The organism is Sulfitobacter sp. TCYB15 (genome assembly GCF_040435955.1).
In the GTDB taxonomy this organism is placed as follows: Bacteria; Pseudomonadota; Alphaproteobacteria; order Rhodobacterales; family Rhodobacteraceae; genus Sulfitobacter; species Sulfitobacter pontiacus.
The window spans coordinates 684850-797169 of record NZ_CP159193.1 but is presented as its reverse complement, the minus strand read 5'-3'; the positions used below and the strand labels follow the sequence as shown (position 1 = coordinate 797169).

Annotated in this window: 108 protein-coding genes and 1 riboswitch (2 of these 109 cut by a window edge); of the genes, 41 read left to right on the top strand and 67 right to left on the bottom strand. The window is 61.5% G+C overall.

Going from position 1 to position 112320, the window contains the following annotated elements; all coding sequences use genetic code 11:
- From selA to ABM428_RS03775, 3 genes are all read right to left on the bottom strand, one after another.
- Window positions 1-1304, bottom strand: the 5' portion of a protein-coding gene (gene selA / locus ABM428_RS03785) for an L-seryl-tRNA(Sec) selenium transferase (RefSeq protein WP_132997569.1). It extends 88 nt beyond the left edge of the window; only the first 1304 of its 1392 coding nucleotides appear in the window; it begins with the start codon at window positions 1302-1304; its stop codon lies off the left edge, out of view.
- 105 nt (window positions 1305-1409) lie between these two features.
- Complete coding sequence (locus tag ABM428_RS03780) at window positions 1410-2336, bottom strand: MYG1 family protein (protein ID WP_005851434.1); 927 nt, start codon at window positions 2334-2336, stop codon at window positions 1410-1412.
- 130 nt (window positions 2337-2466) lie between these two features.
- Window positions 2467-2778, bottom strand: coding sequence for an ETC complex I subunit (locus ABM428_RS03775; RefSeq protein WP_184583212.1), 312 nt, complete (start codon window positions 2776-2778; stop codon window positions 2467-2469).
- A 140-nt stretch (window positions 2779-2918) separates the two neighbouring features.
- On the opposite strand from ABM428_RS03775, the gene ABM428_RS03770 reads away from it, so the two are divergent.
- Together ABM428_RS03770 and uvrB are read left to right on the top strand one after the other, a co-directional pair.
- On the top strand, window positions 2919-3203 hold the full coding sequence (locus ABM428_RS03770) for an antifreeze protein (RefSeq protein WP_353628185.1): 285 nt from the start codon (window positions 2919-2921) through the stop codon (window positions 3201-3203).
- A gap of 100 nt (window positions 3204-3303) precedes the next feature.
- Complete coding sequence (gene uvrB / locus ABM428_RS03765) at window positions 3304-5520, top strand: excinuclease ABC subunit UvrB (protein ID WP_348002208.1); 2217 nt, start codon at window positions 3304-3306, stop codon at window positions 5518-5520.
- 9 nt (window positions 5521-5529) lie between these two features.
- On the opposite strand, the gene ABM428_RS03760 is transcribed toward uvrB, so the two are convergent.
- The gene (locus ABM428_RS03760; protein WP_132997568.1) at window positions 5530-5715 is read right to left on the bottom strand and encodes a DUF3008 family protein; all 186 of its coding nucleotides are present in this window, start codon (window positions 5713-5715) and stop codon (window positions 5530-5532) included.
- Window positions 5716-5882: 167 nt separating this feature from the next.
- On the opposite strand from ABM428_RS03760, the gene ABM428_RS03755 reads away from it, so the two are divergent.
- The gene (locus tag ABM428_RS03755) at window positions 5883-6137 is read left to right on the top strand and encodes a hypothetical protein (protein ID WP_005851424.1); all 255 of its coding nucleotides are present in this window, start codon (window positions 5883-5885) and stop codon (window positions 6135-6137) included.
- Between the two features lie 73 nt (window positions 6138-6210).
- On the opposite strand, the gene ABM428_RS03750 is transcribed toward ABM428_RS03755, so the two are convergent.
- The gene (locus ABM428_RS03750; RefSeq protein ID WP_005851422.1) at window positions 6211-6489 is read right to left on the bottom strand and encodes a hypothetical protein; all 279 of its coding nucleotides are present in this window, start codon (window positions 6487-6489) and stop codon (window positions 6211-6213) included.
- A gap of 155 nt (window positions 6490-6644) precedes the next feature.
- Between ABM428_RS03750 and ABM428_RS03745 the strand changes: the two genes are divergently transcribed.
- Both ABM428_RS03745 and ABM428_RS03740 read left to right on the top strand, forming a co-directional pair.
- Window positions 6645-6830 carry a PLDc N-terminal domain-containing protein gene (locus ABM428_RS03745; RefSeq protein ID WP_005851419.1) on the top strand — a complete coding sequence of 62 codons (186 nt, stop codon included), beginning with the start codon at window positions 6645-6647 and terminating at the stop codon, window positions 6828-6830.
- 128 nt (window positions 6831-6958) lie between these two features.
- Entirely contained in the window at window positions 6959-7633 is a 675-nt protein-coding gene (locus tag ABM428_RS03740) for a hypothetical protein (protein WP_132997567.1), read from the top strand.
- Here the strand turns inward: ABM428_RS03740 and ABM428_RS03735 are convergent.
- From ABM428_RS03735 to ABM428_RS03725, 3 genes are all read right to left on the bottom strand, one after another.
- A complete protein-coding gene (locus ABM428_RS03735; protein ID WP_132997566.1) occupies window positions 7630-9918 on the bottom strand; it encodes a glycosyl hydrolase family 28-related protein in 2289 nt (762 codons plus the stop codon). The two genes, ABM428_RS03740 and ABM428_RS03735, sit on opposite strands and share 4 nt — an antisense overlap.
- Window positions 9919-10078: 160 nt before the next feature.
- Window positions 10079-10492: a DUF4864 domain-containing protein gene (locus ABM428_RS03730; RefSeq protein WP_132997565.1), complete on the bottom strand. Its 414-nt coding sequence runs from the start codon at window positions 10490-10492 to the stop codon at window positions 10079-10081.
- Window positions 10493-10554: 62 nt separating this feature from the next.
- Window positions 10555-12135 carry a lysine--tRNA ligase gene (locus tag ABM428_RS03725; RefSeq protein ID WP_009826010.1) on the bottom strand — a complete coding sequence of 527 codons (1581 nt, stop codon included), beginning with the start codon at window positions 12133-12135 and terminating at the stop codon, window positions 10555-10557.
- Window positions 12136-12254: 119 nt separating this feature from the next.
- Between ABM428_RS03725 and ABM428_RS03720 the strand changes: the two genes are divergently transcribed.
- On the top strand, window positions 12255-12677 hold the full coding sequence (locus ABM428_RS03720; RefSeq protein ID WP_037944901.1) for a tellurite resistance TerB family protein: 423 nt from the start codon (window positions 12255-12257) through the stop codon (window positions 12675-12677).
- 15 nt (window positions 12678-12692) lie between these two features.
- Here ABM428_RS03720 and ABM428_RS03715 read toward each other — a convergent pair whose 3' ends face one another.
- Window positions 12693-14204: a D-alanyl-D-alanine carboxypeptidase gene (locus ABM428_RS03715; RefSeq protein WP_353628184.1), complete on the bottom strand. Its 1512-nt coding sequence runs from the start codon at window positions 14202-14204 to the stop codon at window positions 12693-12695.
- A gap of 88 nt (window positions 14205-14292) precedes the next feature.
- Here ABM428_RS03715 and ABM428_RS03710 point away from each other — a divergent pair, with 88 nt between their 5' ends.
- A complete protein-coding gene (locus ABM428_RS03710) occupies window positions 14293-15117 on the top strand; it encodes a DMT family transporter (protein ID WP_353628183.1) in 825 nt (274 codons plus the stop codon).
- On the opposite strand, the gene ABM428_RS03705 is transcribed toward ABM428_RS03710, so the two are convergent.
- The 3 genes from ABM428_RS03705 to ABM428_RS03695 all read right to left on the bottom strand — a co-directional run bounded on the left by ABM428_RS03705 (window position 15082) and on the right by ABM428_RS03695 (window position 17794).
- A complete protein-coding gene (locus ABM428_RS03705; RefSeq protein ID WP_081858767.1) occupies window positions 15082-15711 on the bottom strand; it encodes a nicotinate-nucleotide adenylyltransferase in 630 nt (209 codons plus the stop codon). The two genes, ABM428_RS03710 and ABM428_RS03705, sit on opposite strands and share 36 nt — an antisense overlap.
- Window positions 15712-15788: 77 nt before the next feature.
- Window positions 15789-17342 carry a sodium:alanine symporter family protein gene (locus tag ABM428_RS03700; protein WP_168592809.1) on the bottom strand — a complete coding sequence of 518 codons (1554 nt, stop codon included), beginning with the start codon at window positions 17340-17342 and terminating at the stop codon, window positions 15789-15791.
- 11 nt (window positions 17343-17353) lie between these two features.
- Window positions 17354-17794: a universal stress protein gene (locus ABM428_RS03695; protein ID WP_005851399.1), complete on the bottom strand. Its 441-nt coding sequence runs from the start codon at window positions 17792-17794 to the stop codon at window positions 17354-17356.
- A 368-nt stretch (window positions 17795-18162) separates the two neighbouring features.
- Between ABM428_RS03695 and ettA the strand changes: the two genes are divergently transcribed.
- Window positions 18163-19818, top strand: a complete 1656-nt coding sequence (gene ettA / locus ABM428_RS03690; protein ID WP_005851397.1) for an energy-dependent translational throttle protein EttA — start codon at window positions 18163-18165, stop codon at window positions 19816-19818.
- Window positions 19819-19917: 99 nt separating this feature from the next.
- Here the strand turns inward: ettA and ABM428_RS03685 are convergent, their stop codons facing one another.
- Complete coding sequence (locus tag ABM428_RS03685) at window positions 19918-20877, bottom strand: two-component system response regulator (RefSeq protein ID WP_005851395.1); 960 nt, start codon at window positions 20875-20877, stop codon at window positions 19918-19920.
- A 395-nt stretch (window positions 20878-21272) separates the two neighbouring features.
- Here ABM428_RS03685 and ABM428_RS03680 point away from each other — a divergent pair, with 395 nt between their 5' ends.
- Entirely contained in the window at window positions 21273-21479 is a 207-nt protein-coding gene (locus ABM428_RS03680) for a cold-shock protein (protein WP_005851393.1), read from the top strand.
- A 136-nt stretch (window positions 21480-21615) separates the two neighbouring features.
- Window positions 21616-22167 (top strand): L,D-transpeptidase, encoded by a 552-nt coding sequence (locus ABM428_RS03675; protein WP_005851389.1) that lies wholly within the window; start codon window positions 21616-21618, stop codon window positions 22165-22167.
- A 102-nt stretch (window positions 22168-22269) separates the two neighbouring features.
- Here ABM428_RS03675 and ABM428_RS03670 read toward each other — a convergent pair whose 3' ends face one another.
- From ABM428_RS03670 to ABM428_RS03645, 6 genes are all read right to left on the bottom strand, one after another.
- Window positions 22270-23259: an ABC transporter substrate-binding protein gene (locus ABM428_RS03670; protein WP_005851387.1), complete on the bottom strand. Its 990-nt coding sequence runs from the start codon at window positions 23257-23259 to the stop codon at window positions 22270-22272.
- Window positions 23260-23306: 47 nt separating this feature from the next.
- A complete protein-coding gene (locus ABM428_RS03665; protein WP_037943197.1) occupies window positions 23307-24146 on the bottom strand; it encodes an ABC transporter permease in 840 nt (279 codons plus the stop codon).
- Window positions 24143-25009 carry an ABC transporter permease gene (locus ABM428_RS03660; protein WP_064216378.1) on the bottom strand — a complete coding sequence of 289 codons (867 nt, stop codon included), beginning with the start codon at window positions 25007-25009 and terminating at the stop codon, window positions 24143-24145. The genes ABM428_RS03665 and ABM428_RS03660 overlap by 4 nt, the downstream gene beginning before the upstream one ends.
- Before the next feature lie 69 nt (window positions 25010-25078).
- Window positions 25079-25861 carry an ABC transporter ATP-binding protein gene (locus ABM428_RS03655; RefSeq protein WP_005851381.1) on the bottom strand — a complete coding sequence of 261 codons (783 nt, stop codon included), beginning with the start codon at window positions 25859-25861 and terminating at the stop codon, window positions 25079-25081.
- A 106-nt stretch (window positions 25862-25967) separates the two neighbouring features.
- On the bottom strand, window positions 25968-27428 hold the full coding sequence (hydA, locus tag ABM428_RS03650; RefSeq protein WP_037943194.1) for a dihydropyrimidinase: 1461 nt from the start codon (window positions 27426-27428) through the stop codon (window positions 25968-25970).
- A gap of 93 nt (window positions 27429-27521) precedes the next feature.
- On the bottom strand, window positions 27522-28772 hold the full coding sequence (locus tag ABM428_RS03645) for a Zn-dependent hydrolase (protein ID WP_132997560.1): 1251 nt from the start codon (window positions 28770-28772) through the stop codon (window positions 27522-27524).
- A gap of 169 nt (window positions 28773-28941) precedes the next feature.
- On the opposite strand from ABM428_RS03645, the gene ABM428_RS03640 reads away from it, so the two are divergent.
- A complete protein-coding gene (locus tag ABM428_RS03640) occupies window positions 28942-29577 on the top strand; it encodes a TetR family transcriptional regulator C-terminal domain-containing protein (RefSeq protein WP_009825997.1) in 636 nt (211 codons plus the stop codon).
- 15 nt (window positions 29578-29592) lie between these two features.
- Here ABM428_RS03640 and preA read toward each other — a convergent pair whose 3' ends face one another.
- On the bottom strand, window positions 29593-30897 hold the full coding sequence (gene preA / locus ABM428_RS03635; protein WP_005851372.1) for an NAD-dependent dihydropyrimidine dehydrogenase subunit PreA: 1305 nt from the start codon (window positions 30895-30897) through the stop codon (window positions 29593-29595).
- A gap of 20 nt (window positions 30898-30917) precedes the next feature.
- Entirely contained in the window at window positions 30918-32240 is a 1323-nt protein-coding gene (locus tag ABM428_RS03630; RefSeq protein ID WP_132997558.1) for an NAD(P)-dependent oxidoreductase, read from the bottom strand.
- A gap of 284 nt (window positions 32241-32524) precedes the next feature.
- On the opposite strand from ABM428_RS03630, the gene ABM428_RS03625 reads away from it, so the two are divergent.
- Entirely contained in the window at window positions 32525-32731 is a 207-nt protein-coding gene (locus ABM428_RS03625) for a cold-shock protein (protein WP_005851368.1), read from the top strand.
- A 66-nt stretch (window positions 32732-32797) separates the two neighbouring features.
- Here ABM428_RS03625 and ABM428_RS03620 read toward each other — a convergent pair whose 3' ends face one another.
- On the bottom strand, window positions 32798-33448 hold the full coding sequence (locus ABM428_RS03620) for an arylesterase (RefSeq protein WP_037964913.1): 651 nt from the start codon (window positions 33446-33448) through the stop codon (window positions 32798-32800).
- Window positions 33449-33496: 48 nt separating this feature from the next.
- Here ABM428_RS03620 and ABM428_RS03615 point away from each other — a divergent pair, with 48 nt between their 5' ends.
- From ABM428_RS03615 to ABM428_RS03605, 3 genes are read left to right on the top strand one after another with little or no spacing between them, the layout of a single operon-like run.
- On the top strand, window positions 33497-34180 hold the full coding sequence (locus tag ABM428_RS03615) for an ATP-binding cassette domain-containing protein (protein ID WP_353628182.1): 684 nt from the start codon (window positions 33497-33499) through the stop codon (window positions 34178-34180).
- On the top strand, window positions 34177-36705 hold the full coding sequence (locus ABM428_RS03610) for an FtsX-like permease family protein (protein WP_353628181.1): 2529 nt from the start codon (window positions 34177-34179) through the stop codon (window positions 36703-36705). The genes ABM428_RS03615 and ABM428_RS03610 overlap by 4 nt, the downstream gene beginning before the upstream one ends.
- A 33-nt stretch (window positions 36706-36738) precedes the next feature.
- Entirely contained in the window at window positions 36739-37614 is an 876-nt protein-coding gene (locus ABM428_RS03605) for an inositol monophosphatase (protein ID WP_353628180.1), read from the top strand.
- Window positions 37615-37680: 66 nt separating this feature from the next.
- On the opposite strand, the gene gcvP is transcribed toward ABM428_RS03605, so the two are convergent.
- The 3 genes from gcvP to gcvT all read right to left on the bottom strand — a co-directional run bounded on the left by gcvP (window position 37681) and on the right by gcvT (window position 42095).
- Complete coding sequence (gene gcvP, locus ABM428_RS03600; RefSeq protein WP_243251167.1) at window positions 37681-40524, bottom strand: aminomethyl-transferring glycine dehydrogenase; 2844 nt, start codon at window positions 40522-40524, stop codon at window positions 37681-37683.
- A gap of 67 nt (window positions 40525-40591) precedes the next feature.
- Window positions 40592-40951 carry a glycine cleavage system protein GcvH gene (gene gcvH, locus ABM428_RS03595; RefSeq protein ID WP_005851355.1) on the bottom strand — a complete coding sequence of 120 codons (360 nt, stop codon included), beginning with the start codon at window positions 40949-40951 and terminating at the stop codon, window positions 40592-40594.
- A gap of 19 nt (window positions 40952-40970) precedes the next feature.
- The gene (gcvT, locus tag ABM428_RS03590; protein WP_132997553.1) at window positions 40971-42095 is read right to left on the bottom strand and encodes a glycine cleavage system aminomethyltransferase GcvT; all 1125 of its coding nucleotides are present in this window, start codon (window positions 42093-42095) and stop codon (window positions 40971-40973) included.
- A gap of 153 nt (window positions 42096-42248) precedes the next feature.
- A riboswitch (glycine riboswitch) is annotated at window positions 42249-42335 on the bottom strand.
- Window positions 42336-42487: 152 nt separating this feature from the next.
- Between gcvT and ABM428_RS03585 the strand changes: the two genes are divergently transcribed.
- Window positions 42488-43042 (top strand): gamma-glutamylcyclotransferase family protein, encoded by a 555-nt coding sequence (locus ABM428_RS03585; protein WP_132997552.1) that lies wholly within the window; start codon window positions 42488-42490, stop codon window positions 43040-43042.
- Here the strand turns inward: ABM428_RS03585 and ABM428_RS03580 are convergent.
- The 3 genes from ABM428_RS03580 to ABM428_RS03570 all read right to left on the bottom strand — a co-directional run bounded on the left by ABM428_RS03580 (window position 43022) and on the right by ABM428_RS03570 (window position 47577).
- A complete protein-coding gene (locus ABM428_RS03580; protein WP_132997551.1) occupies window positions 43022-44419 on the bottom strand; it encodes an MATE family efflux transporter in 1398 nt (465 codons plus the stop codon). The genes ABM428_RS03585 and ABM428_RS03580 overlap by 21 nt on opposite strands.
- Window positions 44420-44515: 96 nt before the next feature.
- Entirely contained in the window at window positions 44516-45841 is a 1326-nt protein-coding gene (gltX, locus tag ABM428_RS03575) for a glutamate--tRNA ligase (protein ID WP_132997550.1), read from the bottom strand.
- Between the two features lie 77 nt (window positions 45842-45918).
- Window positions 45919-47577, bottom strand: a complete 1659-nt coding sequence (locus tag ABM428_RS03570; protein WP_353628179.1) for an NAD+ synthase — start codon at window positions 47575-47577, stop codon at window positions 45919-45921.
- Between the two features lie 173 nt (window positions 47578-47750).
- On the opposite strand from ABM428_RS03570, the gene ABM428_RS03565 reads away from it, so the two are divergent.
- A complete protein-coding gene (locus ABM428_RS03565) occupies window positions 47751-49274 on the top strand; it encodes a 2-isopropylmalate synthase (protein WP_353628178.1) in 1524 nt (507 codons plus the stop codon).
- Here ABM428_RS03565 and ABM428_RS03560 read toward each other — a convergent pair.
- Both ABM428_RS03560 and ABM428_RS03555 read right to left on the bottom strand, forming a co-directional pair.
- A complete protein-coding gene (locus ABM428_RS03560; protein WP_353628177.1) occupies window positions 49271-50800 on the bottom strand; it encodes a cryptochrome/photolyase family protein in 1530 nt (509 codons plus the stop codon). The two genes, ABM428_RS03565 and ABM428_RS03560, sit on opposite strands and share 4 nt — an antisense overlap.
- Entirely contained in the window at window positions 50794-51459 is a 666-nt protein-coding gene (locus ABM428_RS03555) for an SDR family NAD(P)-dependent oxidoreductase (protein ID WP_132997546.1), read from the bottom strand. The genes ABM428_RS03560 and ABM428_RS03555 overlap by 7 nt, the downstream gene beginning before the upstream one ends.
- A gap of 265 nt (window positions 51460-51724) precedes the next feature.
- On the opposite strand from ABM428_RS03555, the gene ABM428_RS03550 reads away from it, so the two are divergent.
- Window positions 51725-53296, top strand: coding sequence for a 2-isopropylmalate synthase (locus tag ABM428_RS03550; RefSeq protein ID WP_132997545.1), 1572 nt, complete (start codon window positions 51725-51727; stop codon window positions 53294-53296).
- Window positions 53297-53379: 83 nt separating this feature from the next.
- On the opposite strand, the gene ABM428_RS03545 is transcribed toward ABM428_RS03550, so the two are convergent.
- Window positions 53380-54243, bottom strand: a complete 864-nt coding sequence (locus tag ABM428_RS03545; protein ID WP_132997544.1) for a porin — start codon at window positions 54241-54243, stop codon at window positions 53380-53382.
- A 145-nt stretch (window positions 54244-54388) separates the two neighbouring features.
- Complete coding sequence (locus ABM428_RS03540) at window positions 54389-54973, bottom strand: VOC family protein (protein WP_353628176.1); 585 nt, start codon at window positions 54971-54973, stop codon at window positions 54389-54391.
- A 174-nt stretch (window positions 54974-55147) separates the two neighbouring features.
- Between ABM428_RS03540 and ABM428_RS03535 the strand changes: the two genes are divergently transcribed.
- From ABM428_RS03535 to ABM428_RS03510, 6 genes are all read left to right on the top strand, one after another.
- The gene (locus ABM428_RS03535; RefSeq protein WP_037944896.1) at window positions 55148-56194 is read left to right on the top strand and encodes a rod shape-determining protein; all 1047 of its coding nucleotides are present in this window, start codon (window positions 55148-55150) and stop codon (window positions 56192-56194) included.
- 69 nt (window positions 56195-56263) lie between these two features.
- Window positions 56264-57169 carry a rod shape-determining protein MreC gene (gene mreC, locus ABM428_RS03530; protein WP_005851329.1) on the top strand — a complete coding sequence of 302 codons (906 nt, stop codon included), beginning with the start codon at window positions 56264-56266 and terminating at the stop codon, window positions 57167-57169.
- Window positions 57169-57801 (top strand): hypothetical protein, encoded by a 633-nt coding sequence (locus ABM428_RS03525; RefSeq protein WP_037943169.1) that lies wholly within the window; start codon window positions 57169-57171, stop codon window positions 57799-57801. The genes mreC and ABM428_RS03525 overlap by 1 nt, the downstream gene beginning before the upstream one ends.
- A gap of 10 nt (window positions 57802-57811) precedes the next feature.
- Entirely contained in the window at window positions 57812-59755 is a 1944-nt protein-coding gene (gene mrdA / locus ABM428_RS03520; RefSeq protein WP_132997543.1) for a penicillin-binding protein 2, read from the top strand.
- Window positions 59752-60891, top strand: coding sequence for a rod shape-determining protein RodA (gene rodA / locus ABM428_RS03515; protein WP_037943167.1), 1140 nt, complete (start codon window positions 59752-59754; stop codon window positions 60889-60891). The genes mrdA and rodA overlap by 4 nt, the downstream gene beginning before the upstream one ends.
- A gap of 7 nt (window positions 60892-60898) precedes the next feature.
- The gene (locus ABM428_RS03510; RefSeq protein ID WP_132997542.1) at window positions 60899-61831 is read left to right on the top strand and encodes a glyoxylate/hydroxypyruvate reductase A; all 933 of its coding nucleotides are present in this window, start codon (window positions 60899-60901) and stop codon (window positions 61829-61831) included.
- A gap of 114 nt (window positions 61832-61945) precedes the next feature.
- Here the strand turns inward: ABM428_RS03510 and ABM428_RS03505 are convergent, their stop codons facing one another.
- The 10 genes from ABM428_RS03505 to phnG all read right to left on the bottom strand — a co-directional run bounded on the left by ABM428_RS03505 (window position 61946) and on the right by phnG (window position 71476).
- On the bottom strand, window positions 61946-63961 hold the full coding sequence (locus ABM428_RS03505) for a M3 family metallopeptidase (protein WP_353628175.1): 2016 nt from the start codon (window positions 63959-63961) through the stop codon (window positions 61946-61948).
- 87 nt (window positions 63962-64048) lie between these two features.
- A complete protein-coding gene (locus tag ABM428_RS03500; RefSeq protein WP_353628174.1) occupies window positions 64049-65098 on the bottom strand; it encodes a molybdopterin-synthase adenylyltransferase MoeB in 1050 nt (349 codons plus the stop codon).
- A gap of 181 nt (window positions 65099-65279) precedes the next feature.
- Window positions 65280-66422 (bottom strand): alpha-D-ribose 1-methylphosphonate 5-triphosphate diphosphatase, encoded by a 1143-nt coding sequence (locus ABM428_RS03495; protein ID WP_353628173.1) that lies wholly within the window; start codon window positions 66420-66422, stop codon window positions 65280-65282.
- Window positions 66419-66994 carry a phosphonate metabolism protein/1,5-bisphosphokinase (PRPP-forming) PhnN gene (phnN, locus tag ABM428_RS03490; protein ID WP_009825974.1) on the bottom strand — a complete coding sequence of 192 codons (576 nt, stop codon included), beginning with the start codon at window positions 66992-66994 and terminating at the stop codon, window positions 66419-66421. The genes ABM428_RS03495 and phnN overlap by 4 nt, the downstream gene beginning before the upstream one ends.
- Complete coding sequence (gene phnL, locus ABM428_RS03485; protein ID WP_037954574.1) at window positions 66991-67674, bottom strand: phosphonate C-P lyase system protein PhnL; 684 nt, start codon at window positions 67672-67674, stop codon at window positions 66991-66993. Before phnL ends, phnN begins: the two co-directional genes overlap by 4 nt.
- Window positions 67675-67679: 5 nt before the next feature.
- Entirely contained in the window at window positions 67680-68450 is a 771-nt protein-coding gene (phnK, locus tag ABM428_RS03480) for a phosphonate C-P lyase system protein PhnK (RefSeq protein ID WP_132997539.1), read from the bottom strand.
- Entirely contained in the window at window positions 68447-69316 is an 870-nt protein-coding gene (locus ABM428_RS03475) for an alpha-D-ribose 1-methylphosphonate 5-phosphate C-P-lyase PhnJ (protein WP_353628172.1), read from the bottom strand. Before ABM428_RS03475 ends, phnK begins: the two co-directional genes overlap by 4 nt.
- Window positions 69313-70461: a carbon-phosphorus lyase complex subunit PhnI gene (locus ABM428_RS03470; RefSeq protein ID WP_353628171.1), complete on the bottom strand. Its 1149-nt coding sequence runs from the start codon at window positions 70459-70461 to the stop codon at window positions 69313-69315. The genes ABM428_RS03475 and ABM428_RS03470 overlap by 4 nt, the downstream gene beginning before the upstream one ends.
- Complete coding sequence (phnH, locus tag ABM428_RS03465) at window positions 70461-71021, bottom strand: phosphonate C-P lyase system protein PhnH (RefSeq protein ID WP_168592787.1); 561 nt, start codon at window positions 71019-71021, stop codon at window positions 70461-70463. The genes ABM428_RS03470 and phnH overlap by 1 nt, the downstream gene beginning before the upstream one ends.
- A complete protein-coding gene (gene phnG / locus ABM428_RS03460; protein WP_037965149.1) occupies window positions 71021-71476 on the bottom strand; it encodes a phosphonate C-P lyase system protein PhnG in 456 nt (151 codons plus the stop codon). The genes phnH and phnG overlap by 1 nt, the downstream gene beginning before the upstream one ends.
- Window positions 71477-71578: 102 nt before the next feature.
- Between phnG and phnF the strand changes: the two genes are divergently transcribed.
- Window positions 71579-72292, top strand: coding sequence for a phosphonate metabolism transcriptional regulator PhnF (phnF, locus tag ABM428_RS03455; RefSeq protein ID WP_005851300.1), 714 nt, complete (start codon window positions 71579-71581; stop codon window positions 72290-72292).
- Between the two features lie 12 nt (window positions 72293-72304).
- On the opposite strand, the gene ABM428_RS03450 is transcribed toward phnF, so the two are convergent.
- The 8 genes from ABM428_RS03450 to ABM428_RS03415 all read right to left on the bottom strand — a co-directional run bounded on the left by ABM428_RS03450 (window position 72305) and on the right by ABM428_RS03415 (window position 79760).
- Window positions 72305-72919 carry a chloramphenicol acetyltransferase gene (locus tag ABM428_RS03450; protein WP_005851298.1) on the bottom strand — a complete coding sequence of 205 codons (615 nt, stop codon included), beginning with the start codon at window positions 72917-72919 and terminating at the stop codon, window positions 72305-72307.
- Entirely contained in the window at window positions 72919-74217 is a 1299-nt protein-coding gene (gene phnE, locus ABM428_RS03445; protein WP_064216357.1) for a phosphonate ABC transporter, permease protein PhnE, read from the bottom strand. The genes ABM428_RS03450 and phnE (ABM428_RS03445) overlap by 1 nt, the downstream gene beginning before the upstream one ends.
- Window positions 74214-75098, bottom strand: coding sequence for a phosphonate ABC transporter, permease protein PhnE (phnE, locus tag ABM428_RS03440; RefSeq protein WP_005851294.1), 885 nt, complete (start codon window positions 75096-75098; stop codon window positions 74214-74216). Before phnE (ABM428_RS03440) ends, phnE (ABM428_RS03445) begins: the two co-directional genes overlap by 4 nt.
- Before the next feature lie 71 nt (window positions 75099-75169).
- Window positions 75170-76081, bottom strand: a complete 912-nt coding sequence (phnD, locus tag ABM428_RS03435; RefSeq protein WP_353628170.1) for a phosphonate ABC transporter substrate-binding protein — start codon at window positions 76079-76081, stop codon at window positions 75170-75172.
- A 67-nt stretch (window positions 76082-76148) separates the two neighbouring features.
- On the bottom strand, window positions 76149-76958 hold the full coding sequence (phnC, locus tag ABM428_RS03430) for a phosphonate ABC transporter ATP-binding protein (protein ID WP_037943147.1): 810 nt from the start codon (window positions 76956-76958) through the stop codon (window positions 76149-76151).
- Between the two features lie 99 nt (window positions 76959-77057).
- The gene (gene dut / locus ABM428_RS03425; RefSeq protein ID WP_037944894.1) at window positions 77058-77507 is read right to left on the bottom strand and encodes a dUTP diphosphatase; all 450 of its coding nucleotides are present in this window, start codon (window positions 77505-77507) and stop codon (window positions 77058-77060) included.
- A 64-nt stretch (window positions 77508-77571) separates the two neighbouring features.
- Window positions 77572-78765: a bifunctional phosphopantothenoylcysteine decarboxylase/phosphopantothenate--cysteine ligase CoaBC gene (gene coaBC, locus ABM428_RS03420; RefSeq protein WP_132997577.1), complete on the bottom strand. Its 1194-nt coding sequence runs from the start codon at window positions 78763-78765 to the stop codon at window positions 77572-77574.
- A 107-nt stretch (window positions 78766-78872) separates the two neighbouring features.
- On the bottom strand, window positions 78873-79760 hold the full coding sequence (locus ABM428_RS03415) for an RNA polymerase factor sigma-32 (protein ID WP_005851286.1): 888 nt from the start codon (window positions 79758-79760) through the stop codon (window positions 78873-78875).
- Between the two features lie 172 nt (window positions 79761-79932).
- Between ABM428_RS03415 and ABM428_RS03410 the strand changes: the two genes are divergently transcribed.
- Together ABM428_RS03410 and ABM428_RS03405 are read left to right on the top strand one after the other, a co-directional pair.
- On the top strand, window positions 79933-80514 hold the full coding sequence (locus ABM428_RS03410; RefSeq protein WP_064216353.1) for a histidine phosphatase family protein: 582 nt from the start codon (window positions 79933-79935) through the stop codon (window positions 80512-80514).
- Between the two features lie 120 nt (window positions 80515-80634).
- Window positions 80635-82149, top strand: a complete 1515-nt coding sequence (locus ABM428_RS03405) for a YifB family Mg chelatase-like AAA ATPase (RefSeq protein ID WP_353628169.1) — start codon at window positions 80635-80637, stop codon at window positions 82147-82149.
- Here the strand turns inward: ABM428_RS03405 and ABM428_RS03400 are convergent.
- From ABM428_RS03400 to rsmI, 4 genes are read right to left on the bottom strand one after another with little or no spacing between them, the layout of a single operon-like run.
- Complete coding sequence (locus ABM428_RS03400; RefSeq protein WP_353628168.1) at window positions 82115-83032, bottom strand: alpha/beta hydrolase; 918 nt, start codon at window positions 83030-83032, stop codon at window positions 82115-82117. The two genes, ABM428_RS03405 and ABM428_RS03400, sit on opposite strands and share 35 nt — an antisense overlap.
- Window positions 83029-83964 carry a glutathione synthase gene (gshB, locus tag ABM428_RS03395; protein WP_132997531.1) on the bottom strand — a complete coding sequence of 312 codons (936 nt, stop codon included), beginning with the start codon at window positions 83962-83964 and terminating at the stop codon, window positions 83029-83031. The genes ABM428_RS03400 and gshB overlap by 4 nt, the downstream gene beginning before the upstream one ends.
- 58 nt (window positions 83965-84022) lie before the next feature.
- Entirely contained in the window at window positions 84023-84412 is a 390-nt protein-coding gene (locus tag ABM428_RS03390) for a YraN family protein (RefSeq protein WP_005851276.1), read from the bottom strand.
- Between the two features lies 1 nt (window position 84413).
- Window positions 84414-85274, bottom strand: a complete 861-nt coding sequence (gene rsmI, locus ABM428_RS03385) for a 16S rRNA (cytidine(1402)-2'-O)-methyltransferase (RefSeq protein WP_064216389.1) — start codon at window positions 85272-85274, stop codon at window positions 84414-84416.
- An 89-nt stretch (window positions 85275-85363) separates the two neighbouring features.
- On the opposite strand from rsmI, the gene ABM428_RS03380 reads away from it, so the two are divergent.
- The 3 genes from ABM428_RS03380 (at window position 85364) to murJ (ending at window position 91046) form a co-directional block, all read left to right on the top strand.
- Window positions 85364-86548, top strand: coding sequence for a penicillin-binding protein activator (locus ABM428_RS03380; protein WP_064216349.1), 1185 nt, complete (start codon window positions 85364-85366; stop codon window positions 86546-86548).
- A gap of 13 nt (window positions 86549-86561) precedes the next feature.
- Complete coding sequence (locus ABM428_RS03375; RefSeq protein ID WP_037964853.1) at window positions 86562-89345, top strand: [protein-PII] uridylyltransferase; 2784 nt, start codon at window positions 86562-86564, stop codon at window positions 89343-89345.
- Window positions 89346-89453: 108 nt separating this feature from the next.
- Window positions 89454-91046: a murein biosynthesis integral membrane protein MurJ gene (murJ, locus tag ABM428_RS03370; RefSeq protein WP_353628167.1), complete on the top strand. Its 1593-nt coding sequence runs from the start codon at window positions 89454-89456 to the stop codon at window positions 91044-91046.
- 87 nt (window positions 91047-91133) lie between these two features.
- Here murJ and ABM428_RS03365 read toward each other — a convergent pair whose 3' ends face one another.
- Window positions 91134-91820, bottom strand: a complete 687-nt coding sequence (locus ABM428_RS03365; protein ID WP_037943134.1) for a rhomboid family intramembrane serine protease — start codon at window positions 91818-91820, stop codon at window positions 91134-91136.
- Between the two features lie 75 nt (window positions 91821-91895).
- Here ABM428_RS03365 and trpS point away from each other — a divergent pair, with 75 nt between their 5' ends.
- From trpS to ABM428_RS03345, 4 genes are all read left to right on the top strand, one after another.
- Window positions 91896-92912 carry a tryptophan--tRNA ligase gene (trpS, locus tag ABM428_RS03360; protein WP_243251136.1) on the top strand — a complete coding sequence of 339 codons (1017 nt, stop codon included), beginning with the start codon at window positions 91896-91898 and terminating at the stop codon, window positions 92910-92912.
- 136 nt (window positions 92913-93048) lie between these two features.
- Complete coding sequence (locus tag ABM428_RS03355) at window positions 93049-94155, top strand: class II histone deacetylase (protein WP_180828642.1); 1107 nt, start codon at window positions 93049-93051, stop codon at window positions 94153-94155.
- A gap of 11 nt (window positions 94156-94166) precedes the next feature.
- On the top strand, window positions 94167-94739 hold the full coding sequence (locus tag ABM428_RS03350) for a nitroreductase (protein WP_064216344.1): 573 nt from the start codon (window positions 94167-94169) through the stop codon (window positions 94737-94739).
- Window positions 94730-95464, top strand: coding sequence for an EI24 domain-containing protein (locus ABM428_RS03345; RefSeq protein ID WP_353628166.1), 735 nt, complete (start codon window positions 94730-94732; stop codon window positions 95462-95464). The genes ABM428_RS03350 and ABM428_RS03345 overlap by 10 nt, the downstream gene beginning before the upstream one ends.
- On the opposite strand, the gene ABM428_RS03340 is transcribed toward ABM428_RS03345, so the two are convergent.
- Both ABM428_RS03340 and mce read right to left on the bottom strand, forming a co-directional pair.
- Window positions 95397-95690 (bottom strand): DUF1467 family protein, encoded by a 294-nt coding sequence (locus ABM428_RS03340; RefSeq protein ID WP_005851259.1) that lies wholly within the window; start codon window positions 95688-95690, stop codon window positions 95397-95399. The genes ABM428_RS03345 and ABM428_RS03340 overlap by 68 nt on opposite strands.
- A 2-nt stretch (window positions 95691-95692) precedes the next feature.
- On the bottom strand, window positions 95693-96097 hold the full coding sequence (gene mce, locus ABM428_RS03335) for a methylmalonyl-CoA epimerase (protein WP_132997526.1): 405 nt from the start codon (window positions 96095-96097) through the stop codon (window positions 95693-95695).
- Window positions 96098-96231: 134 nt separating this feature from the next.
- On the opposite strand from mce, the gene ABM428_RS03330 reads away from it, so the two are divergent.
- Entirely contained in the window at window positions 96232-96951 is a 720-nt protein-coding gene (locus tag ABM428_RS03330; protein WP_353628165.1) for a response regulator, read from the top strand.
- A 7-nt stretch (window positions 96952-96958) separates the two neighbouring features.
- Here the strand turns inward: ABM428_RS03330 and ABM428_RS03325 are convergent, their stop codons facing one another.
- A complete protein-coding gene (locus ABM428_RS03325) occupies window positions 96959-97684 on the bottom strand; it encodes a GNAT family N-acetyltransferase (RefSeq protein ID WP_132997524.1) in 726 nt (241 codons plus the stop codon).
- A 165-nt stretch (window positions 97685-97849) separates the two neighbouring features.
- On the opposite strand from ABM428_RS03325, the gene ABM428_RS03320 reads away from it, so the two are divergent.
- Window positions 97850-98011, top strand: coding sequence for a hypothetical protein (locus ABM428_RS03320; RefSeq protein ID WP_240790834.1), 162 nt, complete (start codon window positions 97850-97852; stop codon window positions 98009-98011).
- Between the two features lie 118 nt (window positions 98012-98129).
- Here the strand turns inward: ABM428_RS03320 and aspS are convergent, their stop codons facing one another.
- The 4 genes from aspS to ABM428_RS03300 form a co-directional block, all read right to left on the bottom strand.
- On the bottom strand, window positions 98130-99980 hold the full coding sequence (aspS, locus tag ABM428_RS03315; protein WP_037943121.1) for an aspartate--tRNA ligase: 1851 nt from the start codon (window positions 99978-99980) through the stop codon (window positions 98130-98132).
- A gap of 193 nt (window positions 99981-100173) precedes the next feature.
- The gene (locus tag ABM428_RS03310; protein WP_132997522.1) at window positions 100174-101352 is read right to left on the bottom strand and encodes a type III PLP-dependent enzyme; all 1179 of its coding nucleotides are present in this window, start codon (window positions 101350-101352) and stop codon (window positions 100174-100176) included.
- Window positions 101353-101598: 246 nt separating this feature from the next.
- On the bottom strand, window positions 101599-102702 hold the full coding sequence (locus ABM428_RS03305) for an endonuclease/exonuclease/phosphatase family protein (RefSeq protein ID WP_005851247.1): 1104 nt from the start codon (window positions 102700-102702) through the stop codon (window positions 101599-101601).
- Between the two features lie 109 nt (window positions 102703-102811).
- Complete coding sequence (locus tag ABM428_RS03300) at window positions 102812-103573, bottom strand: DUF1013 domain-containing protein (protein WP_009825939.1); 762 nt, start codon at window positions 103571-103573, stop codon at window positions 102812-102814.
- Window positions 103574-103701: 128 nt separating this feature from the next.
- Here ABM428_RS03300 and ABM428_RS03295 point away from each other — a divergent pair, with 128 nt between their 5' ends.
- Window positions 103702-104346, top strand: coding sequence for a ribonuclease T2 (locus ABM428_RS03295; protein ID WP_132997521.1), 645 nt, complete (start codon window positions 103702-103704; stop codon window positions 104344-104346).
- Here the strand turns inward: ABM428_RS03295 and ABM428_RS03290 are convergent.
- The gene (locus ABM428_RS03290; protein WP_005851242.1) at window positions 104339-104959 is read right to left on the bottom strand and encodes a response regulator; all 621 of its coding nucleotides are present in this window, start codon (window positions 104957-104959) and stop codon (window positions 104339-104341) included. The two genes, ABM428_RS03295 and ABM428_RS03290, sit on opposite strands and share 8 nt — an antisense overlap.
- A gap of 213 nt (window positions 104960-105172) precedes the next feature.
- On the opposite strand from ABM428_RS03290, the gene ABM428_RS03285 reads away from it, so the two are divergent.
- Window positions 105173-105652 carry a molybdopterin-dependent oxidoreductase gene (locus ABM428_RS03285; protein ID WP_132997520.1) on the top strand — a complete coding sequence of 160 codons (480 nt, stop codon included), beginning with the start codon at window positions 105173-105175 and terminating at the stop codon, window positions 105650-105652.
- Window positions 105653-105670: 18 nt separating this feature from the next.
- Window positions 105671-108223, top strand: a complete 2553-nt coding sequence (locus ABM428_RS03280; protein ID WP_353628164.1) for an ATP-binding protein — start codon at window positions 105671-105673, stop codon at window positions 108221-108223.
- Between the two features lie 67 nt (window positions 108224-108290).
- Here ABM428_RS03280 and ABM428_RS03275 read toward each other — a convergent pair whose 3' ends face one another.
- The 4 genes from ABM428_RS03275 to ABM428_RS03260 form a co-directional block, all read right to left on the bottom strand.
- The gene (locus ABM428_RS03275) at window positions 108291-109283 is read right to left on the bottom strand and encodes an NAD(P)H-quinone oxidoreductase (protein ID WP_037943108.1); all 993 of its coding nucleotides are present in this window, start codon (window positions 109281-109283) and stop codon (window positions 108291-108293) included.
- 101 nt (window positions 109284-109384) lie between these two features.
- On the bottom strand, window positions 109385-109981 hold the full coding sequence (locus ABM428_RS03270) for an energy-coupling factor transporter transmembrane protein EcfT (RefSeq protein ID WP_037943106.1): 597 nt from the start codon (window positions 109979-109981) through the stop codon (window positions 109385-109387).
- The gene (locus tag ABM428_RS03265; protein WP_278374863.1) at window positions 109956-110681 is read right to left on the bottom strand and encodes an energy-coupling factor ABC transporter ATP-binding protein; all 726 of its coding nucleotides are present in this window, start codon (window positions 110679-110681) and stop codon (window positions 109956-109958) included. Before ABM428_RS03265 ends, ABM428_RS03270 begins: the two co-directional genes overlap by 26 nt.
- A gap of 84 nt (window positions 110682-110765) precedes the next feature.
- Window positions 110766-111464: a COQ9 family protein gene (locus ABM428_RS03260; RefSeq protein WP_005851232.1), complete on the bottom strand. Its 699-nt coding sequence runs from the start codon at window positions 111462-111464 to the stop codon at window positions 110766-110768.
- 115 nt (window positions 111465-111579) lie between these two features.
- Here ABM428_RS03260 and rpsU point away from each other — a divergent pair, with 115 nt between their 5' ends.
- Both rpsU and ABM428_RS03250 read left to right on the top strand, forming a co-directional pair.
- Window positions 111580-111786 (top strand): 30S ribosomal protein S21, encoded by a 207-nt coding sequence (rpsU, locus tag ABM428_RS03255; protein WP_005851231.1) that lies wholly within the window; start codon window positions 111580-111582, stop codon window positions 111784-111786.
- A 155-nt stretch (window positions 111787-111941) separates the two neighbouring features.
- A protein-coding gene (locus tag ABM428_RS03250) for a hemolysin III family protein (RefSeq protein ID WP_009825931.1) crosses the window boundary here: on the top strand, window positions 111942-112320 show its 5' portion. Its footprint extends 272 nt past the window's final position; only the first 379 of its 651 coding nucleotides appear in the window; it begins with the start codon at window positions 111942-111944; its stop codon lies off the right edge, out of view.

The window sequence follows — 112320 nt, the reverse complement described above, 5'->3', positions numbered from 1 at the left end:
TGATGGATACGCCCGACAATGGGCACCATCCCGCCCCGCAAACGATCCGCAAGGGTTTCAGCAGGCAGCGCGGCAGAGGCCACGACGACACTGAAACTGTCCAAGTCCTGCTGCGGCAGCGACCCGCCGCCGACATAGGCGGCTGACGCCATCACCTCAACATCCACCCCCTTCACCGCAGCGAGGGAACCCGCGAGCCTTTGCGCCCGCGACTCTACCTCTGCCAAAGGCTGCGAGAGCGCGCGCAAGACCGGCACCCGCGCCAGCGGATCATGGGGCGGCAGGTACAGACGCAAGGTCGCCTCGAGCGCGGCCAGCGACAGCTTGTCGATGCGCAACGCCCGCAGCAACGGGTGCTTGCGCAGCCCCGCGATAATATCCTCCCGTCCCGCGATGATCCCCGCCTGCGGCCCACCAAGCAGCTTGTCGCCCGAGAACATGACCAGATCGACACCCGCCTTGAGGATATCCGCCACCACGGGTTCGTCGCGCAGCCCAAAGGGGGCAAGGTCAATCAGCACGCCGCTGCCCAGATCCTCCATCAGGATCAGATCCCGCTCCGCCGCCAGTTGCGCCAAATCATTGCGTGACGGGGCAGAGGTGAAGCCAACGATACGAAAGTTGCTGGTGTGGCTTTTCAACAGAACCGCCGTATCCTCGTCCACCGCATCGGCATAATCACTAAGCCGCGTTTTATTGGTGGCACCGACCTCTTTCAGCTCTGCACCGCTTTGCGCGATCACATCGGGCAGACGGAAAGACCCGCCAATCTCGATCAGCTCCCCACGCGAGGCGATCACCTTGCGCCCTGCCGCAGTGCCCATCAGCGCCAAGACCACCGCTGCGGCACAGTTATTCACGATCAGCGCCGCCTCTGCGCCCGTCAACTGACAGATCAGCGCCTCGGCATGGTCATAGCGCGACCCGCGCTTGCCGGTTTTCAGGTTCAGCTCAAGGTTCGAAGGCCGCGCACCGATCTGGTCCATCGCCTGCAGCGCCTCGGGGGCAAGAGGGGCGCGGCCCAGATTGGTGTGGATGATGATACCCGTGGCATTGATAACAGGGCGCAGGCTCGGCTGGCGGGCTGCCTTTATCCGGTCGGCAATTCTATGGGCAAAGGGTTCACCGGCGTAATCTGGCAAATCGACCACCCCGCCGCCCCGAATATCACGGCGCAGCTGGTCGAGCGTTTCGCGCAGGGCGCGGCGCACCTCGTCGTGGCTGTAGGTCGCAACCAAAGACGCGACATGCGGTTGCTGCAACAGCGTATCGATCTGTGGCAAATGTCTAAGCTGGCTGTTCACGCGTCACGCCCCCCGATGGCTGAACGCGCAGTGTAATCGCGCGTGCCACGGGGGCAAGCCGGAACGCAGGCCAAACGCGGGCGACAAAAAGGCCCGCCTAGCAGGTTACGCTGCCAGCGCTTCCTTCACCGCGATGTCGGCCATCTGCAAAATCGCCTCGCGGCTATCGGCGACGGCGATAAAGCGGCCGTTGTGGCAGAACTTTGCCCCTTTGACGCCTGATGCTTCCTCAAGCGCGGCGTCTTTTTGACCCGCCCAAGCGACCGGAAGATCAGCGCGGTTCTCGAACGTATCATCCCCCGACCGGATCGTTGTCAGCGTCCATTCCTCGCCGCGCGGGTGGATGACGAACAACAGATGATCCGCCCCCGCCTTCACCACGGCCCCGCGAAACGGCATGCCCATGGGCAGGTCCAGCACATGCCCCTCGCCCGCAGCATCAATGGCCGTCATGACCATCGCTTCGGCGCGGAACTTGGCGGCTTTGCGACGGATCGACGCTTCGACAAAGGCGCGCGCAATGGGCAAGGCGGCGGCAAAGGCGCGGTCGTCCACGCCTTCCTCGCGGTCATCGAAGACGGGTTTCAGGCTTTCCAACAGCGCGGGCAAGGTCAGACCGGCAAACAGCGGCCCCGCCTCTGACGCGTTGACGGCACCATTATCCAGCAGGTCGATCGGCAGAACAAACCCGCGATCAAAACTGTCGTGGATGGCATTCACATCCGCCTCGGGCACGTCGAGCGCCCGCAGATAATCATGCCCGTAATGCGCCCAGATCAGCCCGAAAGAGCTATAGGGCTGCCCGTCTTCACGCAGCGGATTGGGACGTTGATGGTGATCGAAAATCCCTGCTTCGGCATCAAAATCACCGCCCACGTCGTAGATGATGCGCCCCTCGGCCGGTGTGATCAGCGCCTTGTCGCGGCTGCGCAGCACCGTGGCGTCGGGAAACAGCCGCGTCAGGATGACAGAGGATAGGAGTTCATCCGCATGAAAACCGCCTGAGTGGGTCACGAGTTGGGTGATCGTCATGTTTCTGTACCTTTGCGCATCTGTTCAGCAGGTCGAAATGAAAACGGGCGACCGTGCGAGGGGCCGCCCTGTGAATATGTATCGCTCACACCGCCCGTCACGGGCCTAGCATAAGAAAACGTAGAAAGAGTTAATGCGTCCAGGCCCCGCGGCGTCCTGTGGCGAAATTCTCGCCATAGCCGCCGGCGCGGATATTTGCGCGGCGCTTGTTGGGGTCTTGCACCAGCGCGTCGATATTGTGATCGCGGGCGTATTCCACCGCTTCTTCCTTGGTGGCGAACTGCAAACGCACCTGCGTTTGCGTGTCCTTCGACGAGGTCCAGCCCATCAACGGGTCAATCTCGCGCGCGTGCTCTGGGTCGAATTCCAGCAACCAGACACGGGTTTTGGCCGTGCCAGAGGACATGGCAGTTCGGGAAGGCTGATAAATACGCGCGCGCATAGCTGAATCTCCGCTGTGATCAGGCGGTTTATCAGCCAAATACGGCCAAGGATCAAGGCATCACAGTGATTTGTGCCGAATTCGCGTTACATATGCTGCGGCGCAGCATAGACTGACCTTATGCAATCGGAGCACCTCTCATGAACCCCCTGACCCTGATGGCGCTCAATGCCAACTTCGCCAAGCTGATGATCGACACCCAAGCCGTTATGACGCTTAGGCTTTTGGGGATGGCCGGTGCCCTTCCCCAGACCCGCGGAGAGAACGCCCGCATGGTCAATGAAAAAGGCCCCGCTATGGCCAAAGCCTATCAGGCGGCCACCAAAGCCGCCTTTGCCGGGGGCACGCCCGACCAGATTTTCTCGGCCGCGATGGTGCCGGTCAGCAAAAAGGTCCGCGCCAACCGCAAGCGACTGACCAAATAAGCCTGCGACGAAAGCGACATATGCGCGTCGCGCAAGGCTGTGCCCCTTGAACCCGCGCGAAAACGTGACACCTTAGGGAACACTCCCAAAGGACGATGTTATGGCCTACGCCCACTCTGACAGCCTGCCCGAGCGCAAAGACGCCTATCTTGCCAATCCCGCGCCCAACGTGCGCGAACGCCCCAAGCTCGAGGGCGGCAAGAAGTTCAAACTGGCGACCGAATTCGAACCCGCAGGCGACCAGCCCACGGCGATCAAGGAACTGTCCGAAGGGGTGCTGTCGGGCGAACGCGATCAGGTGCTTTTGGGGGCCACGGGGACGGGCAAGACGTTCACGATGGCCAAGGTGATCGAGGAAACGCAGCGCCCCGCGATCATCCTCGCGCCCAACAAGACGCTGGCGGCGCAGCTATACGGCGAATTCAAAGGGTTCTTCCCCGACAACGCCGTGGAATATTTCGTCTCATACTACGACTACTACCAGCCCGAAGCCTATGTCGCGCGGTCCGATACCTTCATCGAGAAGGAAAGCCAGATCAACGAACAAATCGACCGGATGCGCCACTCTGCCACGCGGGCGCTGCTGGAACGCGATGACGTGATCATCATCGCGTCGGTGTCGTGCATCTACGGGATCGGCTCGGTCGAGACCTATGGCGCGATGACGCAGGACCTCAAGACCGGCAACAACTATGACCAACGCCAAGTGATCGCAGACCTGATCGCGCAGGCGTATAAACGCAATGACGCCGCCTTCCAGCGCGGCACTTTCCGCGTGCGCGGCGACAGCCTTGAAATCTTTCCGGCCCACCTTGAGGACCGCGCATGGCGACTGTCCTTCTTTGGCGAAGAGCTGGAAAGCATCACCGAATTCGACCCGCTCACCGGCGAGAAGACCGGCACCTTCGACCAGATCCGCGTCTATGCGAACAGCCACTATGTGACGCCGAAACCAACGATGAACCAAGCGGTGATCGGCATCAAGAAAGAGCTGCGGATGCGGCTGGACCAGCTTGTCGCCGAAGGAAAACTGCTGGAAGCGCAACGGCTTGAACAGCGCTGCAACTTCGACATCGAGATGCTTGAAGCCACCGGCGTCTGCAACGGGATCGAGAATTATTCGCGCTATCTGACGGGCCGCGCCCCCGGAGAGCCGCCCCCCACGTTGTTCGAATTCATCCCCGACAACGCGATTGTTTTTGCAGACGAAAGCCACGTCTCCGTGCCGCAGATCGGCGGGATGTACAAAGGCGACTACCGGCGCAAATTCACGCTGGCCGAACACGGGTTCCGCCTGCCCTCCTGTATGGACAACCGCCCGCTTAAGTTCGAGGAATGGGATGCCATGCGCCCGCAGTCGGTCTTTGTCTCGGCCACCCCCGCCGCGTGGGAAATCGAACAATCCGGCGGTGTGTTTACTGAACAGATCATTCGCCCCACCGGCTTGATCGACCCCAAAATCGAAATCCGTCCTGTCGAAATGCAGGTCGACGATCTGCTGGACGAGGTGCGCAAAGTCGCCGCCGACGGCTATCGCACGCTATGTACCGTGCTGACCAAACGCATGGCCGAAGACCTGACCGAATACATGCACGAACAGGGCATCCGCGTGCGCTATATGCACAGCGATATCGACACGATCGAACGCATCGAGATCCTGCGCGACCTGCGGCTTGGCGCTTTTGACGTGCTGATCGGGATCAACCTTCTGCGCGAAGGCTTGGACATTCCCGAATGTGGGCTGGTGGCGATTCTCGATGCGGATAAGGAAGGGTTCCTGCGTTCGGAGACCTCGCTGATCCAGACCATCGGGCGGGCCGCGCGGAACGCCGAAGGCCGCGTGATCATGTACGCCGACCGCATCACCGGCTCGATGGAGCGTGCGATTGGCGAAACCGACCGCCGTCGCGCCAAGCAGTTGGCCTATAACGAAGAACACGGGATCACGCCGACAACGGTCAAGAAGAACGTCGATGATATCCTCGCCGGTCTCTACAAAGGCGATGTGGACATGAGCCGCGTCACGGCCAAGATCGACAACCCGCTCGCGGGCGGCAACCTGCAAACCGTGCTCGACGGGCTGCGCACCGATATGCGCAAAGCGGCCGAGAACCTCGAATTCGAAGAAGCCGCACGCCTGCGCGACGAGGTCAAACGGCTCGAATCTGTCGATCTGGCCATCGCCGACGATCCGATGGCGCGTCAGTACGCTGTCGAAAAAGCCGTCGATGACGCGCAAAAGGCGTCGGGCCGATCAACCGGCGGTCGCGGCGGGATGCGCGGTGGCAAATCCCGCTACGGCGGCAAGAAACGCTAGGCGGCGCGTCTAGTCATCCACCTCGTCCGGCAACCCCTCATGGTCGGTCGAGGCCATCTCCTCCAGCTCGTCCTCTGACATGCTGTCGTACATATCTTTCGACGCGCCTTGCAGATCCTTGACCTTGGTCTCGCCCCTCTTGGCAGACAGGGCTGCACCGGCGGCGCGTTGTTGGGCTTTTGATTGGGCTTTCATCGCTGTCTCCTGTCAGTTGGATGTAGCGGCACAACCCGTCCACCCGCCCGCAGTTCCCCTGCTACGGCTTGGCGCATAATTATTTTCATGCGCCCGTTGCAAGGTGATTGCTTTGCGCCCGCACCCACCCCACATTCGGAGTCTGCGCTTTATCCGGAGGATCCCAAATGCGCCTGATCGCCCTTGCTACACTGGGCCTGACCGCCCTCTCTGCCCCCGCCTTTGCCGATGAGACAACCGGCACGATCCTTGCCTATGACCGCCTTGCCAATATCATCGTCCTGCAAGACAAATCATCCTGGACGCTGGATGCCAAAACTCTTGTCCCGTCCGACCTGATGGCCGGCGATAAAGTCACGCTGACCTTCGCCTCCGACGGCGACAACGGTGCGAAACCCGCGACCAAGCTGACCCGCAACTAAGCCCTATCCCATAACAAAAGCGCCCCCTGACCAAATCAGAGGGCGCTTTATGCGTTCAAACTATCAAACGATATCAGTCACCTGCGGGCGGAGTAACCTCAACGCCGGGGACGGTGATCGTTTTCTCTTCGGTGGTCACTTCAACGTCAGGAACTTCAACGTCGACCTCTTCTTCAGTCACGGAAACCGAACCGGTCTGTGCGTCAAACTCGGGCAGGTTGCCGCCTTCGACGGACACATCAACATCCGGCAGCGCGCCTTCTTCAGTCTGATCGATATCGATGAAAAAGATCGCGAATGCGATGACCAGAATTGCGGCAAGGCCTGCGATTACTGCTGTAGAGGTCTTCATAGTATTTCCTTCCAAATTCACTTGCCGTTCTAGGCGATGCAAGGGCAACTCGGCGAAGCGGGAAATGGTTCCAGTAACATTTTCGGGAACATCTGGGCCACGCGGGAAGTTGTGAACCCAGACAGTAATGCAGATTACAACCCAGGAGCTTTACAATGGAATTCGGCCTTCTCGGACTCATTATCCTGATCGCAGACATCTACGCGATCTATCAAATCTTCACCTCCGGCGCTTCGGGGCTTGCGAAAATCCTCTGGATTCTCGGCGTCCTGATCTTCCCGGTCGTCGGCTTTATCGTATGGCTGATCGCTGGCCCACGCGGCGGCAGCGTCAACGTCTAAGCGACGCACACACCGTTTGACGAGAAAGGCCCGTAGCATTGCTGCGGGCCTTTTCGCATGCCGCCCCAAAGGTCTGTAAGTAATTTGTTAAGCATGACGCGCCAAGCTACCCGCCGAAAGGGTATCCCATGCGCTACTGGCCGATCCTTCTGCTTGGCTTACTGCAGCTTCCCACCCCTGCACAGGGCGGCGCGTGGCTGCGCGAAAAGGGCACGGGCTTCACCTCCACCACGGTAAACGTCACACGCAACTACGACATAGCGGAAAGCACCTTCATGGAATATGGCGTGCGCGACGACCTGACCCTGGGGGCAGAGGTCGGCTTTCTCGCCAGTTCCATCGGCCTGCAATCGGGATTTGCGTCGGTTTTCCTGCGCCGCCCATTAGGCCGTCGCGACCGCCCTAACGTCTGGTCCGCAGAGCTGGGGTTCGGCGCGGCATGGGTGGGGGATGCGGTCTATCCCAATGTCAAAGCGGGGCTGTCTTGGGGTCGCGGCTATACGCTGGGGCAGAAACACGGCTGGGTGACCATCGACAGCTCCCTCTCGTGGGACATCTACCTGCAAGAGCATCTCGCCAAAGTCGACGGCACCATAGGCATCAACTTCGGTGACCGGTTTTCGGGAATGCTGCAAATCTACTATGCTTCGACCTCTGCCGCCAGCGCCACCTCTATCGCGCCCTCTATCGTCATGCGCCCGCTGAAAAGCCGCCCCGATATCCGCTTCCAGATCGGGGCAGAGACGTTGATCAACGACACCTCCAACCCCGCGCTAAAACTCTCGCTCTGGCGCGAGTTCTAGCGTTTATCCATGCGCGCCTGCATGAAGATCGATCCTTTGACGCTGGTGCTCCAGACCAGATGCAGCAGATCACGATCCGCCCCCTGATCCGTCAGCACATAGGGCACGCTGTATTGCGCCACATTCGATCCGTTGCGCACCGGCCCGTCCATCGTGATGCTATCCACCGCAATCGCCCACCCGCCGAACGGAAAGCGGTCGGCAATATCCACCACCCAGGTCTTGGCCAGACTGGCTTCGGTATGTTCAACCTGCACAGGGTTTGAAACCGGATTGTGGATGCCGTGGAACGAATTGCCCGTCATCTCGATATTGCGCATGCGCGAGAAATCCATATCGGCAAAGCTGGTATCGATCCGTTCGACCCGATCAATGAACCCGTTGATGCTGCGGAAGCGGTTGTCGTTGATTGTCAGCCCATTGATCACATGACCCGCCCCATGGGGCTTGATCACGATATAGCTGAACCACGGGGCCACCTCGCCCGACAGAAAGATATTACCGCTGATCGACAGGGAGCTGAAAGAATACTCGCTGCTGTAGTCCGGCGCGGGGTCTTGTTCGTTGGTCCATTCGACAAAGCAATTGTCGATATAATTCCCGCTGACCACGCTCGCCGTGTGCTGCGCCGCAAGGATCAACCCGGCAGAGCGGACGCCGTTCTTGACCGTATCCCCCTGAAAGAAGTGGTTCCCCGTGATAATATTATTCTGCCCCGCCAGCAGTGCAAAATGGCGAAAGCGCGTGGCACGGTTGTCGCGGATCTTGACGTCATTGGCGTTGCAGTTGATCGCGATCGTGGTTCGGTCCGGCACGTCCAGCGCATCCTCGGCGGACAGGAACTGGCAACGGTCCACGAACATCCCCTGACAGCCCCCCCCGATCGACGTGATACCGCGATCCTTCGGGCGCGAGATAAAGCAGTCCCGCACATGGAAAATTGTCCCTGATGGCGCAAGGTTGATGGCGCTGGCCACGTTGTTGCACTGGAATTCGATGTCATCCAGAACGAATTTGCTCAGCTGGCTGTAGTTGCTGAAATCCAGCAGATACTGGAACCGCGTAAAGGTAAAATTTTGCGTCCCCGCCGCATCATACAAGGGCGCGTTCAGGGTAATCTCTTGCGTGGCGACGTTCTTGGCGCGCACATAGATCTCGCGCCCGACCCCATTGCCCGTGATCAGCGCCCCCACAGGCACATTCGCCACATTCACCACATTTGTCAGCTTGCGCGCATCCGAGGGCGAATAGCTGGCCTGCGAGGTCACCGTGACCGTATCCCAATCGCCATTCGTGGCCGCTTCAAACTGGCCGTTGCGGATCACCCGCCGCGTGGCATAGCTGCTGCGTTCGGGCGTCGCGGCCTGCATATCGATCGGGCCGGTCACGTTGACCTTGCGCCCGCCCAGATCCAGCGATTCATGATCTGCATTGTTCAGCAAGGCCTGAAACGCCTTGCGAAAGGCGATCTCTTCATTCCCGAAAGCCTCGATATAGTTCGGCAAATCAAAGTTGCGGCGCAAAAGCAGGATCGCGCTGGCGGGCATGGTCACTGTCCCTTCAAACCGCGTCGGCGTGTCAAAGGTCACGTCCCCGTTCAGCAGATACGTCCCGCGCGGGATCAACACGCTGCGCCCCTGCGCATCCGCATTCGCCGCTACAAAGGCCGCCGTATCATCGGTGCTGCCATCCCCCACCGCGCCATAATCCCGCACGTCCACCTGTGCCAGCATGTCGCGCAGAAAGACGCTCGTCACATCCTCGATCTGCAAATCGTCAATGCGAACGACCCCGCCATTCTGCCCCGTCAGGTCCAGCCCGAAATGCCCATAGACCGGCGCATTGCCCCAGACCATATCGACCCCGCCGCGCAGCCCCGACCCGACAATCGCGCTGACCTCGACCACCTCGCCATAGCTGGTCAGCGTCACCGCCGGACCGGCCTCGACCAGCCCGCCCGCGCGGCTGCCGTTGCCAAGCGCCGGATACCCCGCGATCCGCACCGACGGTAGATTCCCACTGATCGCCTTCACCCGCGCCGTAATCCGCAGGTAACACCCCGGCAAAAGTGGCGTCTGTCCCATGTATCGCAGCTTTTGCGTGGATTGCGTTTTTATCAGTTCAAGCGCCCCGCCAAAGTCCTGATCCGCAGGGATAAACGCCGCATTGATAGCATTGGCATAGGTATCAGACCCCGCCGTGCCATCCCCGCTTGAATACACATCCAAGCCTTGCGCAAATGTCGCAGGTGTCAGTAGCAGACCGTCTGTGATTGCCTTGTTCATCGTCATCCCCTTCGTCGGGTTGCGATGTCGCCCCCCATGAATTGCAAAACTCCGGCGCTTGGCCGGCAGGGGGAAAGATTTATGCACAAAGGGTTAACCACGCCTAACCGCAGCGTACGCCGCAGGCGGTCACATGAGCGTGCCAAAGATGTCGCGCCTGTCAGGCAGAAACGCTTGGCGCATCCAGCAGTTGAACGGCGGCAATACGCCAGCCCTCGGGCGTCTCAACCATCTGATAATCCAGCAAATAGGTAAATCCTTTCAGGTCCGTGACCTGCACCTTCTGCCACTGCGCACCGGCGATCTCGCGCAGGTCCAGAAACCGCACCTCGGCATGTTTCCAGACCATCGGATAGCCCGTGGTCACCATACGTTTAAAATTCTCGGTAGATTGAAACATCATCTGCAGATTGGGGCTCGCATATGCGAAGGCACCCTCGAAATCATCTGCCTTGAAAGCGTCGAACTGGCCTGTGATCGTGCTTTCGATATCCGCCTGCTGCGCCATGGCACCAAGCGCCGTCGCAAAGGCCAAAACCATCCCGAAAAAGGCCGAAAGAACCGCGCCACGCATGAGAATGCTCCCTATGATGTGTTGAACTTAACCTAAGCCACGCACACCATAGGGCAATAGTTTCACGCCGTGGTCAGCTTGCCCGCCAACGCGTCGTCGATCAGGGCGACCGTTTCATCCACGCCATACAGCGCGATGAACCCACCGAACCGCGGACCTTGGCTGGCGCCCAGCAACACTTCGTACAGCGCGGTGAACCAGTCGCGCAGCGGGTCGAAACGCTCTTTCCCGACGGCGAAAACCATCGTTTGCAACGCCTCGGCATCCAGCCCGCCGTCCCATGTCTTCAGCTGGTCCCGCAGGTCTTCCAGGGCTTCCCGCTCCAGCTCGGAAGGGGCGCGGAACACTTTGGCGGGCTTCACGAAATCATTGTAATAGCGCACCGCATGCTCGGCCGCCGCATCCATACCGGGGTTGCCTTCGGGCGTCGCATCCGGCGCATACCGCTGGATAAAGCCCCACAGTTGCGACTTGTCCTCGGCCGAGGAGACCGACGCGAGGTTCAGCAACATCGAGAAGGGCACAACCATATCCGACTTAGGCACATCGCCCCCGTGGATATGCCAAACGGGGTTGTTCAGCTTGCCCTTGTCGTCCTGCGTTTCATAGGCGCGCAGCTGCTGGTGGTATTCGTCGACCGCCTTGGGGATCACGTCGAAATACATGCGCTTGGCCGTCTTGGGCTTGAGGTACATGAAATACGACAGCGATTCCGCGCTGGCATAGGTCAGCCATTCGTCGATGGTCAGACCATTGCCCGACGATTTGGAGATCTTGTGCCCGTCCTGATCCAAGAACAGCTCGTAGGTAAAATGCTCGGGCGGGCGGTTGCCCAGAATACGGCAGATCTTGTCATAGATCGGCGTGTTGGTGCTGTGATCCTTGCCGTACATCTCAAAGTCGACATCAAGGGCGGCCCAACGGGCACCAAAGTCGGGCTTCCACTGCAACTTCACATTGCCGCCGGTCAGCGGCAGGGTCATTTCGGTGCCATCTTCATCGTCGAAGGTGATCGTGCCTTCCTTGGCGTTGACCGCTTTCATCGGCACATACATTACCCGCCCTGTTTCAGGGTGGATCGGCAGGAAGATCGAATAGGTCTGCCGACGCTCCTCGCGCAGCGACTTGAGCATCACTTCCATAATCTCGTCATACTTTTCAGCAGCGCGCAAAAGCACCTCGTCGAACTTGCCGGAGCCGTAGAATTCCGTGGCAGAGATGAACTCGTACTCGAACCCGAAGGTATCCAGAAAACGCCGCAGCATCGCGTTGTTATGCGCGCCAAAGCTGTCGTATTTGCCGAAAGGATCGGGCACCGATGTCAGCGGGCGCTGCAGATGTTCTTCCAATGCGGCGGGGTCGGGCACGTTACCCGGCACCTTGCGCATGCCGTCCAGATCGTCCGAAAAGCACACCAGCCGCGTCGGAATGTCGCTGATCTGCTCAAATGCGCGGCGGATCATCGTCGTGCGCGCAACTTCGCCGAAGGTCCCGATATGCGGCAGACCCGACGGGCCATAGCCGGTCTCGAACAAGACGTACCCCTTCTCGGGGGCCTTGTTTGCATAGCGTTTCAACACCCGACGTGCTTCCTCGAACGGCCACGCTTTACTGGTTAGGGCTGCTTCACGCATCTGCGACATGTCATCAATTCCATCATTTTCACCCCGCACCCAATGCGCGCAGGCAGCCCGTACCTATTGCGTCCCCGTAGGCCCGTCAATAATCTGCAGATCAACGGAATGACCGAACGGAAATGCGCATGAATGACGACACCTCCCTCACCCTCAGCGCGCAGGATTGCCTTGTCGCCGTGATGATCGCGGTTTCCGCATCAGACGAGGACATCCGCACCACCGAATTGCTCAAGATCCAGACGGCTGTAAACATGCTCCCCGTCTTTTCGGGCTATGATGTGGACCGCATCAGCTCTGTCAGCTCGATGGTGTTCGACCTGTTCGAACAGGAAGACGGGCTGGATGCCCTGTTCGGCCTGATCAAGGGCGCGCTGCCCGACCGGCTGAACGAAACGGCCTATGCGCTGGCCTGCGACGTGGCCGCGGCCGACGGCACGTTGGACGAAGCCGAATTGCGTCTGCTGGAAGAAATCCGCTACGAGCTTGACCTCGACCGCCTGCACGCCGCCGCCATCGAACGCGGTGCCCGCGCCCGTCACGTCAAATAGGCCACGACACCGCGATCAAAGCGAGGCCGAATCCGCAGCCACATGGAACGCCCCCCAGCGTTCGATCAGCCCTTGCTGCAACCGTTTGGAGCGCCCGTTCCACGCCCGCCCCCCCTCGGGGCGTTCGCGTTGCGCGCGGGTCAGGGTGGCGCGACGTGGCATATCGGCGGTGAACACGGCAAAGGCCATCACCCGCCCGTCCGGTGCCGTCAGATACCCCGCCAAGGCCGAGACAAAGTTCAACGTGCCGGTCTTCGCCTCCACCTTGATCGGGTGATCCTGCACGGGCCGCCCCTTGGAATCGCGCAGGGAAATCGACTTGAGCAACGGTTTCAACGTGCCCGATCCATAGACCCGCACCAGCGCCGTCACCATATCCTGCGCGGTCACGCGGCTGTCTTCGCCCAACCCCGAATGGTCCACCAGCGCGGGTGCATCCATGCCCAGATTGGCCTTAGCCCAAACGTTCATCTCTGCCGCGGACGCGCGCAGTGACGCGGGCGTGCCCGTGCGGTAAACCGTGGCGGACAGCCCCGCCATCTCTGCGATCAAGTTATTGGAATACTTCAACATATCGCGCAGGATATCGCGCAGCGGCGCGCTGGAACGGGTCACCAGCACCTCGCCCTCGGGCAAGCTGGTGATCAACGCCATGTCGCGCAGACGGATGCCCTGTGCCCCCGCCAATGTCTTAAAGATATCGCCCGCATACAGCCCCGGCTTGCGCACCGGCAGCCAGCGCGACCCACCATTGCCCAAGGCACTTTTCGCGACGCTCCAGTCATCGCGGGTGCCTGCGTCACGATAGGCAAAGACCGGCGCACTGCGGTCGCTGATCTCCATCGCGGCCATCGCCACGTCAGGGCGATAAGACCCCGACCGCCCGTCCATCAGCACCGAATAGCTGCCGTTCTCGCGCTTCCATTCAAAGTGGACGCGGTTAAAGTTCAGCGCCAGCCCCGACACAGCGGGGTTATAGCCCACATGATCCGGCTGATCCGCATCAATCAACGGGAAGACCGGCAGGCTGCGTTCGTAAATCTTCAACCCGCCTTTGACGCCGATAATGCCCGCCGCCTTGAGGTCATCTGCCATTTTGGCCAGCCCGTCCGTATCCAGCGTCGGATCGCCCCCGCCCACAAGGATCAGATCGCCCTGCACTTCGCCGTCCACAATGCCGCCAGTCGCCAAGATGCGCGTCTGAAACTGATGCGCCGCGCCCAAGGTATCCAGCGCGTAAAGCGCGGTAATCGCCTTGGTCACGCTCGCCGGGGGCATCCCGTCAAGCGGGCCGTTCTGTTCCAGCACCGCACCGGTTTCCGCATCCGCCAGACTAAAGGTCACAGCCCCGTTCAACCGCGCCTTGTCGATCAGCTCTTGCGCCGAGGGGATCGCCTGCCGGAACAAATCGTCCCCGCGCAAGACGGGGCGCAGCGATTCAGTCGGCGGGGCCGCAAAGGCCGCCGGAGCCACAACAGCCGCCGCAGCGGTACTCAGAAACAAACGACGGGATAAAACAGTTTTCATGGGGCGACTTAAACCTGACAGGACAGAGCGACACAAGCGCTTGCAAATCACATTTTCATGGGTGGGGGCCCATGCTAACTGACAAGACATGCAACGCGTTATTTTGATCATGTTTGTCGCCATGTCACTGATTCCCGCAGGCGACAGCGCGGGCAAGATCCTGACCTCACAGCTTGGCGTGGCCCCCGTTTTTGTGGCGTGGTCGCGGTTTGCCATAGGGGCGCTGCTGCTGGTGCCCTTCGCCCCGCCGCAAACGCGCGCCCTGTTCGGCAACTGGCGCATCTGGGTCCGTGCCGCCATCCTGTGCGGCAGCATCACCTGCATCCAGACAGCACTGGTGACCGAGGACGTGGCCAATGTCTTTGCCGCCTTCTTTATCGGTCCGCTGCTCAGCTATGTGCTGGCCGCGCTCTTTCTGCGCGAGGCGATATCGCTTCAACGCAGCGCGTTGATCGTGGCGGGGTTTCTGGGGGTGCTGGTCGTGGTCCGACCGGGGCTTGAACCCAGTGCAGGGCTGCTTTGGGCGCTGACCGCAGGGACGCTTTATGGCGTGTTCCTCACGATGTCGCGCTGGCTGTCGCATCTGGCCCCGCCCCTTGCGCTGACCTTCAGCCAGCTGGTGATCAGCGGGCTGCTGCTTTTGCCGCTGGGGGTGGCCTATTTCCCGCCACTGACCGGCCCTGTCCTGGGGCTAAGCCTCGCAAGCGCGCTGTGTTCGATGCTGGGCAACCTGCTGATGTTATACGCCTATCGCATGGCCCCTGCGACCAAGGTCGCACCGCTGGTGTATCTGCAACTGCTGTCCGCCGTGGGGCTGGGGTGGCTGGTGTTTGGCGCATGGCCCGACGCGCTGACATGGGTCGGCATGGCGATGATCCTAGGGGCGGGTATCGCCTCTGCCAGATTGCGCTGACCATTTGCCCGCGGCCCGGATCGCGCTTGAGCTGACATCGACCATCGGAACGTTCACGAAACACCACGCGGGGGCCGGTGTCTGCCCCAAGAGCTGGCTTTGCCGCCCCGAAATCCGGTAGGGAGCATAAAGCGTCGCGGCGTGGCTCATCCGTGCAGATATGCGCTGGCCGGGCCGTGCAAGCACCCCTAGGGGCACTGTCTCCATGATCTGCCGCCAATCCTGCCACAGGTGGAACTGCGCCAGATTATCCGCCCCCATCAGCCAGACGAAGCGCACACCGGGATAGCGGGCCCGCAGCGCGGCAAGGGTTTGCGCGGTGTAGCGGGTGCCAAGATGGGCCTCGATATCGGTGACCTCGACCCGCGGGTGCTGCATCACCTCGCGCGCGCGGGCCAGACGGGACGCCATCGGGGCTGGCCCATGCGCCTTGAGCGGATTGCCCGGGCTGACCATCCACCACACCCGATCCAGCCCGAAACGCTTGATCGCCTCGCGGGTGATATGGGCGTGACCCTCGTGCGCCGGATCGAACGACCCGCCAAGCAGCCCGATCACCTGCCCCGGGGGCGCATATGGAAATGGATAACCCAACGAAAACGGCCCCCGATATACATCAGGGGCCGAAAGAAGGGCAGCAACGCCCCTTTGTCAATCGCGTTATCCGTGCGTTAATCGACGAACTTCTTGATCTCGCCGGATTTCAACCGCGCGAAATAGCTCTTCATCTCGCGCTTCACGATCGGCATCAGGAAGTACAGCGCCGTGATGTTCACAACCGCCATCGCAAAGATCATCGCATCAGAGAAGTCGATAACCGCGCCCAGATTGGCCGCCGCCCCCACGATGATGAAAAGGCAGAAGATCACCTTGAACACGATCTCTTTGGTTTTGCCTTCACCGAACAGATAGGTCCACGCCTTCAGCCCGTAGTAGGACCAGCTGATCATGGTGGAGAAGGCGAACAGGATCACCGCCAGCGCCAGCACATAGGGGAACCAGCTGAACCCGGTCGCAAAGGCAGCCGATGTCAGTTGAACGCCGCTTGACCCGTCGATGGTCTGGATCGCGGTGCCTGCGTCATTCAGGATGAAGCGGCCCGTTTCGGGGTCCATCACCAGCACGCCAGAGATGGTGATCACCAGCGCGGTCATCGTACAGATGACAACGGTATCGATGAAGGGCTCCAACAGGGAAACGACGCCTTCGGTCACCGGCTCTTTGGTGCGCACGGCAGAGTGTGCGATCGCCGCCGAGCCGACACCCGCCTCGTTCGAGAACGCCGCCCGTTTAAAGCCCTGGATCAGCGCGCCAACCAGACCGCCTGCAACGCCCAAGCCGCTGAACGCGCCTTCAAAGATCTGGCCAAAGGCCCAGCCGATCTTGTCGTATTCAACGATCAGGATGATCAGCGCGGCACCAACATAGATCACGCCCATCAGCGGCACGATTTTCTCGGTGACATTGGCGATGGATTTGATCCCGCCGACGATGACCGCAAAGACCACTGCGGCAAAGACGATGCCCGTGATCCAGCCAGGGTAGTCGCCGATGATACCGGACAGCTGTGCATGGGCCTGATTGGCCTGGAACATATTCCCGCCGCCCAAGGCACCGCCGATGGTAAAGATCGAAAAGATCACCGCCAGCACCCCGCCCAAAGGCAGGCCGCGTTCCTTGAAGCCCTTTGTCATATAGTACATCGGACCACCGGAAACGGTGCCATCGGCGTATTCATTGCGGTATTTCACACCCAGCGTACATTCGGTGAACTTGGAGGCCATGCCCAGCAAACCGGCCAGGATCATCCAGAAGGTCGCCCCCGGACCGCCGATGCCCACGGCCACCGCGACGCCCGCGATGTTGCCCAGACCGACAGTCCCCGACAGCGCCGTTGCAAGCGCCTGAAAATGGCTCACCTCGCCCGCGTCATCGGGATCGGAATAATCGCCTTTGACCAGCGAGATCGCATGCCAGAACGCCTTGACCTGAATGAAGCCGAAATACAGCGTAAATACCGTCGCCGCGACCACCAGCCACAGCACGATCCAAGGGAAGTTGGTGCCGGGCAGCGACATGAAGATCAGATTGACGAACCAGCCCGTCGAACCCGCGAAGATATCATTGATGCGTTGATCCATGCCGACGGTTTCTTGTGCCGCGGCAACCATGGGCAAGGCAGAGACAGCAGCAGCCCCCGCACCCGTTGTCAGAAATTTTTTCATGATATGACCTTTCAAGGAATGATCGTCAGAGGCACGCGAGACGCCACAGCCAAGCGGCCGGTTACGCCGCCGAACATACGCTCTTTCAGGCCGCGCAGACCGACACGGCCCACCACGATCTGCTGTGCGCCGTGCTTCTTGGCCAGATCGTCCAGAATATCGGCCACATCGCCATGCTTCACGATGCCCTGAACGGTGACGCCGTCTTCGCTGACCTTCTTGACCGCCGGATCGACGATACGTTCGCGGGCCAGTGCCAGTTCCTCTTCGCGCCGCTTGTGGCGCTGGTCATTCTCTTCCGAGGTCTGGAAGCTGAATGGAGACCATTCAATCACGTAAACGAGCTTGAGCTCGCAATCGCCAATCAATTTGGCCTGTTTCGTTGCGAAATCCAAAGCGCGCGCCCCGGCTTCCCCCCCGTCCAGTCCAACAACAATAGTGGATGCTGTCATGTATTTGTCCCTTTGTTTATGACGCGGTCTTTTTGCGGCCGCGTTGTACCGGGGCGCTGAACGCACCCGGATTAGGCGAATATAAACGAGCTCCAAAATTTTTTTCGACTGAATTTCGCGTAAAATTCGGTCATTCGTCCCCAGTTCACCGCTCGATAACGGTAAAAAGGGATAGTTATCGGAAAAACAGCCTTTGCCGCCCGCGCGATCAGCGCTTTGTGCGTAACGCCCCTGCGCCCTGTGAATCGCCCGGTAACGGACGGGGTTCAAAACCGCGGCACAGGCCTTATATATTGAATGTTTGCTCTTGCCCGCCTGTGGCGATATTGCACGTTCCAAACCGTATTCAGCTTATCCGAGGATTCTCAATGGCCGCCTATCAATATGTCTATCACATGTCCGGTGTCTCAAAGACCTACCCGGGCGGCAAAAAGTGTTTCGACAACATTAACCTGAACTTCCTGCCCGGTGTGAAAATCGGTGTGGTCGGTGTCAACGGCGCGGGTAAATCCACGCTGATGAAGATCATGGCCGGCAAGGACAAGGATTACTCGGGCGAAGCATGGGTCGCTGAAGGGGCCAAGGTCGGCTACCTGGAACAGGAACCCTATTTGGACCCCGCCCTGACCGTGCGCGAAAATGTCATGCTGGGTGTGAAAGCCAAGAAGGACATTCTGGACCGCTACAACGAACTGGCGATGAACTATTCCGACGAGACAGCCGACGAAATGGCCGCCTTGCAGGATCAGATCGACGCGGAGAACCTCTGGGATCTCGACAGCCAGATCGACGTCTCGATGGAAGCCCTGCGCTGCCCGCCCGACGATGCCGATGTGACCAAACTGTCCGGTGGTGAAGCTCGCCGCGTGGCGCTGTGCAAGCTGCTGCTTGAAGCGCCCGAAATGCTGCTGCTTGACGAACCGACCAACCACCTGGACGCGGAAACCATCGCGTGGCTGCAACAGCACCTGATCGACTATAAGGGCACGATCCTGATCGTCACCCACGACCGGTACTTCCTAGATAACATCACCAGCTGGATCCTCGAGCTCGACCGCGGCAATGGCATCCCCTACGAGGGGAACTATTCCAGCTGGATCGACCAGAAAGCCAAACGGCTTGAACAGGAAGCCCGCGAGGACAAGTCCAAGCAAAAGACACTGTCGCGCGAATTGGAATGGATGCGTCAGGGGGCCAAGGCCCGTCAGGCGAAATCCAAAGCGCGGATCAAGTCGTATAACGAAATGGCCGACAGCTCAGAGCGCGAACGCCTGACCCGTGCCCAGATCGTTATCCCCAACGGTCCCCGTCTGGGCAACAAGGTGCTTGAGGTCGAGGGTCTGTCCAAAGCCATGGGCGACAAGCTGTTGATCGAAAAGCTGGACTTCTCTCTGCCGCCGGGCGGGATCGTCGGCGTGATCGGCCCCAACGGCGCGGGTAAATCGACCCTGTTCAAGATGATCACCGGCCACGAACAACCCGATACCGGCACGATCGAGTTGGGGAATACCGTTGATCTGTCCTATGTTGACCAGTCGCGCGATGACCTGAACCCTGATGACAACGTCTGGCAGGCCATTTCGGGCGGGGCCGAGATCATCAAGCTTGGCGATGCCGAAGTGAACTCCCGCGCCTATTGCGGCGCTTTCAACTTCAAGGGCGGTGACCAGCAGAAGAAAGTCGGCCTGCTATCGGGCGGTGAACGCAACCGGGTGCACATGGCGCGTCTGCTGAAAGAAGGCGGCAACGTGCTGCTGCTCGATGAACCTACCAACGATCTGGACGTTGAAACCCTGCGCGCGCTCGAAGACGCGCTGGTCGATTTCGCGGGCTGTGCCGTGGTCATCTCGCACGACCGTTTCTTCCTTGACCGGATTTGTACGCACATCCTCGCCTTTGAAGGCGACGCGCATGTTGAATGGTTCGAAGGCGGCTTCTCTGACTACGAAGAGGACAAGAAGCGTCGTCTGGGCGAAGACGCCATGGAACCCAAGCGCATGAAGCACAAGAAATTCTCGCGCTGATCTAGGCGAAAGCTTTAAGAAAAAGGCCCCCGCAGGAAACTGCGGGGGCCTTTTCATGTGGTGGTCAACGCGCCGCCGAAACGCGGCTCGGGTTTCCCGTTACAGCCCGTCGGCCAGCTCGGCATAGCCATCGGTGCGGTCGGTGCTGGTGCTGTCGGGCACGGTTTCACGGCCCAGAAAATCGCGCAACGTGTTGCAGGCAGACAGCCCCGACCACAGCCGCTGGTTCGACACCAGCTTGACCGTGACATCGGCGCTGAAATCACCGCCGATACGTGCGGCGGTGCCATCATGGGACAGGATGTCTTCGATGTCTTTCTGTATCTCTTCGGGCTTGATCCGGTGGCGGCCCATCACGGTGCCCACGATAATCCCCTCGCCCGCATAGCCCATAAAGCATTTCTCATGGGCCAGCGCCGCGACCGTGGCCTGCGCGACCAAGCCCATCTGGCGACAGAACTCAGCCGGGCTTGCGGCCTCGAAGATATTGCGGATCTGCGGGAGTTTGACCGCGAAAAGGCTCATGGCATAGCAGCCTTCGGGCAGACGCAGCATGTGGTTTTCGAACCCGTGCAGATCGTCGACGCCGACAACGTTCAGATCAAAGCTTTCCTCGACCCGTACCTTCATCAGGCCCGACAGCTCCGCCAGCGTATGCGCGGCCTCGCGTTCACGCCGCAGGCTGTCGCTGAGCATGCCCGCCATGTTGATACGCGCGCCCAATTCGATCCCGTTCAAGGGCTTGAAGATGAAATCCGTCGCCCCGGCGCGGAAGGCGGTGTCCATCAGATCATGTTTCCGGCTGCCGGTGATCATGATGATCGGCGCACTTTTATAGGCCTGCATATTGCGGATGTCGTCACATAGGGTGATCCCGTCAACGCCAGGCAGCATGATATCCAGCAAGAAGCAGTCAAAGCTTGCCCCGTGTTCGTCGATCTTGGCCAACCCATCCTCGGCCGAGTCCGCACAGACCAGATCGAACCCCAGCGACGGCGTCAGACAGTCGCGCAACAGGTCAAGAATGGTGGGATCGTCATCTACGGCTAGGATTTTCATACGGTGGCTCACTCGTTGTCGTGTCGGCAGAAGGGGGACTGGTTAAATTCTCTTATGGCTCGGAGCAAAATCGCAGATAAATCTGTCAGCAGTTAGGCAATTTCGGCCAATCCGTTAACCCTTTGTCCCGCTGCCTCTGCCAATGCGCGTTAGGGTTTCACCTTGCCTCTCCGAAGAATAAGGCGCAAATGTGCCGGAATCAGCAAGGATCGGCCTGTTTTTCAAGGCCCATTGACAGCCCCTTGCGCGAATCCCCACGACCTGCCATATCCGAATGGCTAACGTTATTCTTTTTCGACCAACTGTCTCCCTCATACGGCGTTCAGACTTCGATCCAGACCGACAACGCCAAGCCATCGCACGACGCGGATGGCATACTAGAGGAGACTACGGATATGGCCACTGGCACCGTAAAATGGTTCAACACAACAAAAGGCTTCGGCTTTATCGCACCCGATGGCGGCAGCAAAGATGTATTCGTACACATCTCCGCTGTTGAGCGCGCAGGCCTGACCGGTCTGGCCGACAACCAGAAAGTGACATTCGACATCGAAGCTGGCCGTGACGGCCGCGAATCCGCGTCGAACATCGCACTGGCATAAGCCATGCAGGGCCTTAGGCCCGCAGGATGAATTTGCCGGCTGACCCTCACGGGACAGCCGGTTTTTTTATGTCCTCAGGGTTGCCAAACACAACCCAAGGGGCAAAATACCGTCATCACATCCTAAAGGAGCCCCCATGCGCCGCCGTCAGTTTATCGCAGGTTCTTTGGCCGCCCTCGCCTTTCCCCACGCGCTGTTTGCCGCGGGTGCCGCCTATGACCCCACGCCGCAAATGGTGTCGATCAAGCCACAATATGCCGTGGGCGAGCTGCTGATCCTGCCCCGCAGCCACTACCTGTATCTGGTGACCGCACCCGGTCAGGCCATGCGATACGGCGTGGGCGTCGGCAAGGCGGGGCTGGAGTTTACCGGCACCGCGACGATCGACGTCAAAAAGGAATGGCCCACCTGGCGCCCCACTGACGAGATGATCGAACGAGAGCCCAAGACCTATGCGCGGTTCATCGGCAATACCGACGCGCAACCCGGTGGCCCGTCCAATCCGCTGGGGGCGCGCGCGCTCTATCTGTTCCAGAATGGCCGCGATACGTATTTCCGCATCCACGGCACCACCCAACCCAGCAGCATCGGGCGCTCTGTCTCGAACGGGTGTATCCGCATGCTGAACGAACACGTCAAAGACCTGTACCAACGTGTGCCCATCGGCACCAAGGTCACGGTGCTTTAACGCCGCTGACGTTACCCACCACGCAAAAGGGGCTGGCATCGCTGCCAGCCCCTTCGTATTCCTGCACTGTGTCGGGGACATGTCCCCTTAGTTCAGCGCGCCTTAGTTCAAGGCTTTGTCGGTGATCGCATGGGTCCATGCGCCCGACGGCTCTACCGTGATCACGGGGTCCGACCCACCGGACAGCAGCGATTGCACGGTCCGCTCGTAATCCGCCTCGTCCAGCGCGCCGTTGCTGCCTGCGGTCAGCTTGGCCACTTCGCCCATCATGCGTTTCTGATGCTCTTCGGTTTGCGCACCGGAGGCATCGTTGTCCAACACGATTTCCGCCGCTTCATCGGGATTTTCCTCGGCGTATTTCCAGCCCTTCATAGAGGCCCGCACAAAGCGCACCATCTTGTCCTCGAACGCCGGATCGGCAAGGTTCTCTTCCAGCGCGTAAAGCCCGTCTTCCAATGTGGCAACGCCCTGCTCTTCGTATTTGAACACGTTCAGATCATCCGGCGTCAGACCTGCGTCGATCACCTGCCAGTATTCATTATAGGTCATGGTCGACACGCAGGCGGCCTGATTTTGCAGCAGCGGATCCACGTTAAAGCCTTGTTTCAGCACGGTCACACCATCCTCACCGCCTTCGGTGGGCAGCTCAAGCTTGCTCATCCAGCTGAGAAAGGGGAATTCATTGCCAAAAAACCAGACGCCCAACGTCTTGCCCTTGAAGTCATCCGTGGTCTCGATCCCGGCATCCTTGCGGCAGGTCAGCATCATGCCCGAGGATTTGAACGGCTGCGCGATGTTCACCATCGGCAGACCCTTCTCGCGCGCGGCCAATGCGGCGGGCATCCATTCAACGGCGACATCGGCACCACCACCGGCCAGCACCTGTGTCGGCGCAATGTCTGGACCGCCCGGCTTGATCGTGACGTTTAGATCTTCTTCGTCATAGAACCCTTTGTCCTGCGCCACATAATAGCCCGCGAACTGCGCCTGCGTGACCCACTTCAGCTGAAGCGTCACATCATCCGCCGCTTGGGCCATGGTCCCCATCAGGCCCACAGCGGCCCCGGCGACATATGTTGATAGTTTTTTCATTTTTATATCTCCCTCTTGGTTGGTTGGTCGTCTTGGTTAGTTCCGCGTTAGTTCCGCTGGCTCGGGTGCCAAAAGGTCACCCGCCGTTCAAACAATGACATCGCGCCGTAGAATGCGGACCCGGCAATCGCCGCGACAACAATCTCGGCCCAGACCAGATCAAGCGCAAGCTGGCCCACCGAGGTAGAGATCCGAAACCCCATCCCCCGCACAGGAGAGCCGAAAAATTCAGCAACAATCGCCCCGATCAAGGCAAGGGTCGTGCCGATCTTCAGCCCATTGAACACGAAAGGCATCGCGGCAGGCAAGCGCAGCTTGAACAGCGTCGCCCAATAGCTGGCCGCATAGGTCCGCATCAGATCGCGCTGCATGGCGTCGGTGGCTTGCAAGCCCTGCACCGTGTTCACCAGCATCGGAAAGAACACCATGACCACGACCACGGCGGCCTTGGACTGCCAGTCAAAGCCGAACCACATCACCAGAATCGGGGCCATCCCGATCACCGGCAGCGCGGCCACAAAGTTCCCTACCGGCAAAAGCCCCCGTTGCAAGAAGGGGAAACGGTCAATCGCAACGGCGATCAAAAAGGCCGCACCACAGCCCAGCACATAGCCCGACAACGCGCCCTTCAGCACGGTCTGCACGAAATCCACCCAAAGGATATCAAGCGATGACACCAGCCGCAGGGCAATCAGCGACGGTGCAGGCAGCAAGACCTGCGAAATCTCGAGCCCGCGCACAATGCCTTCCCAGACAGCGATCAGCGTCGCGCCAAAAACCAAGGGCGCTGCAAGGGACACCCAGCGGGCCGGCCGCAATCGCGCCAACCGGATGTTGACCCACATGCCAAAGGCCCAGGCCACTGCGGCAAAAACCAGCCAGATCATCGCGCCATCCCCATCCGTTTCAATGTCACACGCTGGATCAAGCCGATGATCCCCACCAGCAACGCCGCCAGGGCCGCCGCCATGATCAACGCGCTCCAGATCTGGATCGTCTGACCATAGTAGCTGCCAGCCAACAACCGCGCCCCCAGACCCGCCACGGCACCCGTTGGCAGCTCACCAATGATGGCCCCCACCAGTGACGCAGCCATCGCGATCTTGAGCGAGGTAAAGAAATACGGCATCGACGCAGGCAACCGCAGCTTCCAGAAGGTCTGGCCCGCACTGGCATGCCAGGTGCGCATCTGGTCCAGCTGCATCTGATCAGGGCTGCGCAACCCTTTCACCATGCCGACAACGACGGGGAAGAACGACAGATACATGCTGATCATCGCTTTCGGCAGCAGCCCCGACACGCCCACGGCGTTCAGAACCACGATGATCATCGGCGCAATCGCCAGAATGGGAATGGTCTGGCTGGCGATCACCCAAGGCATCACCGACATATCCATCACCCGGTTGAACACGATCCCCACCGCCAGCAAGACGCCCAGCAAGGTGCCCATGCCAAAGCCCAGCAGGGTGGCGCTGAGCGTGATCCAGGAATGATAGACCAAGGACCGCTTCGACGTGACTTTCTTCATCACCGTCGTGTCCCAGATCTCTGACGCGACCTGATGCGGCGCGGGCAGTTTTGGCTTTTTCTGCGCCCAGGTATCCGCAACCAAAGACGTGGCGGTCACCGTCTCGCCCGACCGTGTGGCCTTGTCATAGGTCCAGTCCGAATTCAGCCAGACCGCCGCCGCATACCACAGCGCAAACAAGACCCCGACCACAGTCAGGACAGGCAAGAAGCTCGACCTCATCGCGCGGCCCCCTGCTTCCAGATGGTCCGAAAATCCTCCCCGAAGGGCCGGGCGGCAGCAGGCGCGCGATCAATCATCCGCATGCCCCGCCCGCAATCCTTCCCGCACCCGATGCGCGATCTCCAGAAACTCGGGCGTTTCGCGAATGTCCAGGGGGCGCTCTTTCGGCAAAGGGCTGTCGATGACATCTGCAATCCGCCCGGGGCGCGGGCTCATCACCACGATCTTGGTGCTCAGATACACCGCCTCCGGGATCGAGTGGGTGACAAAAGCGATGGTCTTTTGTGTGCGCGCCCACAGGCGCAACAGCTGTTCATTCAAATGGTCGCGCACGATCTCGTCCAGCGCGCCAAAGGGTTCATCCATCAGCAAGATATCCGCATCAAACGCCAGCGCCCGCGCGATCGAGGCCCGTTGCTGCATGCCCCCCGACAGCTGCCAAGGGAACTTGCGCTCGAACCCTGCCAGCTCCACCAGCTCCAACACTTGGCGAACCCGCGCCGCCTGATCCGCCTTGGAATACCCCATGATCTCAAGCGGCAGCCGGATATTGCCGCCAATCGTCCGCCAGGGATAAAGCCCCGCCGCCTGAAACACATAGCCATAGGCCCGCGCCCGCCGTGCCTCGGCAGCACTGACGCCATTCACCGTGATCTCGCCCCCCGTGGGCTGCTCCAGGTCCGCCATACAGCGCAGGAACGTCGTCTTGCCGCAGCCCGACGGCCCGATAAAGCTGACGAAATCGCCTTTCTCGATATCAAGCGACACGTCTTTCAGCGCATGCACAGGGCCGTCGTTGGTTTCAAATGTCAGGGATAGGTTCTGGGCCGAGATCACGGGCGCGGTGCTCATAAGCTGCGTCCCTCTTCTGCCGTACAACGTGCTCGCATCTATGCTGGCCTCTTTCTTCTTCAGGGCAGCGCGGCGCAACCGCCGCGCTGCGTTGATAGTCCCGCGTTCAGATCCCCGCAGGGATGTTCAGCGGATCGCGTTTGATCAGTTTCGGCGCAGTCAACTCTTTCCACTTGCTCAGCGCAAGGTTGGCCGACGGGAAAGCAGGCCGCGGCACAAAGCGCCCGCGTCCGGGGTTGGGCTGCGAGTTCTGCCCCCAGGCCCAGATGACCTCACCACGGCTTAAGGTATAGCGCGCCTGTGCCTTGACCTCGAAGCCTTCAAAGACGTTGTAATCCAGAATGGAGTGGTGGTTCGCAGTCGAAATCGTCTTGCTGATCTTGGGGTCCCACACCACGATATCCGCGTCGGCCCCTTCGACAATCGCGCCTTTGCGCGGATAGATATTCAGAATCTTCGCCACATTGGTCGAGGTGGCAGCGACGAATTCATTCGGCGTCAGACGGCCCGTTTCGACCCCTTCGGTCCAGAGCACCGCCAGACGTTCCTCCAACCCGTTGGACCCGTTGGGGATGATGCGGAAATCATCGCGGCCCGCGCGTTTCTGCTCGGTCGAAAACGCAGCGTGATCCGTGGCAACCACCTGCAACGACCCCGACTGCAAGCCCGCCCATAGACTGTCCTGATGGTCCTTGGACCGGAAGGGCGGCGACATGACACGGCGTGCGGCATGGTCCCAATCTTTGTTGAAATACTCGCTCTCGTCCAGGGTCAGGAACTGGATCAGCGGCTCGCCGTAGACCCGCATCCCCTTTTGCCGCGCACGGCGGATCGCTTCGTGGGTCTGCTCGCACGAGACATGCACGATGTAAAGCGGCACACCGGCGGCATCGGCAATGGTGATCGCGCGGTTGGCGGCCTCGCCCTCCAGTTCGGGCGGGCGGGAATAGGCATGCCCCTCCGGCCCCGTGATCCCCTGATTGAAATACTTCTCCTGCAAGGCCGCGACCAGATCGCCGTTCTCGGCATGGACCATCGGCAGCGCCCCCAGTTCGGCACAGCGCTGGAAGGACGCGAACATCTCGTCATCCTCGACCATCAAGGCCCCTTTATAGGCCATAAAGTGTTTGAACGAATTCACCCCCATGTCGACGGCGTCTTTCATCTCGTCAAAGACATTCTCGTTCCAGCCGGTGATCGCCATGTGATAGCCGACATCCGAACAGATCTGCGGCGCGGATTTGCGGTGCCATTCGTTGATCGCGTTCTTGATCGACCCGTCCGCCCCCGGCAGACAGAAATCGACGATCATCGTGGTCCCCCCCACGGCCGCGGCCCAGGTGCCTGTCTCGAATGTCTCGGCCGCTGTGGTGCCCATAAAGGGCATCTCCAGATGGGTATGGGGATCGATCCCGCCGGGGATGACATAGGCCCCTTCGGCGTCGATATATTCGTCGCCCACCAGATCCTCACCGATCTGCTTGATGATCTCGCCCTCGATCAACACGTCTGCTTTCCAGGTGCGATCCGCCGTGCAGACCATGCCGCCCTTGATAACCTTGCTCATCTGTCCTCTCCCCTATCTGTCTTCCAAATGGTCCAAATCCCGGGGGCCTGGGGGCTGGCCCCCAGGCCGTGCCCGCTCAGGCCCCCGACGGGTTCAGCCCACAATCTCTGCCGTTTCCAGCACCGCATGCAGCAAAACATCGGCACCGGCCTTGGCCCATTCCTTGGTGGTCTCTTCGGCCTCGTTATGGCTCAGCCCATCCACGCAGGGGCACATGACCATCGCGGTCGGGGCCACCCCGTTGATCCAGCAGGCATCGTGACCCGCCCCCGAGATGACGTCCATATGGCTATACCCCAACCGCTCTGCCGCGGAGCGGATGGCCGAGACGCAGCCTTCGTCAAAGGCGACAGGATCAAAACCACCGACCTTTTCAAAAGCGACCTCTAGCCCCATGTCATCGGCGATCTTCTGACCCTCGACGCGCAGGCGCTTTTCCATATCCTCGATCACGCTCAGATCGGGCGACCGGAAATCGACGGTAAAGATCACCTGCCCCGGGATCACGTTGCGCGAGTTCGGATAAACCTCGATATGCCCCGCGGCACCAACCGCATGCGGCGCGTGAGACCATGCGATCTGGTCCACCGCTTCAAGCATACGCGCCATGCCAAGCCCCGCATTCTTGCGCATCGGCATCGGCGTTGATCCGGTATGCGCATCCTTGCCGGTCACGGTGACTTGGGTCCACGACAGCCCCTGCCCGTGGGTCACGACGCCGATGTCCTTGCCTTCGGCCTCCAGGATCGGGCCCTGTTCGATGTGCAGCTCGAAAAACGCATGCATCTTGCGCGCGCCGACCTCTTCGTCGCCCTGCCAGCCGATCCGCTTGAGCTCGTCGCCAAAGCGCAAGCCCTCGGCATCGGTCTTGGCATAGGCCCATTCCTGCGTGTGGATGCCGGCAAAAACGCCAGACGACAGCATCGCGGGGGCATAGCGGGTGCCCTCTTCGTTGGTCCAGTTGGTCACGACCACGGGGTGTTTCGTCTTGATCCCCAGATCGTTCATCGTGCGCAGCAGTTCCAGCCCGCCCAGCACACCCAGCACGCCGTCATACTTGCCGCCTGTGGGCTGCGTATCCAGATGCGACCCGACGTAGACCGGCAGCGCATCGGGGTCGGTGCCATCGCGCTGCGCGAACATGTTGCCCATCGTATCAAGACCCATGGTGCAGCCCGCCTCCTCGCACCATTTCTGGAACAGGGCGCGACCTTCGGCGTCTTCGTCGGTCAGCGTCTGGCGGTTGTTGCCCCCCGCCACACCGGGGCCGATCTTGGCCATCTCCATCAGACTGTCCCACAAACGATCCGGGTTGATCTTCAGGTTTTCACCGGGCGCGGCCATAGCGGTTTCCTTTGCGTTTTCTACCTTGTGCAAGGCGTAAATTTTTACCATTTGGTAAATCCACGATTGCGGCTAGGGTTAAGTCTGTCAAGAAATGCTTTCCCATAGGACCACCCGTCCGAAGTGGGGTGCCGCATTTTCAGGCACTTACACCGAAAGGGGACGCGCCATGCCCGAGACAACCGCCAAGAAAAAGCCCAGCCGAATCCAAAGGCGCAACCGCCGTGTGATCCTGGATGCGGCGCTTGATGTGTTTTCGACCTACGGGTTTCGCGGGGCCACGCTGGATCAGATCGCCAGCGAGGCAGGGCTGAGCAAACCGAATATATTGTATTATTTCAGCGGGAAGGAAGAAATCCACACCACCCTGCTGAGCCAGTTGATGGAGACATGGCTCGACCCTTTGGTCGAGTTGGACGCCGACGGTGACCCGCGCACAGAGCTGTTGGATTATGTGCAGCGCAAACTGGATATGGCGCGGGATCTGCCCCGTGAAAGCCGCTTGTTTGCTGGTGAAATTTTACGCGGTGCGCCCCATATGGAGCCGCGTTTGCAAAGCGATCTGAAACCGCTGTTCGACGAGAAATGCGCCGTTATTTCCGATTGGATGGCGGCGGGAAAGATCGCGCGAATGGACCCGCGCCATCTGATTTTCTCGATCTGGTCGACCACGCAACACTATGCCGATTTCGCGCCGCAAGTCGCGCTGCTGCTGGACGGCGATGCCGATCAGCACCAGCAGGCGTCGGACCATCTGCGACTGATGTTCTCGACGTTGTTGACCCCTGCCGCGCCTCAACAGTAGCGGCGGGGGCAAGGGTCACTCGGCCGCTGTGGCGGAGGGGTTGTTGGGGTGCGTCGTCCAGTTGGCGTAATTCGGATCGACGGGCTTGCCCGTGCGCGGGTCCGTGGTGCCGGGGGCCAGCTCCACCATCGAGATACAATCCTCGACCGGGCAAACATTGACGCAGAGGTTGCAGGCGACGCATTCGTCGTCGATCACGCTGAAGGTGCGATCTTCGGACATGGCAATCGCCTGATGCGAGGTGTCTTCGCAGGCGGCAAAGCAGCGCCCGCAGGAGATACACAGATCCTGATCGATCTTCGCCTTGGCGACATAGTTCAGGTTCAGCTGGTTCCAGTCGGTCACATTCGGCACCGCACGGCGCACGAGTTGATCGACCGAAGTCATCCCCTTGTCGTCCATATATTCCGACAGGCCCGAGATCATCTCTTGCACAACCTTGAAACCATAGGTCATCGCCGCCGTGCAGACCTGCACATTGCCCGCGCCAAGGGCCAGAAACTCTGCCGCGTCGCGCCATGTGGTCACGCCGCCGATGCCGCTAATCGGCATATCTGCCGTCTCGGGGTTGCGCGCGATTTCCGCCACCATGTTCAAGGCAATCGGCTTTACCGCCGGCCCGCAATAGCCGCCGTGGGTGCCTTTCCCGTCGATCATCGGCTCCGGCGCGAACAGGTCCAGATCAACCGAGGTGATGGAGTTGATCGTGTTGATCAGGCTCACCGCATCCGCGCCGCCGCGTTTGGCGGCCTCGGCGGGGTAGAGCACATTCGTGATGTTCGGCGTCAGCTTCACGATCACCGGCATGCGCGTGTATTGCTTGCACCAGCGGGTGACCATTTCAATGTATTCCGGCACCTGCCCCACAGCAGATCCCATGCCGCGCTCGGCCATGCCATGCGGGCAGCCGAAGTTCAGCTCGATCCCGTCGGCACCGGTTTCCTCCACATGCGGCAGGATCGCTTTCCACGCCTCCTCCTCGCACGGGACCATGATTGACGCGATCAGCGCGCGGTCAGGGTAATCCCGTTTCACCGCTTTCATCTCGCGCAGGTTCACCTCCAGCGGGCGATCGGTGATCAGCTCGATGTTATTGAGCCCCAGCAGCCGCCGGTCCGCGCCCCAGATCGCGCCATAACGCGGGCCATTGACGTTAACCACGGGCGGGCCCTCCATGCCGAGGGTCTTCCACACGACACCGCCCCAGCCTGCCTCGTAGGCGCGGCGGACGTTGTATTCCTTGTCCGTGGGTGGCGCGGATGCCAGCCAGAACGGGTTGGGGCTTTTGATGCCCACGAAGTCGCTTCTTAGATCAGCCATTTGCGTTCTCCTGTAGGGGCTTAGCCCATCAATACCATGTGAATGTCCATCGCCGCGTCGCGTCCTTCGGCGACAGCGGTCACGGTCAGGTCATCGCCGCCGCTCGCACAATCACCACCGGCCCAGACCCCGTCGACACTGGTGCGTCCGGTGCCGTCCACCTTGATCTTGCGCGCCTCCAGCGTGGGCAGCGCGTCACCTTGAAGGGTCTGGCCGATGGCCTTGAACACTTGATCCGCAGCGAGGCGCAGGGTTTGGCCCGTGCCCTGCATCTGGTCGTCGACATATTCGAATTCGATCTCGCGCACCGCACCGTTGCCGATCACGGCGACCGGCGTGGCATGGGTCACGATCCGCACGCCTTTGGAGGCCGCAAGATCCTGTTCGAACACGCTGGCGTTCATCCGGTCGCGCCCGCGACGATAGACCAGCGTCACATTGAGCGCGCCCAGCAGTTTCGCCTGAATGGCGGCATCGATCGCGGTCATCCCGCCGCCGATCACCACCACGTCACGACCGATCGGGACCGCAGCCACATCGCTCGCCTGACGCAGGTGAGAGATAAAATCGACCGCATCCAGCACGCCGGTCTTATCCTCGCCCTCGGCCCCCAAGGCGTTCACACCGCCAAGACCCATACCAAGGAACACGGCGTCATAGTCGGCCCGCAAACTGTCCAGCGTCATCGCCGCCCCAAGGGCTGCGTTGTTCTGCACGGTGATGCCGCCGATCTTGAGCAGCCAGTCCACTTCGGCCTGCGCGAAGCCGTCGGGCGTCTTGTAGGTGGCGATCCCGTATTCGTTCAGACCACCGGGCTTGGGCCGCGCGTCAAAAACGGTGACATCATGCCCCATCATCGCCAAACGGTGCGCACAAGACAGCCCCGCCGGACCTGCACCGACAACGGCCACGCGCTTGCCCGTCAAGGCCGCGCGTTCAAACGGATGTGCGCCCTGTGCTTGCAGATGGTCGGTGGCATAGCGTTGAAGCTCGCCGATCTTGACGGGCTTGCCCTCGGCCACTTCGCGCACACAGGCCTGTTCACAAAGCTGTTCGGTCGGACAAACGCGGGCGCACATGCCGCCCATGATATTCTGGCTCAGGATCGTTTTGGCGGCGGCATCCGGTGTGCCCGTGGCGATCTGCCGAATGAAGAGCGGAATATCGATATCCGTCGGGCAGGCCGTGATGCACGGCGCGTCGTGACAGAAGTAGCATCGGTCCGCCGCGACAAGCGCTTCGTGCACATCCAGTGGCGGGTGCAAATCGGAAAACTGCGCGGCATAGGCGTCGGCGTCCAGCCGTCCGGCAGCCACCCCCGGTTCAAAGATTTTCTGCGACATTCTTTTATCCCTGCTGTCACTATTTATGCTGAAACGCTCCCACGGAATGATTTTTTTATCAACTGGTAAAATTATTTCATAACTGTGAAATTTCTTGCGCAAATGCCCGCCGGTTACGCGTTTCAGGGCAAAAACTCTTGATTTTGTCCTATTTGGCGCCAAAGTCAGAGGTGCGACGCGAAAGACTTTCGACCCCTCAGCCCTCCGGCGCTGGTGCGATCAAGTTCTGACCGAGCCACGCTGCCGCATAATGTGGGCAGGACAAACACGAGGAGAAACGGGGCATGGCGACTGGCACCGTAAAATGGTTCAATACCACAAAGGGATACGGCTTTATCGCGCCTGATGGTGGCGGCAAAGATATCTTTGTTCACATCTCGGCGGTTGAACGCGCTGGCCTGACCGGGCTTGCCGACAACCAGAAGGTGACATTCGACGTAGAAGCGGGCCGTGATGGCCGCGAAAGCGCCGCGAATATCGCATTGGCCTAACCGGCCCAAAACCGGTTCATAATATTTTTGACGACGGGCGCTTCGGTGCCCGTTTTTTGTGCAAAACTACTCGTTTTCGTTGATCTGATCGATCAGAGTCAGCACTTTCGGGCCCAAAGCATCAACGATTCTCGTGACGCCTTGCGCGTTCGGATGCACCCCGTCGGCCTGGAAAAACCCGCGTGCCTGCGCCAGATCGGGCGTCTCGCCATTGTCGGACAGGCCGTCAAAGAAGCTGCCCATCAGGCTCGCGTCATATTGCGCGGCCAGATCGGGATAAATGCTGTCAAAGGCGGTTTTATAGTCGGGGCCAAAGTTGCCCGGCGCGGTCATGCCGACCAGCAGCACTTCTACCTCGGCGTCTTGGGCGGCCTTCATGATTCCATCCAGATTGGCGCGGCTGACCGCGGGGTCGATCCCGCGCAACAGGTCATTCCCGCCTAAGGTCACAATCATGCCATCGACCTCGGGCGTCATGGTCCAGGCGACCCGCGCCAACCCGCCAGCGGTCGTGTCACCCGACACGCCTGCGTTGATCACCGTCACATCCGCACCGTTCTGATCCAGCCAGTTTTGCAACTGTGGCACGAACCCGTCCTCGGCGGGCAGGCCGTAGCCCTGCGTCAGACTGTCGCCCAATGCTGCAATAACAAGCGGTTCCGCCAGTGCGGGGCCTGATAATACCAGAACAAGTGCCGTCGTAACCTTGCGCATCATGGTCGAACCTCCATATCCAACAGGGACCGTATTTCAAAAGGCAGCCCTATGACCGACCCGGTGTTCCAGCTTCAAGATGCATCCCTGAAACTGAATGGCAACGCCGGAAAGGTCGACATCCTACATGGGATCACCCTGGACGTCGCACAAGGAGAGACGGTCGCCTTTACCGGCCCGTCGGGGTCGGGCAAGTCGTCGTTGCTGATGGTCATGGGCGGGCTGGAGCGTGTGACCGGCGGATCGGTGCGCGCCTTGGGCGAAGACCTGAGCACCCTGTCCGAAGATGGGCTGGCCAAATTTCGCCGCGGGCGGATGGGCATCGTGTTCCAGTCCTTCCACCTCATCCCCACCATGACCGCGCTGGAAAACGTCGCTACCCCGCTGGAACTGAACGGCGTCGCGGACGCCTTTGACCGGGCCGAGGCGGAATTGCACGCGGTGGGTCTGGGGCACCGGCTCAACCACTATCCCGCGCAGATGTCGGGCGGCGAACAGCAGCGGGTCGCATTGGCCCGCGCCTCTGCCCCGCGTCCGTCGATCCTGTTGGCGGATGAACCGACAGGGAACCTCGACAGTACCAATGGTGCCGCGATCATGGAGTTGTTGTTCGATCTGCGCGAAAAACATGGTGCGACTTTGGTGTTGGTGACCCACGCCGATGAATTGGCCGCGCGCTGTGATCGGATCGTCACCCTGACCGACGGGCGGATCGTCAGCGGGACGGGCGCATGAGCCTGCGTCTGGCCGGCCGCTTTGCCCGCCGCGAGATGCGCGGGGGGCTGCGGGGTTTCCGTCTGTTTCTGGCCTGCCTCGCCCTTGGCGTCGCGGCAATTGCTGCCGTCGGCTCTGTCCGCTCTGCGATCGAGGGTGGCTTGCAGCGCGAAGGTGCGGCCCTGCTTGGTGGCGCGGCCGAGATTGATTTCACCTATCGTTTCGCCACCGATGCCGAACGCGACTGGATCGAGAGCCAAGCCAGCGCTGTGTCTGAGGTTGTCGAGTTCCGGTCCATGGCTGTCGCGGGTGACGGGGCCGCCGCTGACCGTGCGCTGACGCAGGTGAAAGCGGTCGATGATCTTTATCCGCTGGTGGGCGAGATGGTGCTGGAACCGGCGATGCCGCTGGAGCAGGCGCTCGGGCTGGAAAACGGCCTGTCCGGCGCGGTGATGGAGCGCGCCTTGTCCGACCGTCTGGGCCTGTCCCCCGGCGACACCTTCAAGCTTGGCATCAAGGAATTCCGCCTCTCCGCCCTGATCGCGCGCGAACCCGACAGCGCCGCCAGCGGCTTTGCCCTTGGGCCCCGCACCCTGCTCCGGACCGAGGCGCTGGACGGGGCCGGCCTGCTGGCGGAAGGGACGCTGTTCAACTCCAAATACCGGATGCTGCTGCCTGCCGATACCGACCTTGATCAACTGCGCTCTGCCGCCCGTACGCGGTTTGAAAACAACGGGATGCGCTGGACCGATGCGCGCAACGGGGCACCGGGGGTGTCGCGCTTTGTCGAACGGTTGACGGCGTTTCTGATCCTTGTGGGCCTATCCGGTCTGGCTGTGGGCGGCGTGGGCGTATCGGCTGCGGTGCGATCTTACCTCACCGGCAAGACCGAAGTCATCGCCGTGCTCCGCGCGCTAGGGGCAGACCGCGCGACGATCTTCCAGACATATTTCATGCAGATCGGTGCCCTATCGCTTCTGGGGGTCGCCATCGGCGTGGTGCTTGGGGCCGTGGCCCCGCTGGTCTTTGCGCCGTTGATCTCTGCGCGGCTGCCGATCCCTGCGGCCTTTGCGATCTATCCGGCACCCTTGGCCGAGGCAGCGATTTACGGGTTGCTGACCGCCTTTGCCTTCACGCTGTGGCCACTGGCCCGCAGCGAGAACATCCGCGCGGCAACCCTGTTTCGCGACGCATGGGACGGGGCCGCGCGTTTTCCGGCACCGCGCTATGTGGCGATTATCGTGATGACTGTGGCGCTGCTGGTCGCGCTGGCGGGGTGGTTCAATGGCAGTTGGTGGCTGACGCTCTGGACATTGGGCGGCATCGCAGGCGCGCTCGGGATCCTCACGCTGGCGGCGCTGCTGGTGCGGTTCCTCGCACAACGCGCCGCGGTTCTGGCACGCGGGCGACCGCGGCTGCGTTGGGCCCTGGCCGCGATTGGTGGCAGTGGCGAAGGTGCCGGGGCCGTGGTGCTCTCGCTGGGGCTCGGCCTGTCGGTGCTGGCCGCCGTGGGGCAGATCGACGGCAACCTACGGCAGGCGATCTCGGGCAACCTGCCCGATGTGGCCCCGTCGTATTTCTTTGTCGACATCCAGAAAGACCAGATCGACGGCTATACCAAACGGCTGACAGACGACCCCGCGGTGCGGCGCATCGACAGCGCGCCGATGCTGCGCGGCGTCGTGACCCAGATCAACGGCAGGCCCGCCAAAGAGGTCGCGGGCGATCACTGGGTGGTGCGCGGCGACCGCGGGCTGACCTATGCCGAGGCCCCCGACGACGACACGGTGATCACCGCGGGCGAATGGTGGGCGCCTGATTACGCAGGCCCGCCGCTCATTAGCTTTGCCGCCGAAGAGGCCGAGGAGATCGGGTTAGAGCTTGGCGATACGCTGACCATCAACGTGCTGGGGCGCGACATCACCGGCACCATCGCCAGCTTCCAAGAGGTCGACTTCTCGACCGCGGGGATCGGGTTTATCCTGACCATGAACCCCGCCGCCCTGACCGGCGCGCCGCATACCTATATCTCGACCGTCTACGCCGATGCAGAGGCCGAGGCACCGATCCTGCGCGATCTGGCCACCGCCTATCCCAACATCACCGCGATCCGCGTGCGCGATGCAATCGACCGCGTAGCGGCGGTGCTTAGCGGGTTGGCTGCGGCGACATCCTACGGCGCGGCGGCTACTCTTCTGACCGGCTTTCTGGTATTGATCGGGGCAGCCGCCGCCGGGGCGGATGCCCGTCGCTATGAAGCCGCCTTGCTGAAAACCCTGGGGGCCTCGCGCCGCAGCATCGCCGCCAGCTTTCTGATGCGTGCCGCTCTGCTGGGGCTCTTCGCCGGTGCCGTTGCCCTGCTGGCAGGTATCTTGGGCGGATGGGCCGTGAGCCGCTTTGTGATGGACACCAGCTTTGCCGTGGTATGGCCTTCGGCGCTGCTGATCGTCACTGGGGGCGCGCTGGCGTCGATCCTTGCGTCGCTTGGCTTTGCGATCAAAGCCTTGAACGCCAGACCCGCACAGGTGCTGCGCGCCCGCGAATAGATGGAACCGATAGACCGAAAGAGGGATACAACAATGACGCAGACCACCCAGACACTGCCCGCCCCCCTGCCACCCGTTCTGACGGCAGCCCAGCAAACGCATGTGGTGAATGTCCTGCGCCGTGCCGCACGGGCCGAGGTGCTGCCGCGTTTCCGCAACCTCGCCCCCGCTGACATCGACACCAAATCCGGCCCCCATGATCTGGTGACCGCTGCCGATCTGGCTGCCGAGGCAATGATCACCCGCGCCCTCGCCACGGCCTATCCGGAGGCGCTGATCATCGGCGAAGAGGCGGTATCGGCCGACCCCGCCCTGCAGGACAAGATCGCCAACGCCCCGCTGGCCTTTATCCTTGATCCCATCGACGGCACATCGAATTTCGCCCACGGGCTGTCCACCTTCGGCACGATCCTTGCGGTCACGCGCTTTGGCAAACCGGCCTTCGGCGTCATCTATGACCCGGTCAATGACGACTGGGTGATCAGCGACGACACCAGCCCCCCGCGCTTTGAACGCGCCCTTGGGCAGTCGCGCCCGCTGCGGGTCAGCATGGGCAAACAGATTGAGGACCTCAGCGGTTTCGTCCCGCTGGGGAACTTCAGCAAAGAGCTGCGGGTCAAAGTCGCGGCCACCCTGCCCAGCTTTGCCAAGGTAAACTCGCTTCGTTGCTCGGCGCATGAATACCGCACCGTCGCCCAGGGGCACGCCGATTTCGTGCTCAGCGGGACGCTGCACCCTTGGGACCACGCTGCCGGCGCGTTGATCTGCACCCAAGCCGGTGCCCATGTCGAGATGCTGTCGGGCGGCCCCTATGACGCGACGCTGCGCACAGGGCATATTCTAGTGGCACCGGACAAAACGACATGGAACCGCCTGCGCAAGGTCTTTGCCTTCCTCGCCGACGACTGAGCCCGCAATGCAAAACGGGCGCGAGGTTTCCCCCGCGCCCGTTCGATCACATATATAGGGAACAGCTTACTCAGCCGCCTCTGCGTATTCCTCCATCGGGGGGCAAGTGCAGATCAGGTTGCGGTCACCATGCACGTTGTCGACACGGTTGACCGGAGGCCAGTATTTGTCGACGCGGAACGCGCCGGGGGGGAAGCAGCCCTGCTCGCGCGTGTAGGGACGATCCCACTCGCCAACCAGATCCTCGACCGTGTGCGGCGCGTTCTTGAGTGCGTTGTTCTCGCGCGGCATATCGCCGTTCTCGATTGCGCGGATCTCGTCACGGATCGCGAGCATCGCGTCGCAGAAACGGTCCAGCTCGGCCTTGGTTTCCGACTCGGTCGGTTCCACCATCAGCGTGCCTGCGACAGGGAAGCTCATCGTCGGCGCATGGAAGCCGGCGTCGATCAGACGTTTCGCGATGTCATCCACCGTCACGCCTGCGCTATCCTCGAACGGGCGCACGTCAAAGATGCATTCATGGGCGACACGTCCCGTCGGCCCCTTGTACAGCACCTCGAACGCCCCTTCGAGCCGCTTGGCAATGTAGTTGGCGTTCAGGATCGCCACCCGCGTCGCCTGCGTCAGCCCGTCACCGCCCATCATCAAGCAGTACGACCACGAGATCGGCAGCAACGATGGCGACCCGTAGGGTGCCGCCGAAACGGCACCCTCACCGCCGTTCGGATGGCCGGGCACATGGGGGATGAGATGTGATTTCACGCCAATCGGCCCCATGCCGGGACCGCCGCCCCCATGCGGGATGCAGAAGGTCTTGTGCAGGTTCAGGTGGCTGACATCACCGCCCACATCGCCCGGACGCGCCAGACCGACCATCGCGTTCATATTCGCCCCGTCGATATAGACCTGCCCACCGTGATCATGGGTGATCTTGGTCACCTCGGTCACGGTTTCCTCGAATACGCCGTGGGTCGAGGGATAGGTGATCATGCAACCGGCAAGGTTCTCGCTGTGCTTTTCCGCCTTGGCGCGGAAGTCATCCAAGTCGATGTCACCATTGGCCGCCGTCTTGATCACGACCACCTTCCAGCCGACCATATTGGCGCTGGCGGGGTTGGTGCCATGGGCCGACATGGGGATCAGGCAGATGTTGCGATGCCCCTGCCCGTTGGCACGGTGATAAGACGCAATCGCCAGAAGGCCGGCATATTCCCCCTGCGCGCCAGAATTCGGCTGCATGGAAATCGCGTCATACCCGGTGATGTCACAAAGCTTGGCCGACAGGTCGTCGATCATATGCTTATAGCCAAGCGCCTGATCCTGCGGCACAAACGGGTGGATCATCGAGAACTCGCGCCAGCTAACGGGCATCATCTCCGCAGCCGAGTTCAGCTTCATCGTGCACGACCCCAGCGGGATCATCGCGCGGTCCAGCGCCAGATCACGGTCGGCCAGACGGCGCATGTAGCGCATCATCTCGGTCTCGGCGCGGTTCATGTGGAAGATCGGATGGGTGAGATAGGCGCTCTCACGTAGCATATCATCGGGGAACCGATACTGCGCCTCGAATTTCTCGTCGCTGCGGCGGATGCCAAAGGCGCGCCAGACGGCTTCGATCGTCTCGGGCACTGTACGTTCGTCCAGCGTGATGCCGACACGTGTTTCACCGACGCGGCGCAGGTTGATGCCTTCGTCCACCGCGGATTTCATGACTGCGGCCTGCAAGGGGCCGACATCAACCGTCACCGTGTCGAAGAAGGATTTGGGATCGACCTTAAAGCCGGCCTCCTCCAGCCCGTTCGCCAGACGCACCGCCTTGCGATGGATGCGCTGCGCGATAGCCTTCAGCCCCTCGGGCCCGTGGAACACCGCATACATGGACGCCATCACCGCCAGCAAAGCCTGCGCCGTGCACACGTTGGAGGTCGCCTTTTCGCGGCGGATGTGCTGCTCGCGGGTCTGCAGGGACAGACGGTAGGCGCGGTTGCCGTGCGCATCAATCGAGACACCCACAATCCGCCCCGGCATTGCGCGCTTATAGGCATCCTTGCATGCCATATAGGCCGCATGCGGGCCGCCATAGCCTTCGGGCACGCCAAACCGCTGGGTGGACCCGACGGCGATATCGGCCCCCATGGCACCGGGCTCTTTCAACAGCGTCAGCGCCATCGGATCGGCCGAGACGACGCCCAAGGCACCGGCCTCATGCAGCGCGGCCATATGGTCGGTAAAGTCGCGCACATGGCCGTAGGTGCCAGGGTACTGGAACAGCGCCCCGAAGACAGCGCTCGCGTCCATCTTGTCAGGGTCGCCGATGATCACCTCGATATCCAGCGGGGCTGCGCGGGTCTGGATCACGGCGATGTTCTGGGGGTGGCAATCGCGGTCGACAAAGAACGCCTTGGCCTTCGATTTCGACAGGCGCATCGCCATGGTCATCGCCTCGGCACAGGCCGTCGCCTCGTCCAGCAGTGACGCATTGGCGACCTCAAGCCCGGTCAGATCGCTGACCATGGTCTGGAAGTTCAGCAATGCCTCAAGACGCCCTTGGCTGATCTCGGGCTGGTAGGGGGTGTAGGCCGTGTACCATGCGGGGTTTTCAAAAATATTGCGCTGGATCGCAGGCGGCGTCACCGTGCCGTGATAGCCCTGCCCGATCAGCGAGGTGAGCACCTTATTCTTGCCCGCCACCACGCGCATGTATTCCAGCACTTCGCGCTCTGACATGGGCTTGCCGAAATCCAGCGGCTCTTTCTGGCGGATCTGCGCGGGCATCGTGTCATCGATCAACGCGCCAAGGCTTTGTGCGCCGACGGTTTTCAACATGTCCGACATCTCTGCCGGGGACGGCCCGATATGTCTGCGATTGGCAAAATCATACGGCAAATATTCGGTCGGTTTGAAAACCATGGCGCGGGGCCCCTCTTCCAAATGGTATAAAAATCCCCGCCGGAGGCTCCGACGGGGGCAGCGGGATTTACCCGATGAACTTCTGATAGGCGGCTTCGTCCATGAACTCGTCCATCTGGCTTGGATCGGACGCCTTCATCTTGAAGAACCACGCCTCGCCCTGCGGATCGTCATTCACCATCGCGGGGTTGTCGGACAGCGTGCTGTTGACCTCGATGATCTCTCCATCGATCGGTGCCAGAATGTCGGACGCGGCCTTGACGGATTCGATCACGACGACCTCGTCGTCCTTGCTGACGGTCGTGCCTTCGTCGGGCAGCTCGACAAACACCACGTCGCCCAGCTGTTCGGCGGCGTGGATGGTGATGCCAACGACGATCTCGTCGCCTTCAACCCGCAGCCATTCGTGCTCTTCGGTAAACTTCATTCTTTCATCCTTCGCTAGATTATCTTTTAAAATTTGCCGCAACAAAGGGCAGCTTGGCCACAGTCACCGGCAGACGCTTGCCACGGACTTCGCCCCACAGCATCGTATCAATACCCGCCTGCGCCTCACTGACATAGCCCATTGCGACAGGCCCGCCTACCGTCGGCCCGAAACTGCCCGAGGTGACCTCGCCCACCTGCGTGCCCCCTGTCGCCGCGTCAAACAGCGGTGTCCCGTCGCGCATCGGCGCACGGCCTTCGGGGGCCAGACCGACACGCTTGCGGCCGACACCATCGTCAAACGCCGCTTGAACGGCATCGGCACCGGGGTAGCCGCCCGCGCGTTCACCACCGGCACGGCGCGCTTTCTGGATCGCCCAGGTCAGGCTGGCCTCGACCGGATTGGTGCCTGCGTCGATGTCATTGCCATAAAGACACAAGCCCGCCTCAAGCCGCAGCGAATCCCGCGCGCCCAGACCGATGGGTTCCACACCCTCGATCTCCAGCAACCGGCGGACCAGCGCTTCGGCGTGGGCCTCCGGCACCGAAATCTCGAAGCCATCCTCGCCGGTATAGCCCGACCGCGAGGCCCAGACCTCTACCCCGTTAAGCGTCAATGTGCCGAAATCCATGAACCGCATTTTGTCCGCAGCGGCATCAAGCGATGCCACAGCCGCCCCCGCCGCAGGGCCCTGCACAGCCACCAGCGCGCGGTCGGTGATCGGGGTCACGGTGATCTCTGGCTCTAACGCGGCTTTCATGCGTGCGATATCGGCATCCTTGCAGGCGGCGTTGACCACGACGAACAGGTCATCACCACGGCGCGCGAACATCAGGTCATCCTCGATCCCGCCGGCGTCATTGGTGAAAAACCCATAGCGCTGCCGCCCGTCTTCCAGCCCCAGCACATTCATCGGCACCAATGTCTCGAACGCCAGCGCCACGGCGTCCCACGACGGGCCGGTCACCATCACCTGCCCCATGTGGCTGACATCAAAGACGCCCGCTGCGGCGCGGGTGTGCAGGTGCTCTTTCATCACGCCCATCGGATATTGCACAGGCATGGAATAGCCCGCAAAGGGCACCATCTTGCCCCCCAGTTCCAGATGAAGATCGTATAGCGGTGTCTGTTGCAAATCGCTCATGGTCACGCGGCCTTTCCCTATCCAGAAGGCCATCGACCATACTGGCACCCAGCAGACCGCGGGAATGCAGCCTGTCAAATGCCCCCTCTGTCCTTTCGCCTGAGATCGTTATCCCTTCGGCGGACGCTGTCGCGTCACTCTCCAGAGTTGTTAGGTCCCGTTGCGGTCCTTTGGCCTGAGAGTTTCCGGGGCGGTTGCTCCTTCGGCACCGGCTTGCGCCGGTTCTCCCGTAACGGTGTGGGCAAGTGCTATGCCGGAACGCAGCGCTGCGTCAAGCAAAGTTGATAGGGCGGCGCGAAAACTTTCATCCGGTGCCGCGATATTGGGCAGCACGTCGGGTGCTGCGCGTGCAAGATGTGGACATCATCGCGCAGCGGCGCCAAAACACCCGCATGACACCATATTTCTTCGGCTACGGCAGCCTCGTAAACCGCAATACCCACGCCTATCCAGACGCCCGTCCGGCGCAGCTTCGCGGCTGGCACCGGCTTTGGGTGCGCATCGAAGGCGCCGCGCATGTGTTCCTGAGCGTGCTGCCCGAAGAGGGCACCGTGATCGACGGGTTGATCGCGGCGGTCCCCGGTGCCGATTGGGTGGCGCTGGATACGCGCGAAACCAACTATGATCGCATCGGGTCGAACGGGGCGGTGGTGCATGACATCATCCCGGCCCCCGATATGGCGCATTATTCCGTGCCCACAGACACCCATGTGACATCGGGCGACCATACCATCTTGCTCAGCTATCTTGATGTGGTGGTGCAGGGGTTCCTGCGCGAATATGGCATCGACGGGGTGCAGCGTTTCTTTGACACGACGCGGGGCTGGGATACGCCGATCCTGAACGACCGCGCCGCGCCGAAATACCCGCGCGCGCAAGAGCTTACCGCGCAGGAAACCGCGCTGGTCGACCAGCATCTGGCCCGCCTATCGGCGCAGGTGCAGTAGCGACATCAACCGCCCGTCGCGGGCGAAAGCTTCGGGGTTGGCACGTTTGCGCTGCCCGCCTTGCGCGATCATCCGCCGCGCGAGCACCCAGGCCAGCGCCCCGAACAGCACCCCCGCCGCCGCCTGCCCGATCAGCACACCGGGGGCCCCGAACAGCAGGCTGCCACCCCAGACCAGCGGGATCATCCCCAGCGTGTTGCGGCCCCAGTTGGTCACGGTCGAATAATAGGGGTGGCCCATATTGTTGAACGCCGCATTCGACACGAACAACACGCCGTTGAAAAAGAACGCCAGGGACAGCGGCCCGCAGAACAGATAGATCAACGTCAAGGTGATCCCCTGCGCATCAAACATCGCCGCCAGCGGCGCGCGGAACGTAAACAGCGCGGCCGAGATGACGACGATCACCAAAGCGGCAAAGCTGACCCCCGCGGCATAGGTCCGCTTGACCCGCCCCAGATCGCCCGCGCCAAAGTTCTGCCCGATGATCGGCCCTACTGCCCCTGACAGGGCAAAGATCACGGCAAAGGCAACGGGCATCATGCGGCTGACAATCGCCATGCCTGCGACAGCATCCTCGCCATAGGCCGCCATTGCACGGGTCACATAGGCCTGTCCCACCGGCGTGGCGACCTGCGTCAGAATGGCGGGCACCGCGATGGACAACACGGGCATCAGATCGCGCCATAGCCCCGCAGGGCGCGGCATCGCGATCCCGCCATAGTGGCGCACAATCGGCATCAGGGCGGTATAGGCAATCACCACCCGCGCCACAAAAGACGCCCAGGCCGCGCCGGTCAGGCCCAGATCAAAGGTAAAGATCAGGATCGGATCGAGAATGGCATTCACGATGCCCCCCGCGATGGTCGCCATCATCGCCCGCCGCGCATCCCCATGGGCCCGCAGGATCGCGCTGCCCATCATACCCACCATCAGAAAAGGCACCGACGGCACGACGATCTGCAGGAAATCCACCGCCAGCGCCGCCGTCTCACCGCCTGCGCCGACCCATCCGACCAGCACATCCAGCGACAGGAACACACAAAGCGCAAAGATCACGCCAAAGACCGCGCCATAGCACAGCGCATGGGTCGTCCTCTCCCGTGCGAGCTGCGCGTCGTCCTGCCCCAAGGCCCGCGCGACCAAGGCCCCCGCCGCGATGCCCAACCCGATTCCGAAGGAGGTGGTGAAAAACAGGATCGCACCGGCATAACCGATGGCCGCCGCCAGCTCTGCCTTGCCCAACATAGAGATGAAAATCATGTCGACGAAATCGACAAGAAACACCGCCACCAGCCCGACAGAGGCGAGCAAAGACATATTGGCGACATGGCCGAACAGATTGCCCGACAAAAATTTGGCGCGCCCATCAACCATGATAGACGCGCCCTATGTCAGCCGACAGCGGCTTCATTTTGCCAGATAAACTCTCGCCGAAGGCTCCCGAACTTGCGCCCGTGAACCCGGCCCGTTTCACCCGCGCGCCTTCACGACTTGCAGCAACGGCAGCACCGCCCCCATGTCGGGGCCGTGGGGTTTACCAGTCAGCGCCAGACGCAGCGGCATGAACAGCCCCTTGCCCTTGCGGCCGGTCTGCTCTTTCACGGCGGCCGTCCATGTGCCCCAGGTGCTTTCGTCAAACTCGCCCTCAGGCAGAAGCGCCAAGGCTTCGGCGACGAATTCTTTATCCTCGTCCGCGATCACAGGCTCTGCGCCTTCGCTGAACATCTGCCACCAACCTTTTAGATCGTGCAGCGTGGTGATGTTTTCGCGGGTGACCTGCCAGAACAGCGCGGCTTTATCCTCGGGCACACCAAGGGCTGCGATGTCGCCTGCGACGGCCTCAAGCGGGAGGGTCTGCAGATAGCGGCCGGTCATGGGGAACAGGTCCTCGACGTCGAATTTGGTCGGCGCTGAGCCAAATCGTTCAATGTCGAAACCGTCGATCAGGCTCTCCATATCGGTGCGCAGTTCAATCGGGTCCGAAGAGCCCAGGCGCGCCATTGTCGACAGCAGCGCAAAAGGATGCACACCGCGTTCGCGCAGGTCGCGCAGCGCCAGCACACCCAGACGTTTCGACAGCGCCTCGCCCTGCGGACCGGTGAGCAGCGAATGGTGCGCAAAGGTCGGCACGGTGCCGCCAAGCGCTTGCATGATCTGGATTTGCGTCGCCGTGTTGGTCACATGGTCGGACCCGCGCACCACATTGGTCACGCCCATTTCCGTGTCATCGACCACAGACGCCAGCGTGTACAAAATCTGCCCGTCGCCGCGGATCAACACGGGGTCGGACACCGATGCCGCATCGATCGAGATATCGCCCAGGATACCGTCTTTCCACTCGATCCGTTCCTGATCCAGCTTGAAACGCCACACGCCGGGGCCGCGTTCGTCGCGCAGCTTGGCTTTTTCGGCCTCCGACAGGTTCAACGCGGCGCGGTCATAGACCGGCGGCTTGCCCATGTTGAGCTGTTTCTTGCGCTTGAGGTCCAGCTCGGTCGGGGTTTCCCAGGCTTCATAGAAACGCCCGATCTTGCGCAGCTCGTCCGCGGCGGCGTGGTATTTGTCCAACCGCTCGGACTGACGCTCAACGCGGTCCCAATGCAGGCCGAGCCATGTCAGGTCTTCTTTCAGACCGTCGACGTATTCTTCCTTGCTGCGCACCGGATCGGTGTCGTCGATCCGCAGGATGAACTCTCCGCCGTTCTTGCGGGCGATCAGATAGTTCATCAGCGCCGTGCGCAGGTTGCCTACGTGGATATAGCCGGTCGGGGACGGGGCGAAGCGGGTGATGGTCATTGGGTTCTCCTGATTGGCCGCTGGCTTGTCACAGCGCGGCACCATTGTCTAGATAACGTGCAGCGTCGCCCGCGCGGTCAACTGGGGTCGCGCCAGCGGTTCACGATGGGATAGCGGCGGTCCAACCAGAACGCGCCCTTGGTCAAACGCGGACCGGGGGCGGACTGGAACCGTTTGTATTCACTGATATAGAGCAGGTGTTCGACCTTTTTGGCAACCTCGCGGTCAAAGCCCGCTGCCACGCAATCGGCGATGGACCCGTCATCATCCACAAGGATTGTCAGCATCGCGTCCAGATCGGGATAGTCGGGCAGGCTGTCGCTGTCTTTCTGATCCTCGCGCAGCTCGGCCGAGGGCGGCTTGTCGATGATGCGCGGCGCGATCACTTCTCCCTCCGGGCCCTTCATCCAGTCGCGGTGGTTCTCGTTGCGCCAGCGGCAGCTGTCGAAGACGCGGGTTTTATACATATCCTTGATGGGGTTATAGCCCCCCGCCATGTCGCCATAGATCGTGGCATAGCCCACCGCCACCTCTGACTTGTTGCCCGTAGTCAACAGCATCTCGCCGAACTTGTTGCTGACCGCCATCAACAGCAAACCGCGCAGGCGCGACTGGATATTTTCCTCGGTCAGGTCTGGGGTGGTGCCGTCAAACAGCGGGGCCAGCGTGTCGGTGATCGCGGCACGGCCCTGCGCAATCGGCACATAGTCGTAGCGGCAGCCTAGCGCCTTGGCGACGGATTCAGCATCGTCCAGCGAGGCTTGGGAGGTATATTCGGACGGCAGCATCACACAGCGCACATTGTCAGCGCCAAGCGCATCCACAGCGATCGTCGCCACAATCGCCGAATCGATCCCGCCCGACAGACCCAGCAACACTTTCTTGAACCCGGTCTTGCCCATGTAGTCGCGCAAGCCCTGCACCATGACGCGGTAATCCTGCTCAAGGTCCGACGGCATATGCGCCTTCTCGCCCTCGACCACGCGCCAGCCTTCGGGGGTCTGTTCAAGATCGACATGCGCGATCTGCGCGTCAAAGACGGGCATCTGGAACGCCAGCTTGCCGCCGGGGTTCAGCGCAAAGCTCGCCCCGTCAAAGACCTGATCATCCTGACCGCCCACCATATTGAGGTAGATCAGCGGCAGTTCAGTTTCGACCACGCGGGCGACCATATGGTTCAACCGCGTCTCGAATTTGCCGCGATAATAGGGCGATCCGTTGGGCACCAGCAGGAACTCCGCCCCGGTTTCGGCCAGCGTTTCGGCCACATCGGGGTGCCATGCGTCTTCGCAGATCGGGCTGCCGATGCGGGTATCGCCAACGGCGTACGGCCCACCCAAAGGCGCGCTGTCAAAAATGCGCACCTCGTCGAACACGGTCTCGTTCGGCAGGTTGTGCTTGAACACACGGCTGGCGATCTTGCCGTTTCTGAGGATCAGATAGGCGTTATAGAGCTTGGCCCCTTCGACCCAGGGCGCACCGATGGCCAGCGCGGGCCCGTCGGCACAATCAGCCGCCAGCGCTTCGAGGTGGGTCATCACATCCAGCTGGAACGCCTGCTTCATCACCAGATCTTGCGCGTTATACCCGGCCAGGAACATCTCGGGCAAAGCAACCAGATTGGCCCCTGCCTCTTTGCCCTGCGCCCAGGCCTCCCGCGCGAGGTCTGCGTTTCCGGCCAGATCCCCGACGGTGGGGTTCAACTGGCCAAGCGTGATGCGAAAACGCGATGTCATAGGGCGGTCCTTCGATAATCTACGCAAGTGATGTAGCAGATCACGCGCCAAGTGAAAGGCCAAGGCGCACCGCCGGGTAAAAGACGATTGCCCCCTTGCAGGCCATTGAATAGGCTAAGCGTTAACAAACTCGCCCGCCGCTCTTGGCCGCACTCTCTTTTGAAAGTTGCTGTATGACGAAATTGACCCTGACCCCGCTGATCCTTTGCCTTGGGCTGCTGCCCTTCCCCGCGCTTGCGCAGGACGGAGAGGTTCAAAGCAAGCAATACGACGATGGCGGCGTCTATGAGGGGACGTTCAAGGACGGCGTACAGCACGGGACCGGCACCTATACGCTGCCCAACGGCTATGAATACGAAGGTGCCTGGGTGGACGGAGAGATCAAGGGCAAAGGCGTCGCGCGTTTCCCCAACGGGTCTGTCTACGAGGGCAACTTTGAAAAGGGCAAACCGGACGGTTTCGGCAAGATCACCTTTGCCGATGGCGGCACCTATGAGGGCGAATGGGAGGCCGGTGCGATCACCGGTCAGGGCATCGCGCTTTATGCCAACGGGGTGCGCTACGAAGGGTCGTTCCGCAATGCCAACCACCACGGCAAGGGCGTCATGCAATCCCCCGGCGGGTACGAGTATCAGGGCGACTGGGTCGATGGCGTCAAGCAGGGCGTGGGCAAGATCACCTATCCCGATGGCGCGCTCTATGACGGTGACATCGCCGATGGCGAACGCAATGGCACGGGCACGCTGACCATGCCCGACGGGCTGACCTATACCGGCCAGTGGAAAGATGGGCAGATCGACGGCACCGGCACGCTGACCCAGCCCAACGGCGATGTCTACGAAGGCGATCTGGTCGCCGGTCAGCGCCAGGGCACGGGCAAGGTGACCTATGCCAATGGCGACACTTACGAGGGCGGCTTCGAGGACGACCGCCGCGAGGGTCAGGGCACGTTCACCGGCACAGATGGCTATGTCTACACCGGATCATGGGTTGCCGGGCAGATCGAAGGCACAGGCAAGGTGACCTACCCTGACGGCTCTGTCTACGAAGGCAGTTTCCGCGATGATCTGGCCGATGGGGAGGGCAAGATCACCTATCCCGACGGATCAACCTACGAAGGGTCATGGGTCGCGGGCGTGATCGAAGGCGAAGGCCGCGCGACCTACCCCAATGGCATCGTCTACGAGGGCGGGTTCAAGAACGCGCGCAACGACGGTCAGGGCGTGATGACCTATGCCGACGGCTATAAGTATGACGGCAGCTGGAAAGACGGCCAACGCAACGGCATGGGCACCGCGACCTACCCCGATGGCACCGTCTACACCGGCGGCTTTGTCGACGGGCTACGCGACGGCATGGGCAAGATCACCATGCCCGACGGGTTCACCTATGACGGCCAGTGGTCCGGCGGAGAGATCGAAGGCACCGGCACCGCCACCTACCCTAACGGCGACATCTACGAAGGCGCGTTCGAGGGCGGCAAACGTCAGGGTCAGGGCACCATGCGCTATAAAACGGGCGAGGAAGTCTCGGGCCAGTGGGTCAACGGCGCGCTGCAAGAAGCGGGCACAGCCCCTGCCGAAGATGCTGGTGCGGTGCCCACGCCTGACGCCACGGATGAGGCACCGACAGACGCCGACACTCCGTCAGAGGCACCCGCCGACAGTACGGACGAGGCTGAAGGCAACGACGGCTAGATCACCTCGCCCGCGTCCAGTCGGGCGAGCAAGGCATCGCCTTCGGCCAGAACTGTCTTGCGTTTGTCGGCGTCCATCCGGTCCCACGTGCGGTACATATTGCCCATGCGCGGATTGTTCGAGAACCGGTCGCGATGGCGGTCCAGAAAGTGCCAGTAAAGCAGGTTGAACGGGCAAGCGGTGTCACCCGTCTTTGCGCTGACTGAATAGTGGCAGCTTTTGCAGTGATCCGACATACGGTTGATATAGGCCCCGGACGAGACATAGGGCTTGGACGCGATAACGCCGCCGTCGGCGAATTGGCTCATGCCGATGGTATTGGGGGCCTCTACCCATTCAAAGGCATCGGCATAGACCGCCAGATACCATTCATGCACCTGCGCCGGATCAATCCCGGCCAACAGGGCAAAGTTGCCCGTCACCATCAGCCGCTGGATATGATGCGCATAGGCTTGGGTCCTGGTCTGCCCCACGGCCTTGGCCACACAGTTCATCCGCGTTTCGCCACCCCAGTAGAACCACGGCAGGTCGCGGTCATGCCCCAGAATATTGCGGGCGGTATAGTCCGGCCCCTCAAGGAAATAGATGCCCCGCACATACTCGCGCCAGCCGATGATCTGCCGGATGAACCCTTCGGCGGCGTTGATCGGCGCGTGTCCTGCGGCATAGGCGTTGGCAGCGGCCTCGCAAATCTCGGTCACGTTCAGCAACCCGATGTTGAGGTAGGGCGACAGGATCGCGTGATACAGGAATTCATTCTCGTTCAGCATCGCGTCTTGATAGTCCCCAAACCGCGGCAGGGCATTCGCGATGAAATGGTCCAGCGCCTGCAGCGCCTCGGCGCGGGTGGTGGCGAACCCAAAAGGCTCTAGCGCGCCGAAGTTATCGCCGAAACGCGCTTCAACCAGTTCCAGCACTTCGCGCGTCGTGGCATCCGGGTCGAACCGCAGGGGGCCATCTACGGTGACATCCTCGGGCGCGGCTTTGCGGTTGTCGTGGTCGAAGTTCCACTTGCCACCGGCGGGTTGATCCCCTTCCATCAGCAGGCCGGTCTTGCGGCGCATCTCGCGGTAGAAATACTCCATCCGCAACGCTTTGCGGCCTTCGGCCCATGCCTCGAATTCGGCATGAGTGGCAAGAAAGCGGTCGTCGGGCAGCAGATGCACCTTCATCGGGGCGTATTTCAGCTTGTCGATCAAGCGCCACTCCCCCGGCTCTGTCGCCAACACCTCGCTTGCCCCCGTCTGCGCTGCGCGGCGCAGCAATTCCCCCACGATAGAGCCCGCGTTATCCGTATCGTCCAGTTGCGTATAGGCGACCGTCCAGCCGTCCTGTTCCAACGCATGGGCAAACTTGCGCATCGCGGCAAAGATCAGGGCGATTTTCTTGGGGTGATGCCGGACATAGGCCGCCTCGTCCGCGACCTCGGCCATCACGACCGTATCGCGTGCCTTATCCGCCTGCGCCAAGGCGCTAAGCGTTTCTGTCAGCTGGTCGCCCAGAACCAGCACCAAACGCCCTACCATGGCACCGGCTTTCCGGCCCAGTCAAAGAACTGGCCTGTGTTCGCAGGCGTCAGTCCGTCGATCACAGCCAGCAGATTTTCCGCCGCCTCCGACGGTGCGACAGCGGGATGGCGGGCAAGGTATTTCGCGGTAAAGGCGGTCTTGACCGTGCCGGGGTGCAGGGCGACGCAGATACTGCTCTTGTGACTGCGCGCCAGTTCGATCGCGGCGGTGTGTACGATCTGGTTCACCGCCGCCTTGGCGCTGCGATAGCTGATCCAGCCGCCGATCCGATTGTCCCCGATCGACCCCACACGCGCAGAGAATACGGCAAAGACACAAGGCGCGTCCCGCCGCAGCAGGTCGCCCGCGTGGCGCAGCACCAGTGCAGGGCCCACGGCGTTCAACGCGAATTGGTCCAACATCGCCTTTTGGCTGATCGATTTGATCGTCTTTTCCGGTGCGGCGCCGTCAATCTCAAGCGCGCCTGTGGCCACCAGCACCACATCAAACGGCCCGTTTAGCGCGGTCAAGTGCTGGTCCACACTGCATTCGTCCGTGATGTCGAACCCGTCCACCGACCGTGACAGCCGCGTGACCGTATCGCCGTGCGCCTCGTAAGCGGCGGCCAAGGCGGCACCCACACCGCCCGACGCCCCGATGATCAAAACCTGTTTCATGCAAGGGGAGGTAGCGGAAAACAGCCTCCCTTCAAGCGCGGAAAAAAGGGCGCAGAAAAACCCTTCCCATTTGCGAATGCACGGGTATAACTTGTCGCCATGACACACGCCGATCATATTGCGATCCTGCCGCGCCGCTGCGCGACTTTCCTGCGTGCCAACCTACTGCTGCTAATCCGCCTCTGAGCGTGCCATCCGGCGCGCCCGCTCAGAGGGATGTGCCGCGCGCCACGGATTTATACAGCAGAATGAAAGAACCCAAACGATGACAGATACCACACAACAAGACCGCGTCTTGATTTTCGACACGACATTGCGCGACGGCGAACAATCCCCCGGCGCCACCATGACCCACGCCGAAAAGATCGAGATCGCGGGCCTGCTGGACGAGATGGGCGTCGACATTATCGAGGCCGGTTTCCCTATCGCCTCCGAAGGGGATTTCGCCGCCGTCAGCGAAATCGCGAAACTGTCGAAGAACTCGGTCATCTGCGGGCTGGCCCGCGCCCAATTCGGCGACATCGATCGTTGCTACGAGGCGATCAAACACGCGGCCCAGCCCCGCATTCACACATTTATCGGCACCTCGCCGCTGCACCGCGCCATTCCGAACCTCACGATGGACGAAATGGCCGACCGCATCCACGAAACGGTGACCCATGCACGCAACCTGTGCGACAATGTGCAATGGTCGCCGATGGACGCCACGCGGACCGAGCTTGATTACCTGTACCGTGTCGTCGAAATCGCGATCAAGGCGGGGGCGACCACGATCAACATCCCCGATACAGTCGGCTACACCGCCCCCCGCGAAAGCGCCGATCTGATCCGCAAGCTCTTGGAAAATGTCCCCGGCGCGGACGAAATCGTCTTTGCCACGCATTGTCACAACGACCTTGGCATGGCGACCGCCAACAGCCTTGCCGCCGTCGAAGCGGGCGCGCGCCAGATCGAATGTACGATCAACGGCTTGGGCGAACGCGCGGGCAACACCGCGTTGGAAGAGGTCGTGATGGCGCTGAAAGTGCGCAATGACATCATGCCGTTCCAGACCAAGATCGACAGCACCAAGATCATGAATATCTCGCGCCGCGTTGCCGCGGTTTCGGGCTTCGCCGTGCAGTTCAACAAGGCCATCGTCGGCAAGAACGCCTTTGCGCACGAAAGCGGCATCCATCAGGACGGCATGCTGAAGAACGCCGAAACATTCGAGATCATGCGCCCCGAAGACGTGGGCCTGACCGAGACCAACATCGTGATGGGCAAACACTCTGGCCGTGCGGCGTTGCGCTCGAAGCTGGAAAACCTCGGCTATGAATTGGGGGATAACCAGCTCAAGGACGTGTTTGTCCGTTTCAAGGAACTGGCCGACCGCAAGAAAGAGATCTACGACGACGATCTCATCGCCCTGATGCGCACCGCCACCGACCCTGAAAGCGACCGCATTGTGCTGGGTAGCATGACCGTCGTCTGCGGCACCGAAGGCCCGCAGAAGGCAGAGATGTCGCTGACGGTGGATGGTGCCGAAACCTCTACCTCGCAAACCGGTGACGGGCCTGTGGATGCCTCGTTCAACTGCATCAAGGCACTGGTCGATCACAGCGCGCGCTTGCAATTGTATCAGGTGCACGCCGTGACCGAAGGCACCGACGCGCAGGCCACCGTTTCTGTCCGGCTTGAGGAAGACGGCCGCATCGTGACCGGTCAGTCGGCCGATACAGACACCGTGGTGGCATCGGTCCGCGCCTATATCCACGCGCTCAACCGTCTGTTGGTGCGCCGCGAGAAGGGCGGCACCGACAAGCGCGAGATCAGCTATAAAGATGTGGTGGGCTAACCCGCCCGTTCTTCCCCCCGCGAACGCAAAAAGGCCCCCGACGTCGGGGGCCTTTTCTGTATCCGGTGTTCTGTCAGCGCAGATTAGAAATCTGTCAGACCCGCAAAAGTACCGGTCGCGCTTGAAAAGATGTTACCCAGCGAACGACGCTTGGAGGTACGGCGACCCAATTCATAGTTCACGCCGAAAGTCAGCTGGTCCACGTCCTCGCCACTGTCAAAGTCCAGACGGCCCAAGGCCAGCTCTACGTTCGCACCGGGGGTGAATTCATACTGACCGCCGATGGTGATCGACCGGACGTCTTCGGGCCCCAGATCCAGGAACCCGACAGAACCGATGGCAGAGAAGCCGTTGGCGAATTCATAGCCGCCTGCGACAGCGACAACGCTCAGATCATCCAGTTTTAGCAGCTCTGCCTGTACGTTGTATTGCGCGACATCATAATCGGCATAGGCGGCGTAAAGCGTCTCGTCTTCGATGTGAACGAGATCCAGACCGACGGTGCCGGTGGGGGTAACATCCCAAGCGGCGAAGATGCTGAAGGTCATGTCGTCCAGATCGGAGGAATCACCGATTGCGGCACCAAAGGTATGCGCGCCGGACTGATAGGACCCGAACAGGCTGGTGACATCCGCGTCGAAACCTTCGATGTCAAAACGCGAATAGTCGAGACCGATGTTAAAGCCGTTGGCCAGAGCGTATTCAACGCCCACTGTACCCAGATCGATATCGACACCCTCGATAGAGATGTTCGACAGCTCACCCGAGAAGATGAAGTTGTCGTAGCGGTATTCGATGCCGCCGCCAAAGGATTTCACGTCGATCGTGCCTGCGCCGTCAACGTCGAAGTCGTGGAATTTCGCGAAAGCCGTGCCATAGGTCAGTTCGGCAGCAGCTGCGGTTGCGGTCACGCTCAGAAGCGAGGCGACAAAAATATTACGGATCATGCTGGTTCCTTCGCACAATTTACGGTTGCTCGTACCATGGCTCTTAGGCGCAGCGGAATCCGCCCGCAACACCCAAGCGAAACCGCCGTTACGATCCGTTTACTTGTGGTATTTTTGACCCGCCTGAACCGGTGCCCGACGCCCCTTAGCGATAGGGGTCCTTGGGGCTGCGATCCTCTGACAGCGACTGTTGCGAGCGTTCGACGATCATCACTGTGGCATCGGCCAGATGCTGGCGTTCGATATGGTGATCTCCGCGTGCGACGCGCAGCTTATGCGCCTCTAGCATCACTTCCGCGTGGGACGATCCGCGCGGCGGGATGAAGGTGTAGCAGGCCAGTTCGATCAGGAACCCCAGCGGATCCTTGAAGTAGATCGAATGCATGAACCCGCGATCCTTCACGCCCGAATTGCCGATCCCCCGCTCCTTGAGCCGGTCGAGCACTTGATCAAACATGGCGCGGTCGACCTCGAACGCAAGATGGTGCACGCAGCCCGCATCCGTCGGCGTGCGACTGTAGACGGGTTTGCGGTTTTCATTGGTAAAGATCGTGATCAACCGGCCGTCGCCGGGATCGAAATACAGGTGCCCTTCGTCGGGATCGTCCAGATTTGGCTGGTCGAAGATGAACGGCATGCCCAGCAGACCCTCCCAGAAGTCGATACTGGTCTGACGGTCCGCGCCCATCAGCGTAATGTGATGCACACCAATAACTTGAATCTTCTGCATTTCTCTCTCCCCCTATTGTCCGGCTTGCCGCAAACCATAGCGCGGTGGCGGCATCATGCCACCACAAAGGTCAACCCCCCTTTCGTCTTTGACCTCATCGGCCTATAAGCCGTTTAGCCCGTGACTTGTCAGAGTCGACGGGCCAAAATGAATTTTTGCAAGGTCCTGCTGCCCATGTCCGTTTTTGATCAATTCCGTGGTTTGTTCTCGTCCGATATGGCCATCGACCTCGGGACCGCGAACACCTTGGTTTATGTCAAAGGCAAGGGCATCGTCCTGTCCGAACCTTCGGTTGTCGCCTATCACGTCAAGGACGGCGTCAAAAAGGTGCTGGCCGTGGGCGAAGACGCAAAGTTGATGCTGGGCCGGACCCCCGGCAGCATCGAAGCGATCCGCCCCATGCGCGAGGGCGTGATTGCCGACTTTGACACCGCCGAAGAGATGATCAAGCATTTCATCCGCAAGGTGCACAAACGGTCGACCTTCTCGAAGCCCAAGATCATCGTCTGTGTGCCGCATGGGGCGACGCCTGTTGAAAAACGCGCGATCCGTCAGTCGGTGCTGTCTGCGGGCGCACGCCGCGCCGGCCTGATTGCCGAACCGATTGCAGCGGCCATCGGGGCGGGCATGCCGATCACCGATCCGACCGGGAACATGGTTGTCGATATAGGTGGTGGCACAACCGAGGTCGCGGTGCTGTCCTTGGGCGATATCGTCTATGCGCGCTCTGTCCGTGTGGGCGGCGACCGTATGGACGAGGCGATCATCAGCTACCTGCGTCGCCAGCAGAACCTGCTGATCGGTGAAACAACGGCCGAGCGGGTGAAAACCTCTATCGGGACCGCACGGATGCCCGACGACGGGCGCGGCACCTCGATGCAGATCCGCGGGCGCGACCTGCTGAATGGTGTCCCCAAAGAGATCGAAGTGACCCAGGCGCAGATCGCCGAAGCGCTGGCCGAGCCTGTGCAGCAGATCTGCGAGGCGGTGATGACCGCGCTGGAGACCACCCCGCCCGATCTGGCGGCTGACATCGTGGACCGTGGCGTCATGCTGACCGGTGGCGGTGCCTTGCTGGGCGATCTGGATCTGGCGCTGCGCGAACAGACCGGGCTGGCCATTTCCGTGGCGGATGAACCGTTGAACTGCGTGGCTTTGGGAACCGGCAAAGCGCTGGAGTATGAAAAGCAGCTGCGCCACGCCATCGACTACGACAGCTAATCGGCGCAGCTATAACAGCCCGGGATGCGGCAGGACGGCGCTGCCCTCGCGGTGGGAAACGTATAACGCATGGCCATCGACCGATCCTCTTCGAACGATTTTGGGCGCCCGCTGCGCCGCTTGCTGCTGGCCGTCATCGTGCTGGTGCTGGCGGGCATCTTTCTGCTGTGGCGGATCGACAGCCCCCGTGTCGAACGGTTTCGCGCGCAGATCACCGACCGGATCGTCCCCAATCTGGATTGGGCGATGGCCCCTGTTACCGGCACGGTGAACCTGTTCCGCGATTTCCAAAGCTATCAACGTCTGACCGTGCAGAACCAGGAACTGCGGTCCGAGCTGCGCAAGATGCAGACCTGGAAAGAGGCCGCGCTGCAGCTTGAACAGGAAAACGCCCGTTTGCTGGACCTGAACAAGGTGCGGCTTGATCCGCGTTTGACCCATATCACCGGTGTAGTGCAGGCGGACTCCGGTTCGCCCTTCCGCCAGTCTGTGCTGCTGAACGTCGGGGCCCGTGATGGCATTGTCGATGGCTGGGCCACGGTGGACGGCATCGGGCTGGTAGGGCGTATTTCCGGCGTGGGCGAAAACACCGCGCGCGTCATTCTGGTGACCGATACCTCTAGCCGCATACCGGCGGTGATCCAGCCGTCGGGACAGCGGGCGATTATTGCGGGCGACAACTCCGCCGCGCCACCGATTGATTTTCTCGAGAACCCCGACCTTGTGCGTCCCGGTGATCGGGTCAGCAGCTCTGGCGATGGCGGCGTGTTTCCTGCGGGTATCCTGATCGGTCAGGTCGCCGCCGACCCCGGCGGGCGGCTGCGCGTGCGTCTTGCGGCGGATTTCGAGCGGCTCGAATTCCTGCGCGTGCTGCGCCACCATGGCTCCGAAAAAGTGAACGAGGATGCGGCCGTGGTGCGGGATGACGCCACGGGCATGATCGCGCCCCTGCCCTTTGATCCTGCGACCGAGTGATGGACGAACTGTCGCCCCTGCGATTGTGGCTGATGCGCGCGGCGTTTCTGGCGCTGACGGTGGTCCTGCTGTTTTTCCATCTGCTGCCGCTTGATACCCAGCCGATCGCGCTCTTCGCGCCCGAGCTGTCGCCCCCACTGGCCACCATCGACCCCGCAGAGGCGCGCCTGCGGGCCCTGCTGGACCAAGGCAGCGACCGCATCTGGATCGCCCCCGACCTGCTGATCGCCTTTGCGCTGGCGTGGTCTGTGCGGCGGCCCGACTATGTCCCCGCCCTGCTGCTTGCCGTCGCCTTCCTGCTGACGGACCTGTTGCTGCAACGCCCGCCCGGCCTCTGGGCGCTGCTGGCGTTGCTGGCATGCGAGAATATGAAAACCCGTGGCCGCACCCTGCGCGACAGCACCTTTGGCGCGGAATGGCTGGCGGTCTCGGTATGGCTGATCGCTATTTTGATGCTGAACCGGATCGTGCTATCGTTGCTGCTGGTCCCACCGCCACAATGGTCGCTGAGCCTGTTTGAACTGGCCGTCACGATCCTGACCTATCCGGCTGTGGTGTTTGTGACCCATGCGCTGATGGGCGTGCGCAAATCCGCCCCCGGCGATCTGGACAGTATGGGCAACCGCTCATGAGGAGACCAAGATGAGACGCAGCAGGGCCGATAGCGAAGCCAGCCATTCCAAGCTCAGCCGCCGCGCTGTTTTGCTGGGCAGCGCGCAGCTGCTGTTCATGGGCGGTCTGGCCGCGCGGATGAATTACTTGCAGGTCGATCAGGCTGACCAGTTCCGCCTGCTGGCCGAAGAGAACCGGATCAACATCCGGTTGATCCCGCCTGCACGAGGCGAAATCTTTGACCGCAACGGCGTGCGGTTGGCGCAAAACGTGCCGTCGTACCGGATCGTGATCGTACGCGAGGATGCCGATGATGTGGATGCGGTGATGGACCGGCTGGGCAAGGTCATCGACCTTGATCCCGAAATGCGCGACCGCGCGATGGCCGAAATCAAACGCTCCGCCCCGTTCCTGCCGGTGACCGTCGCCGATGATGTCACATGGGACGAGGTAAGCCGCGTGTCGGTCAACGCCCCCGCCCTACCCGGTGTCAGCCCCGAGGTCGGCCTGACCCGTGTCTATCCCCGTGGGTCGGACTTTGCGCATATCGTCGGCCGTGTGGGCCGCGTGAGCCAAGCGGATCTGGATGCGCTGGAAAACCCCGACGCGGTGCTGCGCATCCCCCGATTCCAGATCGGCAAGATCAACGTCGAGGCCCGACAGGAATCCCTGTTGCGCGGCTCTGCCGGCACCAAACAGGTCGAGGTCAACGCCACCGGCCGTGTGATGCGCGAACTGGCCCGCCGCGAAGGGCAATCGGGGGCCGATCTGCAGCTCACCATCGATTCCAAGCTGCAGAACTTTGTGCAGGCCCGTCTGGGGAGCGAAAGCGCCGCCGTCGTGATCATGGATTGCGAGAACGGCGATCTGGTCGCCAATGCCTCTTCGCCCAGCTACGACCCGAACCTGTTCATCGGGGGGATATCCTCGGCCGATTATAACCCGCTGCTGCAATCGGAATACCGCCCGCTGGTCAACAAGACCGTGCAGGGCACCTACCCGCCCGGATCGACCTACAAGATGGTCGTGGCTATGGCCGCCCTCGAAGAGGGCATCGTCGGCCCCGAAGAAACCGTCTATTGCCCCGGCCACCTAGAGGTCGGCGGTCGCCGTTTCCACTGCTGGAAACGCGCAGGTCACGGCTGGATCGACCTCGAGAACTCGCTCAAGCAATCCTGCGACGTCTATTACTATGATCTGGCGATGAAAGTCGGGATCGAGAAAATCTCGGCCATGGCGAACCGCTTTGGTCTGGGCTGGAAACACGACCTGCCGCTGTCCTCCGTCGCCGCCGGTCTGGCTCCCACGAAAGAGTGGAAGCAAGCGACCAAAGGCGATTCATGGGTGATCGGCGATACGGTTAATGCCTCTATCGGGCAAGGCTTCACCCTCAGTTCGCCGCTGCAACTGGCGGTGATGACCGCGCGGATCGCCACCAACCGCGCCGTGGTCCCGCGGCTGATCAAATCGATTGACGGTGTCGAACAACCCAGCGGCGCGGGCGAGCCTCTGGGCATGAACGAAAACAACATGCGGCAAGTGCGCAAGGGCATGTATTCGGTGGTAAACGACCGACGCGGCACCGGCTACCGGTCGCGCGTCATCGCCGAGGGTGTGCGCATGGCCGGCAAAAGCGGCACCAGCCAGGTACGCAACATCACCGCGGCCGAACGCGCGCGCGGGGTCAGCCGCAACGAGGACCTGCCCTGGGAACGCCGCGACCACGCGCTGTTTGTCGCCTTCGCCCCCTATGACAAGCCACGCTATGCGGTATCGGTGCTGGTGGAACACGGCGGCGGCGGATCGACCGCAGCGGCCCCCATCGCCCGCGATGTCATGCTGCAAGCGATCTATGGCGGCGAACCGCCGCTAGAGGCCTACCCCACCGCCGACCGCGGCCGCATCGCCGAGCAGCAAAAAGCCCTGCGCGCGATCCAGCCCCAAGCGGACTTCAGCGGGAAAGACCAAGCATGAGCTACCTTGAATATACGGTCAAACATGTGCCCACGGGCTTTGCCAAGATCCTGCACCTGAACTGGCCGCTGACCATCCTGCTGGCCGCTGTTTCGGGGGTGGGGTTCCTGATGCTCTACTCCGTGGCCGGTGGCAGCTTTACCCCCTGGGCCGAACCGCAGATGAAACGCTTTGCCCTTGGCATCGCGCTGATGATCGCCGCGGGGATGGTGCCGATCTGGCTTTGGCGAAACCTTGCAGGCGTGGCCTATTTCGGGACCGTAATCCTGCTGATCGGGGTAGAACTTTTCGGCGCTGTCGGTATGGGCGCACAGCGCTGGATCGAGCTCGGATCGTTCCGCCTGCAACCCTCCGAACTGATGAAGATCACGCTGGTGATGATGCTGGCCGCCTATTACGACTGGCTCCCACCCAAGAAAACCTCGCGCCCGCTTTGGGTGTTGCTGCCGGTCCTGCTGATCCTCATCCCCACGGCACTGGTGCTGAAACAGCCCGACCTGGGCACCGCGATCCTGCTGATGGCAGCGGGCGGCGGGCTGATGTTTCTGGCCGGTGTGCACTGGGGCTATTTCGCCGTGGTCATCACCGGCGCCGTCGGACTGGTGACGGCGGTGTTCCAGTCCCGCGGCACGCCGTGGCAGCTGATCAAGGATTACCAGTTCCGGCGCATTGACACGTTTATCGATCCCAGCACCGACCCGTTGGGCGCAGGGTATCACATCACGCAATCCAAGATCGCGCTCGGCTCCGGCGGCTGGACGGGGCGCGGGTTCATGCAAGGCACCCAGTCGCGCCTGAACTTCCTGCCCGAAAAACACACGGACTTCATCTTTACCACCCTGGCGGAAGAGTTCGGCTTTGTCGGCGGGTTCTCCCTGCTGGGTCTCTATGCGCTGATCATCGTCTTCTGCGTCGCGGCGGCGCTGATCAACAAGGACCGTTTCTCGTCGCTGCTGACCCTTGGCATCGCGCTGAACTTCTTTTTGTTCTTCGCGGTGAACATGTCGATGGTGATGGGGCTGGCGCCCGTTGTCGGGGTCCCCTTGCCGCTGGTCAGCTATGGCGGATCGGCGATGCTGGTGTTGCTGCTGGCTTTTGGCCTTGTACAATCGGCCCATGTCCACCGCCCCAGATAGGAAGCCCATGCCTCTCAATATCCTTTTCGCCGCGCGCCCCGAACGCTGGGTGACGTATGAAACGCCGCTGCGCCAAGCGCTTGATGCCGCGGGGATCGCGGCTCACCTATCAACGGATATCGCCCCGCAGGACGTGGACTACATCGTCTATGCCCCCAACAGCCCCTTGCAGGATTTCACGCCCTACACGCGGGCCAAGGCGGTGCTGAACCTCTGGGCGGGGGTGGAAAACATCACCAATAACGCGACGCTGAAGATCCCTCTGGCGCGGATGGTGGACCCGGGGCTGACCAAGGGGATGGTGGAATGGGTCACGGGCCATGTGATGCGCTATCATCTGGGGCTGGACACGGACATTCGCAAAACGGACACCGATTGGACCCCGCGCACCCCGCCGCTGGCACAGGAACGACAGGTCACTATTCTGGGTCTGGGGGCCTTGGGCGCGGCGGTGGCGGAAACTCTGGTCTATCTGGGGTTCAACGTCACCGGTTGGTCGCGCAGCCCCAAGGACATCGCGGGCGTCACCTGCCTGCATGGGGACGCCGGGCGCGCAGATGCCCTGCGCCGTGCCGAGATCGCTGTGCTGCTGCTGCCCAACACGCCCGATACCGAAAACACGCTGAATGCCGAGACGCTGGCGCAAATGCCCGCTGGTGCCTGTATCATCAACCCGGGCCGCGGCGCGCTGATCGATGACGACGCGCTGCTGGCAGCGCTCGACAGCGGCCAGATCGCCCATGCCACGCTGGATGTGTTCCGTGTCGAGCCCTTGCCCGCAGACCACCCCTATTGGGCGCATCCCAACGTCACCGTCACGCCCCACATCGCCGCTGAAACCCGCGCGACAACCGCTGCACAGGCCATCGTCGAAAACATCCGCCGCGGTGAAGCGGGTGAGGATTTCCTGCATCTGGTGGATCGCGCCAAAGGCTACTGACCCGCCCCGTATCGAGGGCGGGATTTGAGTTTATTTGGCAAAATGAAGCTGCAGCCGCGCGCCCCTTCATTTTGCCTCTTAAACTCTCGCCGAAGGCAGGCCGGCCGCGGGCGCTCAGCCTGCTGTCAGACCGCGACCCTTCAACAAAGCCTCTACCCCCGGCAACCGGCCACGGAACGCCTTGTACAGTTCCGCCGCGTCCTGACTGCCGCCGGTGGACAGGATGTGCTGCTCTAGCGCGGCGGCGCGGTCGGGATCAAAGGCGCTACCGGCCTCTTCAAAGGCGGCGAAGGCGTCTGCGTCCATCACCTCGGACCACATGTAGCTATAGTAGCCGCTGGAATAGCCGTCGCCCGAAAAGACATGGGCAAACTGCGGCGTGGCGTGGCGCATGGTGATTGCCGGCGGCATGCCCAGACCGGCCAGTACCTGCGCCTGTTTCTCCATCGGATCGGCAGGTGCCGCACCGTCGTGGAATTCGAGGTCTACCAGCGCAGAGGCGACATATTCGACCGTGGCGAACCCCATGTCGAAATTCGCGGCCCCCAGCACCTTTTCCAACATCTCGGGCGGCATGGGGTCGCCTGTTTTGGCGTGGGTGGCAAATTGGCTGAGCACGTCGGGCACTTCGAGCCAATGTTCGAACAACTGGCTGGGCAGTTCGACAAAGTCACGCGCGACCGATGTGCCGCTCACGGATTCGTAGGTCACATCCGACAGCATCTGGTGCAGCGCATGGCCGAATTCATGAAACAGCGTGCGTGCATCGTCATAGGACAGCAGCGCAGGCGCGGCTTTGGCAAAATTGCACACGTTGATCACGATGGGCGACTGCACGTCGGGGAATTTCGCCTGAGACCGCATGGCGCTGCACCACGCGCCCGACCGTTTCGATCCGCGTGCAAAGTAGTCACCGATGAACACGGCCACATGTTCGCCGTTGCGGGTCACTTCCCACGCGCGACAATCGGGGTGATAGAGCGGCACGTCGAGGGGCTTGAATTCGAGAGCGAACAATCGCGTGGCGCAGTCGAAGGCGGCGTCGATCATCCGGTCCAGCTGGAAATACGGTTTCAACGCGGCTTCATCCAGATCATGCTCTGCCACGCGCCGTTTCTGCGCATAGTAGCGCCAGTCCCACGGGGCCAGATCGGCGTTCACGCCATCGTCATGCATCATACGGGTCAGCACCTCGGCGTCTGCTTGCGCTTGGCGTTTTGCCGGGGTCCAGACATCCATCAGCAGCTGGCGCACCGCTCTGGGCGTTTTCGCCATCTCTGTTTCCAGCTTGTAAGCCGCGAAATTGTCATAGCCCAGAAGCTTGGCCCGTTCCTCGCGCAGGGCGAGGATCTCGGCAGCGATGGCGCGGTTATCGGTCTCGCCGCCATTGGCCCCACGGGACTGCCAAGCGAGAAACGCCTTTTCGCGCAGATCGCGGCGCGGCGAGAATTGCAGGAACGGTGTGATCAAAGACCGCGAAAGGGTAATGACCGACCCGCCTGCCTCTTTCTCCTCGCCCGCCGCACGGGCGGCATCGATGACAAAGTCGGGCAGCCCTTCCAGATCGGATTCCTCCAACGGCATGAACCAGCTGCGTTCATCCGCCAGCAGGTTCTGGGTGAACTGTGTCCCCAGCACCGCCAGCCGGTTCTTGATCTCTTTCATCCGCGCATCATCCGCACCCTCCAGCGCGGCGCCTGCGCGCACAAAGCCGCGGTGGGTCAGCATCAACACCCGTGCCTGTTCGGGCGTCAGATCGAAGCTGTCGCGATTTTCCCAGACGGAGGCCACGCGCGCAAACAGCGCCTTGTTGCTTGAGATGTCAGAGAAATGCGCCGACAGCAGCGGCGAGAATTTGCGCTGCAGGTCTTCGCGCGTGGGGTTGCTGTCGGCCCCTGCGACGGTGAAGAACACGCCCAACACGCGGTCCAGCTGGCTGCCTGCTTCCTCGAGCGCCTCGATCGTGTTGGAAAACGTCGGATCGTATTCGCAGTCGGCGATGGCGTCGATCTCCATCCGGTGCGTCTGCAGGGCCTCGTCCAGCGCGGGGGCGAAATCATCGTCGGAAATCTTGTCGAAAGGGGCGATCTGAAACGGGGTGTCCCAATCCTGTAGCAAAGGGTTTGTCATGGCGGTCTCCTTTACGGATCAAGCTATGCACTGCGGCGGGGCAATACAATCGCAATACCCGCGCACCAAGCCGCCATGACGGGTCGTCTAGTCGCCCGCGTTCCCGCAGATCGGACAGTCGTCCCGTTTGGAGACGCCGATCACGCGGTTCTCGCCGTAGAGCGCATCATACATCAGCATTTGACCACGCAGCGGCGCACCGGCACCGGTGATCAGCTTGATCGCCTCGGATGCCATCATCGCGCCGATCACGCCGGGCAAGGGGCCGATCACCCCGGCTTGCGCACAGCTGGGGGCAAGATGGGCCGCCGGGGCCTGCGGGAAAATGCACTGGTAGCACGGCGCGCCCTTGGAGGGGTCAAAGATGCTCAGTTGTCCTTCCCATTGCGACAGCGCCCCCGAGATCAGCGGCAAACCGGCGGCGACACAGGTGCGGTTCACCAGATAGCGCGTGTCGAAATTATCCGTGCCGTCCAGCACCAGATCGTAGTCGGCGAAAAGCTCTGCCGCGATGTCTTCCGTCAGGCGGCGGTGATAGGGGCGCACGGTGACAAAAGGGTTCTGCGCCTCCATCTCGGCCTGCGCTGAAAAGACCTTGGGCGTGCCGATGGCGCTGTCCTTGTGGATCACTTGCCGTTGCAGATTGGCATTCTCGACCACATCGTCATCGATCACACCAATCGTGCCGACACCGGCCGCCGTCAGATATTGCAGCACCGGCGCGCCAAGCCCACCCGCGCCAATGACCAGCACCCGCGCCTGCTTTAGCGCCTTTTGGCCCGGTCCGCCGACCTCGCGCAGCACGATGTGGCGGGCATAGCGGTTCAGCTCCGTTTCCGAGAATGTGCCAGTTTGCGCGGCGGGCGTCGGTACGGCCACCGGTTCGGCGCGGGCGCGCAGGCGGTTCAACACCCAGCTATAGCCAAAGATCAGCAGCAGAAATCCCGTCAGCAGCAGCCAGGGGGCTGCCGAGCCACCCGTCGCCACGCGCAAGGGGTGCGCTTGGGGCAGCAAGAGGTTCAACCCGATCACCAGACCAAACAGCATTCCCAACACCACGATGCGCCGTTCGCGCGGCTGGCCGAACGCGGCCCCCGCGCCCCAGATCAACGCGGCCAGTCCCAGCACCAACAGCATCAGACGCCTCCCCCGGTGACATGGGGATGTGGTTGCATGAATGATTGGCGCATAAGGCCCCCGCTTTGTTTCCGGGTGTTCAGACCCTAAAGCGGCAACCTAAGCATTTTTCCGCCGACACCAACCCCAAAGCTACGCCCTGCCCGCCAGAGCGCCGCAAGCGTCGCGCCGCTGCATCAGGTCAAAAGACGCGCTGCCCTTCGACCCATGTCTCGCGCAGGATCGGCAAGCCGTCGAGCCGCGCAAACCGGATCACATCGCCGCGTGCGCCGACCTTGATCGTGCCGCGGTCCGTCAGCCCGACGCTTTGTGCAGGCGCGTGGGTGACCGTCGCCAGCCCGCGCGCCAGATTCCCCCACAGATCCCCCAGTTGCAATGCCGCGATCAACAGGCCCGCGGGCACGTAGTCGGACGACAGGATATCCAGCCGGTCCGCCTTCGCCAGATCAAGGGCGGCGACATTGCCCGAATGCGACCCGCCGCGAATGACGTTGGGCGCGCCCATGATGGTCGCGATCCCATTGGCATGACAGCTATGCGCCGCCTCGATCGTGGTGGGAAACTCGGCAAGCCGGACGCCGTAGCGGTGGCTCGTCTCGACCTGCTCTGCGGTGGTGTCGTCGTGGCTGGCAAGCGCTGCGCCATATCGGGTGGCTGCCGCAACGGTCGCGGCCTCGTGGGTTTTGCCATATTGCTTTTGCACATCGTACAGAGTGTCCACATGACGCTGGAAGGCGGCGGCATCAAAGCTGTGTTTGCCGCGCACGTAGGCCTCGAATTTCGACAGATCGCGGAACTGTCGCTGACCCGGCGTGTGGTCCATCATCGAGACGATGCCAACGCGATCCTCTGGGCCGAATTCGGCCAGCTCTTCGGCCAGCGTTTCCGAACAGATCTCGGCCCGCAGGTGGATGTGGTGGCTGATCCGCAGGGCTCCGGCGGCGCGCATCGCCAGAATGGTATCGACCATGCCGCGTGCATATCTCTGGTACTGGTGCTCGGCCGAGATCATGGACCCGACGCGGATCGCATCGAACACGGTGGTGATGCCGGTGCCCGCCAGTTCACGGTCATGGGCGAGGATGGCCGCGCGGTGTGGCCAGTCGACCTTGGGGCGCGGCGACATATGCCGTTCCAGATTATCGGTGTGCAGTTCGACCAGACCGGGCGCGATGTAGTCGCCCTGCATGTCCTGCGCGCCTTTGGGCACGGCGGTGCCGAAATCGATGTCGGTAATCACCCCGCCTGCGATGCGGAGCGTTCCGGTCTCTACGCGATCCCGCAGGATCAGGCGGGCGTTGGCGAAAATTGTCTCTTGGGTCATGGCATCATCTTCTGATTGGACTGGCCAGCGTCGCAGGCTGTCTGGGAAAGGTGCTGGCGTATCGTGGCAATGGTCTGCGCCAAGGGGCCGCTGTTGTCGATCACCTGATGGGGAATACCGAGAGGCATGGCGAAATCCGCACGGGCCAGGCGGCGCTCTATCTCGGCGGCGTCCTCGCGGTTGCGCGCCGTCAGACGCGCGGCGAGGATGTCATGATCCGCTCGCAGCAAAATCACGCAAAACCGCGCAAAGAGGGCCTGTGCCTGTGGCAGGACGGCCCGTGACAGGTTCACCAGCACATCACGCCCCTGCGCCACCTCAAGCGCGACGGACTGCGGAATGCCGTAGTGCCAACCATGCGCATGCCAGCTGAGGATAAACGCGCCGTCATCCTCTGCCTTCCTGAAGGCACGTTCCGACACGCCGTCGAACGCTTCTCCGCCAAGGGTTGCGGGCCGCGAGATCACGCGCCGCGCAAGGCAAAGCGACGGGTCCGCCGCGGCCAACCCCTCCATCACGCTGTCTTTCCCCACACCAGAAGGCCCGACGACTGCAATGAACCGCCCCGTCATGCGGCCAGCCCCGGGGTGAACCGGGTCACGTCAAACTGCCGGTCGCAAATTTCGTCGCGCGCGGCGTGGTCGTGGAAAATCCCGATGATGGCAGCGCCACGCGCCTTCGCCTCGGCGATCATCTTTAGCACGGTGGCGCGGTTCACGGGATCAAGGCTGGCGGTCGGTTCATCCAGCAATAGCGCGGGATAGGGATAGGCAAAACCACGTGCGATATTGACGCGCTGCTGCTCTCCGCCCGAGAAGGTCGTGGGGCTCAGCTGCCACAGACGTTCGGGTATATTCAGTCTCTGCAAAAGGGTTTTCGCCTGCGCTTCGGCACTGGCGCGATCAGATCCGGTGGCCATCAGCGGCTCTGCCACCACGTCCAGCGTCGATACCCGTGGCACAACCCGCAGGAACTGGCTGACATAGCCCAATGTGGTGCGGCGCAGCTGGATCACCTGCCTTGGTGCCGCGGTCACGACATCCAGATCGCCCACCATAATGCGCCCCGACTGGGTCAGGTAATTGCCGTAAATCATCCGCATCAGGGTCGATTTACCTGCGCCCGAGGCCCCGACCAAAGCGATACACTCCCCCTGTGCCACCGACAGCGACGCCCCCGCCATAACAGAGATTTCGGCAGCCCCCTGATTGTGCAACACAAAAGATTTCGACACGTTTTCAACAGTAATCATCGGGTTCATACCTGTAGGACAGAGGAAACAAGAAGCTGCGTATAGGCATGCTGCGGATCGTCGAGCACCTGATCGGTCAGCCCGCTTTCGATCACATGGCCGTCTTTCATGACCATCAGCCGGTCGGCCAGCAAACGCACCACAGCCAGATCATGGGTGACGATTATGGCGCTCAGCCCCATCTCGCGCACGAGCCCCCGCAGCAGGTCCAACAACCGTGCCTGCACGCTGACATCCAGACCGCCGGTGGGTTCATCCATGAACACCAACCGCGGGCCTGTCACCAGATTGCGCGCGATCTGCAAACGCTGTTGCATCCCGCCAGAGAACGCCGTGGGCCGGTCATCAATCCGGTCGGCGCTGATCTCGACGCGGCCCAGCCAGTCGATCGCCTTGTCGCGGATGTCGCCATAATGGCGGGCGTTCACGGCCATCAGCCGCTCGCCCACATTGCCGCCTGCGCTGACATTCATGCGCAGCCCGTCGCGGGCGTGCTGATGCACAAAGGCCCAGTCGGTGCGCGACAACATGCGGCGTTCAGGCTCGCGCATCATGACCGTATCGCGCAAACCCTCGGCGCGGGTGTCGAAACGGACGGCCCCGGCGTCGGGCTGCAAATGCCCAGCCAGACAGTTCAGAAGCGTCGACTTGCCCGACCCGCTTTCCCCGACGATGCCCATCACCTCGCCCGGATAAAGATCAAACGACACGTCGGTGCAGCCGATCCGCGCGCCATACATCTTGGCGATGCCTTCCACTTGCAACAAAGGGGTCATGCCGCGTCCTCCGCCAAGGGGGCGCCCTGCGCCCCCAGATGCCCCGCCGCACGCCGCGCGCCGCAGTAATCCGTATCCGAACACATGAACATCCGCCCGCCGGCGTCATCCATGATCAGCTCGTCCAGATAGCTGTCCGTCGCGCCGCATAGGTCACAGGCATGATCCGCCTTGGTCGGCTCGAACGGATAATCGTCAAAGTCCAGACTGACCACCTGCGTATAGGGCGGCACCGCATAGATGCGCTGTTCGCGGCCTGCGCCGAACAGTTGGATACCGGCCATCTCGAGCTTGGGGTTATCGAACTTGGGGATCGGGGACGGGTCCATGACATAGCGCCCCTCGACCTTCACCGGATAGGCATAGGCCGTGGCAATCGCGCCGTGCTGGCTGATGTCTTCGTAAAGTTTCACGTGCATCAATCCGTATTCCTCAAGGCTGTGCATCTTGCGTGTCTCGACCTCTGACGGTTCAAGAAACCGCAGGGGTTCGGGGATCGGCACCTGATAGACAAGGATCTGGTCTTCGCGCAGGGGTGTTTCGGGGATGCGGTGACGGGTCTGGATAACGCTGGCCTCTGTGGTGGCCTCGGCCACGGCGACACCCGCCGTTTTCTCGAAAAACCGCCTGATAGAGACTGCATTGGTCGTATCATCGGCGCCCTGATCGATCACCTTGAACCGGTCCTCGGGCGTCAGTACCGCTGCCGAAACCTGCACACCGCCCGTGCCCCAGCCGTAGGGCATCGGCATCTCGCGGCTGGCAAAAGGCACCTGATACCCCGGTATCGCCAATCCTTTCAGTATAGCGCGGCGGATCATGCGTTTGGTCTGCTCGTCCAGATAGGCGAAGTTATAGTCGCTCATGACGCCACCCCTTCCTTCATTTTGCCCTTTAAACTCCCCCCGGAGGGGCCCTCCCCCTCGGTCTGTCCCGCCGCCTGCTCTGATGCCTGTGCCTCGCGGCGCAGTTTGCGGATCAGCTCCAGTTCGGATTGGAAGTCGACGTAGTGAGGCAGTTTGATATGCTCCAGAAACCCCGTCGCCTGGATGTTGTCGGCGTGATACAGCACGAATTCCTCGTCCTGCGCGGGGGCACCTAGGTTATCCTCGCCCAGTTCTTTCCAGCGCAACGCGCGGTCGACCAGCGCCATAGAGATCGCTTTGCGCTCCGTCATCCCGAAGACCAGCCCGTAGCCACGCGTGAATTGCGGCGGTTCGGTTTTCGAGCCTTTGAACTGGTTGACGGTTTCGCATTCGGTCAGGGTGATCTCGCCGATGTCGATGGCAAAGCCGAGCTCGGGGATCTCCATCTCGACCGCGACCGCACCGATGCGCAGCTCAGCCACAAAGGCGTGGTTGCGCGCATAGCCCCGTTGGGTGGAATACGCCATGCCAAGGATAAACCCCTCATCCCCCCGTGTTAGAGCCTGCAAACGCAGGGCACGGCTCGCCGGAAGCTCCAGCGGGCTGCGGGTCAGATCGTCCGGTGTGTCCGCCCCAGCGGGTTCCGACTGGATCAGATCCTCGCGATCAAGGAACCCCATGATATGCGGCGTTTCGCCTGCATTAGGCTCTGTTTGCGGCATCTCGCCAAACTCGCCATCGGCGGCGAGTTTGAAGTCCAGCAGACGGTGGGTGTAGTCAAATGTTGGCCCCAGCACTTGCCCACCGGGTGCATCCTTGAACGTGGCAGACACGCGGCGGTCGCAGGCCATGGTGGCCGTATCCACCGGGTTAGAGCCACCAAAACGCGGCAGCGTGGTACGGTAGGCGCGGATCAGAAAGATCGCTTCTATCAGATCACCACGCGATTGTTTGATCGCCAGCGCGGCGAGGTCGGGATCATACAGCGACCCTTCCGCCATCACCCGATTAACGGCGAGCGTCATCTGCTCGCGAATCTGGTCTACCCCCAGTTCCGCCACATCACGGTCCCCGCGCCGTTCCTCGGCCAGCCAGGCATGGGCGTTGTCGATGGCGCGTTCGCCCCCTTTGACAGCAACATACATCAGCGGACCCTCGTCGTGCGCGGCAGCGCGGCAAGCCGGTTTGCGCAGGTGAAAATGAAATCCAGCCCCAGCGGGAACAGCGCGGCGTTGCGTTGGAACGCGGCAGTATCCGGCAGCGACAGGTTGGCGGTATCCTTGATGCCCGGCCCGCTTAGGGTCGCACCCAGAGACGTAAGGTCAGGCATCTCGACAACCACCGTCGCCGAGCGGTCGGGATATTCGGCAGTGCCGATGGCAAATTCGGAGAGCGGGAGATCATCCCAAGCCCCGACGGCAAACATCGCCTGTGCGGGTGGCACAAAGGGCGCGCCGGTCTGAAAGGTGATCCAATCGCGCACATCCTGGGTGTCACAAGCGGTGCCGAGATAGATTGGCGTATCGGGATCACATAGCGTCAGGATCGCGGTGCCCGCGGCCGCGCCAAGCGGGGCGGGCGGCGTGGCCCCAGAGACGTCACAGATCGTCCCCGGGCGCGCCATCGCGGTCATCAGCCCGCGAAAGGCGCAGGCGGCGTCGATCGGGGCGTCGGTAAAGCCGCCCTCCAAAGCATGGGTCTGCATCAGTCTTCCCCTCGTACCATCGTAAAGAAATCCACCTTGGTCGCCGCCGCCTTGGCCGCGCGGGTGGCCTTGGCCGTGTCACGCCCCTTGCGCAGGGGCGCGAGGATCGCGGTCTCTACCTGCGCTGCCGCGTCGGTTTGCATCAGCGCGTCAATCAGCGCCGTCTGCAGCGCGTGGTCCTTGCTGCGGCCCTGCACATAGCCGTGACCCACCGTACCGCAGCCCAGTTTGACTGACGCACGGGTGACGGACATTTCGCCAAGGTTGAACGCGGCACCGACGGCCCCTGCCCGACCGCGCACCATTACGCCGCCGATTTCCGGCGCGCGCAGAATGCTGTGATCAGGGTGGGTGCCATAGGCAGCCCAAAGGCGCGCGACCTCGGCGGCGGGGGATTTGGCAAGCAGACCCAACCATGCCTTACGAGGCGCATGAGGGTCGATTTCTGAGTTCATCATATTCATCTAGACACCTTTTCGAGTTGTCTATACAACTAGACAAATACTACCTGTGACGCCGAGCAGCGCCAAGCCCTCCTTTTGCGAAATATTTGTGACATGCCCCAACGCACCCCGATCTGGACCGCCATCGCCCATAGCCTGCGCAGCGACATCGCAGCCGGTGTCTATGGCCCCGACGACAAGCTGCCGACCGAAAGCGCGCTGGCGGCGCGGTTCGGGGTGAACCGGCATACGGTGCGGCACGCGATCAAGGCGCTGGCGGGCGAAGGGCTGGTGTTGCCGCGGCGCGGTGCGGGGGTGTTCGTGACCTCGACGCCCACCGATTACCCCATCGGCCGCCGCGTGCGGTTTCACCAGAACCTGTCGGCGCAGGGGCGGATGCCAAGCAAGGAGTTCCTGACGTTGGAAACCCGCACCGCGCGCCCCGAAGAAAGCGACGCACTTGCGCTGGCGCAGAACGCACAAGTGCAGGTCTGCGAGGGGCTGTCCTTTGCCGACGGTCAGGTGATCGCGCTGTTTCGCAGCGTCTTCTCCGCCGCGCGCTTCCCCGACATGCTGGCGCATCTTGAACAGGCGCAATCGGTGACGGCGGCGCTGCGGCTCGGGGGCGTGACGGATTATACCCGCGCATCAACCCGCATCAACGCCAAGCTCGCCAGCGCCACCCAGGCGCTGCATCTGCGCGTGGCCGAGGGCGCGCCGATCTTGCGCACGATCAACCTGAATGTGGATGATCAAGGGCAACCGCTGGAATACGGACGCACGTGGTTTGCGGGGGACAAGGTGACCCTGACACTGGCAGATACCTGAAATCCCGAGGCGTTATTCGTAGCGCTCCAGAAATGCCTCAGCTGACAGCGTGCGGAAATCATCCAGCGCGCGGTGCAAGGCGTCATGGGGCCAGTCCCACCATGCCAGCGCCATCATCCGGTCAGCGATGCCCGCGCTGAACCGCGCCCGCAGCGGCACCGCGGGAATACCCGCGACGATCATATAGGGGGCGACATCCTTGGTCACGATGGCCCCACCCGCGACGACCGCGCCGTGGCCGATCGTTACCTCTGGCCGCACCTGTGCGCCATTGCCAAGCCATGTGTCATGACCAAGGGTAACGCGCCGGCTGCGACGGTGTGCGAACCAAGCGTCATCGTCAGCCGCGCCGTCAAAGTAGTCGCCCGCGCGGTAGTGAAAGTGATGCAGGCTGGCTTTTTCCATCGGGTGGTCTGTGGCCCCGATCCGTACATAGGCCGCGATGTTCGAGAATTTGCCCACGGTGGTGTTGGCAATGTCGGCGTAGCGGTCGCAATAGCTGTAATCGCCAAGCTGGCTGTGGGCGATCCGCGACCCGCGCCCGACCTCTGTATAGGCTCCGAATGTGGCATCTTTGATCTCGCAGTCGGGGTGGATGAAGGGGCTGTCGGCAGTCAGGCGCGGCATCAGTGACCGCCCTCGTCACCGTTGATCAGCTTGCGGCGCAGCCAGCCCGAGAAACTGTCCATCGCCATGACCATGAGCACGATCAGCACGATATAATAGGTCACCTCTTCCCAGTCCTTCTGGGTGGCAATTGCCTGCGTCAGCAGCAGACCGATGCCGCCGCCGGTGATCGCCCCGATGATCGTCGCAGAGCGGGTGTTGGATTCAAGGAAATAGAGGACTTGGCTGAGCAGCACGGGCACGATCTGCGGCAGCACCCCAAAACGGTAGCGTTGCAGCGGCTTGGCCCCGGTAGAGGCGATACCTTCGATCTGTTTGCCGTCCACATTCTCCAGCGCTTCCGAGAACATCTTGCCGAAAGACCCCGTATCGGTCAGCAGGATCGCCAAGGCTCCGGTCAGCGGCCCCGGCCCGAAGGCGCGCGACAGGACGATGGTCCAGATCAGCCCGTCAACACCGCGCAGGAAATCGAACATCCGCCGCGCGGCAAAGCGCAAGGACCGCAGCGGGGTAAAGTTCTTGGCCGCAAGAAACCCCAGCGGCAGGGCGATGATCGCCGCGCCGAAGGTGCCCAGAAAGGCCATCAGCAAAGTCTCGTAAAGCGCCCAGGCCACATCACTGTGCCGCCACATGCGGTTGGTCCAGAAGTCATGGAAGATCGCGCCCGCTTCACCGCTGAACGCGCGGCCCATCAGCGCGACCGGGCCCAGCCCGTGATAGGGGCTGTCGAGCGTGAAAAAGAACAGCTCCCACCCGTAGTCGTATTTGAACACCTCGGTGCGGTTGCGGGTGATCGTCAGCCGCCCTGCCTCCGTGTTGATCATCACGCGGTTTTTGGACGCGCTGATATAGTCAGGCACATCGCCGGGCGGGAATGTCGCCTGAACGCCGCGCTGCCCCGGCTCGGCCACGACCGTGCCATAGCCCGGGATGTCATAGCTGACCTGCGGGCCAAAGGTCACGATATGCCCGCCCCCCAGATCCGCGACAGGGCGATCCCCCAACGTGACCCAATCGGGGGCCGTGCCGGCTTCATATGCGCCCTTACGCTCGCCTTCGATCGCGACGGAAAACGCGCCGTCGCGGTTGTCCTGCGTGACATGGGTCTTGTAGCTATAGGCATCGGCCACCAGCGTGCGGGCATTGCCCACGTTGATCCGATCCCCCAGCCCCGGAATATCGAAGGCAAAGAAGATATAGACGAAATAGGCCAGAACGATCACGGGCAGCGCCAGCGCAGCCATCCGCTTGCGCGAGAAATGGACCATCGTCTGGGTGTGAAGGGCGGTCGCGGTCATAGGGTCACCTTTGCGCTCGGCAGGCCGTGGGTCAGACGGTTACGGAAAACAGAAGAAAGCTGGTCGACGATCACAATCGTCAGGAACAGCAGCAGGAAGATGGCAGCGGCCTCGTCGAATTTGCCCTGCCCCCAGCTCATGGTGTTGCGCAGGTCATAGCCGATGCCCCCTGCCCCGACGAAGCCAAGGATCGCAGAGGCGCGGATGTTGATCTCGAACCGCAGGAGCGCATAGCTGATGTAGTTCGGGGCCACCTGCGGGATCACGCCAAGCCACATGCGCTGGCTCCACCCCGCCCCGACAGAGGCAAGCCCCTCTACCGGTTTGAGCGATGCGTTTTCATTCACCTCCGAGAACAATTTGCCCAAGGCACCGATGGTATGCAGCGCGATGGCGATCATCGCAGGCACTGGCCCGCCCCCCAGCAGAAAGATCAGCACCAGCGCGATGACAATCTCGGGTATGGCACGCAGCAGATCCAATACGCGGCGCAAAGGGCCCACGAGCCACGGCACCGGGGCCAACCCGCGCGTGACCATCAGCGACAAGAACAGCCCGACCATCGCCCCCAGCAGGGTCGAGGCAGCGGCGATATTCACCGTCTCTATCAGCGAGGGCAGGTATTTCGCCATATAGCCGGGCAGCAGGTGCCCGCGTTCTATCGCTTCGCCGATCACATCGGCGGGGAAATCCAGAATATTCGGCAAGCCGTCCCAGAACCCGCCCGCATTGCGGTTGCCTGCGGTGTTAAATCCACCCACCAGCAGCGCTACGAAAAGGATCAGCAGCACCAGATTCATCCAGCGTTTTGATCGGGCCAGTGCCAGATAGTTTTCCTGGATCCCTGCCAGGTCGGGGTCGGTTTGCGATGTCGCGGTCATGGGAAGCCCTTACGTAAAAATGCTGGCCCCGATGCGGATCGGAGCCAGCGACAGTGCTTAAATCACTTGGATCAATTCGATTTTGCCTTGCGGGCTTCGATGATCGACACATAGGCGTCATGGGTAATCGGATCGAACCCAAGGCTGTCGCCCGCCGCCACGCCATAGGCGCAGTCGGGGTCGTTCTCGTACAGGTTGTCGACCAGCGCGGTCATCTTGTCTTTGACGTCCTGAGGCAGGCTGGTGCGCAGCACGACGGGGCCTTCAGGGATCGGCTTGGAGCGCCAGATTTCCACCAGATCGTTCATATCGACCAGGCCTGCGTCCACGGCCTTGCGCAGCGCGCCGGAGTTGTAGCCGTCTTCCCAGTTGCCCTGACCATCAGCCCAGGTCACGCCTGCATCGATGTCGCCATTGTTGACCGCGACGATGGTCTGCTCGTGACCGCCGGTGAACTTGACTTCGCCAAAATACGCGCCGGACTCCATGGTGATCTCTTCGCCCATCTGGGGGATCTCGATCGACGGGATCAGATAGCCCGAGGTGGAGTTCGGGTCACCGAAACCAAAGACCTTGCCCTTGACGTCTTCAAGCTTGGTGATGCCGCTGTCGGCGCGGGCAAACCCGATGGAGTGGTAGCCATAGGACCCGTCCACGTTGATTTTCACCAGCACGGGCTCGACCGCTTCGGCGTCTTGCAGATACACCGCGGCATAGGCGGAAGCACCCAACCATGCCATATCCAGCGTGCCACCCAGCAGACCCTGGATAACGCCGTTATAATCGGCAGGGGCGAACAGCTTGGTCGGGACGCCCAAGGCATCCTCGGTCATGGCGCGCATACATTCGTTCGAATTCATCCGGTCCTGCGCGTTCTCGCCGCCCAGAATACCGATGCGGAATTCGGAAATGGCTTCGGTTTGGGCCACAGCACCCGTCGCAAGGGCGGTCGTCGCGAAAGCAGCAGCAAGTAGTTTGTTCATCGGTCGTCTCTCTTTTTGCAGATAGGCCCCCGAGGATCGGAGGCTGGGGATGAAAAGATAATTGGGGTTATTGCGCCGCCACCGTTTCGGGACGGGCGGACAGCGTTTCGATCTGGGTCGATGTCGTCGCTTCGGAAAAGCTGGCATCCGCCCCGTAAATGTCGCGCGCCACACCGGTGGTCAGCTGCGCGGGTGTGCCGTCAAACACGATCCGCCCCTGCCGCATGCCGATCACGCGGTCGCAATAGCGACGCGCGGTGTCCAGCGTGTGCAGGTTCGCGATCACCATGCGCCCGTCCTGTTCGTGGATATCCCGCAGCGCCTGCATCACCAGCTGTGCGTTCATCGGATCAAGCGAGGCAATGGGTTCATCGGCCAGAATAATCGTGGGGTCCTGCATCAGTGCGCGCGCAATGGCGACACGTTGCTGCTGACCGCCCGACAGGGCCTCGGCGCGTTTGGGAGCGTGCTCGGCAATGCCCAGACGATCCAGAATATCGATGGCGCGGATGATGTCGCCTTCGGGGTAGAGGTTGAACATCGTCGCCAATGTCGACCGGCGGTTCAACGTGCCATGCAGCACGTTCGACACCACATCCAGACGCGGCACCAGATTGAACTGCTGAAAGATCATCGCGCAATGGGATTGCCAATCGCGCTTCTCCGCCCCGCGCAGCTTGGTGATGTCGCGCCCGTTGACCAGAATCTCGCCCGAACTGGCGGGGGTCAGGCAATTCATCATCCGCAGCAGCGTCGACTTACCGGCACCGGAACTGCCAATGATGCCAATCATCATCGGGCGGTCGACGGAAAAGCTCGCCGCGTGAACGGCCGTATTCGCGCCAAATGTTTTTGTGACGGCTTGAAGCTGAAGCATTCGGTTCCCCTTTTTTCGGGGAACCTAGGGCGGCATTAATTCACATTCGTTTCAGCTTTATGAAAGTTTCACGACAGCGGAACCTTTCACGATCCTCGTCTATTTCAGGCCGGTAGAGCCGAATCCGCCGTCCCCGCGCGTGGTATCGGACAAGGCATCGACCTCGACACAGACGTATTGTTGAACCTGCGCAATAACAGCCTGTGCGATCCTATCCCCGTGCCGGATAACGAAAGGCGCATCCCCTACATAGTACAGCCCGACCATCACCACGCCGCGGTAATCCTCATCCACCGTGCCGGGCGCATTGGGAATCAGAAACCCGTGCTTCAACGCCAGGCCCGACCGTGGCCGGATCTGCATCTCTGTCCCGCGCGGCAGCTCGACCGAGAACCCGATAGAGATCAGACTGATCTGCCCTTTCACAAATTCCATCGGCCCGTCGGGCAGAAAGGCCCGCAAATCCATCCCCGCCGCCCCGGCAGTGGCATAGGACGGCAGCGGCAGATCATCATTGCCGCTGACCCGTTTGAATTTGATCTCGCTCATCATCCGCTCCACCGCACGCGCGCTTTCCAAATGGTTTTAAATCCTCGCCGAAGGCAAGAAAACTCTAGCTCAACACCTCTGCAATGCGCGCGGCCAACTGCTGTGCCACCTGATCCTTGCCCATGCGCGGCCAGCTTTCGGCACCCGCATCCGTGATCAGGGTCACAGCATTTTCCGCCCCGCCCATAATGCCTGTCGCCGGTGAGACATCATTCGCAACGATCCAGTCGCAGCCTTTGCGCAGCCGTTTCGCCGTGGCGTTTTCAACGACGTCATTCGTCTCCGCAGCAAAGCCCACGACCAGCTTGGGCCGCCGCACCCCCGCCGCGCTGACGGTTTTCAGAATATCGGGATTTTCCGCAAAGCTCAGTACCGGCGGCCCGTCTTTCGATTTCTTGAGCTTTCGATCACTGGCGCTGGCCATGCGCCAATCCGCCACCGCCGCGGCAAAAACGCCTGCGTCGGCGGGCAAGGCTGCCTCTACCGCCTCCTGCATCTGCTGCGCCGTTTGCACGCGGATCACCTCTACCCCGTCGGGCGGGGGCACGTCGGCAGGGCCAGTGACAAAGATCACCTGAGCCCCCAACGCCGCCAACGCGCGCGCAATAGCGGTGCCCTGCGCGCCCGAGGACCGGTTCGCGATATAGCGCACAGGATCAATCGGCTCATGCGTCGGGCCGGAGGTCACCAGAATACGTCGCCCCTTTAGCGGACCATCGGCCAGCTGCGCCTCGACCGCCGCGACGATCTCAAGCGGTTCAGACATGCGTCCGGGGCCGAATTCCCCGCAGGCCATATCACCATCATTTGGGCCGACCACATGGATGCCATCACCGCGCAGGGTCGCAAGGTTGCGTTGCGTCGCGGGGTGGTCCCACATGCGCACGTTCATCGCCGGCGCAATCAGCACCGGCGTATCTGTCGCCAACAATAGGGTAGAGGCCAGATCATTCGCCACACCGCTCGCCATCTTGGCCATCAGATCCGCCGTGGCAGGGGCCACCACAACCAGATCCGCGACACGGCTGAGCTGGATATGTCCCATCTCGGCCTCGTCGCCCAGATCGAACAAGTCGCGATACAGCTTCTGCCCCGCCAACGCCGAAACAGACAAAGGCGTTACAAACTCTTCGCCCGCGCGGGTCAGCACGGGCGTCACAGTGGCCCCGCGTTCGCGCAGGCGGCGGATCAGATCAAGGGATTTGAAAGCGGCAATGCCGCCCCCGATTATCAGCAGAATATGTTTGCCAGCCAGCATGATCGCCCCCGTCGTCGGTGTTCGTCCCGACCATAGGGGGGCGGTTCATTTTCCGCCAGCCCGTTCCTGCGGCAGAGCGGGCAGACCGCGGGATCATACCAGGGGGGTCACATCAGGAAGTGGCGCACTTCGGAGGATTGTGTCTCAAGCGTTTTGCGCATCTTGCCAAAGGCCGCGGCCTCCAGCTGGCGCACGCGTTCTTTCGACAGGCTCAGCTCTGCACCCAGACTTTCAAGCGTGCGTGGCTGATCGCGCAGCTTGCGTTCGCGCACAATGAATTGTTCGCGTTCGTTCAGGGCCTGCATCGCCGACAACAGCCAGCTGCGCAGCGTCAGCGTGTCGTGGCTTTCCTCGACACGTTCGGCGGCCTGCGCACTGTCATCGACCAGCGCGTCGATCCACTCGCGACCCTCGTCCTCTGCCGATTGCGTCGCGTTCAACGAAAAGTCAGAGCCGGACAGGCGCCCCTCCATCATCTCGACGTCATGCATCGGGACGCCAATCTCGGTAGAGATCATCTGACGCAGCTGATGCTTGTCCAAGGTCTCGCCCGCGGCCTGGGCCTCGCGCTCAAGGCGTGCCTGTACACGGCGCATGTTGAAGAACAGCGATTTCTGAGAGGACGTAGAGCCGGTGCGCACCATTGACCAGTTGCGCATGACGTGATCCTGAATGCTCGCCTTGATCCACCAGACGGCATAAGTAGAAAAGCGCACCCCGCGGTCGGGGTCGAACTTGTCGGCAGCTTTCATCAGGCCCAATCCGGCCTCTTGGATCAGATCATTCATCGACGCGCCATATCGCTTGAATTTACCCGCCATCGAGATAGCTAGACGCATATAAGCTGTGATCAGCCGGTGCAGCGCTTCCTCGTCGCGTTCGTCCCGCCAGGCATAGGCAAGCTTCAGCTCTGTCTCCGCATCTAAAAGCTCTGCTTTCATTGCGGTGCGGGTCAAAGAAAATTCACGTGATTGCGCCAGCGTCATGATGTCCATCCCTACTATTGAGGCACATCTGTCTGCGCCTTTTCATCTAAACGCGGAAAACCGCCAGTTGGTTCACGCGGAATCAAAAAAGAATCGGCTTTTTTCCGCGCAGCTTGCTTTGACTTTGTGACAATGACGCTAAATAAATCGCAAACCACTGGGCGAATAAGGCGCGCTGATCATGACTATCTGGCATTGGGTGCGCCACGGCCCGACCCACGAGAAAAACTTTGTCGGCTGGCGCGATGTCCCTGCCGATCTGTCCGATGTCGCACAGCTCGGTCGGCTCAACGCGCATCTCCCGCAGAGGGCCGTGATGGTATCCTCGGACCTCATCCGCGCTTCTGCCACCGCCGATACGCTGGCCTCTGCCAGCCGCCTGCGCCTGCCCCATGACCGCGACCTGCGCGAGCTTGACTTCGGGCTGTGGGACGGCATGCACGCCCGCGATGTATCGCAAAGCCACCCCGAGCTCAGCCGCGCCTATTGGACCACCCCGGGTGACATCGCCGCTCCCGAGGGCGAAAGCTGGAACGACGCGGCCCGCCGGATCAACGCCGCCGTTGACCGGATCACACAGGCCCATCCGAACACAGACATCATCGCCGTGGCGCATTTCGGCGTGATCCTGACACAGGTCCAGCGCGCGCTTGGCGTGGATGCCCATGCCGCGATGGCCCATAAGATCGACAACCTATCGGTCACGGATATCCACATCACCCCGCAGGGGTGGGACATCGGCACCATCAACCATCAGGTCTGACGGCCCCGCCCCTACCTTCATTTTGCCAATTAAACTCAAATCCCGCGCTTCCCACGTTCGTTAACGCTAATTAAACACCCCCGCCCTACCCCTGAGGTATCGCAAGGCATCAGGGGTAGAATGGTCGCACGGGCATATACGGTCGCATTCCAGGGCATCGACGCGCGCATCGTCGAGGTGCAATGCGCGCTCTCCGCCGGTATGCCCGCCTTTTCAATCGTGGGCCTGCCCGACAAAGCGGTGTCAGAAGCGCGCGAAAGGGTCCGCGCCGCGCTTGGTGCGATGGCCATCGCCCTGCCCAGCAAACGGATCACGATCAACCTCAGCCCTGCCGACCTGCCCAAAGAAGGCAGCCATTTCGACCTGCCGATCGCGCTGGCCCTGCTGGGGGCAATCGATATCCTGCCGAATGATGTCATCCAAAGCACCGTCGCCTTGGGCGAACTGTCGCTGGACGGGAGCCTGATCCCCGTGATCGGCGCACTGCCTGCGGCGATGGCTGCGGCGGAAAACGGGCGTAGCCTGCTGTGCCCCGCTGCCTCTGGTGCCGAAGCGGCATGGGTCGGCAATGCGCAGGTGATCGCGGCTTCTAGCCTCGGCGCGGTGGTGCGGCATTATACCGGCCAAACCCCGCTGCCGCCTGCCACACCGGGCGAAGTCTCTCAAAGCCCCAGCCAGCATGACCTGCGTGATGTCAAAGGTCAGGAACGCGCCAAACGCGCCTTGGAAATCGCGGCCGCGGGACGTCATCACCTGATGTTTGTCGGCACGCCCGGCTCGGGTAAATCCATGCTAGCGGCGCGTTTGCCCTCCATCCTCCCCCCGCTGACCCCACAAGAGGCGCTCAGCACCTCTATGATCCACTCTCTTGCCGGGCTTCTGGATGACGGCGGCATCTCGCGTCTGCGCCCGTTCCGCGAACCGCACCACACGGCGTCTATGGCGGCGATCATTGGCGGCGGGCGACTGGCCAAACCGGGGGAGGTCAGCCTTGCCCATAACGGCGTGCTGTTCATGGATGAATTCCCCGAATTCCCGCGCACCGTGCTCGAAACCCTGCGCCAACCCGTCGAGACGGGCGAGGTGATGATCGCCCGCGCCAATGCGCATGTGAAATACCCGTGCAAATTCATGCTCGTCGCCGCAGCGAACCCCTGCAAATGCGGCTATCTTAGCGATCCGTCCCGCGCATGCAGCAAAGCCCCCGCTTGCGGAGAGGATTATATGAACCGCGTCTCGGGCCCGCTGCGCGACCGCTTCGACCTGCGCATAGATGTGCCGCCCGTGGGCTATACCGACCTCGACCTGCCCCCCAGTGCGGAAGGCTCGGCGGAAGTCGCCCAAAGGGTGCAAGCCGCGCGCCGCCGCCAGCACGACCGCTTTGCCGACCATCCCACAGCAGCCCTAAACGCAGATGCCGAAGGGGACCTGTTGGAACAGATCGCCGCCCCGGATACGGAGGCGCGGCAGCTGCTGTCCCGCGCGGCAGAGCGGTTTCACCTATCGGCGCGTGGGTATCACAGGGTATTGCGTGTGGCGCGCACCATCGCGGATCTGGAAGGGGCTGGCGACGTGCGCAAACCGCATCTGGCCGAAGCGCTCAGCTTTCGGTTGCCGTCGGTGGCACTTGCGTGATCCAGGCCGCCAATGCGTCCAACGTGACCCGCGCTTCGGGCAGGGTATTGTGGAAGATCGGCCAAACGTGGGGCAGGTCATGCTCCTCTTCCAACGACGCGCTAACACCTTGATCCCGCAAATGCGCTGCCATCCGGCGCGCGTCATCGCGTAAAATCTCTGTGGACCCGACGGTGATCCAGACTGGCGGCGCCTCCGGATAGCTCGCAAGCAAGGGGCTTATATCGGGATCTCGGGGGTCGGCACCTGCCAGATACATCTCTGCCATAAGACCGGCCTGAGCGGCGGGTAATACGGCCTCTCGTGCCGCATTCTCGCGAAAGCTGGCCCCCTCGTGCAGAAAATCGGTCAGCGGTGAAAAGGCAAAAAGCGCGCGCGGCAGGGGGCCACTGCCCGCACAAAGCCGGCTAAGCAGATTGAACGCCAGCGCGCCGCCCGCGCTATCGCCGCCGACAATGATATTCTGCGCCGACACACCGCTGTCGAGCAATGCCTGATAGGTCGCGGCGACATCTTCGATTGCGGCGGGAAACGGCGCTTCGGGGGCAAGACGGTAATAGGGCAATACCGCCACAGCCCCCAGACGCTGCGCCAAGGCCCCCAGCATCGCGCCGTGGGTATCGGGGCTGCCAAACACGAAACCGCCCCCATGAATGTAAAATACCACCAGATCAGAGCGTGTCTGCGCAGGGGTCACCCGCAGAACCTCGCCCGCGCCAACCAAGCGGCTGCGGGTGATCTGGGTGCCGCGCGGTGCGCGAAACAGCAGCCGCGCGGTTTTCGCGAAATCACGACGTATCTTGTGCACATCGCGCGTGCGCGCCAGCTTGCGCTTCTCTACCAAACGTAAATAGCCGTTCAGCAGAGGGCGCAGCAAGCTCATGCGCGCTTACGCTCGATCGCTTCCCATATCTTGGCCGCGATATTGGTGCCGTCGAAACGTTCCAGTTCTTGTATACCCGTGGGAGAGGTCACGTTGATCTCTGTCAGATAGTCGCCAATGACATCGATGCCGACGAAAATCTGCCCCTTCTCACGTAGCAACGGGCCGATGGCGGCGCAAATTTCAAGGTCACGCTCTGTCAGGCCGACCTTCTCGGGGCGGCCGCCCACATGCATGTTCGACCGGGTTTCCCCCTCTGCCGGGACGCGGTTGATGGCCCCGACGGGTTCGCCATCCACGAGAATCACCCGTTTGTCGCCCTTGGACACAGCCGGCAGGAATTTCTGTACGATCAACGGCTCGCGCGAGAAACCGGTGAACAGTTCGTGCAAAGAGCTGAGGTTGCGATCATTCGTGTCCAGACGGAAGACCCCCGCGCCCCCGTTCCCGTATAGCGGCTTGAGGATGACATCCTTATGTTTCGCCTTGAACGCTTTGATCGTGTCCAGATCACGGGCGATTGTGGTGGGCGGGGTCAGCTCCGGGAAATCGAGCACCAACAGTTTTTCGGGGTAGTTCCGCACCCAGAACGGGTCATTCACCACCAGTGTTGTCTTTTTCAGACGGTCCAGCAAATGGGTCGAGGTGATGTAATGCATGTCGAACGGCGGGTCCTGCCGCAGCCAGACTACGTCGAAATCCGCCAGATCAACCTCGCGTTCAGGCCCCAAGGTGGCGTGATCGCCCTGCACCCTCTGCACGGTCAGATCATGACCCCGTGCGGTTATACGCCCCTCTTGATAGGCGAGGTGATCGGGGGTGTAGTAGAAAAGCGCGTGCCCGCGCGCCTGTGCTTCCTCGGCCAGGCGAAAGCTGCTGTCCGCGTTGATGTTCACGTCCCCGATCGGGTCCATCTGAAAGGCGATTTTCATAAGGGGTCTCCCTGTTGTTCCTTTCTAGATGGCGCAGCAGGGCGTGGGGTGCAATGGGTCAGTCGTGCCCGAAGGCGTTTTCAAGGATCCGCAGGTCACCGGTCTGATCGACCAACGCCACGTCAAACCGCACATCCGTTAGCGCGCCCTTGGGTTCGCCGCCAATGAATTCTTCGGCGGATCGATAGATACGGCGCATCTGTTTCCGGTTCAAACGCTGCAGGGCGCTGTCATGGCTTTTGCTTTTCTTCACTTCGACAAAGACGATCCCGTCGCCGTCTCGCATGATCAGATCAATTTCGCCCGCCTTACCGCGCCACCGTTCATGTGCCAGATCAAAGCCGCGGCGGCGGTAGTCATCCGAGACCTGCAGTTCAGCCGCACGACCTGCGTGATAGGAAACAGCCCCTTGAACGGATTTCGCCAATGTCGTCAGTGTGTCGGTCATCTTAGGTTTCTTTCCCCAGTTCCAATGCCGCCTGGTACACCTGTCGGCGCGGCACATCATATGCCTGCGCCACCATATCGACGGCATCGCGCATCGAATTCGTTTCCAATGCGTTCGCAAGGTCAGAGGTTAGATCACTTTCGCTAACAGCCGGTAAACGCCCGCGATCAATCAGTACAACAATCTCGCCTTTCGGGGCTTTACCGCTGTAGTGTTCGGTCAACTCATCTAGGGTACCGCGCTGAATTTCCTCGAACTTCTTGGTCAGCTCGCGACAGACAGCCGCCGGACGTTCCCCGCCCAGCGCCTGTGCGGCATCGCGCAGCATCGCCCCCACCCGCTTGGGTGATTCGTAGAAAACCAGCGTGCCTTGCACCTCTTTCAACTTTTGCAGCGCCGTGAGCCGTGCGCCTTTCGCATTGGGCAGGAACCCTGCGAAAAAGAAGGCATCCGTCGGCAGCCCTGCCAAAGCCAGCGCGGTCAGCACCGCCGAGGGGCCCGGGGCGCAGGTCAGCATGAGCCCTGCCTCGCCCACACCGCGGGACAGTTCGAACCCCGGATCCGCGATCAGCGGCATGCCAGCCTCAGAGGCATAGGCGACGGATTGCCCATCACGGATCGCGGTGACAAGCTTGTCCTGCACGCCACTGCCCGAATGGTCGTGCAGCGCCACAATCTGCCGCCCGTTGAGAGGCACCCCATGGATATCCATCAACTTACGCAGGCTCCGCGTGTCCTCCGCCGCCAGCACATCAGCCGAGGCCAGCACGTCGAGCGCCCGCAAGGTTATGTCGCGGGCAGAGCCGATCGGCACCCCGACAAAGTAAAGCCCCGCCGCAAGGGGAATCTTTTGGTAATTCAAGCTGGACCCGCCTTTCGCACCCTCTATGATCAGTGCATATGTCCCCGGGGCCATCGCCGCCGACCTGCCACCAATGGAGTGACACCGTTATGATCGCTGTTTTCAACATCCTTCGCAAGCCACTGCGGCTTTTGATCCTGCCACTGATCGCATTGGCGCTTGCCGCCTGTGAACCTGTGGCGATGACCAATATGAACGGGTCCAAGGGCCCCAAAGTCGACTCGAGCAAACCTATTCCGGTGGCCTTGCTGATCCCGCGTGGCGGTTCGGCGGCAGATAACCTGCTGGCGCAAGAACTTGAGAACGCCGCGCGTCTGGCGATCCGCGATCTGGGCGGCGTGCAGATTGACCTGCGGGTCTATGGCACGGGCGGCAATGCTGGCACTGCGGGTACCGCGGCGGCGCAGGCCGTCACCGACGGGGCTCAGATCATTCTGGGGCCGCTTTATGGCGAGGCCGCAAATGCGGCGGGTAACGCGGTTGCCGCGCAGGGCGTGAATGTCCTGTCCTTCTCGAACAACCCCAGCATCGCGGGCGGCAATGTCTTTGTGCTGGGTCAGAACTTTAACGACACCTCCAACCGTCTGGTCCGCTACGCCAAGAGCAACGGAAAAGACAAGATCCTCGTACTGCACGGTCAGGATCTGGCCGGCCAGCTGGGCCGCGATGCCATCCTCAAGGCGATTGCCGCAAACGGGGCGACCTCTGCCGGTACGGTTGATTACGCGCTGAGCCAAGAAGCCGTAATGTCTGCCGTGCCGCGCGTGAAAGCTGCCGTAGAAAGCAACGGGGCGAATGCGATCTTCCTGACAACATCCTCGGCCAGTGCCCTGCCGCTCTTCGCACAGATGCTGCCAGAGGCAGGGATCAGCGGTGCCACCACGCAGTACATCGGTCTGACCCGCTGGGACATCCCGCCTCAAACGCTGGCCCTGCCCGGCGTGCAAGGTGGCTGGTTCGCCCTGCCCGATCCCGGTGCGACAACCGCATTTTCGCAGCGCTATGCCGCAGCCTATGGCGACACACCGGGTCCGATCGCTGGTCTGGCCTTTGACGGGATCGCAGCCGTGGGGGCCTTGGCGAAATCCGGCAAATCCGACGCGTTGTCCGCGGCACGTCTGACCCAAGGCGCGGGCTTCCGCGGGGCGAGCGGCGTGTTCCGCCTCAAGGCCGACGGCACCGCCGAACGCGGCCTTGCCATTGCCACGATCCGCAACCAGCAGGTCGTCATCATCAGCCCTGCCCCCCAAGCCTTTGGCGGGGCCGGTTTCTAAGGGACCGCCTTTTGTGAAACCCCTTGTTGCACCAGCAGAATCAGGTGAGGCCACCGCGCGTCACCTGATCAGCACCCCCAAACGCATCTTTGACGAAGCGGCTGTTTCTGCCGCGCTCAAGGACGTGCTGGACGGTTTGACCGATCCGGCAGAGATTCAGGCCGCCGCCGTCGCCGTCCTGCAAGACGCGCAAAAGAACGGGCGCGCCGAAATCGCCCGCGCCTTTGCGGCGTCACCCTTCAACGCGCGCCCCATGACGTCGGCCTATTGCTACCTCACCGATCAGCTTGTCCGCACGACCCTGCAGATCGCCGGACAACGGCTCCACCCGGTTGAAACGCTTGGCCCGAACGACCGGCTCGCCGTGATCGGCGTCGGCGGGTATGGCCGCGGAGAGATGGCCCCCTATTCCGATGTGGACCTGCTGTTCCTCATCCCCCAGACGCCCAGCCAGCGCACTGAAAACCTGATCGAATCCATGCTGTACATGCTATGGGATCTCAAGTTGAAGGTCGGCCATTCCACCCGCACCATCCGCGACTGCGTGACCCTTGGCCGCGAGGATTTTACGATCCAGACAGCCCTGCTGGAGCACCGCTTTATCGCCGCAGATGTGGCGTTGGCGCAGGATCTGGATGAAACGCTCAAAACCGATCTATTTGCAGGCACCGGTCGCAGCTTTATCGAAGCCAAGCTGGAGGAACGCGACGCGCGGCACCGCAAGCAAGGTCTGCGTTATGTTGTGGAACCCAATGTCAAAGAGGCCAAGGGCGGCTTGCGCGATCTGCAATCGTTGTTCTGGATCGCCAAACATATCTACAGCGTCGAACATGCCGCCGATCTTGTCGACCGCGGCGTGTTTCTGGAAGAAGAATTCAAGACCTTCGTCGCGGCCGAGAATTTTCTTTGGGCGGTACGCGGACACCTGCACCTCATTTCAGGACGCGCGACCGAACAGTTGACCTTTGATATGCAGGTCGCCGTGGCCGAGGCGATGGGATACCGCGACACGCGGGGCCGCCGCGGGGTCGAGGTGTTCATGCAGGCCTATTTCCGCCATGCCACCGAAGTGGGCGAGCTGACGCGCATCTTCCTCACCAAGCTCGAAGCCTTGCACGTCAAGGCGGAACCCCTGCTTGAACGCATCTTTCGCCGTCGCCCCAAGCTGCGGGACGGCTATGAGGTCGTGGGCGGGCGGCTGGCGGTCACCGATGGCAAGGCGTTTATCAGCGACAAGCTGAACCTGCTGCGCATCTTCGAAGAAGCATTGCGCACCGGCATGTTGATCCACCCCGATGCGATGCGTCTGGTCAAAGCGAACCTCGCCCTGATCGACGACGACATGCGCAACACGCCCGAAGCGCGGCGGATCTTCCTTGATCTGATGCTGAAACACGGCAACCCCGAACGCGGCTTGCGCCGGATGAACGAACTGGGCGTGCTGTCGGCCTTCATCCCCGAGTTTGAGCCCATCGTGGCGATGATGCAGTTCAACATGTACCACAGCTATACGGTGGACGAGCACACGATCCAGTGCATCACAAACCTTGCCCTGATCGAGAAGGGCGAGCTGGAAGAAGACCTGCCCGTCGCCTCGTCGATCCTGCAACGTGGGGTGAACCGCAAGGTGCTATATGTGGCTCTCTTGCTGCATGATATCGCCAAGGGCCGCCCCGAAGACCATTCGATCCTCGGAGCCCAAATGGCCCGCAAGATCGCACCCCGTCTGGGCCTCAACAAGGCCGAGGTCGACACGGTCGAATGGCTGGTCCGCTACCACCTGCTGATGTCGGATATGGCGCAAAAACGCGATATTTCCGATCCGCGCACCGTGCGGGACTTTGCCAAGGCGGTGCAGACCGTCAAACGGCTTGATCTGCTGTGTGTGCTGACCGTCTGCGATATCCGCGGCGTCGGCCCGAACACATGGAACAACTGGAAAGCCGTGCTGATCCGCGGGCTCTACCGGCAAACCAAACGCGCGCTTGAAACCGGGCTCGAAGACCTCAACCGCGAGAACCGCGGCGCGGGGGCCAAAAAGGCCCTGCGTGCGGCCCTTGCCCATTGGCCGCGCAAGGATCTTCAGGCCGAAACCGCACGCCACTACCCGCCCTATTGGCAGGGGCTTCATACGGCATCGCAGGTGGTATTCGCCGAACAGCTCCGCGATATTCAGGACGGTGAAATCCGCATTGACCTGCACCCTGACGATGACCGCGACGCCACCCGCGCGTGCTTTGTCATGGCTGACCACCCGGGCATCTTTGCACGGCTCGCCGGTGCGCTGGCGCTGGTCGGGGCCAATGTCGTCGATGCCCGCAGCTATACCACCAAGGACGGCTGGGTGACTGATGCGTTCTGGATTCAGGACGCCGAGGGCAACCCCTACGACGTCTCGCGCCTGCCACGGCTGCGGCAGATGATCTCCAAGACGCTCAAAGGTGAAATTCTGGCCCGCGACGCGCTGAAATCCCGCGACAAGGTGAAAAAGCGCGAGAAAGTGTTCAAGGTGCCCACGCATATCACCTTTGATAACGAAGGCTCCGAGATCTACACGATTATCGAGGTGGATACCCGCGACCGCCCCGGCCTGCTCTATGACCTCACGCGGTCGCTGTCTGAATCCAACGTCTATATCGCCAATGCGGTGATCGCGACCTATGGCGAACAGGTGGTCGATACCTTCTACGTCAAAGATATGTTCGGGTTGAAATACTATACCGAAAGCAAACAAAAGACGCTCGAGAAACGGTTGCGTGCGGCGATCATCGACGGCGTTGCGCGGGCACAGGACTGACATCGGCGCTTTCGCGCGGGCATGACGGCTGTGTTCGCATTTCCCTGATTGCGCAGTGCGGCGCCAACGGCTAGGCCATTTGCACCGCAGTTACGGGGCAGCACCACCATGAAACCTATCCGCCTTATGTCCGGCTTCTTCACCGTCGGGATCTGGACCCTCCTCAGCAGGGTCATGGGGTTCGTGCGCGATGTGATGATCGCGGGCTACCTTGGCTCCGGCCCCGCAGCCGAAGCGTTTCTGGTCGCCTTTTCCCTGCCCAACATGTTCCGCCGCTTCTTTGCCGAGGGGGCGTTCAACATGGCCTTTGTGCCGATGTTCTCGAAAAAGCTCGAAAGCGGCGATGATCCGGAAAAATTCGCGCAGGATGCTTTCGTCGGCATGGCGTTCATCCTGACGCTGTTCACCATCATCGGGATCGTCGCGATGCCGGGGCTGGTGCTGCTGATGGCCTCGGGCTTTGCGGGGGACGAACGCTTCGATCTGGCGGTCGAATACGGGCGTCTGGCCTTCCCCTATATTCTGTTCATCTCCCTCGCGGCACTTGTATCGGGCGTATTGAACGCCACGGGCCGCTTCATGGCAGCGGCGGCAGCGCCTGTGGTGTTGAACGTCATCTTCATCCTCGCCGTCCTGATCGGGGCCGCCCTTGGCCGCGACGGATCAGAGGCGATCGGCATGGGCATCGACAAGGCGCTTGGCCTGCAGATCGGCGACACGCTGGCGCTGTCTGTCCCGCTGGCGGGGATCGCGCAACTGGCGCTGGTCTGGTGGGCCGCGAAACACGCAGGCTTCACGCTGACCTTCGGCCGTCGCCCCCGCCTGACGCCCGAGCTGAAACGCCTCGCCATCATCGCCGCCCCTGCGGCCCTGGCGGGCGGGGTCATGCAGATCAACCTGCTGGTAGGCCGTCAGGTCGCCAGCTTCTACGAAGGGGCCGTGGCTTGGCTCAATTACGCAGACCGCCTCTACCAACTGCCCTTGGGCGTGGTGGGGATCGCGATTGGCGTGGTGCTGCTGCCCGACCTGTCACGACGGCTCAAGGCCGGAGACGAACAGGGATCGCACACCCAGATCAGCCGCGCCGCCGAGGTGTCGCTGGCGTTGACCATCCCCTCGGCGGTTGCGTTGATGGTGATCCCCTTCACGCTGGCCACGGTGCTGTTCCAACGCGGGGCCACAACCACAGATGACGCCGCGGCCATCGCCATTGCGGTGGCGATCTACGGGCTCGGCCTGCCGGCCTTCGTGCTGCAAAAGATCCTGCAACCGCTTTACTACGCGCGTGAAGACACCCGCCGCCCCTTCTACTTTGCCGTGGTCGCAATGGTGGTGAACGTGGTACTGGCCGTCGGCCTCAGCCCCGTGATCGGCTGGATTGCCCCTGCCATCGCGACGACATTGGCGGGATGGGCGATGTTTGCCTTGCTGGCCTATGGCGCACGTGGCTTCGGGCTGGCCGCCAAATTCGATGCGCGTTTTCACAAACGCATCTGGCGCATCATGGCGGCGGCGGCGGTCATGGGCGGCGCGCTCTGGATCGGCAATCTGGCCCTGCAACCCCTGCTCGCCGAAGCCTGGTGGCGCGGGGTCGCCCTGGTGATCCTCATTGCCCTGGCGGCCGTCAGCTACTTCGGCACCGGCCAGCTCATCGGTGCGTTCAAACTGGCCGAATTCAAACGCGCCCTAAAACGCGGCTAACCCGACCGGCTTCCAAATGGCATTAAATCCCGGGGGTCAGGGGGCTGGCCCCCTGCCTGTCACGCCTGCCTGTCCCGCCTGCAAGCCTCACCGATGCCGAATACGCTCCCGCAGCCTGCCCCATTCGCCCGGCGCAAAAACAAAGCTCAGCGCGAAACCACAGGCAAAGCCCAAAAGCTCCGCCACCCACTGGGTGCCCGCGTCAAAGAACACGCCCCAGATCAGTTGCAACCCCATCAGCACGGCAATCAGCGAAAACGCGCGGTACTGCTGTTCCCCTTGCCCCGCCAGCTTGCGCCACATGACAAAGGAATAGCCGCCGATCAGCCCATAAACCGACGGATAGGCACCGACCAGCCAGACCGGATCATCCAGCACCAGCGCATAGACCACCGCCCCGAAAATGCCCGACACAAAGAAGATCGCCAGAAACGCCACCTGCCCCATCGCCTCCGCCACCATCTTGCCAAGCGCCAGCAACAGCACGCAGGCAAAGATCGCATGGGTGAACCCCAGATGGATGAAACTATAGCTCACCACCCGCGACAGGTCGCGCAGGGGAAACTGCATGTTGGCGACCATCCAGTCGAAGACATCGCCCGAGAACCCGAAGTCGCGGATCAAGGCCAGACGCCAGCCCACAGCAGCAGGGCCGCCGATGATCCCGGCCTCGGCCAGCGACAGCACGACCTCTATCCCCGCCAGCGCCAGAAAAAGCAGCGTAACGGTTGCGGGCATCGGGTTCACGGGGGGGTGAAAATCTGGGTCTTCCATAGGGCCTCCTTGACGGGCATGGTGCGCATGGGTAAGCCCATCTGGCCGTAGTTTCCAGCCTTATCGGAGCATCCAATGACCGACACCCCTTTCACCCCGCGTGTGTTTTCCGGCATCCAGCCGTCGGGCGATTTGCATCTTGGAAACTACCTGGGCGCGCTCAAACGTTTCGCCGATGCGCAGGATAAGGGGGTGCAGTCGATCTACTGCATGGTCGATCTGCACGCAATCACCGTCTGGCAGGACCCTGCGGACCTCAAGCGCAGCACGCGCGAGCTTTGTGCCGGTTTCATCGCGTCGGGCATCGACCCCGATAAATCCATCCTGATCAACCAAAGCCAGGTACCCGAACACGCGCAACTGGCCTGGGTCTTCAACTGCGTGGCGCGCATGGGCTGGATGGGCCGCATGACCCAGTGGAAGGACAAGGCCGGCAAGAACGCCGAAGCTGCCTCGCTGGGGCTCTTTGCCTATCCCGCGCTGATGGCCGCCGACATCCTGATCTATCACGCGACCCACGTGCCCGTGGGCGAGGACCAGAAACAGCACCTTGAACTGACCCGCGACATCGCGGCCAAGTTCAACCATGACTACGGCGTCGATTTCTTCCCGTTGACCGAACCGGTGATCGAAGGGGCTGCAACCCGCGTCATGTCTCTGCGCGACGGCTCCAAGAAGATGTCGAAATCCGACCCTTCCGATGCCAGCCGTATCAACCTGACCGACAATGCCGACACCATCGCCAAGAAAATCCGCAAGGCCAAGACCGACGCCGATGCGCTCCCCTCCGAAGTGGACGGCCTCAAGGACCGGCCAGAGGCGCGCAATCTGGTGAATATCTTTGCCGCGCTGAACGACCAGACCGTTGAACAGGTTCTGGCCGATGTGGGCGGCCAGCAGTTCGGCACCTTCAAGCCCAAACTGGCTGAGCTTGCCGTCGCCAAAATGGCCCCGATCAGCACCCGCATGGCAGAGCTGATGGCCGACGAAGCAGAGATCGACCGCATTCTGGCCCACGGTGCCACCCAAGCGCGCGAGATCACCGCGCCGATCCTCAAGAAAACCTACGAGATTGTGGGCATGGTGGGCTAAACCAGCCCGCCCCTTCACCCTTTCCCAAATACTCACTCCACAGGTCCCCCGCAGCACCACGGCTGCGGGCCTTGCCCCCATGGACAATCCTTTAGCGTTTTGCCAGCCTTCGCCCGAACCACGAAGGGGATAGACGATGACCACCGGTTTTTTCATGGACGAACGCTGCTTTTGGCACGCAGGTGGCAACTATGCCTTTACCATGCCCGTGGGCGGCTTGGTGCAGCCGCTGGCGGCGGGCGGCCTGCCGGAAAACCCCGAGACCAAACGCCGCCTGCGCAATCTGATGGAGGTCACCGGCCTGATGGCCGAGCTCGACCTGCGCAGCGCGGCACCTGCATCGCGCGAGGATCTGCTGCGGGTCCATCCGGCTGCCTATCTCGACGACTTCAAGCGCCTTTCCGACGCGGGCGGTGGAGAGCTGGGGTTGCGCACCCCCTTCGCCGCGGGCGGGTTCGAGATTGCGGCGCTGTCCGCGGGCCTCTCCATCGCCGCGGTAGAGGCCGTCGCCAAAGGTGACCTCGACAATGCCTATGCGCTCAGCCGTCCACCGGGGCACCATGCGCTGCCTGATTTCCCTAACGGCTTCTGCCTGCTCGCCAATATCGCCATCGCGATCGAGGCAGCAAAGGCCAAGGGGCTGGTGCGCCGCGTTGCCGTGCTGGACTGGGATGTGCACCACGGCAATGGCACCGAGGCGATCTTTTATGACCGCGACGACGTGCTGACGATCTCGCTCCATCAAGAAGGGAATTACCCGCTTGATACTGGCGCGCTGGCGGATCGGGGCGACGGCGCGGGAGCCGGTTACAATATCAACCTGCCGATGCATGCGGGGTCGGGGCATACGGCCTATCTGCATGCGCTCGATCGCGTGGTGCTCCCCGCGCTCGACGCGTATCAGCCCGATATGATCATCGTCGCCTGCGGTTTCGATGCCTCTATCGTGGACCCGCTGGCGCGCATGCAGGCCACAGCGGAAACCTTTGCCGAGATGACACAGCGGATCAAAGCCGCGGCGCAAAAACTTTGCGGCGGCAAGCTGGTGCTCGTCCATGAAGGCGGCTATTCAGAGGCCTATGTTCCCTTCTGTGGCCACGCCACCATCGCAGCCCTCGCAGACAGTGACATCACAGCGCCAGATCCCCATGCGAAGAACTTTCGCATTCGCCAGCCAAGCCCCGCATTCGACGCTTTCCTGCGCGCGTCCATTGACGACATGGCGCAAGAGCTGAACCTATAAGAGAGACCCCGATGCCGACACCCAATCCCGACGCGCTGCATTTCCTGCAAACCCGCCGTTCGCGCCCTGCCAAGACCCTGACCACACCGGTCCCCGACCGCGACACGCTGACCGAGCTGTTGACCGTGGCCTCGCGCGCGCCGGATCACGGGATGCTGGAGCCGTGGCGTTTTATCGTGATCGAAAAGCCTGCGATGGCGCGTCTGGCCGACATCGCCGAGGCACGCGGCACCGCCCTGGCGCTCGACGCCGAGCAGATCCAGAAGGGCCGCGGGCAATTTGATCAGGGCGATCTGGCGGTTGTGGTGGTCGAGGTGCAGAAACCCTCGCCCAAGATCCCGCCGTTGGAACAGACCTATGCCGTGGGCGGGGTCTGCCTGTCGCTGGTCAATGCCGCGCTCGCCTCTGGCTGGGGCGCGAACTGGCTGAGCGGTTGGGTCAGCCACGACCGCGCCTTCATGACCGAGGCTTTCGACCTCGCGGAACACGAACGCATCGCCGGCATCATCCATATCGGCACCGAAACCTCCGCCCCGCCAGAGCGCGGGCGCCCAGACATCACGGCGATCACCACATGGCAATAGCACAGATTTTTCGCGCCTTCGGGCTGGCCGTTGGACAAGTCGGCGATCCAAGCTTTCGCCGCGTCCTGCTGCTCGGTGTCGGATTGGCGTTGCTGCTGCTGGTCGGTGCGTCTGCGGGCTTTGTCTGGCTGATCGACTGGCTGACCGGAGAGGATAATTGGCTGCCCGTCCTGGGCGAGGTTTCGTGGCTTGACGATCTGTTCAGCTGGGGGGCAGCGCTGCTGTTGATGGTGCTGTCGGTGTTCCTGATGGTGCCCGTCGCCTCGGCCATCACGTCAATGTTTCTGGATGATGTGGCCGACGCGGTAGAGGCCGAACACTACCCCCATCTGCCCCCCGCCACGCCCGTGCCCTTTGGCGATGCGCTGCGCGATACGGTGAACTTCATGGGGGTGCTGATCGGCGTGAACGTCGTGGCGCTGGTGCTGTACCTGATGTTCGCCCCCTTCGCGCCGCTGATCTTCTGGAGCGTGAACGGTTTCTTGTTGGGGCGCGAGTATTTCACGCTTGCCGCGATCCGGCGGGTGGGCCGGACCGAGGCAAAGCGTCTGCGCGGGAAACATAGCCTTACAATCTGGGCCGCCGGCGTGTTGATGGCGATTCCCCTGTCGGTGCCGCTGCTGAATCTGGTGATTCCGATCCTAGGGGCGGCGACCTTTACCCATTTGTTCCACCAATTGGTGTCGGTGCCCCGTGGAGCCACTGCTCCACATCCGCCACGGTGAACCAGCCCGACAGGATGATCCCCGCGATGATCGCCCAAAGCACGATCGACACAGCGGTCGTCCACAGCGCTTTCTTTTTAAGATGGTGATGTTCGGGGGCCCCCGCGTGGGTGCCCTCGACGATCTGGCCCAGATCCCCCTGGGTCTGCACCCGTACTGGCAGCAGGATCATGAATACCATCGACCAGATCACGGTGAACAGAACGATACCTGACATGACGGCCATGGTTACACCTGCTCCAGCTCGACCAGCGCGCCGTTAAAGTCTTTGGGGTGCAGGAAAATCACCGGCTTGCCGTGGGCACCGATCTTGGGCTCACCGTTGCCCAGAACACGCGCGCCGCTTTCCTTCAGGCGATCCCGCGCCACGATGATGTCTTCGACCTCATAGCAGATGTGGTGGATGCCACCGGCGGGGTTCTTTTCCAGAAAACCGTTGATCGGGCTATCGTCCCCCAGCGGGTAAAGCAGTTCGATCTTGGTATTGGGCAGTTCGATAAAGATCACGGTGACGCCGTGGTCGGGTTCGTCCTGCGCAGGACCGACATTCGCACCCAAAGCGTTGCGGTATTGATCCGCAGCGGCCTCAAGGTCCGGCACGGCGATGGCTACGTGGTTTAGGCGACCGATCATCATTCTTCTCCCTCAAATCAACATTTGACCCGGTTTATGGGCTGCCGCTGCCGCAAGAGCAATGCGTCACGTTAACACCGTATTAGCGAAGCGCGCCTAACCATAGGTCACCCACAAAGCATAACGGAGGAATCATGGATACGCTTGAACATCAGGCCCAAAGCCTGCCCGCCCCCACGGCCGACCGCCCGCTTTTGGGCCTTACCGTTCTGGTGATCGAAGACAGCCGCTTTGCCTGCGAGGCGATGCGCCTGCTCTGTCTCCGCTCTGGCGCGCGGATCAGACGGGCCGACAGCCTGCGCGCGGCGCGGCGGCATTTGCAGGTCTACCGCCCGTCGATCGTGATTGCCGATCTGGGGTTACCAGACGGGAACGGCATTGATCTGATTGCGGAACTGGCACAATCGCAGCCCCGCGTGGATGCGCTACTGGCGATTTCGGGGGACACCCACCTGGCGGCGGATGCGCTGGCCGCAGGGGCAGACCGTTTCATGAGCAAACCGTTGCAGTCTTTGTCACAGTTTCAACAGGTCGTGCTGGCCGCCCTGCCGCAGCATCACCGTCCGCTGGGACTGTCCGTGCTTGCCGATGAAACGATCACGCCCGACACTATCGCGTTGCAGGATGACATGGCGCATATGTATGACGTTCTGTCCGGCCCCTGTACGCCTCAGACGCTGGAATATGTCGCGCAGTTTCTGACCGGCGTGGCGCGCAGTGCGCGGGACGCAGCACTGGAACAGGCGGCGACAGCGCTGGCAGCACGCAGTACCTTAGGCCTGCCTGCTATCGAAGAACAACGGGTGATCCGGTCGGTCTTGCGCCAACGCCTGATGCGGCAGATCGCGATCTAGTCGCGGGTCACGTCAGCGGGTCACTGGACACCCGCACGAGGCTGGTCAGATCGCCCAACCGTTCGCGCTGCTTGCCCTCTGCGTCAAAGTTGGCAGGGGAAAGCCACGCCTCGAAGGCTTCGCGCAGGCCCGGCCATTCGGCGTCAATCGCCGCAAACCAAGCCGTATCGCGGTTGCGCCCTTTAACGACAGCCGCCTGCCGGAAGATGCCTTCGTAGCTGAAGCCCAAGCGTTGCGCGGCACGGCGCGACGGCATGTTCAGCGCGTTACACTTCCATTCATACCGACGGTATCCCGCCTCGAATGCCCATTTCATCATCAGATACATGGCATCCGTCGCCGCCCGCGTGCGCTGCAACGCGGGCCCAAAGGTGATTGACCCGACCTCTATCGATCCGGCCTCTGGCGCGATGCGCAGATAGCTTGCCACCCCTTCGATATGCCCAGTCTCTAGGTTCTTGATCGCATAGAAGAGCGGGTCGTCTTTGGTTTCAACCTCGCGCACCCAGCGGTGAAACTGAGCAGAGGATGAGAACGGCCCGTCATACATATAATGCCAAAGCTGATCCTGCCCTTCAAAGGCGCGGAACAGCAGGGCGGCGTGGGCCTCGGCGTTCAGCGGTTCAAGCTGGGCGTAGCGGCCCGTCATCACCGTCCGCGGCGGGCGCGGCGGGACGGAAAAATCTGCAACAGGGGCACCAAGTGGGCCGGGGGGCTGGTCATCTTGTTTCATGCGCTTACGTTAAGGCCAAGCGCTGTCAGCGCCAAGACCCGAATGTCATATGACATCACCCAATCTGGAGCGCAGAAAGGTCCTGTTTTTGCCACAAACGCCTGCGAGGCTGATGGCATCCGCAACCACCAACCCACCCACGTCACCCATCCCAAGGGGCACATCATGTTCACCAAACTGCACCGCATCTACGCCAAGGAAACCAGTTTCGACTGGACAGTCTTTGCGGCAAATGTGGTGGGTGTGGCGATCGTGGCACTGGCTTTTGCCCATGCGCGCGACTTTGGCGCGCAGACTGTGGTAGAAGTTGCGCAAGCCGGTTTCTGACCTTTGGGCGCAGGCCTGCCTGACATTGACCGCCCCCGCCCGACACCACGAGATTCAAACGAAAAAGCCCGCCTTTGGCATATCCAAGGCGGGCTTTTCTATGGGTATGTTGCAGGGCTTAGTCCTGCGGGATGACCCGCAGACCCAGTTCCATCAACTGATCCGACTGTGGTTCGCTTGGCGCGTTCATCATCAGGTCTTCGGCGCGCTGGTTCATCGGGAAGAGGATCACCTCGCGGATGTTCGCCTCTTCCGCCAGCAACATGACGATCCGGTCGATACCGGCCGCACACCCACCGTGGGGCGGGGCACCGTATTGGAACGCGTTCACCATGCCGCCGAACCGCTTTTCGACTTCGTCCTTGCCATAGCCTGCGATTTCGAACGCCTTGAACATGATCTCTGGCTTGTGGTTCCGGATGGCGCCAGACACCAGTTCGTAGCCGTTGCACGCAAGGTCATACTGATAGCCAAGCACCTCAAGCGGATCGCCCATCAGCGCGTCCATCCCACCCTGTGGCATAGAGAACGGGTTGTGTTCAAAGTCGATCTTGCCGGTTTCTTCGTCTTTCTCGTAGATCGGGAAATCGACGATCCAGGCAAAGGCGAAACGGTTTTCGTCCGTCAGACCCAATTCGGCACCGATAACGTTACGGGCACGGCCCGCGACACCTTCGAAGGACTTGGGCTTGCCACCAAGGAAGAACGCCGCATCGCCCACGTCCAGACCCAATTGCTGGCGGATCGCCTCGGTACGCTCTGGCCCGATGTTCTTGGCCAGCGGGCCCGCTGCTTCCATGCCACCTTCGACCTCACCGGCTTTCAGCTTGGCTTGGGCTTCTTTCACCGTGATGCCCAGTTCCTGTGCCACGCTGTCGGCGGTTTTCTCGCGCCAGAAGATATAGCCCATGCCGGGCAGCCCTTCTTTTTGCGCAAAGGCGTTCATGCGGTCGCAGAACTTGCGGCTGCCGCCTGTGGGCGCGGGAATGGCGCGGATTTCGGTGCCTTCCTGTTCCAGCAGTTTCGCGAAGATCGCAAAGCCGGAGTCGCGGAAATGGTCGGACACGACCTGCATCTTGATCGGGTTGCGCAGGTCAGGCTTGTCAGAGCCATACCACAGCGCCGCATCTTTATAAGAGATTTGCGGCCATTCCTGATCCACCGCCTTGCCGCCGCCGAATTCTTCGAAAATGCCGGTCAGCACGGGCTGGATGGTGTCGAACACGTCTTGCTGTTCGACAAAGGACATCTCGAGGTCGAGCTGGTAGAAATCGGTGGGCGACCGGTCAGCGCGCGGATCTTCGTCCCGGAAACACGGCGCGATCTGGAAATACTTGTCAAAGCCGGACACCATCAGCAGCTGTTTGAACTGTTGCGGGGCCTGCGGCAAAGCGTAGAACTTGCCCGGGTGCAGACGCGATGGCACGAGGAAGTCGCGCGCCCCTTCGGGGGAAGACGCGGTGATGATCGGCGTCTGGAATTCTTTGAAGTTCTGGTCCCACATGCGCTTGCGGATCGACGACACAACATCGGACCGCAGCACCATGTTGTCCTGCATTTTTTCGCGACGCAGATCGAGGTAGCGATAGCGTAGGCGGGTTTCCTCGGGATATTCCTGATCGCCAAAAACCTGCAAAGGCAGTTCTTTCGCGGGCCCCAGCACTTCGATGTCGCGCACGAAAACTTCGATCTCGCCGGTGGGGATCTTGGTGTTGACCAGATCGGCGTCGCGGGCCTTTACCTCGCCATCGATGCGGATACACCATTCGGACCGCACCTTTTCCACCTCGGCAAAGACGGGGGAATCAGGGTCGCACAGCACTTGGGTCATGCCGTAATGGTCGCGCAGGTCGATAAACAGGATACCACCGTGGTCGCGCACACGGTGCACCCACCCGGACAGGCGAACCTTGTCGCCAACGTTTTCCTTGCTCAGATCGGCGCATGTATGGCTGCGATATGCGTGCATGACGGGTCCCTTTCGAGGGCTAGAATTGTTCGGGGCAGGTACACCGTTTGGGGCCGCGGAAGTCAAGAGTTTCCCGTAAAAACGGCACAAACCGCGGGTAAAACCCCCGCGTTAAACCATAGGGCTGAAAATAGATGGGCCGCCTGCTCCTCCCAAAGCAGACGGCCCTTCCCGCGCGACGTTGATGATCCTCTTACAGGACCAATACATCAAGCGGCGGAAACCCGTTAAAGCCGACCGAACTGTACGAGCTTGTGTAAGCGCCGCAGTTCTTGATCATGACTTTGTCACCGTCCCTTAGGTCAAGTGGAAGGTCAACCGGATTTTTTTCATAAAGCACATCGGCACTGTCGCAGGACGGGCCAGCAAGCACGCAGGGGCCGACGGGCTTGCCGTCATGCGGGGTCACAAACTGATAGCGGATCGCCTCGCCCTCGGTTTCGGCCAGACCGGAAAAACGCCCGATATCCAGATACACCCAACGGCGCGCCGCCTCTGCCGATTTGCGCGACACCAGCAACACTTCGGCCGCGATATGCCCTGCCTCTGCGACCATGCCGCGGCCCGGCTCTGCCATCAGGACCGGAATCTCGCCAAAGCGTTCTTTGACAGCGGTAACGACTGCGGCGGCATAGCCGCGCGGCGCATCCACCGGATCACCGTGATAGGCAGGAAAACCGCCGCCGATGTTCAGCAGTTGCAGGTCGTGCCCTGCTTCTTTCGCAGCGTGCCATAGCGGGGCGACCTGATCCAGAACGGGGTGCCAGTATTCGGCGCGACGGGTTTGCGAACCGACGTGAAACGACAGACCATAAGGCACGAGACCCACGGATTTGGTGTACTCCAGCAGGCTTGGCAGCAGCGAGCCCGCGCAGCCGAACTTGCGGGTCAGCGGCCAGTCCGCCATGGAATTCTCGACGATCAGACGGATATAGACGCGCGCGCCGGGGGCGTGCTCTGCGATTTTGTCGAGCTCTGCCTCGCAGTCGGCGGCAAACATGGTCACCCCGATGGAATGGGCAAAAGCGATATCAACGCCGCGTTTGATGGTGTTGCCAAAAGAGATTTTCGCAGGATCCGCCCCTTGGGACAGACACAGCTCGATCTCCTGACGCGACGCCGCATCAAAGCCCGAACCGCGTTCGACCAGCATACGAATGATCTCGGGGGCGGGGTTCGCCTTTACCGCATAGTGGATTCGCGCATCGCCCAGGCCGGCTTGCAGCGAGTCGTATTGCACACCCACACGGGCGCGGCTGACGACGAGAGTCGGTTTGTCGAAGCTGTTGTTCCAGATGTAATCAGCCGCTTCGTCATAGTTCGATGCTGCGGATGTGTTCACGGTGGCGGTAGCTGTGGCGTTCATGGTCATCTCCAAAGAGCAAGGAAGGGCGGGAGTACCCTAACATGTCGTTTCAAGAGACGTTACCGTCGCTGCATAGGCGCGGGGTCAATCCGCGGACAGACGGACCGGCCAGAGGCGCGTGCGTTGGCGTCTGTAAGCGCGCATTTACGCTGTTTTCAGATTCGCGCAAGTGGCAAAATACTTGATACGACAATTCGTTTTTCAAGGAGGCACGCAAAGCGCTGCGTACCGGTGAGCGGTGACGGATCGGGGCTATTTTTCCCAATCCGTACCGATGGCTTCGCGGTCCTTTTCGCGTTCTTCGGCTGCCATTTCCCGCACCTCGGCGCGCTCTTCGGCGTCGCTTTGTTCGGGCGTGGAATTCGACTGAGGCTCCCCTGTCAGGGCAAGCGAGAACAGGATCGGGAAGTGGTCGGACCCGATATTGGGCAAGCGCGACATACGGATCAGGCGGAACTCTGCATCATGGAATAGGTGGTCAAGGGGCCAGCGCATGACGGCAATACCCGCATGGAATGTGTTATAGAAGCCACGTCCGACCCGTGGATCAAGCAGCCCCGACAGCCGCTGAAACCGACGGGTGGTGGTGGACCAAGCAACGTCGTTCAGATCACCAGTCACGATCGCGGGCAGATCGTCCTTGCTCGCTTCGATCCCGACCAGCGCGATCTCTCCGTCGCGGCCCTTGGTGTCGTGATAGGGCACGGGGGGTTCGGGGTGCACGATATACAAACGCCACATCCGCCCTGACGGCATCGCCACCTTGGTCCGGATCGACGGCACATCATCGACCAACAGGTCGCGCACCTGAGTCTCTGACGGCTCCATCTTGGACATCATGACCACGCCATAGGAGTTATCCTTGGGCACTTTCACCCAATGCGGGTACTGGTCTTTCAGCGCGTCATAAAGCGCGTCGACCCAGTCTGGGTCCACCTCAAGCGCGGCGGCGATATCGGGGTCTTCGGTGCGGATCAGGTCGATCAGACGCTGATACTGGCGATTGGATTGTTTCACGTTTGACGCAAGGATGGTGACACGGTTTTCCGCATCAGCGGCCTGTGCCTCGGTCGCATCCACGGATTGGCGCGGCCAAAGCGGCGTGAACTTCAGGATGTAGCCCGTGTGGATCGCCGCAATCACAGCGAGGATCGCCAGCGCCGGGTTGCGATGGTCAGGTTCAAGAAACACCAGCGCCACGGCAGCCAGCGCCACGGTCAACACGAACAGCTGCTCACGGGGGAATGCCATCCCCCGGATCGCGCCGTGCGGTATCTTGCTAAAGGGAAGCACGCTGATCGCAGCAACGAGTGCGACAACGCCCCAAAACAGACCGAGTAGTATCGTCGCCAGCATGCATGCCCCCTACGTCAAAAAAAGGGGCGCAGAGCGGTTGCCCTGCACCCCTAGCTCAACACGAGGTTAAGCGGATTTGTTCCGAAGCCGCCAGAAGGGCGGAACCGGATTACTTGTCGTCGTCTTCATCCGCGTCGGAACCGCCCTCGGGCAGCTTGAAGAAACTGTCGGCGTCAGAATAGTCGCCGTGGTCTTTTTCTTCGTCATCCGCAGGGTTGCCGGACAGGGTGAACGTTTCCAGACCTTCGATAGAGGTCGGCATCTTCGGTTCCGTATCCATGCCAAGCGATTGTTCGGTGCTGACCAGACGGCGGCGTTCGTCATCGGTCATCAAGCCACCTTCGGCGGCTTTCTTGGCAGCGGCTTTCTGGACGGCGGCGTCCAGTTCGGACTGTTTGCACAGCCCCAAAGCCACGGGATCGATCGGTTGGATGTTCGCAATGTTCCAGTGCGTCCGCTCGCGGATCGCCTGAATGGTTGGCTTGGTGGTGCCGACCAGCTTGCTGACCTGACCGTCGGAGAGTTCGGGGTGGAACTTGACCAGCCAGTAGATCGATGCGGGGCGGTCCTGACGTTTGGACAGCGGCGTATAGCGCGGGCCGCGACGTTTCTCTTCGCCTTGGGCAGACGCGTTGAACTTGAGCTTGAGCTTGTGCAGCGGGTTCGCCTGCCCTTTTTCGATCTCTTCTTCGGTCAGCTGGTTGTTGGCAATCGGGTCAAAGCCCTTCACGCCTTGCGCCACGTCACCATCCGCGATGCCCTGCACTTCAAGCTCGTGCATTTCCACGAAATCCGCGATCTGTTTGAAGCTCAAGGTTGTGTTGTCCACCAGCCATACGGCAGTGGCGCGGGCCATAATCGGTTTTGCCATGTCGGTCTCTCCTTAAAACGCACTTTCCCCGTCGCCTGAAATAGGCTGTCCTGCGGGGCAGAACGGTTTCCATTGTGGGGGAACTTGAACGCCTTATACTCGGACCGGCAAAATAAGGAAAGACCTCAATGCGATTGCTGATCCTGTGCCTGTGTCTGTTGCTGGCCCCGATGCCCCGCCCCGTGGCGGCCAAGGGCGAAATTGCAGGGGAATTCGACTATTACGTGCTGGCGCTTAGCTGGTCGCCCAACTGGTGTGCGCTGGAAGGCGATGCGCGCGATTCCGCGCAATGCGACGCCCGCCACGATCACGGCTGGATCATGCACGGGCTTTGGCCGCAGCTGCATCGGGGGTTTCCCTCCTACTGCCGCACCGCCGAACGGCCCCCCACCCGTGGCATGACCGCCGCCATGGCTGACATTATGGGAACGCCCGGTCTGGCGTGGCATCAATGGAAGAAACACGGCAGTTGTACCGGCCTGTCTGCCACCGGATATTTCGATCTGTCGCGTCAGGCCTATGATGCCGTGACCCGCCCCGCGGTGTTTCGCAAGGTCACGGGCGACATCCGCCTGCCCGCCTCGGTGGTGGAGGAAGCATTTCTGAAAGCAAACCCGACGATGGAGGCCGATGGCGTTACCGTCACCTGCAAAAGCGGCTACATTCAAGAAGTGCGTCTATGCCTGTCAAAAACGCTGCAGCCGGTGCCTTGCGGGCGCGACGTGATCAAGGATTGCACGCTGGACGACGCGCTGTTTACCCCGATCAGATAAACCCCGCACTACGTGCGATCATTGCGGCGTCGGTGCGGTTGCGGGCGTCCAGCTTGCGGCACAGCGTTTTGACGTGCAGCTTGATCGTGACCTCTTGCAACTCTAGGTCGCGGGCGATTTCCTTGTTCGATTTCGCCTCCATCAAGCCGCGCAGAACCTGACGCTCCCGCTCCGACAGGGCCTTTTCAAAGTCGGTTTCTTCGGGATCGTCCTTGCCAGACATAAAGTTGACGGGCGCGTAAATCTCGCCCGCGGCCATAAAGCGGACCGCGTTGACCAGTGATTTCGCAGGCAGCGTCTTGGGCAGGAAACCGATCGCGCCCATGGCCAGCGCCTGTTCCGCGATCAACCGCGTTGCCGTGCCCGAAATCAGACCGACAGGCTTTTCCTCGTTGGCTTTCATGACCTTAGGCAGCGCCTCAAGCCCCTTCATGCCGGGCATCGTATAGTCGAGCAGTACCAGATCAAACGGCCCCTCTGCCTCTATCTTGGCCATCGCTTCGGGCAGGTCGCTTGCTGCAACCGTCTCTGTCCCGCCATCGGCGTCCAGAAACATTGCAATCGTTTCGCGGACCATATCGTGGTCGTCCGCAATCAGTATCCGTAATGCCATAAGTTCTTTCCTTCCCTCGCCACCACCTCAATGCTGCTTAAGTAGTCGTAGACCAACTTATGGGCGAATAATAGCACACATGAGGATAGGATAACTGTGTCGAATTTTTGACGGCTATACCTTCGTATAGTAAGAATACCCTTAATCTCAGTCGCTCTCCAAACGGCGTTAACCTAAGGTTGATATACAAACACAGGGGAAGGATACCGAGTTATGACGTTTCAAGCTTTCACCAAGACAATCACCGCCGCACTGTGCGGTGCCGCATTGGCCACTGCTGTGAGTGCACAAGAAGACGCCGTTCTGACCGTCACCGCAGGCGACATGGAACACACCTATACGATAGAGCAGCTGAAAGAACTGCCGTCGTCCAGCTTCGAGACCGAAACCATCTGGACCGAAGGCGCGCAGACCTTTCAGGGCGTATCGCTCAAGGATCTGATGGACACGCTGGACGTGTCCGAAGGTATGATCGAAGCAACCGCGATCAACGACTATGCGGTCGAAATCCCGATGGAGGATGCGGTGTCCGACGGGCCGATCATCGCTTATGCCAACAACGACAAAGAGATGTCGCGCCGCGGGAAAGGTCCGCTATGGATTGTCTATCCCTATGACAGCGACGTAAAGTACCAGACAGAAACGATCTATAGCCGTTCTATCTGGCAGTTGAACCGGCTGGCGATCAAGTAACCGCAAGGCATGTTCACCATGGCCGATTTGATGCAGGACGGCCCACAGCGCAACAGGGTAAGATATATTCTTGCCCTGGCGCTGATGGTCGGCATCCTGCTTGCCGGTTACCTGGCGTTCAACGTCTGGGACCGCGTGCGCGCCCTTGGCAGCGCGCAGCAGGATCATGCCGAATGGGTGTTCTCGCAGCTCGAAATCGACTTTCTCAAACTGGATGGTGCCGTTGAACAGGCACGGTCGGGTGCCGAAAATGATCTGGCGAACCTGCGCAAACGGTTCGACATCTTCTACAGCCGCACCGAAGTCGCCGAACGCGTACAGCAAAGCGGCGACCTGACCCGCGAAATCCAGAAGATACAAGCGGTTCTGGACACACAGATCCCCCTGATCGACGGCAGCGATGAGGCGCTCGCCGCCGGTGTGCCCGCCCTGTCGGAAGCGCTGGACACGGTCGAGGATATGCCGCGCAACATCGGGCTTGCCTCCATCTCCTTCGCCGCCAAAGCGGCAGAGGCCGAGCGCAAAGAGATCGCGCAGCTGATCGAGATCTTGCTGGTGATCGTGGTGACCGTGACCATTGCGCTGCTGGGGGCGATCCTCCGGCTGTCGCGCCAGACGATCACGCTCAATCGTGCCTCGCGCGAGGTCGAACGCAACCACTCGCAGCTTGAAACCATGCTACGCGCCTCGCTTGATGCGGTGATGGTGCTGTCGGTAGATGGCGAGATTATCGATTTCAACGGCTCTGCCGAAGAGGTCTTTAGCATCTCGCGCGATCATGCGCTTGGGCGCAGCTATATCGAACTGCTGGTCCCCCCTAAACTGCGCCATCGCCAACGGGATAACCTCGCCCATTTTAACGAGACCGGCAAAACGCGGCTGGCCGAAACCGGCCGTCACGAGACAGAGATGATCGACGGCACCGGCCGCATCTTCCCTGTCGAACTTTCCGTGTCGCTGGCGCGGTCAAACGACGCGCCGGTTTTCGTCACCTATATCCGCGACATCACCGACAAACTGCAAAAAGAGCAGGAGATCATCCGCGCCCGCGACGAGGCGCTGGATGCCTATCAGGAAAAATCGCGTTTCTTCGCGATGATGAGCCACGAGATGCGCACGCCGCTGAACGGCATCCTCTCCGCCATCCACTTGCTGCATGACGACAAGCTGGACGCCGAACAGCGCAAATACGTCGAAGCGGCGCTGAAATCCGGTGACATCCTGCTGGGCCATATCGACGACGTGCTAGCCATCGAACGCAGTGAGGCCGAAACCAACGACAACGAGTTGCAAGCCAGTGATATGGTCGCGCTGACCGCCGGCATGGTCAACACCATGACGCCACTGGCCAAGACATCGGACACGCGGCTACATCTGGATCAGGACGGGCTGACCGACACACCCATCCTGACAGACCCGCGCGCGGTGCAGCAGATTCTGGTCAACCTCATCAGCAACGCGATCAAGTTCAGCCCCGACGACGATATTGTGCTTAGCGCGACCTATGACATGGAAACGGACAATGCGCCGATGCTACATATCGAAGTAGCAGACAATGGCCCCGGTATCCCGCCCGATGACCTCAAGCGGATTTTCGAGGATTACGTATCGCTCGACAGCCGCTACGAACGGCGCACAGGGGGCACCGGTCTGGGGCTGGGCATCGTGCGGCGGCTGGTGCACCGTCTGGGCGGCACGATCACCTGCGTCTCGGAGGTTGGCAAAGGCGCGCGGTTTATCGTGCGACTGCCAGCAGACTTCGTGCAGACAGAAGCCCCGCAGCCCGTCGCCCAACCCCAGCTTGATACCGAAGACACCCCCGCGATGAACTTGCTGGTCGTCGACGATAACGAGATCAACCGCGATCTGCTCAAGGCAATGCTGGGCCGTCTGGGTCACGAGGTCACCCTTGCCAGCAGCGGCCCCGAAGGCATCGATCGTGCGGCCGAACAGAGGTTTGACGCGATCCTGATGGATATTTCGATGCCGGGGATGAGCGGGCTACAGGCCACGCAGGTGATCCTTCAAGGAGGCGGGCCCAATGCCGATACCCCGATCATGGCTGTGACCGCCCACGCCCTGCCCAACGAACGCGCGGCCTTTACCGCGGGCGGGATGACCGGCTTTCTGCAAAAACCCATCAACACGCGCCGTCTGAAAACCGCGCTAAGCGAGCTTGTGATGCCCGCCGCTGAGGGTGCCTCTGATGCGACTGAAGCGACGAACGCCGAGCCGCAGCATCCGGTGCTGAACGCCAATCAGGTAAACGAATTGTTCGAACTGCTTGGTCCTGAAAAGCTTGCCGATCGCATTGGCAATCTGCGGCAACGTGTAGAGGGGCAATTGCCGCCCCTAGCCTCTGCCGAGGACCGCGACGATCTGCAACGCAAGACCCACGACCTTGCCGGGTTGTGCGGCATGTTTGGCGCAGAGCGAATGCACGCGCTGCTCGCCACCATCGAGCATGACTGCAAACAGGGCGACGTGGATAAAGCCCGTGATCAGGTCGCCAAAGTGCCCGCGGCATGGGCCGAAACCCTAGATGCGTGGGAGGCGCGCCTGTCGGCGTAACGCCCCCTGAACGACAAAGGGCGCCCTGATATCAGAGCGCCCCTTGCCTCATATTATTGCCAGCCGCTTAGGCGTTGGCGTCAACCTTCAACACGATCTTGCCGATATGGCCGCTTGTCTCCATGCGGGCGTGCGCCTCGCTCGCGTCCTCGAACGCGTATTCGCTGTCCATCACCGGTGCGATCTTGCCCGCGTCCAGCAGTGGCCAGACCTTCTCGCGCAGTTCTTCGGCGATCTTGGCCTTGGCCAGATCGCTTTGCGGACGCAGGGTGCTGCCGGTCATCGTCAGACGGCGTGTCATCAGCGTGGCAAAGTTCACCTCTACCTTCGGCCCGCTGAGGAAGGCGATCTGCACAAGACGGCCGTCTTCGGCCAGCGCTTGCAGGTTGCGGGGGATGTAGTCGCCGCCGACCATATCAAGGATCAGGTCTGCCCCGCCCTCGGCTTTCAGCACATCAACGAAATCCGAGTCACGGTAGTTGATCGCCGCCTCAGCCCCAAGTTTGGCGCAGGCGTCGCATTTGCTGTCGGTCCCTGCCGTGGCAAAAACCCGTGCGCCGAATTCGCGCGCCAGCTGGATCGCTGTCGTCCCGATGCCCGACGACCCGCCATGCACCAAGAACCGTTCGCCCGCTTTCAGGCCACCGCGCATGAACACGTTGGACCAGACGGTGAAGAATGTTTCGGGCAAGCAGGCGGCTTCCTTCATGTCCATGCCCTTGGGCACCGGCAGACAATGGGCCGCAGGCGTCGCGACATATTCCGCATAGCCGCCACCGGGCAACAGCGCGCAGACCTTGTCGCCGACAGCCAAACCGCTGACGCCTTCACCCACGGCGGACACCACGCCCGAGGCTTCAAGCCCGGGCAGATCGCTGGCAGTGGGGGGCGGCGCATACATGCCCGCGCGTTGCAGCGCATCGGGGCGGTTCACACCGGCATAGGCCACTTTGATCACCACTTGCCCGTGGGCCGGCTGCGGCATGGGTCGGTCGGTGGGTTGCAGCACTTCGGGTCCGCCGGCCTTGGTGATCTCTATCGCACGCATGGTTTCTGTCATCGACTACGTCTCCTCCGTAAATCTGATTTGCCGCACCATAGGCACGGTTTTCGGCACACACAATGCGAACTGACAGGCGTCAGGCCGCGGAGGGCCTCACATCAAAGCCCGCCACGGGCACGCAGGGCCTCGGCCACATGTTCGGCGTCGTCAATCGCCAGCACGGTAAACGGGATGATCATCCGCCAGCCGACCCGCTTGGTGGAGCGCGCGCGCCATGACTGCGCCAACAACTGGCCCTTTTGCGCCAGAACGGGGGTAAAGCGGATGACGAGGGCGATGCCCAGTTCGATTGCGCGGGTCTGGATACCAAGGCGGCGCAGCGGCGTTGTCAGCCATGTCACCACAGCCACCATCTGCGCCAGCTTGGTCGTCATGGTCACCAGATTCGCCAGCGCCACCGCTGTCATCATCCGCAACGTCACGGTCGCGCCCGCCATGATGTCATGGGTCACGATATGCCAGACCATGATCAGCACAACGAAGGGCAGCAGCACCCGCAAGCGCGCCAGCCCCACCTTGAAAAACCGCCATCCCGGCAGCGCATAAAGCAGCAGGGTCACCGCCAAGGCCGCCGCCTGCAGCGCGGGGTGGGTCAGGCTGAATAGCCCCATCGTCGCCACGCAAAGCGCTGCCAGCTTTGCCCCCGCAGGCCAACCGTGGGCGCGGGTCTCAACCGGGGAGGTGAGTGAAATCATCGCTTTCCCCGATCTCTTGCATCTGTGCCACAAAGGCTTGGGTCACCTGAGGCACCGCGCCGTCCTGCACGATCTGACCCTGATCGATCCAGATCATCCGGTCATAGGTCGCCAGATGCGCGGGGTCATGGGTGATGTGCACCAGATGCGCCTCTACTGCGTGCAGCACGCGCGTGAGGTGCATCATCGTCGGGATATCAAGCCCCGCAAAAGGTTCATCGAGGATGATCAGGCGCGGCTGCATGGCAAGGATCGACATCAGACAGACCAGCTGCCGCTGCCCCTGAGATAGCTGATGGATCGCCGCCTTTGCCCAATGGCTGCGGTTAAAGCGGGCGAGGATATCCGCCGTTCTCTCCGCCGCCTCTTTTGGGGCGTGTTTCAGCTGGGTCAGACCAAAGCTGATCTCTTCTTCCACCGTGGGGAAGATAATCTGATGATCGGGGTTCTGGAACAGGATGCCGACCTGCCGCAACGCCGCCTTGCGATCCTTGACCACATCCACGCCGTTGATCCGCAGCTTGCCCGACGACGGGGCCACCAGCCCCGCCAGCACCCGTGCCAGAGATGTCTTACCGGACCCGTTACGCCCGACAATACCAATCCGCCGCTCGGATGCCTGCAGTGTCACATCACATAGCACCGAGGTTCCTTCGGGGGTGTAGGAAACCTTGTCCAGATCGATCAGAAACGGGTGCATATGCGTGAGTACCAATAAGCCGCGCCCGCGCCGGATGCGGACGCCGCAGCACCTAGCAGGTCTGGTCTGGCGAGGAAAGCCAGCCTAGGGTCGCGGGCTGCCCCAGCTACCGGGAAGATCGCTACGGTTCAGGCGCGAGGGGGCTTTTACATGGGAAAGCAACCAGTTGGGCCCGGCCATCAACATGCTGAGCGTCGGGCTGCTGTTCACCTGCGCCTTGACCTTTTCGATCTGCATCACATTCTCGATCCGCCGATCAAGGAAGGCCCATGTCTCTGCGTGGCCCTCGCTGGTGTCGCCCAGCCAGAACAGCACGGTCGAGGAATAGACCGCGCTCAGCGTGGCGCGTTTGGTGTACCAGTTCACGTCTTCGGACGTATCTCCCAAGGCAGCCCATATGGCATCCGCCGTCCCCCAGACCAGTTTGGCCCCCTCGGGCGCATATTGCGGCAGGGCAAACAGGGTCGTCCCACGACGCACGGCCTCTTTGTCCGTGGCGGCTTCGAGACGGAAGCGGACCATAGCAGCCACCTTGGCCGAGAATTTCATCTCGGTCATGTTTTCGGCCTTCATCCGGTCGATCATCTGCTGATCGCCCCGTTTGTGATAGGCGACGGCCAGGTCGACGGCACCGCGCGGACAGACAGCACGCGCGACGGTCGGGTCCATGCCGGTATCGCTGACCGCAGCCTTGAACGTCGCCTCTGACCAGCCGTCAAACGCGACATGCATCAGCGCGGCATCCAGCAGCTGTTCTTTCGGTGTCTGGGACGTGTTCGTCATAGCGGCCTCCTGAAGGGGTGATTGGCTTTGCTCTAGACAATATAGGTTTCGGTTGCTATATGGCCAGTTCCTGCAAATCCTTGCAACTTCAAACTAGAAAGGTGGTGAAAACCACATGCAGGTTAGTGTTCGCGATAACAACGTCGATCAAGCGCTGCGCGCCCTGAAGAAAAAACTTCAGCGCGAGGGTGTGTTTCGTGAAATGAAGCTTAAGCAGCATTTCGAGAAACCTTCCGAGAAAAAAGCACGCGAGAAAGCAGAAGCGATCCGCCGTAGCCGCAAACTGGCACGGAAGAAATTGCAGCGCGAAGGCATGATGTAAATCATCCAAGCGACGCATAAGAATACGAACCCCCGTTACCTTTCGGTGCCGGGGGTTTTCTTTTGTCTGCCGCTGCGCGCGTGGTGACGCATGGGTACAGTAGACAGGACCCGACCGCAGAGCGTATCGCAAAGCGGCCAGAGACAGGACAGACCATGACCCAGCCCACCTACCCCAGCGTTGCCCCGATCCACCGGCGGGCAGATCTGATCGTCCACCTTGTGGGGCTTGCGCTGATTCTGGGGGCTGGCGGCGCGTTGGTGATGAAATCGGCCACATCGCTGCAAACGGCGGTGACGGTCGCGGTGGTGGTCTATGTGCTTTGCGCGCTGGCATCAAACCTTGCATCCTGCGCCTACCACTTCGCGCCATGGCATGACGCGCGCAAACTCATGCGGCGGATTGATCATGCGGCGATCTATCCCAGTATCGCGGGCACGTTTACGCCGTTCTTCGTGCAGGCCGGCACGACATGGACGATCACGCTGCTTTGTGTGTCATGGGGGCTGGCGCTGGTGGCGATGTACAAAAAGA

Excerpts from the sequence above, each read along its gene's own strand:
- ABM428_RS03780 (WP_005851434.1), bottom strand. The coding sequence starts at position 2,336 with ATGACGATCACCCAACTCGTGACCCACTCAGGCGGTTTTCATGCGGAT.
- ABM428_RS03775 (WP_184583212.1), bottom strand. The coding sequence starts at position 2,778 with ATGCGCGCGCGTATTTATCAGCCTTCCCGAACTGCCATGTCCTCTGGC.
- ABM428_RS03770 (WP_353628185.1), top strand. The coding sequence starts at position 2,919 with ATGAACCCCCTGACCCTGATGGCGCTCAATGCCAACTTCGCCAAGCTG.
- uvrB (WP_348002208.1), top strand. The coding sequence starts at position 3,304 with ATGGCCTACGCCCACTCTGACAGCCTGCCCGAGCGCAAAGACGCCTAT.
- ABM428_RS03760 (WP_132997568.1), bottom strand. The coding sequence starts at position 5,715 with ATGAAAGCCCAATCAAAAGCCCAACAACGCGCCGCCGGTGCAGCCCTG.
- ABM428_RS03755 (WP_005851424.1), top strand. The coding sequence starts at position 5,883 with ATGCGCCTGATCGCCCTTGCTACACTGGGCCTGACCGCCCTCTCTGCC.
- ABM428_RS03750 (WP_005851422.1), bottom strand. The coding sequence starts at position 6,489 with ATGAAGACCTCTACAGCAGTAATCGCAGGCCTTGCCGCAATTCTGGTC.
- ABM428_RS03745 (WP_005851419.1), top strand. The coding sequence starts at position 6,645 with ATGGAATTCGGCCTTCTCGGACTCATTATCCTGATCGCAGACATCTAC.
- ABM428_RS03740 (WP_132997567.1), top strand. The coding sequence starts at position 6,959 with ATGCGCTACTGGCCGATCCTTCTGCTTGGCTTACTGCAGCTTCCCACC.
- ABM428_RS03735 (WP_132997566.1), bottom strand. The coding sequence starts at position 9,918 with ATGAACAAGGCAATCACAGACGGTCTGCTACTGACACCTGCGACATTT.
- ABM428_RS03730 (WP_132997565.1), bottom strand. The coding sequence starts at position 10,492 with ATGCGTGGCGCGGTTCTTTCGGCCTTTTTCGGGATGGTTTTGGCCTTT.
- ABM428_RS03725 (WP_009826010.1), bottom strand. The coding sequence starts at position 12,135 with ATGTCGCAGATGCGTGAAGCAGCCCTAACCAGTAAAGCGTGGCCGTTC.
- ABM428_RS03720 (WP_037944901.1), top strand. The coding sequence starts at position 12,255 with ATGAATGACGACACCTCCCTCACCCTCAGCGCGCAGGATTGCCTTGTC.
- ABM428_RS03715 (WP_353628184.1), bottom strand. The coding sequence starts at position 14,204 with ATGAAAACTGTTTTATCCCGTCGTTTGTTTCTGAGTACCGCTGCGGCG.
- ABM428_RS03710 (WP_353628183.1), top strand. The coding sequence starts at position 14,293 with ATGCAACGCGTTATTTTGATCATGTTTGTCGCCATGTCACTGATTCCC.
- ABM428_RS03700 (WP_168592809.1), bottom strand. The coding sequence starts at position 17,342 with ATGAAAAAATTTCTGACAACGGGTGCGGGGGCTGCTGCTGTCTCTGCC.
- ABM428_RS03695 (WP_005851399.1), bottom strand. The coding sequence starts at position 17,794 with ATGACAGCATCCACTATTGTTGTTGGACTGGACGGGGGGGAAGCCGGG.
- ettA (WP_005851397.1), top strand. The coding sequence starts at position 18,163 with ATGGCCGCCTATCAATATGTCTATCACATGTCCGGTGTCTCAAAGACC.
- ABM428_RS03685 (WP_005851395.1), bottom strand. The coding sequence starts at position 20,877 with ATGAAAATCCTAGCCGTAGATGACGATCCCACCATTCTTGACCTGTTG.
- ABM428_RS03680 (WP_005851393.1), top strand. The coding sequence starts at position 21,273 with ATGGCCACTGGCACCGTAAAATGGTTCAACACAACAAAAGGCTTCGGC.
- ABM428_RS03675 (WP_005851389.1), top strand. The coding sequence starts at position 21,616 with ATGCGCCGCCGTCAGTTTATCGCAGGTTCTTTGGCCGCCCTCGCCTTT.
- ABM428_RS03670 (WP_005851387.1), bottom strand. The coding sequence starts at position 23,259 with ATGAAAAAACTATCAACATATGTCGCCGGGGCCGCTGTGGGCCTGATG.
- ABM428_RS03665 (WP_037943197.1), bottom strand. The coding sequence starts at position 24,146 with ATGATCTGGCTGGTTTTTGCCGCAGTGGCCTGGGCCTTTGGCATGTGG.
- ABM428_RS03660 (WP_064216378.1), bottom strand. The coding sequence starts at position 25,009 with ATGAGGTCGAGCTTCTTGCCTGTCCTGACTGTGGTCGGGGTCTTGTTT.
- ABM428_RS03655 (WP_005851381.1), bottom strand. The coding sequence starts at position 25,861 with ATGAGCACCGCGCCCGTGATCTCGGCCCAGAACCTATCCCTGACATTT.
- hydA (WP_037943194.1), bottom strand. The coding sequence starts at position 27,428 with ATGAGCAAGGTTATCAAGGGCGGCATGGTCTGCACGGCGGATCGCACC.
- ABM428_RS03645 (WP_132997560.1), bottom strand. The coding sequence starts at position 28,772 with ATGGCCGCGCCCGGTGAAAACCTGAAGATCAACCCGGATCGTTTGTGG.
- ABM428_RS03640 (WP_009825997.1), top strand. The coding sequence starts at position 28,942 with ATGCCCGAGACAACCGCCAAGAAAAAGCCCAGCCGAATCCAAAGGCGC.
- preA (WP_005851372.1), bottom strand. The coding sequence starts at position 30,897 with ATGGCTGATCTAAGAAGCGACTTCGTGGGCATCAAAAGCCCCAACCCG.
- ABM428_RS03630 (WP_132997558.1), bottom strand. The coding sequence starts at position 32,240 with ATGTCGCAGAAAATCTTTGAACCGGGGGTGGCTGCCGGACGGCTGGAC.
- ABM428_RS03625 (WP_005851368.1), top strand. The coding sequence starts at position 32,525 with ATGGCGACTGGCACCGTAAAATGGTTCAATACCACAAAGGGATACGGC.
- ABM428_RS03620 (WP_037964913.1), bottom strand. The coding sequence starts at position 33,448 with ATGATGCGCAAGGTTACGACGGCACTTGTTCTGGTATTATCAGGCCCC.
- ABM428_RS03615 (WP_353628182.1), top strand. The coding sequence starts at position 33,497 with ATGACCGACCCGGTGTTCCAGCTTCAAGATGCATCCCTGAAACTGAAT.
- ABM428_RS03610 (WP_353628181.1), top strand. The coding sequence starts at position 34,177 with ATGAGCCTGCGTCTGGCCGGCCGCTTTGCCCGCCGCGAGATGCGCGGG.
- ABM428_RS03605 (WP_353628180.1), top strand. The coding sequence starts at position 36,739 with ATGACGCAGACCACCCAGACACTGCCCGCCCCCCTGCCACCCGTTCTG.
- gcvP (WP_243251167.1), bottom strand. The coding sequence starts at position 40,524 with ATGGTTTTCAAACCGACCGAATATTTGCCGTATGATTTTGCCAATCGC.
- gcvH (WP_005851355.1), bottom strand. The coding sequence starts at position 40,951 with ATGAAGTTTACCGAAGAGCACGAATGGCTGCGGGTTGAAGGCGACGAG.
- gcvT (WP_132997553.1), bottom strand. The coding sequence starts at position 42,095 with ATGAGCGATTTGCAACAGACACCGCTATACGATCTTCATCTGGAACTG.
- ABM428_RS03585 (WP_132997552.1), top strand. The coding sequence starts at position 42,488 with ATGACACCATATTTCTTCGGCTACGGCAGCCTCGTAAACCGCAATACC.
- ABM428_RS03580 (WP_132997551.1), bottom strand. The coding sequence starts at position 44,419 with ATGGTTGATGGGCGCGCCAAATTTTTGTCGGGCAATCTGTTCGGCCAT.
- gltX (WP_132997550.1), bottom strand. The coding sequence starts at position 45,841 with ATGACCATCACCCGCTTCGCCCCGTCCCCGACCGGCTATATCCACGTA.
- ABM428_RS03570 (WP_353628179.1), bottom strand. The coding sequence starts at position 47,577 with ATGACATCGCGTTTTCGCATCACGCTTGGCCAGTTGAACCCCACCGTC.
- ABM428_RS03565 (WP_353628178.1), top strand. The coding sequence starts at position 47,751 with ATGACGAAATTGACCCTGACCCCGCTGATCCTTTGCCTTGGGCTGCTG.
- ABM428_RS03560 (WP_353628177.1), bottom strand. The coding sequence starts at position 50,800 with ATGGTAGGGCGTTTGGTGCTGGTTCTGGGCGACCAGCTGACAGAAACG.
- ABM428_RS03555 (WP_132997546.1), bottom strand. The coding sequence starts at position 51,459 with ATGAAACAGGTTTTGATCATCGGGGCGTCGGGCGGTGTGGGTGCCGCC.
- ABM428_RS03550 (WP_132997545.1), top strand. The coding sequence starts at position 51,725 with ATGACAGATACCACACAACAAGACCGCGTCTTGATTTTCGACACGACA.
- ABM428_RS03545 (WP_132997544.1), bottom strand. The coding sequence starts at position 54,243 with ATGATCCGTAATATTTTTGTCGCCTCGCTTCTGAGCGTGACCGCAACC.
- ABM428_RS03540 (WP_353628176.1), bottom strand. The coding sequence starts at position 54,973 with ATGCAGAAGATTCAAGTTATTGGTGTGCATCACATTACGCTGATGGGC.
- ABM428_RS03535 (WP_037944896.1), top strand. The coding sequence starts at position 55,148 with ATGTCCGTTTTTGATCAATTCCGTGGTTTGTTCTCGTCCGATATGGCC.
- mreC (WP_005851329.1), top strand. The coding sequence starts at position 56,264 with ATGGCCATCGACCGATCCTCTTCGAACGATTTTGGGCGCCCGCTGCGC.
- ABM428_RS03525 (WP_037943169.1), top strand. The coding sequence starts at position 57,169 with ATGGACGAACTGTCGCCCCTGCGATTGTGGCTGATGCGCGCGGCGTTT.
- mrdA (WP_132997543.1), top strand. The coding sequence starts at position 57,812 with ATGAGACGCAGCAGGGCCGATAGCGAAGCCAGCCATTCCAAGCTCAGC.
- rodA (WP_037943167.1), top strand. The coding sequence starts at position 59,752 with ATGAGCTACCTTGAATATACGGTCAAACATGTGCCCACGGGCTTTGCC.
- ABM428_RS03510 (WP_132997542.1), top strand. The coding sequence starts at position 60,899 with ATGCCTCTCAATATCCTTTTCGCCGCGCGCCCCGAACGCTGGGTGACG.
- ABM428_RS03505 (WP_353628175.1), bottom strand. The coding sequence starts at position 63,961 with ATGACAAACCCTTTGCTACAGGATTGGGACACCCCGTTTCAGATCGCC.
- ABM428_RS03500 (WP_353628174.1), bottom strand. The coding sequence starts at position 65,098 with ATGCTGTTGGTGCTGGGACTGGCCGCGTTGATCTGGGGCGCGGGGGCC.
- ABM428_RS03495 (WP_353628173.1), bottom strand. The coding sequence starts at position 66,422 with ATGACCCAAGAGACAATTTTCGCCAACGCCCGCCTGATCCTGCGGGAT.
- phnN (WP_009825974.1), bottom strand. The coding sequence starts at position 66,994 with ATGACGGGGCGGTTCATTGCAGTCGTCGGGCCTTCTGGTGTGGGGAAA.
- phnL (WP_037954574.1), bottom strand. The coding sequence starts at position 67,674 with ATGATTACTGTTGAAAACGTGTCGAAATCTTTTGTGTTGCACAATCAG.
- phnK (WP_132997539.1), bottom strand. The coding sequence starts at position 68,450 with ATGACCCCTTTGTTGCAAGTGGAAGGCATCGCCAAGATGTATGGCGCG.
- ABM428_RS03475 (WP_353628172.1), bottom strand. The coding sequence starts at position 69,316 with ATGAGCGACTATAACTTCGCCTATCTGGACGAGCAGACCAAACGCATG.
- ABM428_RS03470 (WP_353628171.1), bottom strand. The coding sequence starts at position 70,461 with ATGTATGTTGCTGTCAAAGGGGGCGAACGCGCCATCGACAACGCCCAT.
- phnH (WP_168592787.1), bottom strand. The coding sequence starts at position 71,021 with ATGCAGACCCATGCTTTGGAGGGCGGCTTTACCGACGCCCCGATCGAC.
- phnG (WP_037965149.1), bottom strand. The coding sequence starts at position 71,476 with ATGAACTCAGAAATCGACCCTCATGCGCCTCGTAAGGCATGGTTGGGT.
- phnF (WP_005851300.1), top strand. The coding sequence starts at position 71,579 with ATGCCCCAACGCACCCCGATCTGGACCGCCATCGCCCATAGCCTGCGC.
- ABM428_RS03450 (WP_005851298.1), bottom strand. The coding sequence starts at position 72,919 with ATGCCGCGCCTGACTGCCGACAGCCCCTTCATCCACCCCGACTGCGAG.
- phnE (WP_064216357.1), bottom strand. The coding sequence starts at position 74,217 with ATGACCGCGACCGCCCTTCACACCCAGACGATGGTCCATTTCTCGCGC.
- phnE (WP_005851294.1), bottom strand. The coding sequence starts at position 75,098 with ATGACCGCGACATCGCAAACCGACCCCGACCTGGCAGGGATCCAGGAA.
- phnD (WP_353628170.1), bottom strand. The coding sequence starts at position 76,081 with ATGAACAAACTACTTGCTGCTGCTTTCGCGACGACCGCCCTTGCGACG.
- phnC (WP_037943147.1), bottom strand. The coding sequence starts at position 76,958 with ATGCTTCAGCTTCAAGCCGTCACAAAAACATTTGGCGCGAATACGGCC.
- dut (WP_037944894.1), bottom strand. The coding sequence starts at position 77,507 with ATGAGCGAGATCAAATTCAAACGGGTCAGCGGCAATGATGATCTGCCG.
- coaBC (WP_132997577.1), bottom strand. The coding sequence starts at position 78,765 with ATGCTGGCTGGCAAACATATTCTGCTGATAATCGGGGGCGGCATTGCC.
- ABM428_RS03415 (WP_005851286.1), bottom strand. The coding sequence starts at position 79,760 with ATGGACATCATGACGCTGGCGCAATCACGTGAATTTTCTTTGACCCGC.
- ABM428_RS03410 (WP_064216353.1), top strand. The coding sequence starts at position 79,933 with ATGACTATCTGGCATTGGGTGCGCCACGGCCCGACCCACGAGAAAAAC.
- ABM428_RS03405 (WP_353628169.1), top strand. The coding sequence starts at position 80,635 with ATGGTCGCACGGGCATATACGGTCGCATTCCAGGGCATCGACGCGCGC.
- ABM428_RS03400 (WP_353628168.1), bottom strand. The coding sequence starts at position 83,032 with ATGAGCTTGCTGCGCCCTCTGCTGAACGGCTATTTACGTTTGGTAGAG.
- gshB (WP_132997531.1), bottom strand. The coding sequence starts at position 83,964 with ATGAAAATCGCCTTTCAGATGGACCCGATCGGGGACGTGAACATCAAC.
- ABM428_RS03390 (WP_005851276.1), bottom strand. The coding sequence starts at position 84,412 with ATGACCGACACACTGACGACATTGGCGAAATCCGTTCAAGGGGCTGTT.
- ABM428_RS03380 (WP_064216349.1), top strand. The coding sequence starts at position 85,364 with ATGATCGCTGTTTTCAACATCCTTCGCAAGCCACTGCGGCTTTTGATC.
- murJ (WP_353628167.1), top strand. The coding sequence starts at position 89,454 with ATGAAACCTATCCGCCTTATGTCCGGCTTCTTCACCGTCGGGATCTGG.
- ABM428_RS03365 (WP_037943134.1), bottom strand. The coding sequence starts at position 91,820 with ATGGAAGACCCAGATTTTCACCCCCCCGTGAACCCGATGCCCGCAACC.
- trpS (WP_243251136.1), top strand. The coding sequence starts at position 91,896 with ATGACCGACACCCCTTTCACCCCGCGTGTGTTTTCCGGCATCCAGCCG.
- ABM428_RS03355 (WP_180828642.1), top strand. The coding sequence starts at position 93,049 with ATGACCACCGGTTTTTTCATGGACGAACGCTGCTTTTGGCACGCAGGT.
- ABM428_RS03350 (WP_064216344.1), top strand. The coding sequence starts at position 94,167 with ATGCCGACACCCAATCCCGACGCGCTGCATTTCCTGCAAACCCGCCGT.
- ABM428_RS03345 (WP_353628166.1), top strand. The coding sequence starts at position 94,730 with ATGGCAATAGCACAGATTTTTCGCGCCTTCGGGCTGGCCGTTGGACAA.
- ABM428_RS03340 (WP_005851259.1), bottom strand. The coding sequence starts at position 95,690 with ATGGCCGTCATGTCAGGTATCGTTCTGTTCACCGTGATCTGGTCGATG.
- mce (WP_132997526.1), bottom strand. The coding sequence starts at position 96,097 with ATGATCGGTCGCCTAAACCACGTAGCCATCGCCGTGCCGGACCTTGAG.
- ABM428_RS03330 (WP_353628165.1), top strand. The coding sequence starts at position 96,232 with ATGGATACGCTTGAACATCAGGCCCAAAGCCTGCCCGCCCCCACGGCC.
- ABM428_RS03325 (WP_132997524.1), bottom strand. The coding sequence starts at position 97,684 with ATGAAACAAGATGACCAGCCCCCCGGCCCACTTGGTGCCCCTGTTGCA.
- ABM428_RS03320 (WP_240790834.1), top strand. The coding sequence starts at position 97,850 with ATGTTCACCAAACTGCACCGCATCTACGCCAAGGAAACCAGTTTCGAC.
- aspS (WP_037943121.1), bottom strand. The coding sequence starts at position 99,980 with ATGCACGCATATCGCAGCCATACATGCGCCGATCTGAGCAAGGAAAAC.
- ABM428_RS03310 (WP_132997522.1), bottom strand. The coding sequence starts at position 101,352 with ATGACCATGAACGCCACAGCTACCGCCACCGTGAACACATCCGCAGCA.
- ABM428_RS03305 (WP_005851247.1), bottom strand. The coding sequence starts at position 102,702 with ATGCTGGCGACGATACTACTCGGTCTGTTTTGGGGCGTTGTCGCACTC.
- ABM428_RS03300 (WP_009825939.1), bottom strand. The coding sequence starts at position 103,573 with ATGGCAAAACCGATTATGGCCCGCGCCACTGCCGTATGGCTGGTGGAC.
- ABM428_RS03295 (WP_132997521.1), top strand. The coding sequence starts at position 103,702 with ATGCGATTGCTGATCCTGTGCCTGTGTCTGTTGCTGGCCCCGATGCCC.
- ABM428_RS03290 (WP_005851242.1), bottom strand. The coding sequence starts at position 104,959 with ATGGCATTACGGATACTGATTGCGGACGACCACGATATGGTCCGCGAA.
- ABM428_RS03285 (WP_132997520.1), top strand. The coding sequence starts at position 105,173 with ATGACGTTTCAAGCTTTCACCAAGACAATCACCGCCGCACTGTGCGGT.
- ABM428_RS03280 (WP_353628164.1), top strand. The coding sequence starts at position 105,671 with ATGGCCGATTTGATGCAGGACGGCCCACAGCGCAACAGGGTAAGATAT.
- ABM428_RS03275 (WP_037943108.1), bottom strand. The coding sequence starts at position 109,283 with ATGACAGAAACCATGCGTGCGATAGAGATCACCAAGGCCGGCGGACCC.
- ABM428_RS03270 (WP_037943106.1), bottom strand. The coding sequence starts at position 109,981 with ATGATTTCACTCACCTCCCCGGTTGAGACCCGCGCCCACGGTTGGCCT.
- ABM428_RS03265 (WP_278374863.1), bottom strand. The coding sequence starts at position 110,681 with ATGCACCCGTTTCTGATCGATCTGGACAAGGTTTCCTACACCCCCGAA.
- ABM428_RS03260 (WP_005851232.1), bottom strand. The coding sequence starts at position 111,464 with ATGACGAACACGTCCCAGACACCGAAAGAACAGCTGCTGGATGCCGCG.
- rpsU (WP_005851231.1), top strand. The coding sequence starts at position 111,580 with ATGCAGGTTAGTGTTCGCGATAACAACGTCGATCAAGCGCTGCGCGCC.